The 101,067-nt window shown below is 66.9% G+C and carries 95 protein-coding genes, 1 tRNA gene and 1 riboswitch; of the genes, 54 read left to right on the forward strand and 42 right to left on the reverse strand.

Annotation, left to right across the window (positions count from 1 at the left end; translation table 11 throughout):
- Positions 1-829 (reverse strand): hypothetical protein (locus tag KVS69_RS06845; RefSeq protein WP_217537571.1); only part of this gene is annotated, 829 nt, incomplete at its 3' end.
- A gap of 382 nt (positions 830-1,211) precedes the next feature.
- The gene (locus KVS69_RS06850) at positions 1,212-2,108 is read right to left on the reverse strand and encodes a LysR family transcriptional regulator (protein WP_217537572.1); all 897 of its coding nucleotides are present in this window, start codon (positions 2,106-2,108) and stop codon (positions 1,212-1,214) included.
- A gap of 97 nt (positions 2,109-2,205) precedes the next feature.
- Here KVS69_RS06850 and KVS69_RS06855 point away from each other — a divergent pair, with 97 nt between their 5' ends.
- The 3 genes from KVS69_RS06855 to KVS69_RS06865 all read left to right on the forward strand — a co-directional run bounded on the left by KVS69_RS06855 (position 2,206) and on the right by KVS69_RS06865 (position 4,295).
- Positions 2,206-3,075: an NmrA/HSCARG family protein gene (locus KVS69_RS06855; protein ID WP_217537573.1), complete on the forward strand. Its 870-nt coding sequence runs from the start codon at positions 2,206-2,208 to the stop codon at positions 3,073-3,075.
- Positions 3,076-3,185: 110 nt separating this feature from the next.
- Entirely contained in the window at positions 3,186-3,755 is a 570-nt protein-coding gene (locus KVS69_RS06860) for a TetR family transcriptional regulator (protein WP_217537632.1), read from the forward strand.
- A 63-nt stretch (positions 3,756-3,818) separates the two neighbouring features.
- Complete coding sequence (locus KVS69_RS06865) at positions 3,819-4,295, forward strand: nuclear transport factor 2 family protein (RefSeq protein WP_025875918.1); 477 nt, start codon at positions 3,819-3,821, stop codon at positions 4,293-4,295.
- Positions 4,296-4,390: 95 nt separating this feature from the next.
- On the opposite strand, the gene KVS69_RS06870 is transcribed toward KVS69_RS06865, so the two are convergent.
- Both KVS69_RS06870 and bdcA read right to left on the reverse strand, forming a co-directional pair.
- Positions 4,391-4,669 (reverse strand): hypothetical protein, encoded by a 279-nt coding sequence (locus tag KVS69_RS06870; RefSeq protein ID WP_254622069.1) that lies wholly within the window; start codon positions 4,667-4,669, stop codon positions 4,391-4,393.
- 145 nt (positions 4,670-4,814) lie between these two features.
- On the reverse strand, positions 4,815-5,525 hold the full coding sequence (bdcA, locus tag KVS69_RS06875) for an SDR family oxidoreductase (protein WP_217537633.1): 711 nt from the start codon (positions 5,523-5,525) through the stop codon (positions 4,815-4,817).
- 75 nt (positions 5,526-5,600) lie between these two features.
- Between bdcA and KVS69_RS06880 the strand changes: the two genes are divergently transcribed.
- From KVS69_RS06880 to KVS69_RS06890, 3 genes are all read left to right on the forward strand, one after another.
- Positions 5,601-6,200: a TetR/AcrR family transcriptional regulator gene (locus KVS69_RS06880; protein WP_217537574.1), complete on the forward strand. Its 600-nt coding sequence runs from the start codon at positions 5,601-5,603 to the stop codon at positions 6,198-6,200.
- A gap of 249 nt (positions 6,201-6,449) precedes the next feature.
- On the forward strand, positions 6,450-11,078 hold the full coding sequence (locus KVS69_RS06885; protein ID WP_217537575.1) for an autotransporter-associated beta strand repeat-containing protein: 4,629 nt from the start codon (positions 6,450-6,452) through the stop codon (positions 11,076-11,078).
- 218 nt (positions 11,079-11,296) lie between these two features.
- Positions 11,297-12,193 carry a type II CAAX endopeptidase family protein gene (locus KVS69_RS06890; RefSeq protein WP_217537576.1) on the forward strand — a complete coding sequence of 299 codons (897 nt, stop codon included), beginning with the start codon at positions 11,297-11,299 and terminating at the stop codon, positions 12,191-12,193.
- A gap of 136 nt (positions 12,194-12,329) precedes the next feature.
- Here KVS69_RS06890 and pncA read toward each other — a convergent pair whose 3' ends face one another.
- The 4 genes from pncA to KVS69_RS06910 all read right to left on the reverse strand — a co-directional run bounded on the left by pncA (position 12,330) and on the right by KVS69_RS06910 (position 16,828).
- Positions 12,330-12,956: a bifunctional nicotinamidase/pyrazinamidase gene (gene pncA / locus KVS69_RS06895; RefSeq protein ID WP_217537577.1), complete on the reverse strand. Its 627-nt coding sequence runs from the start codon at positions 12,954-12,956 to the stop codon at positions 12,330-12,332.
- A 52-nt stretch (positions 12,957-13,008) separates the two neighbouring features.
- Positions 13,009-13,680, reverse strand: a complete 672-nt coding sequence (locus KVS69_RS06900; protein WP_217537578.1) for an epoxyqueuosine reductase QueH — start codon at positions 13,678-13,680, stop codon at positions 13,009-13,011.
- Positions 13,681-13,746: 66 nt separating this feature from the next.
- Complete coding sequence (gene metE, locus KVS69_RS06905) at positions 13,747-16,044, reverse strand: 5-methyltetrahydropteroyltriglutamate--homocysteine S-methyltransferase (RefSeq protein WP_217537579.1); 2,298 nt, start codon at positions 16,042-16,044, stop codon at positions 13,747-13,749.
- 213 nt (positions 16,045-16,257) lie between these two features.
- Positions 16,258-16,489: riboswitch (cobalamin riboswitch) on the reverse strand.
- Between the two features lie 42 nt (positions 16,490-16,531).
- Positions 16,532-16,828, reverse strand: coding sequence for a HigA family addiction module antitoxin (locus KVS69_RS06910; RefSeq protein ID WP_217537580.1), 297 nt, complete (start codon positions 16,826-16,828; stop codon positions 16,532-16,534).
- Positions 16,829-16,961: 133 nt separating this feature from the next.
- Here KVS69_RS06910 and KVS69_RS06915 point away from each other — a divergent pair, with 133 nt between their 5' ends.
- From KVS69_RS06915 to KVS69_RS06970, 12 genes are all read left to right on the forward strand, one after another.
- On the forward strand, positions 16,962-17,741 hold the full coding sequence (locus tag KVS69_RS06915; RefSeq protein ID WP_217537581.1) for a hypothetical protein: 780 nt from the start codon (positions 16,962-16,964) through the stop codon (positions 17,739-17,741).
- A gap of 70 nt (positions 17,742-17,811) precedes the next feature.
- Positions 17,812-18,381, forward strand: a complete 570-nt coding sequence (locus KVS69_RS06920; protein WP_068848483.1) for a sigma-70 family RNA polymerase sigma factor — start codon at positions 17,812-17,814, stop codon at positions 18,379-18,381.
- Positions 18,378-19,148 carry an anti-sigma factor gene (locus tag KVS69_RS06925; protein ID WP_217537582.1) on the forward strand — a complete coding sequence of 257 codons (771 nt, stop codon included), beginning with the start codon at positions 18,378-18,380 and terminating at the stop codon, positions 19,146-19,148. The genes KVS69_RS06920 and KVS69_RS06925 overlap by 4 nt, the downstream gene beginning before the upstream one ends.
- A 94-nt stretch (positions 19,149-19,242) precedes the next feature.
- Positions 19,243-20,202, forward strand: a complete 960-nt coding sequence (locus tag KVS69_RS06930) for an acyl-CoA desaturase (RefSeq protein WP_217537583.1) — start codon at positions 19,243-19,245, stop codon at positions 20,200-20,202.
- A gap of 1 nt (position 20,203) precedes the next feature.
- Entirely contained in the window at positions 20,204-21,484 is a 1,281-nt protein-coding gene (locus KVS69_RS06935; protein ID WP_217537584.1) for an FAD-dependent oxidoreductase, read from the forward strand.
- Positions 21,481-22,248, forward strand: a complete 768-nt coding sequence (locus KVS69_RS06940) for a DUF1365 domain-containing protein (RefSeq protein WP_217537585.1) — start codon at positions 21,481-21,483, stop codon at positions 22,246-22,248. Before KVS69_RS06935 ends, KVS69_RS06940 begins: the two co-directional genes overlap by 4 nt.
- Positions 22,245-23,501: a cyclopropane-fatty-acyl-phospholipid synthase family protein gene (locus tag KVS69_RS06945; protein WP_217537586.1), complete on the forward strand. Its 1,257-nt coding sequence runs from the start codon at positions 22,245-22,247 to the stop codon at positions 23,499-23,501. The genes KVS69_RS06940 and KVS69_RS06945 overlap by 4 nt, the downstream gene beginning before the upstream one ends.
- 1 nt (position 23,502) lies before the next feature.
- On the forward strand, positions 23,503-24,057 hold the full coding sequence (locus tag KVS69_RS06950) for a DUF2878 domain-containing protein (RefSeq protein ID WP_217537587.1): 555 nt from the start codon (positions 23,503-23,505) through the stop codon (positions 24,055-24,057).
- The gene (locus KVS69_RS06955) at positions 24,054-24,848 is read left to right on the forward strand and encodes a DUF1295 domain-containing protein (protein WP_217537588.1); all 795 of its coding nucleotides are present in this window, start codon (positions 24,054-24,056) and stop codon (positions 24,846-24,848) included. Before KVS69_RS06950 ends, KVS69_RS06955 begins: the two co-directional genes overlap by 4 nt.
- Positions 24,845-25,918 carry a class I SAM-dependent methyltransferase gene (locus KVS69_RS06960; RefSeq protein WP_068848499.1) on the forward strand — a complete coding sequence of 358 codons (1,074 nt, stop codon included), beginning with the start codon at positions 24,845-24,847 and terminating at the stop codon, positions 25,916-25,918. The genes KVS69_RS06955 and KVS69_RS06960 overlap by 4 nt, the downstream gene beginning before the upstream one ends.
- 20 nt (positions 25,919-25,938) lie before the next feature.
- Positions 25,939-26,487 (forward strand): lipocalin family protein, encoded by a 549-nt coding sequence (locus KVS69_RS06965; RefSeq protein ID WP_217537589.1) that lies wholly within the window; start codon positions 25,939-25,941, stop codon positions 26,485-26,487.
- Between the two features lie 73 nt (positions 26,488-26,560).
- Positions 26,561-28,444: a patatin-like phospholipase family protein gene (locus KVS69_RS06970; protein WP_217537590.1), complete on the forward strand. Its 1,884-nt coding sequence runs from the start codon at positions 26,561-26,563 to the stop codon at positions 28,442-28,444.
- Between the two features lie 101 nt (positions 28,445-28,545).
- On the opposite strand, the gene KVS69_RS06975 is transcribed toward KVS69_RS06970, so the two are convergent.
- Complete coding sequence (locus KVS69_RS06975; protein WP_345776792.1) at positions 28,546-29,916, reverse strand: short-chain fatty acyl-CoA regulator family protein; 1,371 nt, start codon at positions 29,914-29,916, stop codon at positions 28,546-28,548.
- Between the two features lie 113 nt (positions 29,917-30,029).
- Between KVS69_RS06975 and KVS69_RS06980 the strand changes: the two genes are divergently transcribed.
- From KVS69_RS06980 to mmsB, 5 genes are read left to right on the forward strand one after another with little or no spacing between them, the layout of a single operon-like run.
- Positions 30,030-31,535, forward strand: a complete 1,506-nt coding sequence (locus tag KVS69_RS06980; protein ID WP_217537591.1) for a CoA-acylating methylmalonate-semialdehyde dehydrogenase — start codon at positions 30,030-30,032, stop codon at positions 31,533-31,535.
- Between the two features lie 24 nt (positions 31,536-31,559).
- Positions 31,560-32,726 carry an acyl-CoA dehydrogenase family protein gene (locus KVS69_RS06985; protein ID WP_217537592.1) on the forward strand — a complete coding sequence of 389 codons (1,167 nt, stop codon included), beginning with the start codon at positions 31,560-31,562 and terminating at the stop codon, positions 32,724-32,726.
- The gene (locus KVS69_RS06990) at positions 32,723-33,523 is read left to right on the forward strand and encodes an enoyl-CoA hydratase (protein ID WP_217537593.1); all 801 of its coding nucleotides are present in this window, start codon (positions 32,723-32,725) and stop codon (positions 33,521-33,523) included. The genes KVS69_RS06985 and KVS69_RS06990 overlap by 4 nt, the downstream gene beginning before the upstream one ends.
- Positions 33,520-34,695 carry an enoyl-CoA hydratase/isomerase family protein gene (locus KVS69_RS06995; protein WP_217537594.1) on the forward strand — a complete coding sequence of 392 codons (1,176 nt, stop codon included), beginning with the start codon at positions 33,520-33,522 and terminating at the stop codon, positions 34,693-34,695. The genes KVS69_RS06990 and KVS69_RS06995 overlap by 4 nt, the downstream gene beginning before the upstream one ends.
- On the forward strand, positions 34,692-35,582 hold the full coding sequence (gene mmsB / locus KVS69_RS07000) for a 3-hydroxyisobutyrate dehydrogenase (protein WP_217537595.1): 891 nt from the start codon (positions 34,692-34,694) through the stop codon (positions 35,580-35,582). Before KVS69_RS06995 ends, mmsB begins: the two co-directional genes overlap by 4 nt.
- Before the next feature lie 164 nt (positions 35,583-35,746).
- On the opposite strand, the gene KVS69_RS07005 is transcribed toward mmsB, so the two are convergent.
- The gene (locus tag KVS69_RS07005; protein ID WP_184126145.1) at positions 35,747-36,172 is read right to left on the reverse strand and encodes an organic hydroperoxide resistance protein; all 426 of its coding nucleotides are present in this window, start codon (positions 36,170-36,172) and stop codon (positions 35,747-35,749) included.
- A 111-nt stretch (positions 36,173-36,283) separates the two neighbouring features.
- Between KVS69_RS07005 and KVS69_RS07010 the strand changes: the two genes are divergently transcribed.
- Positions 36,284-37,114: an AraC family transcriptional regulator gene (locus KVS69_RS07010; protein ID WP_217537596.1), complete on the forward strand. Its 831-nt coding sequence runs from the start codon at positions 36,284-36,286 to the stop codon at positions 37,112-37,114.
- Here KVS69_RS07010 and KVS69_RS07015 read toward each other — a convergent pair.
- Entirely contained in the window at positions 37,107-37,565 is a 459-nt protein-coding gene (locus KVS69_RS07015) for a hypothetical protein (protein ID WP_217537597.1), read from the reverse strand. The genes KVS69_RS07010 and KVS69_RS07015 overlap by 8 nt on opposite strands.
- Before the next feature lie 186 nt (positions 37,566-37,751).
- Positions 37,752-38,708: a cation transporter gene (locus KVS69_RS07020; protein WP_217537598.1), complete on the reverse strand. Its 957-nt coding sequence runs from the start codon at positions 38,706-38,708 to the stop codon at positions 37,752-37,754.
- A gap of 379 nt (positions 38,709-39,087) precedes the next feature.
- Between KVS69_RS07020 and dusA the strand changes: the two genes are divergently transcribed.
- The 4 genes from dusA to KVS69_RS07040 all read left to right on the forward strand — a co-directional run bounded on the left by dusA (position 39,088) and on the right by KVS69_RS07040 (position 42,887).
- Complete coding sequence (dusA, locus tag KVS69_RS07025; RefSeq protein WP_217537599.1) at positions 39,088-40,101, forward strand: tRNA dihydrouridine(20/20a) synthase DusA; 1,014 nt, start codon at positions 39,088-39,090, stop codon at positions 40,099-40,101.
- Positions 40,102-40,314: 213 nt separating this feature from the next.
- The gene (locus KVS69_RS07030; RefSeq protein WP_083214038.1) at positions 40,315-40,683 is read left to right on the forward strand and encodes a hypothetical protein; all 369 of its coding nucleotides are present in this window, start codon (positions 40,315-40,317) and stop codon (positions 40,681-40,683) included.
- A 72-nt stretch (positions 40,684-40,755) separates the two neighbouring features.
- Positions 40,756-41,439: a response regulator transcription factor gene (locus KVS69_RS07035; protein WP_004136763.1), complete on the forward strand. Its 684-nt coding sequence runs from the start codon at positions 40,756-40,758 to the stop codon at positions 41,437-41,439.
- A gap of 23 nt (positions 41,440-41,462) precedes the next feature.
- A complete protein-coding gene (locus KVS69_RS07040; protein ID WP_068854505.1) occupies positions 41,463-42,887 on the forward strand; it encodes a sensor histidine kinase in 1,425 nt (474 codons plus the stop codon).
- 64 nt (positions 42,888-42,951) lie between these two features.
- Here the strand turns inward: KVS69_RS07040 and KVS69_RS07045 are convergent, their stop codons facing one another.
- The gene (locus KVS69_RS07045) at positions 42,952-43,749 is read right to left on the reverse strand and encodes a M90 family metallopeptidase (protein ID WP_217537600.1); all 798 of its coding nucleotides are present in this window, start codon (positions 43,747-43,749) and stop codon (positions 42,952-42,954) included.
- Positions 43,716-43,988 carry a hypothetical protein gene (locus KVS69_RS07050; protein WP_068848566.1) on the reverse strand — a complete coding sequence of 91 codons (273 nt, stop codon included), beginning with the start codon at positions 43,986-43,988 and terminating at the stop codon, positions 43,716-43,718. Before KVS69_RS07050 ends, KVS69_RS07045 begins: the two co-directional genes overlap by 34 nt.
- Positions 43,989-44,122: 134 nt before the next feature.
- Here KVS69_RS07050 and birA point away from each other — a divergent pair, with 134 nt between their 5' ends.
- The 4 genes from birA to KVS69_RS07070 all read left to right on the forward strand — a co-directional run bounded on the left by birA (position 44,123) and on the right by KVS69_RS07070 (position 46,765).
- Positions 44,123-45,088: a bifunctional biotin--[acetyl-CoA-carboxylase] ligase/biotin operon repressor BirA gene (birA, locus tag KVS69_RS07055; protein WP_217537601.1), complete on the forward strand. Its 966-nt coding sequence runs from the start codon at positions 44,123-44,125 to the stop codon at positions 45,086-45,088.
- Positions 45,085-45,822, forward strand: coding sequence for a type III pantothenate kinase (locus tag KVS69_RS07060; protein WP_217537602.1), 738 nt, complete (start codon positions 45,085-45,087; stop codon positions 45,820-45,822). Before birA ends, KVS69_RS07060 begins: the two co-directional genes overlap by 4 nt.
- Before the next feature lie 9 nt (positions 45,823-45,831).
- The gene (locus KVS69_RS07065) at positions 45,832-46,650 is read left to right on the forward strand and encodes an SPOR domain-containing protein (RefSeq protein ID WP_217537603.1); all 819 of its coding nucleotides are present in this window, start codon (positions 45,832-45,834) and stop codon (positions 46,648-46,650) included.
- 39 nt (positions 46,651-46,689) lie between these two features.
- Positions 46,690-46,765, forward strand: a tRNA-Thr gene (locus KVS69_RS07070).
- Between the two features lie 3 nt (positions 46,766-46,768).
- Here KVS69_RS07070 and KVS69_RS07075 read toward each other — a convergent pair.
- From KVS69_RS07075 to KVS69_RS07090, 4 genes are all read right to left on the reverse strand, one after another.
- Positions 46,769-47,308, reverse strand: coding sequence for an ATP/GTP-binding protein (locus KVS69_RS07075; protein WP_217537604.1), 540 nt, complete (start codon positions 47,306-47,308; stop codon positions 46,769-46,771).
- Positions 47,305-48,255: a hypothetical protein gene (locus KVS69_RS07080; RefSeq protein WP_217537605.1), complete on the reverse strand. Its 951-nt coding sequence runs from the start codon at positions 48,253-48,255 to the stop codon at positions 47,305-47,307. The genes KVS69_RS07075 and KVS69_RS07080 overlap by 4 nt, the downstream gene beginning before the upstream one ends.
- A gap of 76 nt (positions 48,256-48,331) precedes the next feature.
- A complete protein-coding gene (locus KVS69_RS07085; protein WP_068848577.1) occupies positions 48,332-48,691 on the reverse strand; it encodes a hypothetical protein in 360 nt (119 codons plus the stop codon).
- 78 nt (positions 48,692-48,769) lie between these two features.
- Positions 48,770-49,222, reverse strand: a complete 453-nt coding sequence (locus tag KVS69_RS07090) for a hypothetical protein (protein ID WP_068848579.1) — start codon at positions 49,220-49,222, stop codon at positions 48,770-48,772.
- Between the two features lie 310 nt (positions 49,223-49,532).
- Between KVS69_RS07090 and rocF the strand changes: the two genes are divergently transcribed.
- From rocF to KVS69_RS07105, 3 genes are all read left to right on the forward strand, one after another.
- Entirely contained in the window at positions 49,533-50,456 is a 924-nt protein-coding gene (gene rocF, locus KVS69_RS07095; protein ID WP_068848581.1) for an arginase, read from the forward strand.
- A 189-nt stretch (positions 50,457-50,645) separates the two neighbouring features.
- A complete protein-coding gene (locus KVS69_RS07100; RefSeq protein ID WP_068848583.1) occupies positions 50,646-50,783 on the forward strand; it encodes an entericidin A/B family lipoprotein in 138 nt (45 codons plus the stop codon).
- Between the two features lie 208 nt (positions 50,784-50,991).
- Positions 50,992-51,213 carry a CsbD family protein gene (locus tag KVS69_RS07105; RefSeq protein ID WP_019185523.1) on the forward strand — a complete coding sequence of 74 codons (222 nt, stop codon included), beginning with the start codon at positions 50,992-50,994 and terminating at the stop codon, positions 51,211-51,213.
- A gap of 81 nt (positions 51,214-51,294) precedes the next feature.
- On the opposite strand, the gene KVS69_RS07110 is transcribed toward KVS69_RS07105, so the two are convergent.
- Positions 51,295-52,110: a hypothetical protein gene (locus KVS69_RS07110; protein WP_217537606.1), complete on the reverse strand. Its 816-nt coding sequence runs from the start codon at positions 52,108-52,110 to the stop codon at positions 51,295-51,297.
- 108 nt (positions 52,111-52,218) lie between these two features.
- Here KVS69_RS07110 and KVS69_RS07115 point away from each other — a divergent pair, with 108 nt between their 5' ends.
- From KVS69_RS07115 to KVS69_RS07130, 4 genes are all read left to right on the forward strand, one after another.
- Positions 52,219-53,508, forward strand: a complete 1,290-nt coding sequence (locus KVS69_RS07115; RefSeq protein WP_217537607.1) for a tryptophan--tRNA ligase — start codon at positions 52,219-52,221, stop codon at positions 53,506-53,508.
- A 44-nt stretch (positions 53,509-53,552) separates the two neighbouring features.
- Positions 53,553-53,891, forward strand: coding sequence for a hypothetical protein (locus KVS69_RS07120; RefSeq protein WP_217537608.1), 339 nt, complete (start codon positions 53,553-53,555; stop codon positions 53,889-53,891).
- Positions 53,892-53,928: 37 nt separating this feature from the next.
- Positions 53,929-54,861, forward strand: coding sequence for an MBL fold metallo-hydrolase (locus tag KVS69_RS07125; protein WP_210133062.1), 933 nt, complete (start codon positions 53,929-53,931; stop codon positions 54,859-54,861).
- Positions 54,862-54,946: 85 nt separating this feature from the next.
- Positions 54,947-56,599 (forward strand): M28 family metallopeptidase, encoded by a 1,653-nt coding sequence (locus tag KVS69_RS07130; protein WP_217537635.1) that lies wholly within the window; start codon positions 54,947-54,949, stop codon positions 56,597-56,599.
- 159 nt (positions 56,600-56,758) lie between these two features.
- On the opposite strand, the gene KVS69_RS07135 is transcribed toward KVS69_RS07130, so the two are convergent.
- A complete protein-coding gene (locus tag KVS69_RS07135; protein WP_068848597.1) occupies positions 56,759-58,093 on the reverse strand; it encodes an MFS transporter in 1,335 nt (444 codons plus the stop codon).
- A 178-nt stretch (positions 58,094-58,271) separates the two neighbouring features.
- Here KVS69_RS07135 and yedA point away from each other — a divergent pair, with 178 nt between their 5' ends.
- The 3 genes from yedA (at position 58,272) to KVS69_RS07150 (ending at position 60,710) form a co-directional block, all read left to right on the forward strand.
- A complete protein-coding gene (yedA, locus tag KVS69_RS07140) occupies positions 58,272-59,174 on the forward strand; it encodes a drug/metabolite exporter YedA (RefSeq protein ID WP_217537609.1) in 903 nt (300 codons plus the stop codon).
- Positions 59,171-60,085: an EamA family transporter RarD gene (rarD, locus tag KVS69_RS07145; protein ID WP_210133063.1), complete on the forward strand. Its 915-nt coding sequence runs from the start codon at positions 59,171-59,173 to the stop codon at positions 60,083-60,085. Before yedA ends, rarD begins: the two co-directional genes overlap by 4 nt.
- A gap of 187 nt (positions 60,086-60,272) precedes the next feature.
- A complete protein-coding gene (locus tag KVS69_RS07150; RefSeq protein WP_210133064.1) occupies positions 60,273-60,710 on the forward strand; it encodes a hypothetical protein in 438 nt (145 codons plus the stop codon).
- On the opposite strand, the gene KVS69_RS07155 is transcribed toward KVS69_RS07150, so the two are convergent.
- Entirely contained in the window at positions 60,707-62,239 is a 1,533-nt protein-coding gene (locus KVS69_RS07155) for an MASE1 domain-containing protein (protein WP_217537610.1), read from the reverse strand. The two genes, KVS69_RS07150 and KVS69_RS07155, sit on opposite strands and share 4 nt — an antisense overlap.
- 393 nt (positions 62,240-62,632) lie before the next feature.
- Here KVS69_RS07155 and KVS69_RS07160 point away from each other — a divergent pair, with 393 nt between their 5' ends.
- Positions 62,633-63,493 carry a hypothetical protein gene (locus KVS69_RS07160; RefSeq protein ID WP_217537611.1) on the forward strand — a complete coding sequence of 287 codons (861 nt, stop codon included), beginning with the start codon at positions 62,633-62,635 and terminating at the stop codon, positions 63,491-63,493.
- A gap of 43 nt (positions 63,494-63,536) precedes the next feature.
- Here the strand turns inward: KVS69_RS07160 and KVS69_RS07165 are convergent, their stop codons facing one another.
- The 4 genes from KVS69_RS07165 to KVS69_RS07180 form a co-directional block, all read right to left on the reverse strand.
- Entirely contained in the window at positions 63,537-64,847 is a 1,311-nt protein-coding gene (locus KVS69_RS07165) for an ABC transporter permease (protein ID WP_217537612.1), read from the reverse strand.
- 11 nt (positions 64,848-64,858) lie between these two features.
- Positions 64,859-66,016, reverse strand: a complete 1,158-nt coding sequence (locus tag KVS69_RS07170; RefSeq protein WP_068848609.1) for an FtsX-like permease family protein — start codon at positions 66,014-66,016, stop codon at positions 64,859-64,861.
- Positions 66,017-66,030: 14 nt separating this feature from the next.
- Positions 66,031-66,720: an ABC transporter ATP-binding protein gene (locus KVS69_RS07175; RefSeq protein ID WP_217537613.1), complete on the reverse strand. Its 690-nt coding sequence runs from the start codon at positions 66,718-66,720 to the stop codon at positions 66,031-66,033.
- Positions 66,721-66,840: 120 nt separating this feature from the next.
- Positions 66,841-68,085, reverse strand: coding sequence for an efflux RND transporter periplasmic adaptor subunit (locus KVS69_RS07180; RefSeq protein ID WP_210133068.1), 1,245 nt, complete (start codon positions 68,083-68,085; stop codon positions 66,841-66,843).
- Between the two features lie 243 nt (positions 68,086-68,328).
- Here KVS69_RS07180 and KVS69_RS07185 point away from each other — a divergent pair, with 243 nt between their 5' ends.
- Together KVS69_RS07185 and KVS69_RS07190 are read left to right on the forward strand one after the other, a co-directional pair.
- On the forward strand, positions 68,329-69,519 hold the full coding sequence (locus KVS69_RS07185; RefSeq protein ID WP_217537614.1) for a sensor histidine kinase: 1,191 nt from the start codon (positions 68,329-68,331) through the stop codon (positions 69,517-69,519).
- Positions 69,516-70,118, forward strand: coding sequence for a response regulator transcription factor (locus KVS69_RS07190; RefSeq protein ID WP_217537615.1), 603 nt, complete (start codon positions 69,516-69,518; stop codon positions 70,116-70,118). The genes KVS69_RS07185 and KVS69_RS07190 overlap by 4 nt, the downstream gene beginning before the upstream one ends.
- A gap of 57 nt (positions 70,119-70,175) precedes the next feature.
- Here KVS69_RS07190 and KVS69_RS07195 read toward each other — a convergent pair whose 3' ends face one another.
- From KVS69_RS07195 to KVS69_RS07235, 9 genes are all read right to left on the reverse strand, one after another.
- Positions 70,176-70,718 carry a cytochrome b/b6 domain-containing protein gene (locus tag KVS69_RS07195; protein WP_217537616.1) on the reverse strand — a complete coding sequence of 181 codons (543 nt, stop codon included), beginning with the start codon at positions 70,716-70,718 and terminating at the stop codon, positions 70,176-70,178.
- Entirely contained in the window at positions 70,715-71,809 is a 1,095-nt protein-coding gene (locus KVS69_RS07200) for a catalase family peroxidase (RefSeq protein WP_095362590.1), read from the reverse strand. The genes KVS69_RS07195 and KVS69_RS07200 overlap by 4 nt, the downstream gene beginning before the upstream one ends.
- Before the next feature lie 142 nt (positions 71,810-71,951).
- A complete protein-coding gene (locus tag KVS69_RS07205; protein ID WP_217537617.1) occupies positions 71,952-73,319 on the reverse strand; it encodes a leucyl aminopeptidase family protein in 1,368 nt (455 codons plus the stop codon).
- 23 nt (positions 73,320-73,342) lie between these two features.
- Positions 73,343-74,053: an HAD family hydrolase gene (locus KVS69_RS07210; RefSeq protein WP_217537618.1), complete on the reverse strand. Its 711-nt coding sequence runs from the start codon at positions 74,051-74,053 to the stop codon at positions 73,343-73,345.
- 9 nt (positions 74,054-74,062) lie between these two features.
- Complete coding sequence (locus KVS69_RS07215; RefSeq protein ID WP_068848627.1) at positions 74,063-75,163, reverse strand: AI-2E family transporter; 1,101 nt, start codon at positions 75,161-75,163, stop codon at positions 74,063-74,065.
- Positions 75,164-75,258: 95 nt separating this feature from the next.
- Positions 75,259-75,729, reverse strand: a complete 471-nt coding sequence (locus KVS69_RS07220; RefSeq protein ID WP_217537619.1) for a protein sip-5 — start codon at positions 75,727-75,729, stop codon at positions 75,259-75,261.
- Complete coding sequence (locus KVS69_RS07225) at positions 75,726-76,232, reverse strand: hypothetical protein (protein ID WP_068848630.1); 507 nt, start codon at positions 76,230-76,232, stop codon at positions 75,726-75,728. Before KVS69_RS07225 ends, KVS69_RS07220 begins: the two co-directional genes overlap by 4 nt.
- A gap of 6 nt (positions 76,233-76,238) precedes the next feature.
- Positions 76,239-76,601: a hypothetical protein gene (locus tag KVS69_RS07230; RefSeq protein WP_068848632.1), complete on the reverse strand. Its 363-nt coding sequence runs from the start codon at positions 76,599-76,601 to the stop codon at positions 76,239-76,241.
- Between the two features lie 135 nt (positions 76,602-76,736).
- Positions 76,737-78,164, reverse strand: a complete 1,428-nt coding sequence (locus KVS69_RS07235; RefSeq protein WP_217537620.1) for a Do family serine endopeptidase — start codon at positions 78,162-78,164, stop codon at positions 76,737-76,739.
- Between the two features lie 256 nt (positions 78,165-78,420).
- On the opposite strand from KVS69_RS07235, the gene KVS69_RS07240 reads away from it, so the two are divergent.
- The 4 genes from KVS69_RS07240 to KVS69_RS07255 all read left to right on the forward strand — a co-directional run bounded on the left by KVS69_RS07240 (position 78,421) and on the right by KVS69_RS07255 (position 84,273).
- Entirely contained in the window at positions 78,421-81,702 is a 3,282-nt protein-coding gene (locus KVS69_RS07240; RefSeq protein WP_217537621.1) for an LAGLIDADG family homing endonuclease, read from the forward strand.
- A gap of 181 nt (positions 81,703-81,883) precedes the next feature.
- Entirely contained in the window at positions 81,884-82,816 is a 933-nt protein-coding gene (locus KVS69_RS07245; protein ID WP_217537622.1) for a histone, read from the forward strand.
- Between the two features lie 58 nt (positions 82,817-82,874).
- Entirely contained in the window at positions 82,875-83,582 is a 708-nt protein-coding gene (locus tag KVS69_RS07250) for an NrdJb (protein ID WP_184126120.1), read from the forward strand.
- Positions 83,583-83,592: 10 nt separating this feature from the next.
- Positions 83,593-84,273 (forward strand): hypothetical protein, encoded by a 681-nt coding sequence (locus KVS69_RS07255; RefSeq protein WP_217537623.1) that lies wholly within the window; start codon positions 83,593-83,595, stop codon positions 84,271-84,273.
- A 49-nt stretch (positions 84,274-84,322) separates the two neighbouring features.
- On the opposite strand, the gene KVS69_RS07260 is transcribed toward KVS69_RS07255, so the two are convergent.
- Positions 84,323-84,679, reverse strand: a complete 357-nt coding sequence (locus KVS69_RS07260; RefSeq protein ID WP_217537624.1) for a DUF1428 domain-containing protein — start codon at positions 84,677-84,679, stop codon at positions 84,323-84,325.
- A 710-nt stretch (positions 84,680-85,389) separates the two neighbouring features.
- On the opposite strand from KVS69_RS07260, the gene KVS69_RS07265 reads away from it, so the two are divergent.
- Together KVS69_RS07265 and KVS69_RS07270 are read left to right on the forward strand one after the other, a co-directional pair.
- Positions 85,390-85,962: an Ax21 family protein gene (locus KVS69_RS07265; protein WP_068848647.1), complete on the forward strand. Its 573-nt coding sequence runs from the start codon at positions 85,390-85,392 to the stop codon at positions 85,960-85,962.
- A gap of 274 nt (positions 85,963-86,236) precedes the next feature.
- Positions 86,237-86,662, forward strand: a complete 426-nt coding sequence (locus KVS69_RS07270; protein ID WP_217537625.1) for an NUDIX domain-containing protein — start codon at positions 86,237-86,239, stop codon at positions 86,660-86,662.
- An 8-nt stretch (positions 86,663-86,670) separates the two neighbouring features.
- On the opposite strand, the gene KVS69_RS07275 is transcribed toward KVS69_RS07270, so the two are convergent.
- The 6 genes from KVS69_RS07275 to KVS69_RS07300 are packed head-to-tail and all read right to left on the reverse strand — an operon-like array spanning position 86,671 to position 95,481.
- Positions 86,671-87,774 carry a sugar kinase gene (locus tag KVS69_RS07275; protein ID WP_217537626.1) on the reverse strand — a complete coding sequence of 368 codons (1,104 nt, stop codon included), beginning with the start codon at positions 87,772-87,774 and terminating at the stop codon, positions 86,671-86,673.
- A complete protein-coding gene (locus tag KVS69_RS07280; protein ID WP_217537627.1) occupies positions 87,771-88,952 on the reverse strand; it encodes a GDSL-type esterase/lipase family protein in 1,182 nt (393 codons plus the stop codon). The genes KVS69_RS07275 and KVS69_RS07280 overlap by 4 nt, the downstream gene beginning before the upstream one ends.
- A gap of 29 nt (positions 88,953-88,981) precedes the next feature.
- Positions 88,982-89,737 carry a glucose 1-dehydrogenase gene (locus KVS69_RS07285; protein WP_217537628.1) on the reverse strand — a complete coding sequence of 252 codons (756 nt, stop codon included), beginning with the start codon at positions 89,735-89,737 and terminating at the stop codon, positions 88,982-88,984.
- A 37-nt stretch (positions 89,738-89,774) separates the two neighbouring features.
- Positions 89,775-91,064: an MFS transporter gene (locus KVS69_RS07290; protein WP_217537629.1), complete on the reverse strand. Its 1,290-nt coding sequence runs from the start codon at positions 91,062-91,064 to the stop codon at positions 89,775-89,777.
- Positions 91,061-93,298 (reverse strand): oligoalginate lyase, encoded by a 2,238-nt coding sequence (locus KVS69_RS07295; RefSeq protein ID WP_254622071.1) that lies wholly within the window; start codon positions 93,296-93,298, stop codon positions 91,061-91,063. The genes KVS69_RS07290 and KVS69_RS07295 overlap by 4 nt, the downstream gene beginning before the upstream one ends.
- Positions 93,295-95,481 (reverse strand): polysaccharide lyase 6 family protein, encoded by a 2,187-nt coding sequence (locus KVS69_RS07300; RefSeq protein WP_254622072.1) that lies wholly within the window; start codon positions 95,479-95,481, stop codon positions 93,295-93,297. Before KVS69_RS07300 ends, KVS69_RS07295 begins: the two co-directional genes overlap by 4 nt.
- Before the next feature lie 379 nt (positions 95,482-95,860).
- On the opposite strand from KVS69_RS07300, the gene KVS69_RS07305 reads away from it, so the two are divergent.
- Together KVS69_RS07305 and KVS69_RS07310 are read left to right on the forward strand one after the other, a co-directional pair.
- On the forward strand, positions 95,861-98,749 hold the full coding sequence (locus KVS69_RS07305) for a TonB-dependent receptor (RefSeq protein WP_217537631.1): 2,889 nt from the start codon (positions 95,861-95,863) through the stop codon (positions 98,747-98,749).
- Positions 98,750-98,792: 43 nt separating this feature from the next.
- Positions 98,793-99,536 carry a FadR/GntR family transcriptional regulator gene (locus KVS69_RS07310; RefSeq protein WP_184126111.1) on the forward strand — a complete coding sequence of 248 codons (744 nt, stop codon included), beginning with the start codon at positions 98,793-98,795 and terminating at the stop codon, positions 99,534-99,536.
- A 7-nt stretch (positions 99,537-99,543) separates the two neighbouring features.
- Here the strand turns inward: KVS69_RS07310 and KVS69_RS07315 are convergent, their stop codons facing one another.
- On the reverse strand, positions 99,544-99,933 hold the full coding sequence (locus KVS69_RS07315) for a DUF6165 family protein (RefSeq protein WP_093534974.1): 390 nt from the start codon (positions 99,931-99,933) through the stop codon (positions 99,544-99,546).
- 216 nt (positions 99,934-100,149) lie between these two features.
- On the opposite strand from KVS69_RS07315, the gene KVS69_RS07320 reads away from it, so the two are divergent.
- Complete coding sequence (locus tag KVS69_RS07320; RefSeq protein WP_217537637.1) at positions 100,150-100,815, forward strand: TorF family putative porin; 666 nt, start codon at positions 100,150-100,152, stop codon at positions 100,813-100,815.
- The last annotated feature ends 252 nt before the right edge of the window (positions 100,816-101,067 follow it).

The raw sequence follows: 101,067 nt of genomic DNA on the forward strand, positions 1-101,067 counted from the left end.
GCTCGGGACGGCCATGCGCATCGGCCATGTCAGCCATGTCGTACGGATACATATCATCCGACGGCTCAAGATCGAGCACACCAGGATCACTGTAGCTCTCAGCCGTAAGCAGCATTGCGCGCCTATCCCCACCTCGTGCCGCTGCAAGGAGGTGGTACCGATGTTTGGCCACCATCCGAACGAACCTGTCGCTGCCCGCGGCGATCTCCGCGAAGCCTACGGGCTCGGCCGACCACTGACCACGCCGGCGCAGTTCCTGGCCGAAGCGGCGATCGTCCTCGTGTGACAGACCCGCATACGGCTCGACCAGGTAGGCGATCGCAAGGTGCGCAGAGGCTAAGCCCCGCGCTGCAGCCGCCTCCAACCCTTCGAGCAGCAAGGGGAACTCGCCGAGCATTGCATCAAACCCTTGCTGCATACGCCCCACAAGGTCGGTCGACACCCAGTCGGCAGCGACGGCGGGCCCCGGTTCCTCAGCCTCCTCCCAATCGTCTTCATCGCTTGCGAACGCGGCAATCAGCTCCTCCAAGCGCACCGGGGCGTAGCCGGATGCGCCGAGGAAGCTGACCAAGCCTTGGGCTGAGCGCTCAGCCTCATCCGGCGGCATCCCAAAGTGGAGACACCTCTGGATGACCCCGTACTCATCCGGCGTAAGGCCGGTATCGCGCCATGCCACATCGCACCACACGGCTTGATGATGGAACGCGGCATGGGTGGAAAATCCTGCAGCGGCCGCCAGCAATTCATGGATCTGGCTGCGGGTAAGTGACGCGGAGCCCTGCGCACGAAGGTGCGCATGGGCAAGAAACGCATATTGCTTGATGGTCATGACTGATCCTCGATGGCCAAGCCGATCCGGGTCAGGCGCACACGTTTAAGTCCCGGCAGCTGGCCAGAAGAAGAGTCGATCAGGGAGTACGGCCTGTTTTTGCTCGTGTGCAAGCAAGGCGGGCGCCGCGGCTAGTGTATGCCCTCTACTGCTCGGATTCCAAGGCCCCGCTTATCTGAGCTGGAGCCGACCTGCCCATGGTCCGATGCCGCTGGGGAGCCGCTGGAGAGCGATCATTGCAGGCCAAGTTTCGCAGCCTCGAAGTAGCGAGGTCGGCTGACGCGGTGATCTGGTCACGCAGATACGCGAACCGTTAGACCACGGAGCGGCCGGATGCGCGAAGGCGAGCATCCAGGGATTTGTGGATGCCCGCTTCTGGCCGTCAGCGACCCCCGCCCGCGAACGCGGCCAGCTCCTCCGCTTGACCCTCGGGGAAGGATTCCTTGAGCAGGTCGAGCAGCGCCGACACCCTTGAGCTGAGCAGCCGTCGCGACGGGTACAGCGCCCATATCTCGATGGGCGGCGCCTTCGCATCTCCCCACGACACCAATGCGCCCTCCCTGAGATCGTCGGCAACCAGTGAGAAGGGCAGCATCGCCGCGCCGGTGCCTGCACGAACGGCATCGCGCACCATGGTCAGTGCGCCCAAGCGCAGCACCGGATCCACCGCGATACGTATTTCGCCACGCGGCGTCACCAGGTCCCAGCCGGTGGCATCGCTGGAAGGCCGGAACACCGCAGGCGCCGTCTCGCCCATCGCGGGCACGGGCAGGTCCGGGTGCGCTACCGCCACCAGGCGGTCCCGGATCAGCACCCGCCCCACCAGCCGCTCATCCGGATCCGGATTGACCCTTATCACCAGGTCATAGCCTTCTTCCACCATGTCCACGGCGCGGTCTTCGGTGGTGACGTCTAGCCGCACCTGTGGGTAGCGCTTCACGAATTCGGCGGCAATCCTGCCCAGCGCCATCTGCGAAAACAGCATCGGTGCGCTTACGCGCAGCCGCCCACGGGGCGTGTCGCCGCCTGAGGCAATGGACGTGGCCGCTTCGCCCAGTTCGGTAAGCAGCGTCTCGGTGCGCTCGAACAGCGCCCGACCTTCCTCGGTGAGCTTCAACGTGTGCGAGCCACGCTCGAACAGCCGCACCCCCAGGCTGGCCTCCAGCTCACCCACGCGGCGCGAGAGTGTTGCCTTCGGGCGGTCCGCGGCGCGCGCGGCACGGCCAAACCCGCCGTGTCGCGCTACCAGGTTGAAGTCGGCCAAGGCCAGCAGGTCCATGTGTTCCACCAGCGAGACAGGTGGTCCAAGTATATCGGCTATCGGCCCGCACGCGGATCAACAATCATGAGGCCTCACCACCCACCCGGAGTACCCCATGACCATTCTTGTTACCGGCGCCACTGGCACCATCGGCCGTCAGGTCGTTCAGCACCTCATCCAGCGCGGCGCAAACGTTCGCGCACTGGTCCGCACCCCCGCCACCGCCAACCTGCCCGCCACCGTGGAACTGGTGCAGGGCGACATGCTGGACGTGGATGCCCTCCGCCAAGCGCTGAAGGGCGTCTCCACGCTATTCTTGCTCAACGCCGTGGTCGCCGACGAATTCACCCAGGCACTCATCACCCTCAACGTCGCCCGCGAGGCGGGGGTGAAGCGCGTGGTGTACCTGTCGGTGATCCACAGCGACCGCTACGTCAACGTGCCGCACTTCGCCGGCAAGTTGGGCGTGGAGCGCATGATCGAGCAGATGGGCTTCAGCGCCACGATCCTGCGCCCGGCCTATTTCATCGACAATGACCTGACCATCAAGGACGTGGTGCAGGGCTACGGTGTGTACCCCATGCCGATTGGCAGCAAGGGGCTGGCGATGATCGACACCCGCGACATCGCCGAGATTGCCGCCATCGAACTGCTCAGCCGCGAACAGGCGCCGGAAAACAGCGCGCTGACCCGACTCAACCTGGTGGGCCCGGAAGCGCTCACCGGAGAACAGGTGGCCGCCATCTGGAGCGATGTGCTGAACCGCCCGATCGCCTACGGCGGCGATGACACGGCCGCCTTCGAGCAGAACCTGCGCCAGTTCATGCCGGCGTGGATGGCCTACGACATGCGACAGATGGCAGAGCGATTCATAAGCGACGGCATGCTGCCGGGCGCGGGTGACGTGGAGCGGTTGATGCAGTTGCTGGGTCGGCCGCTGCGTACGTACGCAGCGTTTGCGGCGGAGCATGCGTCAGCGGGCTGAGGGCCGAGCCTGGGCAGCGGTTGAACAGCCAGCTCTTGGAGCCCTCGGCGTTCGCCTTCTGGATGCACGCGATGGTTGACAAGGTAGAACGATCGTTCTACCTTGGCGCCATGGATAAGACAACGACCGACACCCGACTGAAGATTCTGGACACAGCGGAGGCGCTGATTTACCAGAACGGAATACATGCCACCGGCATGGATCTGCTGGTGAAGACCTCAGGCGTTGCGCGCAAGAGCATTTACCGACACTTTGAAAACAAGGACCAGGTTGCCGCAGCCGCGTTGAACGCGCGGGACGTGCGCTGGCTCAATTGGTTCAGGCAGGAATGCGACAAGGCCGGCAGCCCGGAAGCGCGCATCCTGGGCATGTTCACGGTGCTCAAAGGCTGGTTCGAGTCCGAGGGCTATCGCGGCTGTGCCTTCATCAACACGGCAGGCGAGGTCGGCGATTCCCACGACCCGATCCGCAGGATCGCCAAGCACCACAAACAGAAGCTGCTCGATTACACGCTGGAGCTCACCGGGCAACTGAACATCGCGCAGCCGGCCGTTCTGGCGCGGCAGTTGCTGGTTCTGATGGAAGGCGCCATCACCGTATCGCGCGTGATGGGTGACTACGACGCCGCAGACACCGCAAGGGATGTTGCGCAGTTGTTGTTAAAGCAAGCCACGCGCTAACGCCGCAGTATCCGAAATCCCGCCGCAGTACCCCGTTCATCCATTTCCATTGGAGGCCCCACCGTGTCCGCAGAAGCACCCCGTCCCCCCCTTCCCCCGTTCACTCTCGAATCGGCGATCCAGAAGGTTCGCTTGGCAGAAGATGGCTGGAATTCCCGCGATGCCGACAAAGTGGCGCTTGCCTATTCGCTCGACACCCAGTGGCGAAACCGCGCCGAGTTCACCAACGGCCGCGAGGAAGCCCGGCAGTTTCTTGCCCGAAAGTGGAAGAAAGAGCTTGAGTACCGGCTGATCAAGGAGTTGTGGGCATTCACCGGCAACCGCATCGCCGTGCGCTACGCCTATGAATGGCGCGACGACTCTGGAAACTGGTTCCGCTCCTATGGAAACGAGAACTGGGAATTCGGCGCGGATGGTCTGATGGAGCGCCGCTTCTCGTGCATCAACGACATGCCCATCAAGGACAGCGAACGCAAGTTCCACTGGCCACTGGGGCGCCGCCCGGATGATCACCCGGGGCTGTCCGACCTGGGTATGTAAGCTGCGGAGCCGACGTGGAGAAGGCCCGCGGGCGTGAATGCGCCTGCGGGCTTTCCATGTCAGCGCCGGGGTGCTCCTTCGCTTCAGGGGTCGGGCTACGACTGCACTTCAGCGCGGAACGCGATCTCGATCAACTGTTCGGGGAAGGCGAGCGCTGAAACCCCGATGAGGTTGCTGGCCACTTGGGGAACAGGCTGGCCATACACGGCGGGCCTGACCTTGCCGCTGGCGGCGAACGCGGCCGGCACATCGATTGCGAAAAGGGCTGGCCCGACACGAAGATCGAATTGTTCACGCGCACGGCCTGCACGTAACCATAAGCCGATTCCCACGGCACGCCGAAGCTGGCCGTGTTGGCGGTTGGAGGTGCTCATTTCGTTTTCTTCCTACACGGGCGGGAGGGGCAAGCGATGTTCGTCGCAGGCCCAAATGCCGCGCCCCGGTACCCAAGCGCTGTCCATCAATGCCGCAGCGTCTGGTCATTTCGACTCAGTGCACATCGCCAACAGCGTGCGCGCATCAAGCCCCAAACGCGCCATCAATCGTATGCATCGCGCCAGTCACGAAGCTTGCCTCCGGCCCGGCCAGCCAGGCCACCATGCCCGCCACTTCCTCCGGGCGACCGTGACGCTTGATCGCCATGAAGCTGTGCATCAGATCCTTCATGGGGCCATCCTCGGGATTGGCATCCGTATCGATGGGCCCGGGCTGAACGATGTTGATCGTGATGCCGCGCGGTCCGAAGTCCCGTGCCAGGCCGCGTGCCAGCCCCTGCAACGCGGACTTGCTAACCGCGTAGGACGCCATGCCCGGCACCGGCATCCTGTCGCCGTTCACCGAGCCGATCACGATGATGCGACCGCCGTCGCCCATCGTGCGCGCCGCCTCGACCGAGGCGTGGTACGGCGCATGCACGTTGATGCGCAGCAGGCGATCCACGGCGTCGGGGTCCTGATCCAACGCATCGCCGAAGATCGCGATGCCCGAGTTCACCACCAGCACGTCCAGCGGACCGGTGTCGCGGACGCGTGCGATCACCGCGTCACGGTCCGCGCTGTCGGTCTTCTCGGCCGTCGCCCCGGTTTCCGCGGCCAGCGCATGCGCCGCATCGGGGGACCCGCTGTAGGTGAAGGTCACTGAAGCTCCGTCCGCCACGAAGCGCCGCACGATCGCCGCGCCGATGCCGCGGCTGCCGCCCAGTACCAGCACCTTCTTGTTCTGAAAAGCCATTGTTGGACACGCCTGAGTGAGTAATGTAGCATCCACTATATAAATGGCATTCGGCACCTGTCAAGGAATTTAATAGTGGTCGATACAAAAACATCCCGACCGCGCGGTCGGCCCCGGGCGTTCGACCCCGACGCTGCCGTGGCCACCGCGCAGCAGCTGTTCCATGCGCGCAGCTATGACGACGTCAGCGTGGCGGACATCACCGGCACCTTGGGGATCAATCCGCCCAGCTTCTACGCCGCCTTTGGCAGCAAGGCGGAGCTGTTTGGCCGGGTACTCGACCGGTATGCATGCGACGGGGCGATCCCGCTGCGGCAACTGCTGGATCCGGCCCGGCCCGTCATCGACTGCCTGGCCGCCGTGCTTGAGGAAGCTGCATGCCGATACGCCGGCAAGTCGGGCGCGTCCGGGTGCATGGTCATTGAAGGGGTGCAGTCCATCGACGAGGACGCCAAGCGGGCGGCCATGGTGTTCCTGGTCGGCGCTGAAGCGGCGATCCGTGACTTCGTCGCGGCGCGCCACCCGGAAGCCGCTGACCGGGTAATGGACTACATGACCACGGTGATGATGGGACTGTCCACGAATGCGCGCCGAGGGCATGACCATGCCCGGCTGCTGGAGTCCGCGCGACTGGCGGTTGGGGGGTTGGAGCGGGCAATGGCCGGCCCCGGGTAGTCGCCGCTGGTACTTGGCCAGGCATGTCATAGGGCCGCTTCGTGCGGCCCTTTTTCATGGGCCGAAATAACCTTCGGGGTCGATGGCGCCACGCCGCGAGGGCCTCCAAACTGCTGTTTTACTTAACGATTCACGGATGGCGCCCAGCCTCTGCAGGAAAAGCTAAAGATTGGTCCCCCTCTGCCGCTTATGTGATGCGCAGCACACTTTCATGTTTTCTAAACAATTGCGTCATCAGGGGACCAGGGAATGAACAAAGTATTCAAGGTGGTATGGAGCAAGGCCGTGGGTCAGTGGGTTGTGACCTCGGAATTCGGGGCGGGCGCAGGTAGCCGCACCCGCCGAAAGGCCAACCGGCTGACCACCGGCCCGCTGGCGGCCCTGAGCCTGATGACATCGCTGGCGCTGTACGGTCCCTCCGCGATGGCGGCGGTGGACATCACCAACATCGGGTTTGAAACCGGCACGCTGAGCGGCTGGACGTATTCCAAGACCGGCACCCAAGGCTCTACCAGCTATGGCAGCACCGGTGTCGGCGCTGCGGTGGTCACCGGCATGACCGATTTCGAGGCCGACAACGGCACCCATAGCTGGACGGTGACGCCCTTCGGCAACAACATGGCCTCATTGCAGGCCGGCGCCGGTTCGGACTCGTTCACTACGGCTGCAACCGCACTTGGGTTGGACGCTGCAAGCCGTGCGCTGGTTGCAAGCACGATGGCCGGCTCGCCCACGAATGCATCGTGGCTGTACCAGGACCTGACTCTCGCTGCAGGCGACTACTTCAGCATGGCGTGGCAGTACGTCTCGACCGACTACGAGCCGTTCAACGATGCCTCGCTGACCTCGCTGATCAACCTCGGCGACGCCTCGGTGTTCGCGACGGTGAACAACCAGAACGCGCAGTATGCGCTGCTGGGTGCCACCAACCTCGGCACGGGCAGCTATTCCACCGGGAGCTATGGTGCAACCGGCTGGCAGGTCGCAACGTACCAGGTCAGCACGGCCGGCACGTACCGCCTGGGGTTCATGTCATTGAATCTGCAGGACACGCAGCTGAGCCCCGTGCTGTTCGTCGACCAGGCGCCCGGCCTGACCTTCGACAAGGGCGTGCCCTTCGGTCCGGTCGCACCCAATCCGGGCAGCGGCGCGCCGACCACACCCACGACCCCGACGACCCCGACCGGCCCAATCATCATCGATGGCCCCAAGGGCACCGATGAGCTGGGCAACGAAGACGAAGCGTCGTTCGAGGGCGGTACGCTGGTGGTCGACAAGGACACCAACGTGGATGTCGACTTCAAGATCGACGACAAGCCCGGCACCATCGATCAGAACGGCCACGAGTCAACGTTCACCGGCAAGATCGACGACGCCACCAATGGCGTCCCTGGCTCGCTGATCGTAAAGAACAGCGGCAACGGCGGTTCGGTCACGCTGACCAACACCAACGGCTACACCGGTACCACCGAGGTCGACGAGAACGCCACGCTGGCATTGTCCGGCAATGGTTCCATCGACAAGTCGAAGAAGCTCGTGATCGACGGCACGCTGGACGTGACCCAGGCCGGTCCGGTCGTGAACATCACCTCGCTGGACGGCAAGGGCGATGTGGCGCTGGGCAACAACACGCTGTCCATCACCGATGCCAACGACGAGTTCGAAGGCACCATCGGCGGGCAGGGCGACGTCGCCATCAAGGGCGGCACGCAGGTGCTCTCTGGCACGAACACCTACGCTGGTGGCACCTCGGTCAGCAACAATGCCGTGCTGCAGGTAAGCAGTGATGAGAACCTGGGCGACGCCGCAGGCGGCCTGGCCTTCAATGGCGGCACGCTGCACACCACCGGCGACGTCAGCAGCGATCGCGATGTAGTCCTTGCGGGTAATGGCACGTTCGATACCGACGCCAACACCACGCTGACCAACAGCGGCGATGTGTCTGGTACCGGCGGCCTGATCAAGAACGGCGAAGGCGCCCTGGACCTGACCGGCACGGTCAGCCACAGCGGCGGCACCACCGTCAACGAAGGCGAGCTGACCCTCTCGGGCCAGAACACCTACACCGGCGGCACCACGCTCAACGGCGGCGTGCTCAACGTGAGCAGCGATGGCAACCTCGGCGATGCCGCAGGCGGCGTGACCTTCAACGGCGGCACGTTGCACACCACGGGTGATGTGCTCAGTGATCGTGACGTCGTCCTTGCGGGTAATGGCACGTTTGATACCGACACCAACACCACGCTGACCAACAGCGGCGATGTGTCCGGTACGGGCGGCCTGATCAAGAACGGCGAAGGCGGCCTGGAGCTGACCGGTACGGTGAGCCACAGCGGTGGCACCACCGTCAACGAAGGCGAGCTGATCCTGTCGGGCCAGAACACCTACACCGGCGGCACCACGCTCAACGGCGGCGTGCTCAACGTCAGCAGCGACGGCAACCTCGGCGATGCAACGGGCGGCCTGACCTTCAATGGCGGCACCCTGCACACCACTGGTGACGTCAACAGTGACCGCGACGTGGTCCTTGCCGGCGACGGCACCTTCACCACCGACGCCAACACCACGCTGACCAACAGCGGCGATGTGTCCGGCAATGGTGGCCTGATCAAGAACGGCGAAGGCGGCCTGGAGCTGATCGGTACGGTGAGCCACAGCGGCGGCACCACCGTCAACGAAGGCGAGTTGACCCTGTCGGGCCAGAACACCTACACCGGCGGCACCACGCTCAACGGCGGCGTGCTCAACATCAGCAGCGATGGCAACCTCGGCGATGCATCGGGTGGCCTGACCTTCAACGGCGGCACGCTGCAGGCATCCTCTTCGATGACCACCAGCCGGTCGATGGTGCTGGACAGCGTGGGCGCGCTGCGCAGCAGTGAAGGCAGCACCCTGACGGTCAACGGCCCGATCAGCGGCGGCGGCACCCTGGTGGCGAACGGCCAGGGCACGCTGGTGCTTGGCGCGGCCAACACCCACGCAGGCGGCACGCTGATCAGTGGCGGCACGGTCGTGCTGGCGCATGCTGGCGGGCTGGGTTCCGGCGCCGTGGCGATCAATGACGCGACCCTGCGCACGACGGTCGACACCCAGGTGACGCAGCCGCTGCTCGTGATGGGCGAGGCTAGCCTGGATGTGGCCTCGGGCACCACGACGCAGCTGACCGGCATGCTGGACGGTTCGCGCAGCACCGGCTGCTTCATCAAGAGTGGTGCGGGTCGCCTCAACATGGCAGGCACCGCGGTCCTGGCCAATGGCACGTGCGTCAACGAAGGCACCCTCAGTGCCAATGGCGTGCTGATGAGCAATGTGCAGGTGGAACGTGAGGGCACGGTGCGTGGCACGGGCACCATCGCCGGCAACATGCGCGTCGATGGCACGCTGGCCCCGGGTAACTCGCCGGGCACGCTGGCAGTGACGGGTACGGTCACGCTGACCGACGACGCCACGCTGCAGATCGATATCGACGGGTACGGCACCGGCGCCGGCGCGGGCAACTACTCGCGCCTGCTGGTGTCCGGCGCGGCCGGTCGCTTCGTCGCCAACGGCACCCTGCAGCCCCTGCTGCGCGGCATCAGTGGCAATGCGGGCAACACCTTCACCCCGAAGGTGGGCGACATGTTCCGCATCGTCAGTGGCGAGGGCGGCGTGACCGGCACCTTCGACCGGATCCTGCAGCCGACCGAGGGCCTGGCCGCCAGCACGCGTTTCCAGGTGTACTACACCACCGGCTTCGACATCGACCTGTACGTGACACCGACGGCCTACAGCGCTGACCTGGTCGGCAAGGTCAACGGCAACGGCCTGGCCACTGCCGCTGCACTGGATGCCTTGGTGGAAGCCAGCGACGCCGGCACCACCACCGCGGAGCAGACCGATCTGCTGCGCGCGGTATGGCAGCAGGATGCGGTGGCACTGCCGGTGCTGGTGACCGCCCTGACCGGTGAGAGCCACGCCAAGCTGGCCGCGCTGGCGCAGTCCAATGCGACCGCACTGGCCGACGACGTGACCCGTCGACTGGGCCAGGGTGTGCTGCTGGATGAATCCAGCACGCGTATCGACCAGCTGCTGTGGGCCAACATCGGCTACGGGGATCTGTCGGTGGACGCGGATGCCAGCGCCGACCGCTTCGATGCCCGCCAGCGTCGTGCCACGGCCGGTATCGACGTGTACCGCTCCTCCAACGTGGCGTGGGGTGCCGGCTTGGGCCGCACGACGTCGGAACTGGAGCGCAGCCCGCTGGACAACACGCTCGACAGCAACGCGTTCTTTGCCTATGGCGCCGCCAGGGCAGGTGCGGTGGTGCTGGACGGCATGCTGTCCTACTCGGCCGATCGCTGGGAAAGCCAGCGTCCGGACGCCCTGGGTACGGGTGGTCCGCTGTCCGGCAAGGCCTCGGGTACTACCCGCATGGCCAGTGCCGGCGTCAGCCTGCCCTTCACGGCGGCAGGCCTGAGCTGGCAGCCCTCACTGCGTGGCAACTGGCAGAAGGTTGAGCGCAATGCCTACCGCGAAGCGGGTGACTCGCTGGCGGCGCTGGACGTCGCACGCCTCCAGGCGGAAGGTAGCCGCGCCACGCTCGGCCTGTCGGTCGGCTCGCTGCTGAACGATCCGCTGGCGGCGCGCGGGACCTGGCAGTTCGGTCTGCAGGCGGGCATCAACCACGGCCAGGCCCGCCAGGCCACGGTGACTACCGCACTGGCCGGCGAGCGCGTGGACCTGTCTGCCGCCGAGGCGGGCAAGGCCTTCGGTCGGGCGCAACTGCAGGGCACCGTGCGCCTGGGAGCGTCGAGCTACCTGTACGGTGGCGTCAGCACCGAGCAGGGGTCGGGCGTGGAGAACAACAGCGTCAACGCGGGTATCCGCATCGCGCTGTGATGCCAGGCAGCGGGAGGGCCCAGCCCTCCCGCTGCGGCATGCAATCGAGGCCGCGCAGCCCATTGGGGTGCGCGGTCTTTTCAGTTGATGGGTGTCCTACTTCAATCGGCGATCCGGGTGATTCATCGGCGGCTTCTGTTGCTTGGTCGCAAACCGGTTGCCACGCCCCCGCGCGGAGGGCAACTTGCGGCGGCGATCACGTCGACCTGGAGCCGCGCATGACCCCCGTTGCCCTGTATTCGCCCGATCCGGCCCGCGGCTGGCTGCCTTGGGCCTGGTTGACGCCGATCCTGATGATCCTGTTCAACGCGGTGCCGGTGATCGCGCTGGACGGGTGGATGCAGTCGCAGCATTGGTCGACGCCGAGCGGCGATCCGATCGGCCTCGCTGGCTTGCATGCGCTGCTGTGGATCGGCTTCGCCCCGACGCTGGCGGCCGTGCTCGCCTGGGTACGCTTCGTCGAAGGGCGCTCGCTGGCGAGTATCGGGCTGACCGGTCCGTCGCCACTGAAAACCTTCCTGCACGGGCTAGCCGTTGGATTCGGCACGATCGCGCTGGTCGCAGTCGCGATCTGGATCGCTGGCGGCATGCAGGCCGCGGATTTGGGGCCGGCCTGGCGGTCGCCCGTCAGTCTGCTGCACATCGCTCTGCTGCTATTGGGATTCATGTTCCAGGCGAGCGTGGAGGAAGTCATCTTTCGCGGCTGGATGCTGTCGGTGGTGGCGCGCAAGACCAATGTCACGGTGGCAGTGCTGCTGGTATCGCTCGTTTTCTGCTTCCTGCATTTCAGTCCGCACCAGCCGCCCCGGGTCATGCTCGGCACGTTCCTGTTCTCGCTGTTCGCCTGCGCCTGGGCGCTGCGGACCGGCAATATCTGGGGCGTGATGGGCTGGCACGCGGGGTGGAACTGGTTGCTCGCGACCGGCTTCGAACTGCCCGTCACCGGCATGGACTCGCACTTGCCGGCCCTGCTGGTGGCGCTGCGCCCGTATGGTCCCGACGCTCTGACCGGTGGCGCGGAAGGACCAGAAGGCAGCTACCTGTGCAGCGTCTTCCTCGTCGCCGCGATCGCGTGGATCCAGTGGCGAAAGACGCGCGGAGCTCAGACCTTCTAGCCGCCCAGCAGGTAACGCCACTGCCCGGGGCACCGCCCCGCCCGGGCCCTTGATGGTCCGTCACGACCAACGGTCGTGACCTACCGGATGCGGGGTCAGCGGCTACGTCCATTCGGTGGCGTGCCAGTCCCGCGCGCTAGATCACTGCGATCTTGGCCTTGGCCAGCGCCTCGCGCACCATCCCGTCGTTGGCTTCCGTCACGGGCCGGGTCAGCTCCCAGTGGAACTTCACCCGGAACCCTGCCTTCACCGCGTCCTGCGCACTCCACAGCACGCAGTAATCGCGCGCCAACCCGCACACATGCACCTCGCGGATGCCACGCTCGTGCAGCCAGCCGGCAAGGCCGGTGGCCGGGCGGGTGCCGTCAGGCCCATGGTTCTCCCGGAATGCACTATAGGAGTCCACCTCACGGCGGGTGCCCTTGCGCAGGATCAGGTCGGCCACGGTCCAGTCCACGCCCGGGTGCAGCACGGCGCCCTCGCTGCCCTGCACACAGTGGTTCGGCCACAAGGTCTGCGGCTGCGCATGCAGCAGGATGGTCTCGAACGGGAGCTTGCCCGGATGCTGGCTGGCGAACGACGCGTGGTCGGCCGGGTGCCAGTCCTGGGTTGCCACCACCGTGCGGTAGCGGCGTTCTGCCAGAAGGTCGGCAATCGTCGCTACCAGCGCATCCCCTTCCTCGCAGGCCAGCGCGCCACCGGGCATGAAGTCCGGCTGCAGGTCGATTACCAGCAGGGCGACATCGGCGGGCAGGGCGGTCATGGAAGCTCCAGCGCAACGGGGGCAACCAGCGTGGCGGCCCCCCGCGCGTACGTCAATCGCCCTTGGGCGCGTCGTTGTCCTGGCCGTAATACAACAGCCCGATCTTGATCCGCTCACGGTTGTTCTCGCGCCGGTGGCGGTTGGCATCCCGCAGCGAGTACACGCAGCCGCAGTACTCCTGCTGGTAGAACTGCTCCCGCTTGCTGATCTCCACCATGCGCGCGGCGCCACCGCCCTTGCGCCAGTTGTAGTCCCAGTACTGGATACCGGGGTAATGGGCCGCCGCACGGTGGCCGCAGTCGTTGATCTGGTTCATGTCCTTCCAGCGCGAGATGCCCAGCGAGCTGCTGATCACCGGAAAGCCATGCTCATGCGCGTACAGCGCGGTGCGCACGAAGCGCATGTCGAAGCACATCGTGCAGCGGATGCCGCGTTCGGGTTCGTTCTCCATGCCACGGGCGCGGGCGAACCAGTTGTCGGTGTCGTAGTCGGCGTCGATGAAGGGCACGCCATGCTGTTCGGCGAAGCGGATGTTCTCCTGCTTGCGCAGCTCGTACTCGCGTGCCGGGTGGATGTTGGGGTTGTAGAAGAAGATTGTGTAGTCGATCCCGGAAGCGGTGATGGCCTCCATGACCTCGCCGGAGCAGGGCGCGCAACACGAATGCAGCAGCAGCTTGTCGTGGCCGCCGGGCAGAGTGAGGGTGGGGCGGATGAAATCGGTCATGCGGAAATCCATTGACCCCGCCGCCGGCAACGGCGGCAGCGGGGTCCTTGTGCAACGGTGGAAAGGTCAGGCGGCGTTGGCGTCGGCGGTTTCGGCGCGCAGCTGGTGGGCCGCCGCTACCAGCGCTTCCAGCGCAGCCCGCGTCTCCGGCCAGCCGCGGGTCTTGAGGCCGCAGTCCGGGTTCACCCAGATCTGCTCGGGGCGAAGCACCTCGGCGGCCTTGCGCAGCAGGGAGAGCATTTCCTCCTTGTCCGGCACGCGCGGGGAGTGGATGTCGTACACGCCCGGCCCGATTTCGTTGGGGTACTGGAAGCGCACGAAGGCATCCAGCAGTTCCATGCGCGAACGCGAGGTCTCGATGGAGATCACGTCGGCGTCCATTGCCGCCACCGAGTGGATGATGTCGTTGAACTCGGAGTAGCACATGTGGGTGTGGATCTGGGTGGCATCGCGCACGCCGCTGGCGCTGATCCGGAACGCTTCCACGGCCCAGTCCAGATACTCGCGCCACTGTGCCCGGCGCAGCGGCAGGCCTTCGCGGATGGCCGGCTCGTCGATCTGGATCACGCCGATGCCGGCCGCCTCCAGGTCCAGCACCTCATCGCGCAGCGCCAGCGCGATCTGCCGGCAGGTATCGGCGCGGGCCTGGTCATCGCGCACGAACGACCACTGCAGCACCGTCACCGGGCCGGTCAGCATGCCCTTCATCGGGCGGTCGGTGAGCGATTGCGCGTACTGCGACCAGCGCACGGTCATCGGCTGTGGGCGGGTCACGTCGCCGTAGATCACCGGCGGCTTCACGCAGCGCGAGCCGTAGCTCTGCACCCAGCCGTTCTTGGTGAAGGCAAAGCCCTCCAGCTGCTCGCCGAAGTACTCCACCATGTCGTTGCGCTCGAACTCCCCGTGCACCAGCACGTCCAGCCCGATCTGCTCCTGGATGCGCACGCAGTGCTCGGTCTGGCTGGCCAGGAACGCATCGTAGTCGGCGTCGGCCAGGGTGCCGGACTTGTTGCGGGCGCGGGCCTCACGCACTTCCAGCGTCTGCGGGAAGGAACCAATGGTGGTGGTGGGGAAGCGCGGCAGCTTCAGTGCGGCGGCCTGGGCCAGGTGGCGCTGTGGGTAGCGGCTGTGGCGCTGTGCATCGGCCGGGGTCAGTGCGGCCAGGCGCGCGGCCACGGCGGGGTTGTGCACCCGCGGCGAGCGCTTGCGGGAGGCGATGCGCTCGCGCGAGAGCTCAAGCGCGGCTTCGGCGCGGGCCGGCGCGTCGATCGCATCGGCCAGCACGCGCAGCTCTTCCAGCTTCTGCTTCGAGAACGCCAGCCAGCCACGCAGTTCATCGTCCAGCTTCTTCTCATGCGCCAGGTCCACCGGGCTGTGCAGCAGCGAACACGACGGTGACAGCCACAGGGAATCGCTGCCCAGCTGGCCGTGGGCATAGCGGGCCAGCACCAGCGCGTTGTCCAGGTGGGTACGCCAGATGTTGCGGCCGTTGACCAGGCCGGCCGAGAGCACGCGGCCGGCGGGCAGGGCCTTGATCACCGCATCCAGCTGTTCCGGTGCGCGCACCAGGTCCACGTGCAGGCCATCCACCGGCAGCGAGGCCGCCAGTTCCAGGTTGTCGTCCAATGCGCCGAAGTAGGTGGCCACCAGCACCTTGGGGCGGGCGGCGGTGGCCAGCACCGCATAGGCGTGTTCAAAGGCAGCGCGCGCCTCCGGGCTGAGGTCCTGCACCAGCGCCGGCTCATCCAGCTGCACCCACTGCGCGCCCGCGGCCTGCAGCTGGCCCAGCAGCTGCACGTACACCGGCAGCAGGGCGTTCAGCAGGTCCAGCGCCGGGCTGCCGTCGGTGGTCTTGGACAGCAGCAGGAAGGTCACCGGGCCGATCAGCACCGGGCGGGTTTCGATACCCAGTGCCTTGGCCTGGCGGTACTCGGCCAGCGGCTTGTCGCCGCGCAGCGCGAAGCCCTGGCCGGCCTGCAGTTCGGGCACCAGGTAGTGGTAGTTGGTGTCGAACCATTTGGTCATTTCCAGCGCGTGCAGGTCGAAGCCATCGCGCTGCAGTCCGCGTGCCATCGCGAAATAGCCGGCCAGCGGATCGGCATCGGCCAGCGCGCGGTAGCGGGCGGGAATGGCATCGAACAGGAAGGCGGCATCCAGCACCTGGTCGTACAGGCTGAAGTCGTTGCTGGGCGGCACATCCACCCCGGCATCGCGCTGCAGCTGCCAATGCGTGGTGCGCAGGGCGGTGGCGGTGTCCTGCAGCGCTTCGGCGCTGCTCTGGCCGGACCAGTACGCTTCCAGCGCGCGCTTGAGCTCGCGTTTGGCGCCGATGCGGGGGAAACCCAGGTTGGTAACAGTGGTCATGGAACGTGTCCTCATTGCAGTAGCGGCATTGAGGAACGAAGGAACTGCGCGGCACCCACGCCATTGCTGCCGTGTCCGCCCCGCCAGCGACCTTCGCCCCCGCGGGCGAACCGGATGCCGTGAAGCGGACGCACGGGGGCAGCGCCACGCAGAACGCATGGCGGCAGGCCCCGGCAACCTCCCCGCGGACGTTCCAGGTCGAAACAGAGGACGGTCGTGTCCTCCGGCCGGGGCCGGTATTCGGGCTGATGGACACGGGCACGGGGCCCACCTACTTCCTGCCGCTTCCCAGGCGCCAGGCCCAGTGCTGTTGGCAGGTTTCGTTTCCACTCACCGCTGCGGGGCAGCTCCGGAATGGGTGCGCAAGGCACCGTCACCGGATTCCCGTTTAAACCCATCCCTTCATCTGCATGAAGAGATGGATACCTTCGGCGAGCACAAGGTAGGCCGAGTTGCGGCGGCGGTCAAGGGGAGGGAGAGCTTCGCCTTACGTGGCGGGTTTGAACGGCTCGATACGGGCCAGCACGTCGGCCAATTCATCGCGCGCCTTTGCGGTGTCGTACGCCATCTGGAGATTCATCCACAGACCTTCGCTGGTGCCGAAGAAGCGCGCCAGCCGCAACGCGGTATCGGCGGTGATGCTGCGGCGCCCAGCGAGGATCTCGCTGATCCGCGTCTGATTGACCTCGATCGATTTGGCCAGCCGGTACTGGGTCAATCCGAACGGCGTGAGGAATTCTTCCTGCAGGATCTCGCCGGGATGCGGGTAAGGGATGGAGCGCATTAGGAGCGGTCCCAAAGATCGTTGAACAAAATACTACCGTCTGGCGGTAGTACGTCAAATCGAAAGAACCTATCGGTGCATCCGTCGAGGCACTTGCCGCGTATCTCTCCAGCAACCTCCCATGGAAACCGGCATGCGCCGCCTCTCTCTCAGCTCGGCTGGACTGCTTCTGCTGCTGTTCCCGTTGCTGGCATCTGCCCAGGCCGTGCAGCGGCAGGAAGGGCGCGCCTTCGCTGCGGATGGTGGGGCGTTGCTCTATCGCGAGACGCATTGGCTGCAGGGGCCACCCGAGGCGTTGTCGCGGCTGGTGCTGTACCGCTGCGCGGACGGCCGCCCCTTCGCGCGCAAGTGGATGACGCCGCAGGGCAGCCCGCAGACGCCGGATTTCGCGCTGGAGGACGGCCGCGACGGCTACCAGGAAGGCGTGCGCGGCAATGGCGCGGCTCGCACGGTCTATGTGCGGGCCACTTCGGATGCCACCCCGGTCAGCCGCGCGTTGGAGGTGCCCTCGGGCGCGGTGGTCGATGCCGGTTTCGACGCGGCCGTGCGCCGACATTGGGCAGACCTGCTCGAAGGGCAACCGGTGGCATTCCAGTTCCTGCTGCCCAGCCGCCAGCGGCTGGTGCCGTTGAAGCTGCAACGCACCGCAGCGCTCACCTGGAAAGGGCAGCCGGCGCAGCAGCTGCAGATGAAGCTCGATGCCTGGTTCGGCTTCGCGGTGCCGGCGGTAACCCTCATCTATGCCAGCGCCGACCAGCGCCTGCTGCAGTTCACCGGCACCGGCAACGTACGCGACCACAAGGGGCGCTACCCGCAGGTGCGCGTGGAGTTCCCCTCGCCGCCCGTAGCCGCCAGCGCGGCCGAGCTTGCCACGGCGCGGGGGCAAGCGTTGGTGAAGACATGCGACTCATGAATACCCTCTTGCAGCCGACCTCAGGAGCAACGACCATGCAGGCTTGCTACCTGCCGACACCGAGCCTGCGATGCCTGAGCTGGATGCTTCCGATACCGCCGCATCAACACGCCTGGACCGGCTTCTGGTCCAGGTGGCCGAGGGCGACCGCCAGGCATTCGAGTCCGTATACCAGCTGGCCTCGGGCCGGCTGTTCGCGATCTGCCTGCACACCCTGCGCGACCGCCGCGATGCGGAAGAGGTCCTGCAGGATGTCTTCACCACGGTCTGGCGCAAGGCCACGCAGTTCGATGCCACGCGGGCCTCGGCCATGACCTGGCTCTCGATGATGGCGCGCAACCGCGCGATCGACCGCCTGCGCTCGGCACCGCCGCGCCCGCTGGATGACCTGTCGGTGGCCGAAGAGATTCCCGATTTCGCGCCGCAGCCGGCGCAGGCGGCCGAGCATGCCTCCGACCGCGAGCGCCTGGATGATTGCCTGGATACCCTGGAACCGCGCCGCCGCTCGCTGATCCGCAGTGCGTTCCTGCACGGTGCCAGCTATGAAGAGCTGGCCCGCCGCATCGGTTCGCCGCTGGGTTCGGTGAAGAGCTGGATCCGGCGCGGGCTGGGCCAACTGCGGGTGTGCCTCGAACGATGAACATCCGCGACCTTCACGATATCCAGGACGACGGCCAGCCGCCGAGCGCCGACATCCTGGCCGGCGAATACGTGCTGGGCGTGCACGACGCCGCCGAGCGTCTCAAGATCGAACACCGCATCGCCACCGACCCGGGCTTTGCCCGGCTGGTCGAGCAGTGGCAGGTGCGGCTGGCCCCGCTGCTGGAAGAGCTCGGCAGCGAGGCGGTGCCGGCGCACCTGTGGCCGCGCATCCGCAGCGAGCTGGGCTGGCCGGCGGTGACCGCCGCGCCCAGGCTCTGGCAGCGCACCGGCTTCTGGCAGGGCATGACTGCCCTGGCGGCGGCACTGGCACTGGTGGCGGTGTTCAACCGCCAGCCGCTGCCCACCGCCCCGTCCACCCCGGTGGCCGTCGCGCCGGCGCCGACCCCGGCCGAACCGGAGCAGGCGACCAAGCCGGTCACCCCGCTGCTGCACGACGATGGCACGCCCGGCTGGCTGGCCTCGGTCGACAAGGCACAGGGCAAGGTGTTGATGGTGCCCGTCCCCGCACCGGCCGATTCGGCCGGCCGCGCACCGGAGCTGTGGCTGATTCCGGCCGGCGGTGCGCCGCGTTCTCTGGGCCTGGTGTCGATCAACCGCGCCCATACCGTGGCCGTGCCGGATGCATTGCGTGATGTCCTTGTGAACGGGTCGGTGCTGGCGATCACGCTGGAACCGTCGAGCGGCGCGCCGCAGGGCATTCCGACCGGTCCGGTCATCGCCAAGGGCGACATCGCCAACCTGTAACGGCCACCCCTTCCGGAATTATTTTTCGGAAGGGGTGCATCCAAACGCCGCCGGCCTGCGTATCTCCTGATGAACCGCTCAGGAGACGCGCGACATGCTGTCCCGTTCCACCCCCGACCAACCCGCCCGCGCCCCGCGCGGCCGCTGGGCCACCGTGCTGCGCTGGTTCGACACCGGCGCCGCCGCGCCGGCCGGCGGTGGGAGCGGCAACCGCGTGGACTGGCTGCGGGCGATTCCCTTCGTGGGCATGCACCTGGCCTGCCTGGCGGTGATCTGGGTGGGGGTGTCGTGGGTGGCGGTAGGCGTGGCGCTGGCGCTGTACGCGGTGCGCATGTTCGCCATCACCGCCTTCTACCACCGCTACTTCGCGCACCGCACCTTCCGCACCTCGCGCGTGGTGCAGTTCGTGTTCGCGCTGATCGGCGCGGCCAGCGTGCAGCGCGGCCCGCTGTGGTGGGCCGCGCACCACCGCAACCACCACCGCCACACCGAAACCGCTGCGGACCCGCATTCGCCCACCGTGCACGGTTTCTGGTGGAGCCACATGGGCTGGTTCCTCACCACCGAAGGCTTCCGCACCGACTGGGCGCGCATTCCGGACCTGGCGAAGTATCCGGAGCTGCGCTGGCTGGACCGTTTCGACACCCTGGTGCCGGTGGCACTGGCCGTTGCGCTGTACGGGCTTGGTGCATTGCTGGAACACGTCGCGCCGGGCCTGGGCACCAGCGGCGGGCAGATGCTGGTGTGGGGCTTCTTCATTTCCACGGTGGTGCTGTTCCACGCCACGGTGACGATCAATTCGCTGGCGCACCGCTTTGGCCGCCGCCGCTTCAACACCGGCGATGACAGCCGCAACAACCTGTGGCTGGCCCTGCTCACCTTCGGCGAGGGCTGGCACAACAACCACCATTTCTTCCCGGGCACGGTGCGCCAGGGCTTCTATTGGTGGGAAGTGGACATCACCTGGTACGGCCTGCGCGCGATGGCCGCGCTGGGCCTGGTGCGTGACCTCAAACCGGTGCCGGCCTGGGTGCTGGCCAAGGCGGAGCACTGACATGCGCATTGCCGTGATCGGATCGGGCATCGCGGGACTGGCCAGCGCCTGGTGGCTGAGCCAGCGCCATGAAGTGACGCTGTTCGAGGCCAACGACTACCTCGGCGGCCACACCCACACTCACAACGTGATGGTGGATGGCCGCGCGCAGGCGGTGGACACCGGCTTCATCGTGTTCAACCCGCAGCACTACCCGCTGCTGACCGCGCTGTTCGATGAGCTGCACGTGGCGTCGCAGCCCACCACCATGAGTTTTTCGGTGCACAGCGAACGCACTGGCCTGGAGTACAACGCCACCACGCTGGATACCCTGTTCTGCCAGCGCCGCAACCTGCTCTCGCCGCGCTTCTGGGGCATGCTGCGCGACCTGCGCCGCTTCTATCGCCAGGCGCCGGCGCTGCTGCACAGCGGGGAAGAGGGACCCTCACTGGGCGACTACCTGAAGCAGGGCCGCTACGGCGAGGCCTTCATCCAGGAGCACCTGCTGCCGATGGCCTCTGCGCTGTGGTCATCGCCGGTCCAGGCCTTGGCCGACTTCCCGGCGCGCTACCTGGTGCAGTTCATGGCCAACCACCAGATGCTGCAGATGACCGGCCGCCCGGCGTGGCGGGTGGTGCAGGGCGGTTCGGCGCGTTATGTGGACGCGATGCGGCGGCGCTGGCGGGTACGCGAGCGGCTGGAATGCCGGGTGCTGGGCGTGGAGCGGCAGGAGCACGGGGTGCGCGTGCTCACCGCCGATGGGCTGGAGGGCTTCGACCAGATGGTGCTGGCCTGCCACAGCGACCAGGCGCTGGCACTGTTGTCCGATGCCGATGCCACCGAACGCAGCGTGCTCGGCGCGATCCGCTACCAGCCCAACGAGGTGGTGCTGCATACCGATGCCAACCTGCTGCCACGCAACCGCAAGGCCTGGGCGGCATGGAACGCACACGTGCCGCGCGACCCGTTGGCGCCGTGCACGGTCAGCTACTGCATGAACCTGCTGCAGGGGATCGATACGCCTACGCCGCTGGTGGTGACGCTCAACCGTACCGACGCGATTGCGCCGGAGAAGATCCTGCGCCGGATGCAGTACGCCCACCCCGTGTACGACCACGCGATGGTGCGTGCACAAGGGCGCTGGGCCGAAGTGCAGGGGCGGCGCCGCACCTGGTTTGCCGGCGCTTACTGGGGCTGGGGCTTCCATGAAGATGGCATCCGCAGTGCGCGCCGGGTGGTGGAGGCGCTGCAATCGCTGGATGCCGAGGCGTACTGGCCGCTGTCGCAGGGCGTGCCGGCATGAGCGCGAGCGCGATCTACCGCGGCAGGATGCAGCACCGCCGGCATGCGCCGCAGCCGCACGCGTTCGACTACCCCATCGCGCAGCTGCTGATCGACCTGGACGAGCTGGACCACCTGTTCGATGGCCGCTGGTTCTGGTCGGTGAACCGCCGCAACCTGGCGGAGTTCCGCCGCAGCGATTACCTGGGCGACCCGGACCAGCCGCTGGCCGATGCCGTGCGCGGACGCATCACCCAGGCGCTGGGCCATGCACCGCCGGGTCCCGTGCGCATGCTCGCCCACCTGCGCCATGCCGGGCACATCTTCAACCCGGTCAGTTTCTACTACTGCTATGCCGCCGATGGCACCACGCTGGACTGCATCGTAGCCGAGATCACCAATACGCCCTGGCAGGAACGCCACGCCTACGTGCTGCCCGTGGCGCAGGCCGACGCGCACGGCCGCGCGCTGGCCTGGAACTTCGAGAAGCAGTTCCACGTCTCTCCGTTCCTGCCGATGGACTGCGAGTATCGCTGGCGCTTCACCGCGCCGGGCGATGACCTGCACGTGCACATGCAGGTGTGGCGCAACGGCGAGCGCCAGTTCGACGCCGACCTCGCCCTGCAGCGCCATCCCCTCACCGGCCCCGGCCTGGCCCGCGTGCTGCTGCGCCACCCGCTGATGACGGTGCAGGTGGTGGCGGCCATCCACTGGCAGGCGCTGCGGCTGTGGCTGAAACGCACGCCCGTCCACGACCACCCTTCCATTGCTGGAAAGCACCCATGAACGACATGACCCGACCGCTTGCCCTGCCTGAGCCCAGCACGCTGGAAGCGTTCCTGCGCCGCCGCCTGCTGGCCCAGCTGGCCCCGCTGCAGGGTGGCCGGCTGCAGCTGCGCGATGCACTGGGCGATGTCTCCATCGGTGACGCCGCTGCACCGCTGCAGGTGACAGTGTGGGTGGACAACCCGGCCTTCTACCGTGCGGTCGGCGCGCAGGGCAGCGTGGGTGCCGGTGAGGCCTACATCCGCGGCGAGTGGCGCTGCGACAACCTCGTTGGGCTGGTGCAGCTGCTGGTGCGCAACCGCGCGCTGCTCGATGGCATGGAGCGCGGCCCGGCGCGGGTGGGCGGCTGGCTGCTGCAGGGCTGGAACTGGCTGCGCCGCAACACCCGCGAAGGCAGCCGCCGCAACATCGCCGCGCACTACGACCTGGGCAATGCGTTCTTCTCGCTGTTCCTGTCCCGCGACCTGATGTACTCCTCGGCGCTGTATGCCGAGCCCGGTGACACGCTGGAAGTGGCCTCGCAGCGCAAGCTGGCGCGGATCTGCGAACAGCTTCAGCTCAAGCCGGGCGACCGCGTGGTCGAGATTGGCACCGGCTGGGGTGGTTTCGCGGTGTATGCCGCGCTTCACCATGGCTGCCACGTCACCACCACCACCATCTCCAGGGAGCAGTACGCGCTGGCCACCGAGCGGGTGGCCAGCGCGGGGCTGCAGGACAAGGTGACGGTGCTGCTGGAGGACTACCGCGACCTGGAGGGCCAGTACGACAAGCTGGTCTCCATCGAGATGATCGAGGCCATCGGCGCGCAGTACCTCGAGACCTACTTCGCCACGCTCACCCGGCTGCTCAAGCCGGAAGGCCTGGCGCTGCTGCAGGCCATCACCATCGAAGACGAACGCTACGAGCAGGCGCGGCGCAGCGTGGATTACATCAAGCGCTTCGTGTTTCCCGGCAGCTTCATTCCTTCGCTGCACGCGATCATGGCGGCCAAAACCTGCAGCAGCGACCTGCAGCTGATCGGCCAGCATGATTTCGGCCAGTCCTACGCGCTCACCCTGCGTGCCTGGCGCCTTCGCTTCCTGTCGCAGCTGCCGGCGGTGCGCGCGCAGGGCTTCGATGAGCGCTTCATCCGCCTGTGGGAGTTCTACCTGGCCTACTGCGAAGGCGGCTTCCTGGAACGCTCCATCGGCGTGTCGCAGCTGCTGCTGGCGCGCCCCGGGTACCGGCCGGCACCGCTCGAGGGTACCCACTGAGATGCGCCACTTCTGGGCCAACGTCATCGGCAACCAGCTGGTCTGGCTGTGCGCGGTGGTCGGCGCCGGGCAGGGGCTGCGCTGGCCGGCGCTGCTGGCCGCGGCTGTCTATGTGGCCAGCCAGCTCGCCATGTCCGCGCAGCCCAGCGTCGATGTCAGGCTGCTTGGGGTGGCCGTGTTGTGCGGGCTGGTCGTGGATGGTCTCGCGGGTGCAAGCGGGCAGGTGGTGTACGCCGCTGCCTGGCCCAATGCGTGGCTGGCGCCGGTGTGGATCCTCGCCCTGTGGGCCGCATTCGCGATGACCCTTACGGTTTCCCTGAAGGTGCTGCAGCGGAGGCTCTGGCTGGCCGCGCTGCTCGGCGTGATCGCGCCGCTGGCGTATCTCTCCGCCGCGCGCGGCTGGTCGGCGGTGGCGTTCCCGTCGCCGTCCTGGCAGGGCGTGGCCGTTCTTGCCCTGGGCTGGGCCATCGCACTGCCGCTGCTGGCCCTCTGCGCGCGCCACTGGCAGCGCGGGGCGGCGCCAGTGGCTACGAACACCAATGGAGCGCATGCATGATGAATCTTGGATGGGTCTGGCTGTATGCCGCACTGATCATGTGCTGGGGCTGGTGGTGGCAGCGCCGCCACCAGAATATCGGCGTGGTCGATGTGCTGTGGGCCAAGGGCGTGGGCGCCTCGGCACTGTTGCTGGCGTGGCTGGGCGATGGCGCAACCGCGCCGCGCATCGCGCTGGCGGTGCTGGGCGGGCTGTGGGGATCGCGGCTGGCCCTGCACCTGTGGAAGCGCGTGCGCAGCGAAGACGAGGATGGCCGGTACCAGCACCTGCGCCGGCACTGGAACGGCCACCAGGGCAAGATCTTCGGCTTCTTCCAGTTCCAGGCGTTGCTGATCGTGCTGTTCGCATTGCCATTCGTGGCGGTGTCTCAGAGCGCCGCGCTGTCGATGGGCTGGATCATTGCCGCCATCGCGATGTGGCTGCTCAGCGTGGGCGGCGAATCGCTGGCCGATCGCCAGCTGGCACGCTTCCGCGCCGACCCGGCCAACAAGGGTAAGACCTGCCGCAGCGGCCTGTGGCGCTACTCGCGCCACCCCAACTATTTCTTCGAATGGCTGCACTGGTTTACCTACGTGCTGCTGGCCGTGCACTCGCCGCTGTGGTGGTTGGCCTGGTCCGGACCCGTGGTGATGTACGTGTTCCTGCGCTGGGTGAGCGGCATTCCCTTCACCGAGGCGCAGGCGCTGCGCACCCGGGGTGAGGACTACCGCGACTACCAGCGCAGCACGCCTATGCTGTTTCCGTGGTTCCCCTCCCGCACTGCTTCGCCCCGCAAGGAGTCTTCACCGTGAATGTCGCCCGAGAATCGCTGCCGCTGCCCGACTACGCGCCCGGCCTGACCGGCCTGGCCGAACGCGGCCTGCTGCCCGATGCGCTGCTGCGGCTGGGCATCCGCCGCCAGTGCGAGGCGCGCCTGCGCGAGGAAAGCGCAGGTACCGTGGAAGAGCAGGCGCAGCGCTTCTCCGCGCGCATCGTGTCGCTGTCGCGCAGCCCACTGGCGCTGCACGTGGATGCGGCCAACCGCCAGCACTACGAGGTGCCCGCCGCGTTCTTCCAGGATTGCCTGGGTGCACGGCTCAAGTACAGCAGCTGCTACTACCCCACCGGCACGGAAACGCTCGATCAGGCCGAAGAGGCGATGCTGGCCCTATACGGCGAGCGCGCCGAGCTGGCCGACGGCCAGGACATCCTGGAGCTGGGCTGCGGCTGGGGCTCGCTGACGTTGTGGATGGCCGAGCGCTATCCCGCCTCGCGCATCACTGCCGTATCCAATTCCAACAGCCAGCGCGAGTACATCCTGGGCCAGTGCCGCATTCGTGGTCTCACCAACGTGACGGTGCTGACCCGCGATGTGAACGAGCTGATCCTGGAACCGGGCAGCTTCGACCGCTGCGTGTCGGTGGAGATGTTCGAACACGTGCGCAACTACGCCCGGTTGCTGCAGCGCATCCACCAGTGGCTGCGCCCGAACGGCAAGCTGTTCGTGCACATCTTCGTGCACCGCACGCTGATGTACCCGTTCGAGACCGAAGGCGATGACAACTGGATGGGGCGGCACTTCTTCACCGGCGGGCTGATGCCGGCCGCCGACACCCTGCTGCACTTCCCCCAGTACATGCAGCTGCAGCAGCGCTGGCTGCTGGATGGCACCCACTACGAACGCACCGCCAACCATTGGCTGGAGCGCCAGGACCAGAACCGCGACGCCGTGATGGCGGTGCTGCGCCAGGGCTACGGCGAGGCCGCCGCCGCACTGTGGTTCCAGCGCTGGCGCATGTTCTGGATGGCCTGCGCCGAGCTGTTCGGCTACCAGAAGGGCCAGCAGTGGATGGTGGCCCACTACCTGTTCGACCGCGCCTGACCCCTCATGAGGAAAACGCCATGAAGCTACGCCCACTGCTTCCCCTCCTCGCCGCCGGCATGTTGCTGGGCGGCTGCGGTGGCAATACCCGTCCCATTCCGCCGGTGGCCCACGTGGACGTGCCGCGCTTCATGGGCGACTGGTATGTGATTGCCCACATTCCCAGCCGGCCCGAGCGCGAAGCGTTCGACGCGGTGGAGTCCTACGCGCTTCGCCCGGACGGCCGCATCCAGACCACCTTCACCTACCGCAAGGGCAGCTTCGATGCGCCGGTGAAGACCATGCATCCGATCGGCACGGTCAAGGAAGGCACCAACGGTGCCGAGTGGGGCATGCAGTTCGTGTGGCCGATCAAGGCCGAGTACGTGATCGTGTACCTTGACGATGACTACCAGCAGACCATCGTCGGCCGCAGCAAGCGCGACTACATGTGGCTGATGGCGCGCACCCCGCAGATCTCCGAGCAGGACTACCAGGCGGCAATGACCCGGATTGCCGCGCTAGGCTATGACCTGTCGCAGGTGCGCCGGGTACCCCAGTCAGCCGCGACCAACCGCCCGAAGCCATAAGTGGGGCGCGGTTCTCAGGCCCTGAGAAGGCCTTGGGTGATACTGGAACCCAAGGCGGACAGAGGGCGGCGACATGGCGGACAAGTACTGCGATCTGGTCATGAAGGGCGGCATCACCAGTGGCATCGTGTACCCCAATGCGGTGCTGTCGCTGGCCCGCGAATACCGCTTCAAGAACATCGGCGGCACCTCGGCCGGGGCGATCGCCGCCGCCGTGGCTGCTGCCGCGGCGCTGGGCGACCGGCGCTGCCGGGCCGGTGAGCCGATGGGCCCGCAGGCCGGCTTTGCCGGGCTGGCCGATGTGTCCACCCAGTTGTCGCGGCGCGGCTTCATCTACAGCCTGTTCCAGCCGGCCTACGGCGCGCGTACCGCCTACCGGCTGCTGGTGATGCTCACCGGCAAGGCGAGCCTGCCGCGCAAGATCCTGTGCCTGCTGGCGGCGGTGTTCGCCATCGCGCCGCTGGAACTGCTGGCCGCGCTGGTGGCGCTGCTGGGCATCGGCTGGCTGGCCGCAGGGGTGGAGGGCATGTGGGCCACGCTGCTGCCGTCGCTGCTGTGCGCGTATGGGGCGGGGGTACTGGCGTCCGCGCTGCGGGTGGCGCGGGTGGCGCGGCGCAACCTGCTGGGGCTGTGTTCGGGCGCCACCCAGAGCGGTGCCGACAAACCTGCGCTGACCGACTGGCTGCACACTCAGCTGCAGGCCTTGGCCGGCAAGCCGCTGGACCAGCCGCTGACCTTCGCCGACCTGCATGACGCCCCGCGTTACAGCGGCGAGCCGGAGGGCGCGCACGCGGTCAGCCTGCAGATGATCACCACCTGTGTATCGCACACCGAGCCGCGCACGCTGCCGTTCAGCGCCTCGCAGTTCTGGTTCCGGCGCGACCAGTTCGAACAGCTGTTCCCGGCCAGCGTGGTGACGTGGCTGCTCGCCCGCGCGGGCGCGCCGCATCACGTGGACGGTGTGGACTACTACCGCCTGCCCGAAGGCGAGCAGCTGCCGGTACTGGTGGCCACGCGCATGAGCCTGAGCTTCCCGCTGCTGATCAGCGCGGTGCCGCTGCACGAACCGGCGCGGCGGGAGCGGCGCTGCGAACCGATGGCCGATGTCGCCCCCACGCACGGCGATCGCAACGTGGCCGACAGCACCGAAGGCTTGACCAGTGGCGGCCACGGCAGCGGCCCGGCGATCACCGCGTTCCGGGTGTGCTGGTTCTCCGATGGAGGCATCAGCAGCAACTTCCCCATCCACCTTTTCGACGCCGCGCTGCCGCGCTGGCCCACCTTCGGCATCAACCTGGTGTACCCGCACACCGCCGAACCGCTGCGCGCCGCGCCAGACTCGCCCGACGCGATCAACGCCGCCGTGTTCCTGCCCACCGAAAACCGGCATGGCTGGCAACGCAGCTACCAGTCCATCGCGCGGCCGCTGGCGGCGGCGGAGATGTCCGGCTTCCTGTTCTCCATCGTTTCCACCATGCAGAACTGGCGTGACGTGCTGCAGGCACGCGCGCCGGGCTACCGCGACCGCATCGTGCACGTCACCCTGCAGGGCGACGAAGGCGGCATGAACCTGGACATGCCGCAGGCCGTGCTCAGCCGCATTGCCGCCAAGGGCAGTGTGGCGGGCGAGCGCTTCTGTGATTTCTCGTTCGCCAATCATTATTGGATCCGCTGGCGGAACCTGGCGTCGGCGTATCAGCGCTACACGGTGGAGGTGGCGCGTACCGATGACCCCGCGCAGCGCGTGAGCGCCTGGCAGGACGCCTACGAATCGGTGGCGCAGGGGGCGCCACCGCCGCCCTCCTACCGGTTCAGTTCGGAAGAGAAACGCCGCGAATCGCAGCTGCTGTGGCGCTTGATGGTCGAACAGGGCCAGACCTGGGAAGACCTCGGCCCCGACCTCACCGACGGCGCCCCGCGCCCGTTGCCACAGATGAAGGTGACGCCCAGCTATTGACCGCAATGCGGTCAATAGCGGTAGCGCCGGCCGTTGGCCGGCCCTCATGAACGTTGCGGCATCCCGAGGGCCGGCCAACGGCCGGCGCTACCGGGACCCGGTCACGCGCGCCCCGGCAGCTGCGCGAACGCGCGCTGCATGCAGTCCTCGCGCGGGCACACCCGGCAACCCGGGCCGATGGATACCGAATTGCCCGGGCTCTGGATATCCAGCCCGCGCGAGTAGATCAGCCGCTCGGCGTGCTGCAGGTCGCACCCCAGCGCGACCGCGAACGTCTTGCGCGGCCGGCCATGACCAATCGGGCCACTGCTGACCTGCCGCGCCAGCCAGAAGTGGCGGCGCCCGTCGGGCATGCGCGCGGTCTGGGTCAGCACCCGCCCGGGCTGGTTGAAGGCCTCGTACACGATCCACAGCGGGCATGAGCCGCCCACCTGCGAGAAGTGGAAATCGGTGGCTGAGTGCCGCTTGGACACGTTGCCGGCGCGGTCCACCCGGATGAAGAAGAACGGCAGCCCGGGCGCACTGCGCCGGGCCAGCGTGCTCAACCGGTGGCACACCGCTTCAAATCCCACCCCGAAGCGATGCGCCAGCGCATCGATGTCGTAGGCGCTGTGCTCGGCCGCACGCAGGAACTGCGCATACGGCATCACCAGCGCGCCGGCGAAGTAGTTGGACATGCCGATCCGCGCCTGCGCGATCTGTTCCGGTTCGCGGAAGCCCGCGCGCGCGATCACCGCATCGATCTGCGCCGCATAGCCAAGCAACGCCAGCTCCGCGGCCATCTGGAACGCCTGCTGGCCCGGTTCCAGGTAATCGGGCAGCCACAGCGTGCGGCTGCCGCCGTCGTACACGCGCTTCTCGCGCCCGGCCTGCAGCGGCCCCACTTCCACCAGCACGCCGTGGCGGTCGGCCAGCAGCTGGCGCAGGCGCGGCGCCACGTGCCCGGCCACCAGCCCCCATTCGCCGAACAGCTGCTCGGCCAGGTCGTCCAGTTCGGGAATGTGGTTGTGCATGCGGTTGAAGAAGTCCCGCACCTGGTCGCCGGCCGGCAGCGAATGCCCGGCCTGCGGGTCGCCCAGCTGGAACTCCAGCGCGGCGGCGTGTTCGCGCAGCAGCAGGTGGCGGCGGTGCAGGTCGAGCAGGGCCCGGCTGATCTGCGGCAGGTTGCCGGCCATGGCGCGCAGCTCGGTGCCGCTGACCTCATCCAGGCCCAGGTCGCGCAGCGTCTCGCCCAACGCTTCCTGCAGCGCGCCGGGTTCATCCACGTCGAACAGGTCGGTAACGTCGCCCAACACCTCGCGCAGCTTGCCCTGCACGGCCGGGGTCAGCGGGCGCTTGTTGCGCTCGATCTGGTTCAGGTAGCTGGCCGACAGCCCCAGCGCCCGTGCGAGGTCGGCCTGGCTGTAGCCGCGCTGCTCGCGCAGCTTGAGCAGGCGCAGGCCGATCTGGCGATGAGGGAGCTGGCTATTCACAGAATTAACAGAAATCGTAGCGGGCGTTGGCCAGATTAAGCGCAGACAGCCCGGAAATCGATAGGTCGCCTGTGAATAATGCCAATCACCTTTCGCACCCCGCCGGTATTGCCATGACTGTTGCAGCGCCCCGTATCCGCATGTTGATCGATGGCCAGTTCGTCGAATCGGCCAGCTCGCACTGGCAGAACGTGGTCAACCCGGCCACCCAGGACGTCCTGGCCCAGGTGCCGTTCGCCACCGTGGGCGAAGTGGACGCCGCCGTGGCCTCGGCCAAGGAAGCCTTCAAGACCTGGCGCAAGACCCCCATCGGCACCCGCGCGCGCATCTTCCTGAAGTACCAGCAGCTGATCCGCGAGCACATGAGCGAACTGGCCCACATCCTCAGCGCCGAGCAGGGCAAGACCGTACCGGACGCCGAAGGCGATGTGTTCCGCGGCCTGGAAGTGGTCGAGCACGCTGCCGCCATCGGCAACCTGCAGCTGGGCGAGCTGGCCAACAACGTGGCCAATGGCGTGGACACCTACACCCTGCTGCAGCCGCTTGGCGTGTGCGCCGGCATCACCCCGTTCAACTTCCCGGCGATGATCCCGCTGTGGATGTTCCCGATGGCCATTGCCACCGGCAACACCTTCATCCTCAAGCCGTCCGAACAGGACCCGATGGTGACCATGCGCCTGGTCGAACTGGCGCTGGAAGCGGGCATCCCCAAGGGCGTGCTCAACGTCGTGCACGGCGGCGAAGAAGTGGTCAACGCGATCTGCGACCACCCGGACATCAAGGCCGTGTCCTTCGTGGGCTCCACCCGCGTCGGCACCCACGTGTACAACCGCGCCTCGCTGGCCGGCAAGCGCGTGCAGTGCATGATGGGCGCCAAGAACCACGCCGTGGTGCTGCCGGACGCCAACAAGGAACAGAGCCTCAACGCCATGGTCGGTGCCGCCTTCGGCGCGGCCGGGCAGCGCTGCATGGCCGCCTCCACCCTGGTGCTGGTCGGTGAAGCGCGCGAGTGGGTGCCGGACCTGGTGGCCAAGGCCAAGACCCTCAAGGTCAGCGCCGGCAGCGTGGCCGGTACGGATGTGGGCCCGGTGATTTCCTGCGCCGCCCGCGAGCGCGTCGAAGCGCTGATCGCCTCGGGCGTGGAGCAGGGCGCCAAGCTGGTGCTCGACGGCCGCAACCCACAGGTGGACGGTTTTGAGAAGGGCAACTTCGTGGGCCCGACCATCTTCGACGGCGTCAAGCCGGGCATGCGCGTGTACGACGAAGAAATCTTCGGGCCGGTGCTGGTCATCCTCGAAGCGGAAACGCTGGATGACGCCATCGAGCTGATCAACAGCAACCCCAACGGCAACGGCACCGCGCTGTTCACCCAGTCCGGCGCGGCGGCCCGTCGCTTCCAGGAAGAAATCGACGTCGGCCAGGTGGGCATCAACGTGCCGATCCCGGTGCCGGTGCCGCTGTTCTCGTTCACCGGTTCGCGTGCCTCCAAGCTCGGCGACCTGGGCCCGTATGGCAAGCAGGTGGTGATGTTCTACACCCAGACCAAGACCATCACCGCGCGCTGGTTCGACGACGAGACCCTGGGTCACGGCGTCAACACCACCATCAGCCTGAAGTAAGCGCCTGCAAGGCACGGAGTGTTCATGAGCAACTCGATGACGACGGAACTCGAAGAAGCGCAGCAGGCCTATAGAGAAGCCGCGCGTGATTTCGCCCAGGCCGAACTGGCGCCGCACGCCGCGCGATGGGATGCGGAGGGCATCTTTCCGCGCGAGGCGATCGCCAAGGCAGGGGAACTCGGGTTCTGTGGCTTGTACATGGATCCTGAAGTCGGTGGAAGCGGCCTGAGCCGTCTGGACGCCGCCGTCGTCATCGAGGAGCTCGCCAATGTGGATCCGTCCACGGCGGCCTATATCAGCATCCACAACATGGCCTCCTGGATGGTCAGCAGCTGGGGCCAGGAAGCACTGCGCGCCGAGTGGGGCCAGGCGCTGTCTTCGGGCAGCAAGCTGGCCTCGTACTGCCTGACCGAACCGGGTGCAGGGTCGGACGCGGCCTCGCTGAAGACCAGTGCCGTGCGTGATGGCGACCATTACGTGCTCAATGGCGCCAAGGCCTTCATCTCCGGCGCTGGTGCCACCGAGCTGCTGGTGGTGATGGCGCGTACCGGCGGTCCCGGTGCCAGTGGTATCAGCGCGCTGGCCGTGCCGGCCGACCTGCCCGGCATCAGCTACGGCCGCAAGGAAGAGAAGATGGGCTGGAACAGCCAGCCCACCCGTGGCATCACGTTCGAAAACGTGCGCGTGCCGGTGGGCAACCTGCTGGGTGAAGAGGGCAGTGGCTTCAAGCTGGCCATGAAGGGCCTGGACGGCGGCCGCATCAACATCGCCGCCTGCTCGCTGGGCGCCGCGCAGGGCGCACTGGACGCCGCGCGCCGCTACATGGGCGAGCGCCGCCAGTTCGGCAAGCCGCTGGCCGATTTCCAGGCGCTGCAGTTCAAGCTGGCCGACATGGTCACCCAGCTGGTGGCCGCGCGGCAGATGGTGCACACCGCCGCGCGCAAGCTCGACGCCGGTGCCAGCGATGCCAACGTGTGGTGCGCGATGGCCAAGCGCTTCGCCACCGACGCCGGTTTCCAGGTCTGCAATGACGCGCTGCAGATCCACGGTGGCTACGGCTATATTCGTGAATACCCGATCGAACGCCTGCTGCGCGACAGCCGCGTTCATCAGATCCTGGAGGGCACCAACGAGATCATGCGTGTGATCGTGGCCCGCCACTTGCTCAACACCGATGAGGAACTGCGATGATGGATTGGCGCAAGCAGGAACACGTGGGCCTGAAGGTCGAGGCCGACGGCCACACCGCCGTGGTGACCCTGGACAACCCTCCGGCGCATACGTGGACCGTGCACAGCCTGTCGGCGCTGCGCGATCTGATCGGTGCGCTCAACGCTGACACCAGCATCTACGCGCTGGTGATCACCGGTGGCGGCGAGAAGTTCTTCTCCGCCGGCGCCGATCTCAAGCAGTTCGCCTCCGGCGACAAGGCGCTGGCCCGTGAGGCTGCGCGTCGCTTCGGCGAAGCCTTTGAAGCACTGTCCGGTTTCCGTGGCGTTTCGATTGCCGCCATCAACGGCTACGCCATGGGCGGCGGGCTGGAATGCGCGCTTGCCTGCGACCTGCGCGTCATCGAAGAATACGCCCAGGTTGCGCTGCCGGAGGCCACTGTCGGCCTGCTGCCGTGCGCCGGCGGCACCCAGAACCTGCCCCGCCTGGTCGGCGAGGGCTGGGCCAAGCGGATGATCCTGCTGGGCGAGCGCATCGACGCCGATACCGCCGTGCGGATTGGCCTGGCCGAAGAAAAAGTTGGCAAGGGCGAAGCCAAGGCGCTTGCCATCGAGTGGGCGAACAAGGCCGGCAAGCAGAGCCCGTCCAGCGTGGCGGCCTGCAAGACGCTGGTCCAGGCCACCCGCAGTGGCATCAGCCACGCTTCGGCCCTGGTCGCCGAGCGCGAGGCCTTCGTCGACCTGTTCGACCGCGCCGACCAGGGCGAGGGCGTCAACGCCTTCCTGGAAAAGCGCGCACCGCAGTGGAAGAACGCATGACCACGCCCGAGGCCAGCGTGGAGGCGCCGGTGCTGTTCGAGGAGCGCACCGCCGCCAACGGCACCCGCATCGGCATTGCCACGCTCAACGCCCCGCGCACCCTCAATGGCTTCTCGCTGCCAATGGCGCACCTGCTGCACGAGCGCCTTGGCGCCTGGGCCGCCGATGACGGCATCGCGCTGGTGGTGCTGCAGGGCGCGGGCGAGAAGGCGTTCTGCGCCGGGGGCGACCTGCACAGCCTGTACCAGAGCATGCGCGCCTACCGCGATGCCGGCGCGGACGATGTGCGCGACAACCACTACGCCTCCGAGTTCTTCGACGTGGAGTACCGCGTCGACTACGCCATCCATACCTACGTCAAGCCGATCCTGTGCTGGGGCCACGGCATCGTCATGGGCGGCGGTATCGGGCTGATGTCCGGTGCCAGCCACCGCGTGGTGAGCGAGCGCTCCAAGCTGGCGTTCCCGGAAATCACCGTGGGCCTGTTCCCGGACGTGGGTGGCAGCTGGCTGCTGCCGCGCGTACCGGGCAAGGCCGGCCTGTTCCTGGCCCTGACCGGCGCGCCGCTCAATGCCGGCGACGCCATCTATGCCGGCATGGCCGATATCCATATCGCCGAGGCCCAGCGCGCCGATGTATTCAACGCGCTGGCCGACGTGCACTGGAATGCGGACGCCAAGCGCAACCACGAACAGCTCAGCACCCTGTTGCAGCAGCACGCCAGCGATGCCGCGACCGGTCCGCTGCTGCGCAACGCCGCGTTGATCGACACGCTGTGCGAGGGTAGCGATGTGCCTGCGGTGGTGAACGCCATTGCCGCGTTGCAGACCGACGACCCGTGGCTGCAGACCGCGCAGGCCACGCTCGCCGCCGGTGCCCCCGGTTCGGCACGCCTGGCCTGGGAACTGCAGAAGCGCACCGCCGGTGCGTCGCTGGCCGACGTCTATCGCCTGGAGTACATAGCCGCGCTGCACTGCGCCGCCCACGGCGATTTCGCCGAAGGCATCCGCGCGCTGCTGATCGACAAGGACCGCACCCCGCACTGGCAGCCGCAGACGCTGGCTGAGGCCACGGTGGGCTGGGCCGACACCTTCTTTGCTTCGCCGTGGGACGCCGCCACGCATCCGCTGGCCGACCTCGGCGCCACTGTTCCTGAAAGGAGCCACGCATGAGCCGTATTGCATTCATCGGGTTGGGCAACATGGGCGGCCCGATGGCCGCCAACCTGGCCAAGGCCGGCCACGCCGTGCGCGTGTTCGATCTGGTGCCGGCCGCCGTGCAGGCCGCCGTCGACGCCGGTGCCACCGCCGCCAGCTCCGCCCTGGACACGCTGACCGACGCCGAAGTCGTCATCTCGATGCTGCCGGCCAGCCGCCACGTCGAAGGCGTGTACCTGGGCGACGATGGCCTGCTGGCCGACATCCCCGGCGGCGCGCTGGTGATCGACTGCAGCACGATCGCGCCCGCCACCGCGCGCAAGGTGTCCGAAGCGGCGGCCGCACGCGGCCTGCAGATGCTCGATGCCCCGGTCTCCGGCGGCACCGCCGGTGCCCAGGCCGGCACCCTCACCTTCATCGTCGGCGGCGAAAGCGATGCGCTCGAACGCGCGCGCCCGCTGCTGCAGGCCATGGGCAAGAACATCTTCCACGTGGGTGCCAGCGGTGCCGGCCAGGTGGCCAAGCTGTGCAACAACATGGCGCTGGGCGTGATCATGGCCGTGACCGGCGAATCGATCGCCCTGGGCGTAGCCCATGGCCTGGACCCGAAAGTGTTGTCGCAGATGATGGCGGTCAGCACCGGCCGCAGCTGGGCCACCGAAGTCTGCAACCCGTGGCCGGGCGTGCTGGAAAATGCGCCGGCGTCGCGCGGCTACAGCGGCGGCTTCGGCAGCGATTTGATGCTCAAGGACATGGGCCTGGCCGTGGAAGCGGCGATGAGCGTGGGCGCCTCGATCCCGCTGGGCGAACTGGCCCGCAACCTGTACTCGATGAACCATCAGGCAGGCCGAGGCAAGCTGGATTTCTCCAGCGTCGTACAGCTGGTAACCCCGGAAAAATAACGGGAACAACGAATGCATCCCGGAAACGGGATCCACCGCGGTGGGATGGGCGGATGCACGGTCAACGCGACCGGCATCCGCCCATTTTTTTCGTCACGACCAACGGCCATGACCCACCGACGTGTTGACCAAGGTAGGTGCCGACCGTTGGTCGGCACGCTTCCTCAGACCACCGTCAGCGTCACATCGATGTTGCCGCGGGTGGCATTCGAATACGGGCACACGATGTGCGCCTTCTGCACCAGCTCTTCCACCTGCTCACGCGGCAGGCCCGGCACGCTGATCTGCAGTTCCACTTCGATACCGAAGCCGGTAGGAATCTGGCCGATGCCAACGTTGCCGGTGATGCTGGTCTCGGCGGGCAGCGCGACCTTGGCCTGCCCAGCCACGTACTTCAGCGCGCCCAGGAAGCAGGCCGAATAGCCGGCAGCAAACAGCTGCTCCGGGTTGGTGCCCGGGCCGCCGGCGCCGCCCAGCTCGCGCGGGGTGGACAGCTGCACGTCCAGCACGTTGTCCGACGAGGTGGCGTGGCCTTCGCGGCCGCCGGTGGCGGTGGCGTGTGCGGTGTAGAGAACCTTTTCAATCGACATGGGAATGCTCCTGGCTGTGAATGGGGTGGACCGGTTGGTGAGGTGTACTGTGCGCCTCCAGGGCGGACGTGTGGCAACATAAGGTCCAGAAAACTTGATCTGGAGTCCGAGATGGTCGACCGACTGCAATCCCTGCTCGGCCGCTTTGCGGTCAATGCCGAAGTCTTCCATGCCGGCGCGTTGTGCGGCATCAACGACCTGGCCGCCGACGGCGAGCGCGGCCAGCTGCACCTGATCCGCGACGGCCAGGTGCGCGTCGAGCATGCCGACGGCAGCGTCATCGAGATCGCCGAGCCCAGCGTGCTGGTATATCCACGCCCGCTCGCGCACCGCTTTGTCACCGACCCGGATACCGGCGCCGACTTCGCCTGCGCCCACCTGCAGTTCGAGGGTGGCGGCAACAACCCGGTGTCCGCCGCACTGCCGCCGGTGATCTGTCTGCCGCTCGCCGAACTGTATGGTGGTCAGCCGATCCTCTCGGTGCTGTTTGAAGAAGCCTTCGCCCAGCGCTGCGGCCGCCAGGCCCTGCTCGACCGGCTGTTCGAAGTGGTGATGATCCAGATCCTGCGCGCGCTGATGGAAAGCGGCCAGCTGCGCGTCGGCCTGCTCGCCGGCATGGCACACCCGCGCCTGCGCCACGCGCTGGTGGCCATGCACGAAGAACCCGCGCAGGAATGGACCCTCGAATCGCTCGCCCAGCGTGCCGGCATGTCGCGCAGCGCGTTTGCCGACAGCTTCCGCGACACCATCGGCAGCACCCCCGGCCACTACCTGCAGGGCTGGCGCACGCGCCTGGTGCAACAGGCGCTGCGCAAGGGCCAACCGCTCAAACGCATCGCGGTGGATGTCGGCTACGGCAGTGAAGCGGCGCTGTCGCGCGCGTTCAAGTCGCAGACCGGGCAATCGCCGCGGCAGTGGAAGCAGGGCGTGCACACTACCTGACGTTGAGGGGATCATCGCCCTTGCGGTAGGAGTAGCCAACCATTTCCCAACGTCCGCCGTGGCCCGTCGATGGTTCAGTCCAGCGATAACTCCACGTCTGCGTGGTTCCGTCTGGAAGGGTGTTTTCCACGTTGTACTCTTCGCCCTGTGAACCCTTCTCCGGCAAGCCGCCGGGAGGCGCGGAGGTTTCCGAGCTCGACCGACGTGTACGAGTAAACTTCTTGACCTGCTCAACAGTTACCCGTCCGTTGCGTCCGATTGGGCTTCGGTCGGGAGAATGCGCGGCAACCCAGTCAAGCACCCTGAGGCCTTCCGCTTCATGTGCTTCCCACGACTGGTTGACGACAACAATGGTCGGCGACCGGGTGTCCGCATGCGCTGAAGAGGCAGGCGTGCCGGCGATGAAAACCGCCAGGGCCGCCGCAGCAAGGGTTGGAATTCCATTCTTCATTGATCAAGGTCCTTTCGTCTACGCGCAACGGAACACCCGCTGCGCGCGCCGCCGTCAGGCGGGCTGCGAGAACCGTAATTCACTGCGTCTTTCAAGCCCAATGCAACGTTTAGATCGGCAGTGCGCTTTGATTCAATGAAACCTATCGTGATGAATGTTCCGTTACACGCGTCACAAGCAGACTCATCAGATCGTCCATTCGCGATCAGTAGTAAACATGATCGTCAGCCATCGGTCGGTCGATTCCTCGCCCAACGCTTCACCAATCTCGTCGCGCAGCTGGTCCCATTCGACCAGTGGGCGCGGCGGGTCGTTCGCCGGCACCACGAAGAACAGTTCGATCTGATCGCCACGCCCCACCTTGGCCACGTAGCTGCGGTGTTCAATGAACCCGTGCTTGGCGACGATGCCGCGTGCAACCTCGTCAACATGCGCCTGCAGGTCCAGCGGGGTGATCAGCAGGATGTCCGACAGCGCCTGCCGCACGGTGCCAAGTGGCGCGACCACGACGAACAGGCACACCACCAGCAGGATGGCCGGATCAATGTAGGGCACCAGCCACGCCCACTCCGTGCCGCGCAGCAGCCAGCCGCCGACGAAGGCGACCAGGTAGGCGGCCGACATGCTCGCGGCCACGACCCAGTTCTTCGCGTCGAGCGCAATGAACTCCGAGCCGATCGAGCGGTTGGCGCGGCGCACGAACAGCGCCAGGCCGCTTTCGATGATGATGGAAATCACCGCGAACACGATTGCAGGCCCCAGCGCGATCTCGCGCCCACCGGACATCAATGCGTCCACCGCATTGACCGCTGCATACAAGGCCGCGCCAATCATCAGCGTGCCGCTGACACCGAGCACGATGGGTTCCAGGTGCCAGAACCCCATGGTGAAGCGCTGGTTCAAGCGGGACTGCAACGCATCCACGTTGGTGGACATGCTGATCAACCGCACCACCAACAGCGACAGCCAGGTCATCACCACATCGATCAGGCCATAGATGCCGTCAAAGATGATCAACGACGAATTGGCATAAAGCCCGGAGGCAACGGCAATGGCCGCTACACCGAAAGAGGCGGCGATCGACAGGCGCAGCACCCCCTGTTCGGTGGTGCTGTCGAAGGTGGAAGGGTGCAGGAAACGCATAGGTGTGATTTTGGCAACGAATACCAGTCCGTCGAGGGTACCGTGCGTGGGTGACGCTGACGAAGGCAGTGGCACGACGCCGGTAGGGTTGGTCGCCAGACAACTGCCGATACGAATGATCGGCGCGGTGACGCATGACCTTCAACGAAGCAAGCGCGCCCTTGCCAGAAAGGTCATGCGCTAAAGGGCAGATCACCGTTATCGGCGGTTGTCTGACGACCAACCCTACCAAGGCCTCCTCCCGTGGGGGGCAATCCTCTGGGCTGGGGGCATCCACACCTTCGACACTCGTTCCGGCCCCACGGGCAGCATTCATCCCGCACAGGTAAACTATTGATCGCGCTGGCAAAGCCAGCGATCTCCGCCTGCCCAGATTCCCATGACCCAGCCTGCCACCCCTGCAGACCGCTACGCCGCTTCCCTGCGCCTGTCCGTCGCCCCCATGATGGATTGGACGGACCGTCATTGCCGCGTGTTCCACCGGCTGCTGGCCCCGGGTGCGCGGCTGTACACGGAAATGGTGCACGCCAACGCCGTGATCCACGGCGACCGCGAGCGCCTGCTGGGCTTCGATGGCAGCGAACAGCCGCTGGCCCTGCAGCTGGGCGGCAGCGATCCAGCCCTGCTCGCGCAGGCCGCGCAGATCGCCCAGGACTGGGGCTACGACGAGGTCAACCTCAACTGCGGCTGCCCCTCCGACCGGGTCCAGGCCGGCCGCTTCGGCGCCTGCCTGATGCGCGAGCCCACCTTGGTGGCCGAGTGCGTGGCGGCCATGGCCGGCGCGGTGAACATCCCGGTCACGGTGAAGTGCCGGTTGGGCGTGGATGACGACAACGACTACGAAAGCTTCCTGAACTTCGTCGATCAATCCGCCAACGCCGGCAGTGCGATGTTCATCGTGCACGCCCGCAACGCTTGGCTGAAGGGTCTGTCGCCGAAGGAAAACCGCGAAGTGCCACCGCTACGCTATGACTGGGCGCACCGGCTCAAGGCCGACCGCCCGCAGCTGCAGATCGTGCTCAACGGCGGCCTGGCCACGGTGGAGGCTGCCCAGGCCCAGCTGCCCGCGCTGGACGGGGTGATGCTGGGCCGCGCGGCCTACCACGACCCCTACGTGCTGCATCAGCTGGAGGCTGCGCAGACCGGTGCTGCACTGCAGCCGCGCGAGGCGCTGCTGCGCGCCATGCGCCCCTATATCGAGGCCCAGCTGGCCGGTGGGCTGGCGCTGAAGCACATCACCCGCCACCTGCTGGGCCTGTTCCACGGGCAGCCAGGGGGCCGCGCCTTCCGCCAGGTGTTGAGCGAGGGCGCGCACCGCCCCGGTGCCGATTGGAGCCTGATCGAGCAGGCCCTGACCATCACCCGCGACCAGGCAGAACGCGTCGCAGCGTGAACCGCGTCTCAGACCGCGCTTGACATCGGGCGACAAGTAGCCGTCAATGTTCACCTAGATGAACAAAGCGATGCGGCGGTCAGAAAAGTTCAGACCGGATTCACTGCGTAAAACCAAGAATTTGCAAAAGATTCGTAAAGTGCCGGCCCAGGCTGGCGGCTGCCGATTCACAACTTTTGAACGTTTTGACGCGCTCCGCTAGGATCAGACCTGATGTCATCCGTAACCCGCCACCGCCGTCTTGCCGTTGCCGCCCTGCTGGCGAGCGGTGCCGTTGCTGCCATTGGCAGTGCCGGCGCCCAGGCGCCCCAGCCGGATCCGGCCCGGGCCGAGATGGTGCGGGCCTCGCGTGGTGCCCCGCCGGAACGCTCCCTGTCCGACGCCGTGCGCCGGGTCCAGCGGACCACCGGTGGACACATCCTCGGCGCCGAACGGGTGCCCTTCGATGGCCGGGACATCAACCGGGTGAAATACATGGATGACAGGGGGCGCGTCCGCTACATGGACGATCCGGCCCAGCCGCGTTCACAGCCCCGCACGCCGCGTTCGGATATGTCATCACTACGCGGCGATAACCCCTGAACGGGGATAGTTGTCCGCAGTCATCTGTTAGCCACTGGCCCCAGGCCACACCCAGGACACTAGGGAGAGTTCATGCGTATCCTTCTGGTCGAAGACGAAGCCCCGCTGCGGGAAACCCTTGCAGCCCGGCTCAAGCGCGAAGGCTTTGCCGTCGATGCCGCACAGGACGGTGAGGAAGGTCTGTACATGGGCCGCGAAGTGCCGTTCGACGTCGGCATCATCGATCTGGGTCTGCCCAAGATGTCGGGCATGGAACTGATCAAGGCGCTGCGCGACGAGGGCAAGAAGTTCCCCGTGCTGATCCTTACCGCCCGCTCGAGCTGGCAGGACAAGGTCGAAGGGCTCAAGCAGGGCGCCGACGATTACCTCGTCAAGCCGTTCCACGTCGAAGAGCTGCTGGCACGCGTCAACGCGCTGCTGCGCCGCGCGGCGGGCTGGAGCAAGCCGACGCTCGAATGCGGTCCGGTTGCGCTGGATCTTGCCGCGCAGACCGTCAGCGTTGCCGGCAGCAACGTGGACCTCACCAGCTACGAGTACAAGGTGCTGGAATACCTGATGATGCATGCCGGTGAACTGGTCTCCAAGGCCGACCTCACCGAACACATCTATCAGCAGGATTTCGACCGCGACTCGAACGTGCTGGAAGTGTTCATCGGCCGCCTGCGCAAGAAGCTGGATCCGGACGGCGAACTCAAGCCGATCGAAACCGTGCGTGGCCGCGGCTACCGCTTCGCGATTCCGCGCAACGAGGGCTGAGCCGTTAGTCCGGCGATGGGATGATGTCAGGCCGTCTGTGGTTCTTTAAACGCTGGCGGCCGCGCTCCCTGCAGGCACGGCAGCTGCTGGCCGCCAGTGTGAGCCTGCTCGCCTTCCTGGCGATTGCAGGCTACGCACTGGATGCCGCGTTCGCCGATACGGCGCGCGCCAACCTGCGCGAGCGCCTGAAAAACTATGCCACCGCCTACGCGGCCGGCATCGACTTCACCCGCGACCGCTCGCTGTACATCCGCGAGCAACCGCCGGATCCGCGTTTCGACGTGCCTGGTAGCGGCCTGTACCTGCAGGTCGTCATGCCCGACGGCAAGGGCAACTCCATGTCCGCCGAAGGCCCGATGCTGCCCACCGTGGGCGGCAAGCTGCTGGCCCCGCGCCAGGAAGTCTTCGAAGGCCCGCTGCCGATGATCCAGATCGACGGCAGCCAGGGCTCGGTGTACCGCTATGGCCTGGGCCTGGTGTGGGATGCCGATGCCGACCCTGCCACCGAATTTCCGTACACCATCTACGTGATGGAAGACTCGCGTGCGCTCGGTGCGCAGCTGCGCGTGTTCCGCGGCCGGGTGTGGTTCTGGATGGGCGGCGCGGGGCTGATCCTGCTGCTGTTGCAGACCGTCATCCTGCAATGGAGCCTGCGCCCGATGCGGCGGGTGATCACCGAGCTGACCAAGGTGCAGCGCGGCGAAACCGAGCGCATGAGCGAACGCCACCCGCGTGAGCTGGAACCGCTCACCGACAGCATCAACGCCTTCATCGAAAGCGAGCGCGAGAACCTCGAGCGCCAGCGCAACACCCTGGCCGACCTGGCGCACAGCCTGAAAACGCCGTTGGCGGTGCTGCGCACGCAGCTCGACAGTGGTGCGGCGGACCAGGACCTGCGCCAGGAATTCGATGTGCAGCTGCGCCGCATGAACAACCTGGTGTCCTACCAGCTGGCGCGCGCGGCATCGTCGGGCCACAAGCTGTTCTCGGCGCCGCTGCCGATCGAGTCCAACGCCGAGGAAATCGTGCGCGGGCTGGAGAAGGTGTACGCCTCCAAGGGCGTGCTGTGCGAATTCGACATCGACGACGGTGCGCGCTTCCATGGCGAGCCGGGCGACCTGCAGGAGCTGCTGGGCAACCTGCTGGAGAACGCCTTCAAGTGGGCCAACCGCCGCGTGCTGCTCACCGCCAAGCCGTTCAGCGCGCCGGGCATGCGTCGCGCCGGCCTGGTGCTGTCGGTTGACGATGATGGCCCGGGCATCGCCCCGGACGACATCGCCAAGGTGCTGCAGCGTGGCGTGCGCGGCGACGAGCGCGTGCAGGGCCACGGTATCGGCCTGTCGATCGTTCAGGACCTGATCAAGGATTATCGCGGCGAACTGCAGGTCAAGCGTTCGCCGGAACTGGGTGGCGCGCGGTTTGAAGTGAAGTTGCCGCCCGGGCCGTAAGTCCAGAGCGTACCGACCAACGGTCGGTACCTACCGCTGCGCTGTTTCCGGTAGGTACCGACTGTTAGTCGGTACGGAGCCCAACCGCAGGCGGCGCCCCATAAAACCGCCGCAAATGCCCGGCCACAACCGGCATCTCCGCTTCCAGCACATCCGGCGCCGAGAAGTAATACTCGGTCGCCACCGCAAAGAACTCATCCGGCGCTTCGGCCGCATACGGATCAATCACCGTCTCCACGCCGGCATCCACCTGCGCGCACAGCGCATCGAATGCCTGCTGGAAATCGGCGGCCCACTGCTGCTGCCACGCACGCGGCAGTGGCGGGGTGCCATCAAGCACGCCATCGAGCACATCGATGCGGTGCGCCATCTCATGCACCACCACGCACGCCCCTTCGTGTGGATGCTCCAGTTCGGCCTGCACGTCATGCCAGGACAGCAGCAGCGGCCCGTTGTGCGACACCTGGCCGATCGCTTCCTCTTCCCATTCGTGCAGCACCCCGTCTTCGTCCATCTCGCTCTGCGGCACGATGAAGCCCTCGGGGTACACCAGCACCTGCGACCAGCCGCGCAATCCCACCTCGCCCAGTTCCAGCAGCGGCAGGCAGCACAGCGCGGCAATCAGCACCGCGTCATCGTCACCCAGCTGCAGCCCGCCAATGGGGGTAATGGTCTTGTCGTGCAGGAATGCGGCGGACAGTACACGCAGGCGCTGCACACGTTCGGGCGGCAGGCCGCGCAGCCACGCGGTGCGCTGGCAGATGCGTTGCCAGGCGGAATCAGGAATCGGGCGCGGTGACGAGCGCAGCCAGCGCAACAACGACTGGATCAGCGGAACATGCCCGGCAGGAAGCTGTGCCATTTCGGCGCACGCAGGCGCGGCAACACATCGTCGTCGCCGCCACCGCCGGTGCTGCCTGGTGCGGTTGCGCTCGGCTTGACCGTGGTGGGCGCGGTGCTGGTCGGCGTGGTCGCCGGGGCCGCGCGCTCTTCAGCTGCCGAATATACGCAGCCACCCCGGCCCGAGCTGGTCAGCGCATCGGAAGCGTGCGCGGCCATCGGGGCCAACAGCAGGAGCAGGCAATGGGCGAACGGGCGCATCGTCAACATCCGGAAGGGCGAAGGGGGTCAATCTTCGATTCTAGCCCGATTCACTGTCTCAATTGGAAGCCCCCGGGCGGGCGCTGTCCGGCGCTTTCCCGCATACTTTTGCCGATCAACCGATGGAAGCTGCCGTGGACGACCGCCAACTGCTGGCCAAACTGGGCGCCGGGCGACTGTCCGGCGACGCGCTGGCCCGCGAGCTGGGCCAGACCCGTGCCGCAATTTGGAAGCGAATTCAAGGGCTTAGAGCGGCAGGCATCGAAATCGATGGCCGCGCCGGCGATGGCTACCAGCTGCAGCAGCACCTGGATCTGCTTGAAGCCGAGGCCATTACGACCCAGCTCCCCCCTGCGCTGAAGCCGCTGCTGGACACCCTCGAGGTGGCCTGGACCGTCGGTTCCACGAATACAGAATTGTTGCGGTGCAGCGCGCCGGAGCGCGGGGCCCGGGTGCTGCTGGCCGAACGCCAGACCGGCGGCCGTGGCCGTCGCGGCCGGGCCTGGGCCTCGCCGCTGGCCGCGCACGTGTACCTGTCGGTACTGCGCGGCTTCGCGGGCGGGCTGTCGCGGCTGGGCGGGCTGAGCCTGGTTGCGGGCGTTGCGGTGGCCGAGGCGCTGCGCGCGCATGGCGTCGCCAACGTGGGCCTGAAGTGGCCCAACGACATCGTGGTGGACGGGCAGAAGCTCGGCGGCCTGCTGGTCGAAGGCGGCGGCGAGTTCGCCGGCCCGGCGCGCGCGGTGATCGGGCTGGGCATCAATGTGCGCATGCCGGCCGCGTTCGCCACCGGAATCACCCAGCCGTGGACCGATCTGGCCGCGCTGCTGGGCAACGACATCGAACGCAACGCAGTGGTGGCCTGGCTGCTGGCGGCCCTGCTGCCGGCCCTGGAAGCGTTCGAGCGCGACGGCCTGGCCCCGTTCCTGCCGCGCTATGCCGCGCTGGACAGCCTGGCCGGACGCACGGTGCGGGTGGACGATGGTGGCGTGATGCATGAAGGGCAGGCGCTGGGGCTGGCCGACGATGGCGCGCTGCGGGTGCGTATCGACGGCAGCGAACGGGTGTTCCATGCCGGGGAAGTCAGCGTGAGGGCGCAATGAGCGATTGGTTGTTCGACCTGGGGAATTCGCGGTTCAAGTTCGCACCGCTGCAGGGCATCCGCGCGGGCGATGTGCAGGCCTGGCCGCATGGCGCCGAAGCGATGCCGGCCGATGCGCTGGCGCAGCTGCCCAGCGGTGACACCGCCTACGTGGCCAGCGTGGCCGCCGCGGCGCTCACCACCAGCATGCTCGAGGTGCTGCGCGCTCGTTTTACCCACGTTCGCGTGGCAACCACCGAAGCCAGCTGCGCCGGCGTGCGCATCGCCTATGCCGATCCGTCGAAGTTCGGGGTGGACCGTTATCTGGCGCTGATCGCCGCCGCCGAACGACACGAAGCCGTGGTCGTGGCCGGTGTCGGCACCGCGCTCACCATCGACCTGCTTGATGCCGATGGCCAGCATCACGGCGGCCGCATCGCTGCCTCGCCGACCACCATGCGCGAAGCCTTGCATGCACGCGCGGTGCAGCTGCCCGCACAGGGGGGCGACTACAGCGAGTTCGCCAACGACACCGCCGACGCCCTCGCGTCGGGGTGCGACGGCGCAGCCGTCGCGTTGATCGAACGCAGCGGCGTGCAGGCTGCCGCCGTGTTGGGCAGGGTGCCCGCGTTGCTGGTGCATGGCGGTGGGGCACCGGCGCTGATGCCGTTGCTGGGCGATGCACAGTTCCAACCGGCGCTGGTGCTCGATGGTCTCGCGCGCTGGGCGGTGCACCAGCCACCGGCGTCGCGGTAGGATCGGCGCATGCTTACCCGTGCCCTGATCGTCGTACTGGCAATCCTCAACGTAGGCGTTGCGCTGTGGTGGATGCTGCGCGGGGAACCCGTGCCGACGCCGCCCGCCACGCCCACCGGCGTAGCCCAGCTACAACTGCTTGACAGCCCCAGCGCACCCGCAGCCGCCGCACCTGCACCGGCCGCCGCAAGCGCGCAGCCCGCTGCCACCACCACGGCACTGACAGACACCACCCCGGCACCGCCCAAGCCCACCGCACCAGCCACGCCGGATCCGGCCGCACCCAACCCCGCGCCGACGGCTTCGGTAGCGCCGGCCGTTGGCCGGCCCACGGAAACCCCGCCGGCCCCCACACCCCGCGCCCCCCTCCAATGCATCAGCCTCGGCCCCTTCGCCGATCGCGACACCGCCATGGCCGCCCAGGGCAAGGCCGGCGAACTCGTTCAGCGTTCGCGCCTGCGTGAAGTCCCCAAATCGGGCGCCAGCAGCACCTACCGGGTGATGATGCCGGCCGCGGCCAGCCGCGAAGAGGCCCAGGCCACGGTCAAACGCATTGCCGCAGCGGGCATCAGCGATTACTACATCATGGCCCAGGGCGAAGACGCCAACGCCATCGCCCTGGGGCAGTACCGCAACCGCGAAGGCGCCGAGCGCCGCCTGGCCGCCCTGAGCGCGGCCGGCTTCAGCGCCCGCCTGGTCGGCGGCAGTGAAGGCAGCGCGCAGTGGTGGGTGGATGCGGCCCTGGCCGACAAGGCCAGCCCCGGCGCAGCCCGCCAGCGCAGTGGCGCGGCCCAGCAACGCTCGCTGGAATGCGCGGGCTTGCGCTAGAATCGCCCTCCGCGCCGGCAATGCCGTCGCCGTGCCTTTGCCGGCATAGCTCAGTTGGTAGAGCAACCGCCTTGTAAGCGGTAGGTCCCCAGTTCGAATCCGGGTGTCGGCACCATCTTCAGTTCGTCTCGGCGTACCGATACGACAGCAGCGATTTGACCAGGAACGTCACCTGCGTGGCCGAACGCGCGTCCACGCGCATCACCGGCAGGCGGTGGCCTGCGTCGAACAGCGCATTGCGGAATTCCGGAATCAACAGCGCCGGGTACTCATCGGTACGCGTCACGCCTACCGCCAGGCTCGCTTCCGGCGCGATGCGCGAGAACTCCTGCAGCAGCTCCACCGTGGAAGCAACCGGCTCCGGATGCCCGGCGCTCACCAGCACGATCACGCCCAGTGCGCCTTCGCACACCATCGGCCACATGAAGTCCAGGTAGCGCTGGCCCGGTACCCCGTACACGTGCAGCAGTTCGCCGTCGTCCAGTTCAATGGAGCTGTAATCGAGTGCGACGGTGGTTTCCACCTTGTCGCCCATCGCGTCTTCGCTCATCGGCATTTCGGTGATCACCGGCTCCACGTCGGAGATCGCACGCACCGCCGTGGTCTTGCCGGCGCCCATGCTGCCCACGAACACCAGCTTGTTGGCGGGCAGGCTCATGACGGGCTCCCCTGGAACAGGTTCAGGCCGAAGCGGCGCGCCACCCAGGAAAAGAAGCGCGAATCACCGGGCTGACGGCGGCGGGAAGTTGGGGGCACGGCAGGCTCCTGGGTCAGGGCGAGGCCACTGGCTACAGCAGCACAGAAGAGGGATTGCACCGTGTTGCGCGGCATCTGGCAAGCCGCCGCCAATGCAGTGGGCTGCCACGGGCGGGCATGCAGGCAGGCAATGGCCAGCAGCCAGGTGCTGGGCACATCATCCGGGTTGAGATCCGGCCAATGGCGCAGCTTCATCGGTGCATGCTCGGCAGGTGCCGGCAGCAGCAGGGGGCGATGGCGGGCGATGCAGAAATACAGCGCCTCGAACGAGTAGCGATTCGGCAACCGGTACGCGTACTGGTGCTGGAACGTCGGCGCATCGATCACACTGCCCGACCAGGCCACGTCATCCAGTTGTGCCACCAGCTCCGACAGCGTCGTGGTGGGCGGCAGCGCGATGCTGCGCGTGGCGGTATCCACCAGCACGGTGATCGCACCCCGCTGCAGCAGGTGCAGGTCCGAACCGGTGGACGAAGCCAACTGCAGCAGCAGTGGCACACCGTCGCCGGGACGGTCCACGCTGGGCGCGGCCTGCAGCAGGCTGGACAGCTGTTCGTTGATGTCGCGCACGGTGGCGCCATGTGGCAGCCGCCCCGGGGCGGGATCGGCATAACGGCGCGCGATCGACAGCGTGGGTACGTTGGCCGCATGCGCCTCACTGAGCGCGCGCGCGGCATCGGCGTGATCCAGGCCGATGACCAGCAGGTCGCAGGCATCACCGGACCACGGCTGCAGCACCACCTCCATGCGCTCGGCGAGCAGCATCGAACTGGCCAGTTTCAGGCGTGTGTGATGCAGCACGTCCAGCCCGATGGCGGCAATGCGGAAAGAACGGGTGGGGGTATTCATGGGGGTGTACCGCGCAACCGAAGCGACCACCGCGACGCGCCCGGTCAGGGGCACGGCGCGGCGGCAGTGCCTGCGATCAGCTGAAGTCCAGGGTCTTCTCGAAGGCCTTCAGTTCATGGCGCGACATGGCCAGGTTGGCCTTGCTGCGGTCCATCACCACGTACAGGAACAGCAGCGGGTTGCTTTCCAGCGGGCGGATCAGGTGGTACTGCGTGGTCAGCGTGATCAGCAGGTCTTCCAGGGTGTCCGACAGGCCCAGCTGCTCGGCCACGCGGCGCTTGGCACGCACCACTTCGGTGTTGCCCGCAGCCGCAAGTTCCAGGTTGATGTTGCCGCCGCCGACCATGGCCAGGGCCATGCCGCTGTCACCGTCGACCAGCGCGGCGCCGACGAAACCGGCGAGCGAATTGAGCTTTTCCAGATTGAGATTGGGCACGTAAATCCTTTTTACTTCAGGCAGTGGGAGAGGCAGGCGAATGCCTGCCGGAAGGGCACAACAAAACCGAAGGGGTGCTCAGGCCGCGCGCGGGCGCAGCACGGAATCGAGGCGGGAGGCGCATTCGCGCGCGTGGAACAGCAGCACGGCCATGTTGACCTCGTGGCCGGCCACGGCGGTGAGGGTCAGCGGCTTGTCGGCCTGGATGCGGATCAGCACCACGTTGCCGAGCTTGGTGCAGATGGTGGCGTAATCCGCTTCGCTCAGCGCCAGCTCGCGCGAGACGGTCTCGCCAAGGGTCAGGAACGAATTGGCCATGGCGGCCAGGCGGCGGCCATCCACGCCCAGAGTGGAATCTTCGGCCACGGCGCGGCCGTCGGCGGTGGACAGCATCAGCAGGCTCAGCCCGCGCTCACGTTCGCGCGCATGCTGGAAGGCCTGTTCAATGGCGGCGGTGTCATACAACTGCCGGGCCGGCTGGCTCTCGCCACTGGCATTGCGGACGATCTGGTGGATGCTGCTGCGCTGCACGTACTGCCCCCTGAAACACGACAAAACACGGACCAATCCTGCGCGGATTAGTCAATCAGTACTGCGAAGAAGTGTGAAATGTAGCACGTAATTTTTGCCTTCACGGCCAACGTAAGATGAACCGCAGTGTTCCTTTCGTGTGTGTCAAAGCATTGACACATAAGGCTTTCGCGCTGGGTCCGGATGCGACGTGGCGGGTCAGTCCGCGCCGCCCGCGGTCAGCGCTTCGGCGCCTGCTGCTGCGACGCCGCGAGTGGTTTGGCGGCCGGATCACTAGACTGGTCGGATTTTCCGTGTGTGTGGAGTCAGCATGAGTAATCGTCAACCTGCGGTGTCCCTGATCGGCGTACCCACGGATATCGGGGCCGGTGCCCGGGGTGCCGGACTGGGGCCGGAGGCGCTGCGCATCGCCGGTCTGGCCGAGGCCTTGGCCGCGCGTGGCGTGGATGTGCGCGACTGCGGCAACCTGGATGGCCCGCGCAACCCGTGGACGCCGCCGGAGCAGGGCTACCGCCACCTGGATGAAGTGGTGGAATGGAACCGCGTGCTGATGGACGCCACCTATGCCGAACTGCAGGACGGCCGCCTGCCGATCATGCTGGGCGGCGACCACTGCCTGGGCATCGGCTCGATCACCGCCGTGGCGCGCTGGTGCCGCGAACAGGGCCGTGACCTGCGCGTGCTGTGGCTGGATGCGCATTCGGACTTCAACACCAGCGAGGTCACCCCGTCGGGCAACGTGCACGGCATGCCGGTGGCCTGCCTGTGCGGGCTGGGCCCGGACGCGCTGACCAGGCTGGGCGGTGATTCCCCGGCGATCTGCCCGCAGCAGGTGCGCCAGATCGGCATCCGTTCGGTGGACCAGGAAGAGAAGCGCCTGATCAAGCAGCACAAGGTCGATGTATACGACATGCGCTACATCGACGAGGCCGGCATGAAGCGTGCGGTGGAAGCGGCGCTGGAAGGCATCGACGGCAACACCCATCTGCACGTGAGCTTTGACGTGGATTTCCTGGATCCCAGCATTGCCCCGGGCGTGGGCACCACCGTGCCGGGCGGGGTGAACTACCGCGAAGCCCAGCTGGTGATGGAAATGATCGCCGACACCGGGCGCATGGGCTCGCTGGACATCGTCGAACTCAACCCGTTGCTGGACAACCGCAACGCCACCGCAGTGCTGGCCGTGGACCTGGTGGAGAGCCTGTTCGGCAAGTCCACGCTGATGCGCGACTGAGCGGTAGCGGGGTTTCCCGGCGCGTGGCTGAACGGCCACGCGCCGCGTTCACATCGATTGCACGCGCTAGACCCCAGATTGCATCTCACGCGGGGGAAGTGCCGGGAACGGCGCCGACACCTCCGCGATCTGCAATAGGCAGGTGGGGCCGTATTTCGGTAGTGACGTTGAATTAATCAGGAGAACCCTATGAAGCGTGTAATTGCACTGATGCTGTTGTCGATGGTCTCGCTGGCCATGCTCTCCGGCTGCAACACCGTTGCCGGTGCCGGCAAGGATGTGCAGAAGGCAGGCCAGTCGGTGGAAGACGCCGCCAAGGGCAACTGATCCAACGTTGCGGGCCGGCGAACGCCGGCCCGCATTGGATGAAGAAACGCCGGGAGTCTCCCGGCGTTTTTTTATGCGCGCGATTGCTGCCTGCCCGCCATTCAATGAAGTGAGCATGCACTTCATCCACGCTTGACCGTCGGCGAACACGCGTTATTGCAAGCTGTTTCCACGGCGATGTTGCCGTTGAAGACGAGGACGCGAACCCATGAACAAAGACATCATTTCCGGCAAGTGGACGCAGCTCAAGGGCAAGGCGCAGGCAAAGTGGGGCGACCTGACCGATGACGACTTCAAGGTGGCCGAAGGCAATGCCGAATACCTGGCAGGCCGGCTGCAGGAACGCTATGGCTGGGCGCGCGACCGCGCTGAAACCGAGGTCAGGGACTTCGAAGCCGCCATGCGCAAGGATTATCCGGACTATCACTGACACCCGGGCGGTGGCAGGGCGGCCATAGGGTCGCAACGAGGGTATGAAACCGGAACGGGCCGCACTGCGGCCCGTTTTTTCTTACCTGGGCGGGTCAGGCACGAAGCCCGCCGGGAACGCCTGCGGTGCGCGCTCGCCGCGCGGGTAACGCGCCGGAAGGATGCCGCGCGCCACCAGATTGCGCTCGCTGTCGTAACGCAGGTCCAGGCGCTGGGCCGGCCACCGGCTGGCGCGCTCGAAGGTGGTGCTGCCCGAGTACGACGCTTCGCGCTCGCCATGGCCGGTGCCCAGCGCGGGTGCCGGGGAGGGCGCACGGATCCGCGAACCGGTGGTCTCCACCGATGACAGCGCGCGGTCGGCCGCTTCGGCTGCTGCCTGCGGCTGTGCCTTGTTCTGCGCGCGCGCCACCGGGGGTGCGCGCGGGGGCAGCGGCACGTAACGCGGCGCTTCGTTGAACACCGCAATGCCGATCACCCCGATGTTGTCCGGCCGCCCGGTACGGTCGGCATAGCTGTTGCCCGGGTCGGTGAACACGAACTGCGCCACTTCCCGGCGCGATTTGCGCCAGCCGGTAATGTCCGCGCTCTGCCACGGATCCAGCACGTAGCCGGTCTGGTCCGGGGCGGCCACCTCTCCGGTTATCACGTTGAGGCCATCCACCGACAGCACCACCAGCACCCGCTCGGGGCTGTTGTTGCGCAGGCGCACCGCGTAGGGCTGGCCTTGGCGGCCGGCCACCCAATACTGGCCCCGGTGCAGGTAGGCGGGCAGTTCCAGGCGCTGGTCGCGCTCGACCAGGCTCAGCGTGACCGGGCCGGTATCGGCACGGGGCGGGACCGCCGGCTTGAACCCACACAGGGCCAGCACGGCAAGCAGGGGCAGGGTCAGGCGTTTCATGGCGGGGCCTTCGCGGTTGGGTAATCCGTTGAACGCGCCAGGCCGGGCAACGGGGTTGCGCGCGGGCAGGTAAACTGGGGGCGTTCAACTGTCCGTAATGATTCCCACATGACCACCCGCGTTCTTACCGGCATCACCCCCTCCGGCACGCCCCACCTGGGCAACTATGTCGGCGCCATCCGCCCGGCCATCACGGCCAGCGCAGCGCCCGGCATCGAGAGCTTCTTCTTCCTGGCCGACCTGCACAGCCTGATCAAGGCGCAGGAACCGGAGAGGACCCAGCGCTCGACCCTGGAGATCGCCGCCAGCTGGCTGGCCTGCGGGTTGGACCCGGACAAGGTCTGGTTCTACCGGCAGAGCGACATTCCCGAAACCACCGAACTGATGTGGTTCCTGACCGTCATCGCCAGCAAGGGCATCCTCAACCGCGCCCATGCCTACAAGGCGGCGGTGGACAAGAACCGCGAAGAACAGCTGGATGAGGACGCCGGCATCAGCGCCGGGTTGTTCATGTACCCGGTGCTGATGGCTGCCGACATCCTGATCTTCAAGGCCAACCGCGTGCCGGTGGGCCGCGACCAGATCCAGCACATCGAAATGGCGCGCGATTTCGCCCAGCGCTTCAACCACGTGTACGGCAAGGAGTACTTCCCGTTGCCCGACGTGGTGATCGACGAGCAGGTGGCCACCCTGGCCGGCCTGGACGGCCGCAAGATGAGCAAGAGCTACCACAACACCATTCCGCTGTTCGCCCCGCGCGCGGAGCTGAAGAAGCTGGTGTTTTCCATCCTTACCGATTCGCGTGCGCCGGGCGAGCCCAAGAGCACCGAAGGTTCGGCGCTGTTCCAGATGTACCAGGCCTTCGCCAGCCCGGAACAGACCGCCGCGTTCGCGCAGGCGTTTGCCGACGGCATCAGCTGGGGCGATGCCAAGCAGCAGCTGTTCGAGCGCATCGATGCCGAACTGACCCCGCTGCGCGAGCGCTATGACGCGCTGATGGCCGAGCCGGAGAAGATCGAAGCGCTGCTGCGCCGTCGCGGCCAGCAGCTGCGCGAGCAGTACGCCATTCCGCTGCTGAAGGAGCTGCGCCACGCGGTGGGCCTGCGCGACCTGTCCACGGCCGGCGACATCGCGGCGGAAGACGGTGGCGTGGCGCGCGCTGCGCCGCCGCTGTTCAAGCAGTACCGCGAAAAGGACGGCCGTTTCTACTTCAAGCTGCAGGCCGGCGACGGCACGCTGCTGATCCAGAGCGAAGGCTTCGATTCGCCGCGCGATGCCGGCCAGCTGATCGGCGTGCTCAAGCAGACCGAGCACGGCGATGGCCTGCAGAGCGAATTGTTCAAGCTGGAAGCGGAAGTGGACACGGTGTTGGCGGCATTGCAGGAGCTGCGCGGGTAGCCACCGACCGTTGGTCGGTGGACACGTAGACAAAGGAAACCACGATGGCCTGGTTGTCGTTGTTGTTGTTCCTGCCCTGGTTCGTGCTGCTGGGCACCCTGTACTGGCTGTTCCCCCGCCACCCCCGCCACACCGCGCGGCGCCTGTTCGACGGCGTCGCGCTGCTGCTCGCCTTCGTCCTGAGCATCCTGGCCATGCTGTGGGGCCACCACATCGGCGTGGTGCAGAGCGATGCCGGCCCAATCTGGCGACAGGTCCTGGCGGTGCTGTATGCCTACGGCGCGTTCCTGGCGGTGATGGTGGCCGCGGTACTGCTGCGCGGGGGCTGGCTGGCCGCGCGTGCGACCAAAGCCGCATCGAAGTCGGCCGGCGACACCGCCTAGAATCAGGCGTACACCGCCTGTTGCCAGGGATGAGCAGATGTCCTCCGACCCCAGCATTTTCACCATCGATACCGCGTTCCAGCGCAGTGACTTCGACGCCGCCTACCTGATCGTTGAAAACGGACGCGCCGCCTTCATCGATTGCGGCACCGGCCTGGCCGTGCCGGCGATGCTGGCCGCGCTCACGCGTGCCGGCTGCACGCCGGAGCAGGTGGACTGGCTGGTGCTCACCCACGTGCATCTGGACCACGCCGGCGGGGCCGGCCTGCTGATGCAGCAGCTGCCCAACGCCACGCTGGTGGTGCACCCGCGCGGCGCGCCGCACATGATCGACCCCGCCCGGCTCATTGCCGGTGCGACCGAAGTCTATGGCGCGGCCGAAATCGCGCGCAGCTACGGCCCCGTCCTGCCGGTGCCGGCCGCGCGCGTAGTCATCGCCGAAGACGGTCACCGCGTGGACCTGGCCGGGCGCAGCCTGCTGTGCCTGGACACGCCCGGGCACGCGCGCCACCACCTGTGCGTGTGGGACGAGCGCAGCCGCAGCGTGTTCACCGGCGATACCTTTGGCCTGTCCTACCGTGAGCTGGACAGTGCACGCGGCGCCTTCATCATTCCCACCTCCTCACCGGTGCAGTTCGACCCGGAACCGCTCAAGCACTCCATCGCGCGGCTGGTCGCGCTGCAGCCGCAGGCGGTATACCTGACCCATTACGGGCGGGTGGAGAACATTCCCGCATTGGCCGCCGACCTGGTCGAGCAGATCGATGCAATGGTGGACATCGGCCGCCAGTGCGACGGACGCCCCGACCGCCATCGCTGCCTGGTGGCGGCGTTGACCGTGCTGTACCAGGAACGGGCGCAGGCGCATGGCTGCCCACTCGACGATGCGGCGGTGGCGCAGGTGTTGGCGATGGATATCGAGCTCAACGCGCAGGGCCTGGCCTGCTGGCTGGACCGCGACCGCCGCTGAGCGCGCACGCGGGGCCTGCCCGGTAACCGGAGTGTCACGTTACACTCTGGCATTCCGTTTTTTTCTGGTACCTGCCGTGAATCCGATGCGCATGCTGCTGTTGTCGTCCTGTCTGTTCGTGGGCGGCCTGGCCCACGCGGCCAATGACCTGCCCGGCGGTGGCATCGACCCCGAAGCGCTGTCGCGGCATGTGCGCATCCTGGCCTCGGACGAGTTCGAAGGCCGCGCGCCGGCATCGCCCGGTGAAGAGCGCACTGTGCAGTACCTGATCGAAGAATTCCGCAGATCCGGGCTGCAGCCCGGTGGCGTGGATGGCAGCTGGGTGCAGCCGGTGCCGATGGTGCGTGCGCAGGTCGATGGCCCGGTGACCGCGAAGCTGCGCCAGGGCGGCAAGGCGCGCACGCTGGTCAACGGCGAGGACGTGACCCTGCAGAGCCTGCGCCCGCAGGCGGCGGTGGACATCAAGGACGCGCCGCTGGTGTTCATCGGCTATGGCATCGACGCGCCCGAGCGCCAGTGGAACGACTACAAGGACGTGGACCTGCACGGCAAGATCGCCGTGGTGCTGATCAATGACGCCGACTTCGAAGCGGACCGTGCCGGGGCCTTCGACGGCAAGGCCGTCACCTATTACGGCCGCTGGACCTACAAATTCGAGGAAGCCGCGCGGCGCGGCGCCCAGGGCGTGCTGATCGTGCATGAAACCGCGCCGGCCGCCTATGGCTGGGCCACGGTGAAGAGCTCGGGCACCTCGCCGCTGTTCGATATCGAGCGCCCGCAGGACCAGGCCCTGGCCCAGCACGTGCCGGTGCGCGGCTGGATGCAGCGCGCGCTGGCCGAGCAGCTGTTCCGCGATGCCGGCCTGGATTTCGAGGCCGAAAAGCGCAAGGCGATGACCCCGGGCTTCCAGCCGGTGGCGCTGGGGGACGCCACGCTGTCGGCGCAGTTCAAGCTCAAGCGCGAACAGGTGGTCACCCGCAACGTGGTGGCCAAGCTGCCCGGCGGCGCGCACGCCGATGAGGCGGTGATCTTCTCCGCGCACTGGGATGCCTTCGGTATCGGCCAGCCCGACGCGAAGGGCGACCGCATCCGCCGTGGCGCGATCGACAATGCCACCGGCGTGGCCACCGTGCTGGAGCTGGGCCGCGTGTTCGCCGCAGGCCCGCAGCCGCAGCGCACCCTGTACTTCGTGGCGCTCACCGCCGAAGAGAAGGGCCTGCTGGGTGCCAGCTACTACGCCGCGCACCCGTTGGCGCCGCTGGACAAGACTGCCGCGGTGATCAACATCGAGATGTTCAGCCCGGATGGCGCCACCCGCGACATCGCCTCGTGGGGCAAGGGCCGGGTCTCGCTGGAAGGCGACCTGGAGCGCGTGGCCAAGGCGCGTGGGCGCAGCTACAGCCCGGACCCGAACCTGGAAGCGGGCTTCTTCTACCGCGCCGACCACTTCGCCTTCGCCCGCCTGGGCGTGCCGGCCATCACCATCGGCCCGGGGCTGGACAAGCTGGAAGGCGGCGTTGCCGCCGGCAAGGCGCTGCGCGACAAGTACTTCGCCGACTGCTACCACCAGGCCTGCGATGCCTGGACCCCCACCTGGGACCCGGCCGGCCACGCCGCCGACACCCTGCTCGTGTACGACCTCGGCGCCGAGCTGGCCAACAGCCGCCGCTGGCCGCATTGGGAAGAGGGCTCGGAATTCCGCAAGACCCGCGAACAAAGCGAAGCGGCTCGCCGCTGATTGCCGTGCGGGTCACGACCAACAGTCGTGACCTACCAAGGCATCTGGCGGAAGGTAGATCACGACCGTTGGTCGTGATCCCCGCGAACCCAAACGAAAAACGCCGGGCAATGCCCGGCGTTTTCTTTTCCCGTGCTGCGGCTGTTCGCCGCTGCCCGGTTATTTCCGCGTGCCATCCAGGTAGTTCGGGCCATGGTTCTTCAGGAAGAACATGTACACCACCAGGGATACCGCGATGATCGCGGTGACATAGATGGCGAAATCGCCCACCCGGTCGGTCTTCAGCGCGCCCTGGTACAGCAGCGGAGCGGTACCACCGAACAGCGAGTTGGCCAGCGCGTAACCAAAGCCCACGCCCAGTGCACGCACGTGGGTGGGGAACAGCTCGGCCTTCACCACCGCGTTGATCGAGGTGTAGCCGGTGAGGATCACAAAGCCCAGGGCCAGGGTCAGGAACGCGATCAGCGGGTCGTGCTGGTTCGGCAGTTCGGTGATCAGGTACCAGCTGTACAGCACGCCGCCCACGCCGAAGAACACCAGCAGGCTCTTGCGGCCCACGATGTCCGACAGCCAGCCGCCAATCGGCTGCAGCACCATCAGGAAGGTCAGCACGCCCAGGTTGATCAGCGTACCGGTCATCACGTCGGTGCCGGCGAACGCGCTCTGGATCATCTTCGGCCCGTTCACCGAGTAGGTGTAGAAGGCCACGGTGCCACCGGCGGTGATCAGGAAGCACAGCAGCAGCGGGCGCCACTGGTTCACGAACAGCTCGTACATCGAGCCGGACGCCTTGGCGCGGCCTTCGCGCGCGGCTTCGATGGAGTCTTCGCCCAGCGATTCATCCATCGAGCGACGCAGCCAGAACACCACGATCGCAGCCAGGCCGCCGATGCCAAACGCGATGCGCCAGCCCCAGGCCGAAATTTCCGGCTTGTCCCAGAACAACAGCATGGTGAACAGGGTCAGCTGCGCCAGCACATGGCCACCCACCAGGGTGACGTAGTGGAACGAGGACAGGAAGCCACGACGGCCCGGGATGGCCGCTTCGGACATGTACGTGGCACTGGTGCCGTACTCGCCACCGGTGGCGAAGCCCTGCAGCAGGCGTGCGAACAGCAGGATCAGCGCGGCCCAGCCACCGATGGTGTTGGCCGTGGGGGTCAGCGCGATCAGGAACGAACAGGCTGCCATCATCGACACCGACACGGTCAGCGCCAGGCGACGGCCGTAACGGTCGGCGAAGCGGCCGAAGTACCAGGCGCCGATCGGGCGCATCAGGAAGGTGGCGGCGAAGATCGCCCACACGTAGATGGTGGAGTTCTTGTCGGCGGCCGAGAAGAACTGCGATTCGAAGTAGACCGCGAATACCGAGTAGACGTAGACGTCGTACCACTCGACAAGATTGCCCGCCGAACCCTTGAGGGTATTGGAGATCGAGCGTTTCAGCGCGGCCTTGTCATTGGCGGGCGCGGCCAGGGTGGGGGAAGTGCTCATGTTGGAAAACGGTCCTCACGGTGGAGCAATGGCAATACTGGTTTTTACCTTACCCCACGTGATGATCGGTGGGCATTGCACCATGTAACTAGGTCCAGCACGACAGCGTGCCACCAGAGGGCATGCCGGGCCGCCGGCAAAGGCCTAGAATCGCCTCTCCCCCGACCGCTGGTCCCGTATGGCCGCCACCCCCGCAACTCCGCAGGTCGCTCCCCGCAGCGGCCTGGTCGTCCTGGCCCTGCTGCTGGTGTACGTGGTGTGGGGGTCTACCTACCTGGGCATCCGTTTTGCCCTGGAAGGCGGGGCGCTGCCGCTGACCACCGTCTCCGGCGCCCGGTTCATCGTCGCCGGCAGCCTGATGTACGCGGTGCTGCGCTGGCGCGGCATGCCCGCGCCCACCGGCCGGCAGTGGCGCAACCTGGTGATCATGGGCCTGACCATGCTGGTGCTGGGCAACGGCATGGTGGTGCTGGCCGAGCGCACGGTGTCCTCCGGGCTGGCCGCCACGGCGGTGGCATCGGTGCCGCTGTGGATGGCCCTGTTCGGCGCCATGCGCGGTCAGCACGCCACCCGCGGCGAATGGCTGGGCATCGCCATCGGCTTCCTCGGCGTGGTCTGGCTCAACGCCGGCAGCAGCCTCACCGCCTCGCCGCAGGGCCTGGTGCTGCTGCTGATCGCCCCGATCGGCTGGGCCTTCGGCTCCGTCTGGGCGCGCAGCCTGGACCTGCCCAGCCCGTTCATGACCGCCGCCGGGCAGATGCTGTGCGGCGGGGTGATGCTGGTCGCGCTGGGCCTGGCCACCGGCGAACGCCCGACCACCTGGCCCAGCATGAATGGGCTGCTGGCGGTGGCCTACCTGTGCATGTTCGGCTCCATCGTGGCCTTCACCGCCTATGTGTGGCTGCTGCAGAACGTGCGCCCGGCGCTGGCGGCCAGCTACGCCTACGTCAACCCGGTGATCGCCGTACTGCTGGGCGCGCTGATCGGCCACGAGCATTTCGGCCCGCATGACCTGCTGGCCATGGGCGTCATCCTGGGCGGCGTGCTGGTGCTGACCCTGGCACGGACCCGCCGCAAATGAGCGCTGTGGAACGGACGCCCCTGCAGGAACAGCGCCGTGGCCTGGCCATCACCGCCTTCACCTTCACCCTGTGGGGGCTGGTACCGGTGTACTGGCACCTGCTCAAGGCGGTGCCCTCGCAGCAGATCATCGCCCACCGCATCATCTGGAGCACCGTGCTGGTGGTGGCCTGGCTGCTGCTGAGCAACGGCACCGGCTGGTGGAAGCAGATTGCCGCCCAGCCACGCGCGCTGCCCACCCTGGCCCTGAGCAGCATGGCCATCGCCTTCAACTGGGGGCTGTACATCTGGGCGATCAACGCCGGGCACGTGATCGAAACCAGCCTGGGCTACTTCATCAACCCGCTGGTGAGCGTGGTGCTGGGCGTGGTGGTGCTCAAGGAGCGCCTGCGCGGCCTGCAGTGGTTGGCGGTGGGGTGCGCCGCACTCGGCGTGGCGTGGCTGACCCTCGACGCCGGCACCCCGCCGTGGATCGCGCTGGGGCTGGCCTGTTCGTTCGGGCTGTACGGCCTGCTGCGCAAGATGATCTCGGTGGACCCGGTAGCCGGGCTGGGCATCGAAAGCCTGTATCTCTTCCTGCCGGCCATCGGCTTCGCGCTGTGGAGCGAAAACGGCCACGGTGGCGCGTTCTTCAGCGGCTGGGGCTGGCGCAACGACCTGCTGCTGATCCTGGGCGGCGCGGTGACGGCATTGCCGTTGATCGGCTTTGCCTATGGCGTGAAGCGCATTCCGCTCTCGCTGGTAGGCATCCTGCAGTACATCGCCCCCAGCCTGGGCCTGCTGCTGGGCGTGTTCTTCTTCCGCGAACCGTTCGACACCGCCAAGGCGATCGGCTTTGCCGCGATCTGGACCGGGCTGCTGTTGTTCATCGGCGACAGCCTGTGGCGCTCGCGGGCACCTGCGCGGGCCTGACATCCGGCGGCCACGCAGGGCGTGGCTCTACGCAGCCTGTGAACGACCTGCATTGGCGCCGCGCTCCGGACGTGGAGCCATTCCCTACGTGGCTGCGCGACCACGTTTCCGACATTCTTCATGGTGTGGGCCTTTGGGCGCAAATAGCATCGCGCGCATCCACTGATGAAGCCTCTGGAGGTCCACTGTGTTGAAGTTGACTACGCGTTACGTGTGCCCGCTCATCCTGATGATGGCTTCACCGCTCAACGCCTGGGCACTCTGCTGCCCAAGTGTTGGGCAGAAGCCAGCGCGTAGCGGAATGGGCGAGATCCAACCCTCATCAGCCAATCTGAGTCTGGATCGACGTTGGAGCGTACATGCCTTCGAGCGCGACGCCGTCAACTACTTCCAAGTCAGTGACAGTGCCGGATCCATCGAGTTCATCCTGGCAAAGTCAGGCGACACCTTCTGGGTGCTTCCATCTGGCCCAGTCGACACGCAGATATCGCTCCCTTCGGAGGATCGCTACCCACACGTGGCGGATGTTGTGGAGGCTTACCGTGACCATGAGTTTAAACTGCTCGTCAGCGGTCACGGGCCGTCAACCGTGTGGTCGGTTGAGCGTGTATCCGATATTCCCTAGCAGGTGGACGAGTCGGCGAGGAACATCCGGATCCGATCTCGGCGGCACTGAATGGTGCCGCCGTAGGCTTGGGCGCGACCGCTGAGTCGCCCGATCGCCATGGTCATAGTGCTTCGCGAAATGTGGTGTCGTGAATCCAGGACGCCGACAGTGATCACGATGCCCCTGGTAGCGCCGAACTGGCCACAGCGCGCCCGGATCCTCAGTGGGCCGCGCTCGTGCTCCAGAAAGAGGGACACGGCCTCCGTCAATGCACGGTAGGCAGTCAGTTGCAGATCAAGGCTGAGGCTGCATGGGTCGCCGGTGAGGCTTGATCTGGCAAGGCGACCTGTCTGGTCCCAAGCTTCGCCTATGCCGCCAACCTGGATGGCGAGATACAACCCTACGTGTTCCATCGTGGTGGGATAAACCATGCTGGTCTGTTCCCGGAACGTCCGCGAGTGGACAGTCGACACATGGAGCAGATTGGACGCGACATCGTGGTGGCCGTTGCTCCTGAGCCAATCGATGGTGTCGCTCAACGACGCATCCAGGCGCTCGCCGATGCGTCGGAGGCTGTCGACGCGATTGCGCAACTCCTGTTCACCGGCGATGTGGGAGGCGCGCGCGTTGGAGATTGCCTGACGACCCGCCTTCGCATGCAGCAGATACTGATGATAGTAGTCGGTGATCCTCGAGCCCAACGCGAGCAGCGCCGTCCCGGAGAGCGCGGTAACCAACTGCACCTTGAAGGAGTCAAGGTCGAACGATCCGGGAAGCCCGGTCACTGGCGTGCTGATGCGTACGAAGACGTACATCATCGGCATTCCGATGGCCGCCCCCCACCATCCCTGGATACAGGTAAGGGCGATGATGGGAGCAACCATGAGTAGCAATATCGCGGCCTTGTGGGCGTACGCATCCTCCGGGATGAGGATGGATGCCACGCCAAGTGCAAGCAGGGAGGCGGCCGCGCTTGTACTGGGGGGCTCTCGCCACGTTGGCCAATCGACCTCCTTGCGTCGACTCCACAGCACCGCCATGGGGGCAATGGTGAGAATGGCGACGTAGTGTCCAAGCATGAACCTGCTGGCAATGACAAAAACATCGCCCGCCGGTGGTGACTCCCAATATGCATGCATCAGCACGAGATTCCCAACGCCGACAGCGAGCGCCGCCGTGGCCGCGATGGTGAGCATCCAAGCTTGGCTCTTGCCCGAAACTGCACGCCGGTGCAGGTAGACGATCAGTGCGACGAGTGGAAACTGATAGGCCGAGGACACCAATACCCATTCAAGCCCGTACGTGCCTACCAGAGGAAGGCGCATTTCGGCGAAGTAGGCGTACTCCCCCAGCAGGAGGTAGGGCCACATGCGAACTGGCGTGATCAGTAATGCGGCCACGCGTATACCGGACGGCAGAAAGAACTGGTCCAGTGAGATCTGTCGCGTTGACCAGCAGGCGATGGCGTAGAGAGTGGCTGCAAGGAGTCCAGCGGGGAGGGTCAGAATCCCCGACTGAATCTTCGTGATCAGTCCGTCGCGCGACATCCATACCCTCCTGTGGTTTCCCGCTGTCGCATTCAGTCTGCGGCGCGTGTTTCTTTCGAGGGCGCGAAAATAGCGGCCGGAGATGGAGGGCGCAACGGGATTGCAGAATTTTCGGACAAGAACGAGGCCGCTTCACTGATTCCGTTGAGCCTCGTCACAGCGTTGGTTTGATCGGCGTCTCAGATGGGCATCGCTGGCGATACAGCTGGGCTGACGCAATGTGCCGTTTGAACGAGCATGAACGACACGCGGTCGTGGTCCAGGGCGCGCCGACCGCATCATTTCAGATGGCGCACACCTGGCGGCGCAATTCGATCCATTCCGATATCCCTGGACACTCCCACGATGCTGCACTCACACCACCCGCGTGTGCGGGCTATCAGGGAGTGGGTAATGAAGAATCTGGGGTGGTTGCTGTTGGCGGCATTGCCATTGCAGGGCATGGCGCAGGAAAAAATTGAAGATCCCGTCGCACAGCCGTGCTACATGTGTACCGATGCTGAGATGTACGCGAAGGCGCGCTCGCTGGGCGTCGGCTCGCACTACGTCTACCAGGCCGCAAGCCAGACCAACATTCAGGGGTTCCACGTCACCAACGAGAACGGGCAGCTGGTAGCCACGCATTTCGTGCCAGCACCGTGGATACGCACGCAGTACAACGCGCTGATGAAGCTCTACAATGAGGTCCGGGGCGCTTTCGTTGACCAGTGGGGAACGGTGTCGCTGCAGCCACCGGGATCACCGCACGTGATGATGGAACAACCGCAGAGCGACACCCTGCTGTGGGGGCATCACGTCTCCGACCTCAATCCCAGGCGTGAGGAAGCGCGTGAAACGGTACGGCGCATGCTCACCCGCTCAAGCCGCTACGCCTTCTTGAACGCAGATGCCGAGCACGGCCGCATCCTGCGGTTCGAATCGCAGTCTTATGGCGCGTCGCCGTTGATCGCGCAGCTGAAGATCCTGACGTCCTCGCTCGGCTACGTCGAGTTCTACTTCGATTACGAGACACGCCAGTGGGAGTATCTGAACTCGCGGGACTGGAACTGGGTGATCCAGGAAAAAGCGGACGACTTCCTGTATCCGGACGGCACCGCGCGCAGGCTGCCTTACGAGCGGGCGCTCGCGCCCTACTTCGTGCAGCGGGCCGGCTGGGCGGGCGTAAAAGTCACGGGGACGCCTGCGTTCGGCACCTCCACCGTTGCATACCTCTGTGCCCGGATTGCTGGAAAGATTGAGTGCCGGGCGGAATGATCCATCCACCGTGCCCCTCCCGGGGGCACGGTGGTTCCATGCATCAGGTTTCGCGCAACGCCGTGGTTATAGGCAGCCGCGCCGCACGCAGCGCGGGGAACAGCCCGCCCACCAGGCCGATGCCCAGCGCCCACTTCAGCCCGCTCCACAACAGCTCGGGCGAGACCTTGAACTGGAACACCACCTGGCTGAAGTTGCTGCCGATGGTGGACACGCTATAGCCGTTGAAGATGGCCCACGCCACGAGCCCGCCCAGCAACCCGCCGATCAGTGCCAGCAACATGGTTTCAAGCATGATCGCGGTGACCACCGGCAACCCACGGAAGCCAATCGCACGCATCGTGGCGATCTCACGCGCGCGGGTGGCCACCGCCGCATACATGGTGTTGAGCGCGCCAAACACCGCACCCACCGCCATGATCGCGCCGATCACCGTGCCCAGCACCTTGATCAGGGTGTTCAGGCCACCGCCCTGCTTGGCGTAGTACGCCCGCGTGGTCTCCACATCCAGTTTCAGACGCGGGTCGGCAGCGACGCCGGCCTTGAACTGATCGAACCCGGCCTTGCCAGCGGTGCGCACGCTGATCGATTGCCACGCGCTGCGCTGGTAGGTGTTGGCCAGCGTCTCAGCGTCGGTCCACAGTTCCGAATCATGGGCATCGCCGGAGTTGAACACACCCACCACGGTCCACTGCTGGTTGCCCAGCGTGAGCGACTTACCCACCTCAAGCCCGCGGAACTGGCCCTGCGCGCCCTTGCCGACCACGATCTCGCGCAGGCCGGGTTTGAACTGGCGGCCCTCGGTGACCTTGACCTTGTCGTGCACCGCCCAGGCCATTTCGCCCACGCCACGGAACTGCGCATTGACGTCGGTGCCGTCGCCCTTGGAGACCAGGTTGACCACCTGCGACAGCTCCGGGGAAATCATTGGCCGGCCCTGCGCATCCTTGGCCACGCCGGGCAGGGTGGACAGCAGCGGCACCTGGTCGCGGGTGATCACCGAATTGGTTTCGGCCTGCGAACCGCCGCGCAGCACGATGGCCGTGGTGTCATCGCCGGTGCTGTTGAGCGTGGCCTGGAAGCCCTGGCCCATCGCCAGCATTGCCACCAGCACGCCGACCACGCCGGCAATGCCCACCACCACCACCGAGGATGCTCCCCACCGCTGCGGCAGGCTGGCCACGCCAATGCGCGTGGCGGCCAGCGCCAGCCGACCGCTGCGGGTGAGCAGCAGCCACAACACCACGGCTACGGCCACGGCCAGCACCCCCGGCCAGGGCAGCATGATCCACACCGCCAGCATCACCGCCAGCAGCAGCACCGACAACAGATTGCTCAACCATTGCTTCTTCATGTCGGTTCTCCTCAGCGGCCCGCCAGGGCATCGACGATCTTCAGCCGCTTGGCGCGCAGCGCCGGCAGCAGGCCCACTACCACCCCGATCAGCAGGATCAGGCCAATGCCCATCAACCAGGTCTGGGTGGGTACGTGCGGTGGCAACAGACCCTGTGTCTTCGGCGCCAACAGCGGCAGGATGGTCGCGGCCAGGCCCATGCCGATGGCGCCGCCCAGCCCGATCAGCAGCACCGATTCGATCATCACCAGCGTCAGCACCGTGCTGTCCTTGAAGCCCAGCGTTTTCAGCGTGGCCAGTTCGGGCACGCGCTCGCGCACGGCCTGGGCCATGGTGTTGCCGGTGAGCAGCAGCAGGGTGAAGAACACCGCGCCCATGATCGAGGTGACGATCAGGCCGATGTCGGCGAACTGCTTGACGAAGGCCTGCTGGAACGCCGATTCGGTCTGGGTCTTGGTTTCATGGTCCGAATTGGCCGAGATCGCATCGATGGCCTGGGCCACGCGCGAGGAGTGGTCCGGGTTGTCCAGGGTGACCGTGAACCAGCTGACCTGGTTCTTGATGTAGTCGTTGCTCTCGTCGAAGTACTTCCAGTTCATCATCAGCTGGCGCTCTTCATTTGCTGCCAGGGTGCGGTCCTTTGACCGGAAGATGCCCACCAGCTGCAGCGGCCAGTCGTTGCTGCCGCCACGCGGGAAGATGGTGGCCTGCAGCGGAATGGTGTCGCCGATCTTCCAGCCGAACTCCTTGGCCAGCGTTTCGCCCACCACCGCACCGGTCTGGGTGTCCTGGAAGGCCTTGAGCTGTTCGGGTGGCAGCTGGAGTTCGCGGTACACGTCGAAGTAGTTGGGCGCCACCGAGAAGTTGGCGAAGAAGTTCTTCGGGTCCTGGTAGATGCCACCGAACCACATGCCATAGGTGACGTCCTTCACCCCGGGTACCTGCCGCACCTGCGGCTCCAGCCGGGTCGGCAGCGATTGGGTGATGGACAGGCGCGAGGCCACGATCAGCCGGTTGGCCCCTTCCACGCTGCCGCCCGAACTGAAGGCCACGCGCACCGAATCGAGCATGCCAAACAGCAGGAACGCGGCCACCACCGAAAGCAGGGTCAGCAGGGTCCGCGTTTTGCTGCGGAACAGCTGTGCCCATATGAGCGAGAAATATTTCATCGCAGTGACCTCCGTCAGTGGGCCGCAGGTGCCTGTGCAAGCTCACCCTTGTCCAGGTGCACCGTATGGGTGGCGTACTCGGCGGCCTTGGGGTCGTGGGTGACCATGATGATGGTCTTGCCGTGCTCGCGGTTGAGCTGCTGCAGCAGCAACAGGATCTCCTCGGCGGAGGCGCGGTCCAGGTCGCCGGTGGGCTCATCGCAGATCAGGAACGTGGGGTCGGACACGATCGCCCGGGCAATCGCCACGCGCTGCTGCTGGCCGCCGGACAGCTCATTGGGGCGGTGGCTGCGGCGGTCGGCCAGGCCGACCAGGGTGAGCGCGATTTCGGCATTGCGCTTGCGCTGCGCCGCACCCAGGTGGGTGAGCAGCAGTGGCAGTTCCACGTTCTTCTGCGCCGTAAGCATCGGCATCAGGTTGTAGAACTGGAACACGAAGCCGACATGGTGGCTGCGCCAGGTGGAGAGCTGGCCGCCGGACATGCGGTCGATGCGCTCGCCTTCGATCTCGATCTCGCCGCCGCTGGGCGTATCCAGCCCGCCGATGAGGTTGAGCAGGGTGGTCTTGCCCGAGCCGGACGGCCCCATCAGGGCGACGAAGTCGCCGCGCTGGATGTTCAGGTCGATGCCGTGCAGCACCTGCACCTTTTCGGGGCCGCGCTGGTAGGTCTTGGTGATGTTGCGGAGCGAAACCAGGGTGGACATGGGTGGTTCTCCGTGATGCGGTGGAAGAAGAAGCCCTGCAGGCAGCCGCGCGCATGCGCGCCGGGCCGGCACGGGAATCGCACATCGTCGGCTCGCGACCCGGTCGCGGCGCCGCCTTGCTTATTGCGCCTGCTTTTCCACGACCGCGCTGCCATCGCGCAGTTCCGGCGGCGGGTTGCTGACCACCTGCTGGCCGGCGCTGAGGCCGGCAGTGACCTGGCGGTCGTTGTTGAGTGCCACGCCCACGGTGACCGGGACCTGCTGCACGCGCCTGTCATCGCCCACCACGAACGCCACCGTCTTCTGGTCGCGCTCGACCAGCGCCGCCGCCGGCACGCGCACGCCCTTGGGCGCTGCGGCCTGGGCCGGTGCGGCCGCTTCCAGGAAGCTCACCCGCACGCCCATCTCCGGCACGATGCGCGGGTCTTTGCTCTTCAGCGCCACGCGCACCTTGACCGTGGCCTTGCCGCGGTCGGCGGTGGGGATGATGGCGATGACTTCGGCCGGAATCTTCCATTCCGGGTAGGCGTTGAGCGTGGCTTCCACCGGCATCTTCGGCTGCACGCGGCCGATGAAGGCCTCGCCCACGTCCACTTCGATCTCCAGCGAATCCATGTCCACGATGGTGCCGATACCGGTGCGGGTGAACCCGCCGCCGGCCGACAGCGGCGACACGATCTCACCCGGCTGTGCCGCCTTGGCGGTGACCACGCCGGAGAACGGCGCGCGCACGATGTTGTTGTCCACGCCCAGGTCCGCAATGGCCAGCGCGTCCCCGGCCACCTTGGTGTTGCGCTGCGCGGTGCGCAGCTGCGCGCGCAGGCTGTCGCGCTGGGCCATGGCCAGGTCGAACTGCGAGCGCGAAACCAGCTGCTGCCCCACCAGTTTCTGCAGGCGCCCGGCTTCGGCATCGGCCTGGGCCACCTGCGCCTGCAGGCCGGCCAGCTGGCTGCGGGCCGCTTCCAGCTGCGAGGACGACAGGCTGCGCTGGGCGTTGGCATCGATCGGGTCCAAGGTGGCCATGACCTGGCCTTCTTCGACCCGCATGCCTTCCTCGATCATCACCTCGCGAACCTTGCCGGTGATCTTGGCCGACACCGTGGCCATGCGCCGGGCCACCACGTAGCCGCTGGCATCGAGCACCGAGCTGCTGGCGGTACCCTGCTGGATGGCCACCACCGGCGCGGTGGTCACCTCGATCGGGCGTTCGCGGCCGAACACCACCCAGGCGATACCGCCCAGGATCAGCAGGGCGACAATGGCGAGCACGATCCACAGGCCACGGCGTGGCGACGAAGGCGGCGGGGCGGCGGCCTTCTTGCGGTCGATGCGGAGTTCCTTGAGCAGTTCAGCGGATGCGTTCATCGTGAGTCTGGACGTGGAATCGGGCCGAGTGTGACCGCAACGGGAGTCACGGGCAAACCGGAAGGGGCCGGCTGGGGCACAGGATGCCCGGCCGGCGCGGTTCCGTGCAGTGACAGCTGTCACCTGCCTGGGGTGATGGGGCGTACTGGAAATGCCATCGCCGACCCGGGATCGTATGGGTATGCCGCACCCCACCGGGAAACTGCCATGATCGCGCCTCGCCCCCACGACCGGGAACCCACCATGCCGCCCCGCTGGCTCTCCTCCCTTCTGCGACCTGCCGCGGATTCGGCCGTTGCCGACAACCTGCGCGCCGGCAAGCCGGCCTGGTCCGACGCGGTGCACCTGTTGTGGACCGGCTGGGTGTTCCTCACCCCGATGTTCGGCGGCGGCTACACCCTGACGTGGCTGTGGCTGACCCTGCTGACCTACCCGGTGTTCCTGGCGCTGTACGCCCGCCAGCTGCTGTCGCCGCGTCGGCACGCGCCGCGTTACGCGCTGGCCATGGTGGCCATGGGCCTGGCGCTGCTGCCGTGGTATCCGTCAGGCATCAGCTACTTCATCTTCGGCTGCGTCACCCTGCGGGTGTGCCGCACCGGCAGCGCGTGGCGCTACCTCGGCCAGCTGGTGGTGCTCAACGCCGCCTTCGTGGCGATCGCGCTGTGGGTGGGCTACCACTGGCAGCTGGTGGTGTGGATTCCGTCGATGGCGTTCATCATTGGCGTCATCATCAACGTGGAAAGCACCAACAAGGATCGCGATGCAGCCCTGCAGCTCTCCCAGGACGAAGTGCGACGGCTGGCCGCCACCGCCGAGCGCGAGCGCATCGGCCGCGACCTGCACGACCTGCTCGGTCACACGTTGTCGCTGATCACCCTGAAGCTGGAGCTGTCGCGCAAGCTGTTCGACCGCAATCCCGAACGCGCGCGGCTGGAGGTGACCGAAGCCGAAGCCATCGCGCGGCAGGCATTGTCTGAAGTGCGCAGCGCCGTGACCGGCATCCGTGCCAGCGATCTCGCTGCGGAACTGGCGGCCGCGCGGCTGCTGCTGGAATGCCAGCACGTGCACCTGCACTACAGCCCGCCGCCGCCGATGCCGGCGGAGATCGAACGCGGCCTGGCGCTGGTGCTGCGCGAAGCGGCCACCAACATCGTGCGGCATGCCGACGCGCACCAGGCCTGGGTTGAGTTCAGCCAGGACGGGCGCACCCTGGGCCTGCAGATCCGCGATGACGGCCGCGGCGATGTGCAGGCCGATGGCAACGGGCTCACCGGCATGCGCGAACGCGTGGCTGCGTTGCGTGGCACGCTGCAGGTGCACTCCCCGCGCGGGCAGGGCACCACGGTGGTGGTGCAGGTGCCGCTACCGGCCAGGACCGCCGCGGTCGCCACGGCGACAAGCGCGACCCCGCTGACCAGTGAGGCACTGCCATGATCCGCATCCTATTGGCCGAAGACCAGGCGATGGTGCGCGGCGCGCTGTCGGCGCTGCTCGGGCTGGAGCCCGATATCGACGTGCTGGGTGCCGCCGCTGACGGTGAGGCGGCCTGGCGGATGCTGCAGCAGCTGCAGCCGGACATCCTGGTCACCGATATCGAAATGCCGGGGCTGTCCGGGCTGGAGCTCGCGCAGCGCATCGCCCGACATGCGCTGCCGATCAAGGTGGTGATCGTGACCACCTTCGCGCGTTCCGGATTCCTGCGCCGCGCACTGGATGCCGGCGTGTGCGGTTACCTGCTCAAGGATGCACCGGCGGAGAAGCTGGCCGATGCACTGCGCCAGGTACAGCACGGTGGCCGTGCCATTGACCCGCAGCTCGCACTCGATGCGTGGTCGCAGGCCGACCCGCTCAACGACCGCGAACGCCAGGTGCTGCGCCTGTCCGGCGACGGCCGCTCGGCCAGCGAGATCGCCACCCAGCTGGGGCTGTCGCATGGCACGGTGCGCAACTACCTGTCCGAATGCATCGGCAAGCTGGGCGTGGCAAACCGCATCGAGGCCTATCGCCTGGCCCGGCAGAAAGGATGGTTGTAACCACCCACCGTGGCTACAACCAGCCGGTAGCACACGACCGTTGGTCGTGTGACCTCCTCAACGGTCTCCCGGGCCCTTCGCCATCGCCTGGAACACCCCGTCGCGCCGCACCCACAGGTGGAACAGCGCTGCACTCAAATGCAGCACCACCGTGGCGAACAACACATAGGCCAGCAGGCTGTGCGCGCTGCGCAGCGCGGCGTACAGCGCCACGTCGTGCGGCAGGATCGGCGGCAGCAGCACGCCCTTCCACATCTGGATGGGGTAGCCACCGGCCGACAGCATCGCCCAGCCCACCAGCGGCATGGCCAGCATCAACCCGTACAGAACCCAATGCGAGGCATGTGCGGCGGCCGCCTGCCACGCGGGCAGATCCGCCGGCAGCGGCGGTGGTCGATGGCGCAACCGGTTGACCAGCCGCACCAGCGCCAGCAGCAGGATCGCGATGCCCAGCGGCCGGTGCAGGTCCACCAGCATCGGTCGCCAGTGCAGCGAGGCCACCATGGTCACGCCGACGAACAGCATGGTCAGGATCAGCACCGCCATCAGCCAGTGCAGCACGCGCGCGGTGAGGTTGAAATGCCCGGCATCACGGCTCATTGCGCCTTCTCCTTGCCACTGGCCAGTTCGCGTTCGCGGCGGTTGAACGATTCGGAATACACCGCCGAACGCGCCGCCAGGATCGGGTCATCGCTGCCGGCAATGCCGCTGGGCAGGATCAGGGGATCGAAGTTGAGGTTGTTGCAGGCGCCGCCGGCCTGCGGCTGCAGCGCGGTCAGGGTCAGCGTGCCCAGCTTCACCTGGCGGCGGTCTTCAGGCCACGGAATGGAGGGGTCGTTCACCGCATCGCCGGCTGCGGCAATGGTCGCCCACATCTCCCACTGCACCGGGCCATTGGCCAGGCGCTGCTGGAACTCATCGCTGAGGTAGTCCAGGCTGGCCTGTTTGCGCTGCTCGGCATCCATGGCTTCGAACGGTGCCAGCGGGCGCATGCTCCAGCGCACCACTTCGGTGTGGCCGTCGGCGTTGGTGAAGCGGAAGCTGTTCACCCCGTTGTAGGTGGTGTTGGCCCAGCTGGTGGACCACGGCGCGGTCTTGGCCCATTCGCCGAACGCCTTCGCCGATGGGTACTTGGCTGCGATGGCTGCCATCTTCGCCGGGTCCGGCTTGCCGGTGGCCGGGTCGGGAATGCCGGCGCGGGTCTGTTCCAGGAACGCCTCGGTGGTGGGCACCGCGAAGAACGGGAAGCTGTTCATCGCCGTGCGCCATTCCTGGCCGTCATCGCTGACCAGCTGCAGCGCCATGCTGCGCACGCGCGCATTGGCGTCTGCACCGTGCGGATCGCCGCCGCCGATCGACAGGCGGCCAAGCACCGGTACCTGCTGCTGGCGGAACACCCGTGCCGCGCTGAGTGCGGCCCCTTGCGGGGTGCCCTGGAAGCTGCCGCTTACGCACGCGCCCTTGCTGTGCGCGCGGCGGAAACCGGGGTGGTTGGCGCCGGTGGCTTCGATGGTGTCGGTGAAGGTCTGCACGGTGGCGCGGTCGCGGCCCAGCCAGCCGGCCAGCCAGGCGAAAGCCAGCACCAGCACGCCGGCAATCAACGCGATCAGCGCGATCCACAGCAGCGGGGAATGCGGGGGGCGCGGGGCATCCGGCTCACGGCCGGCGCGGGTATAGCGGAAGAGCGACATGGGCCGTTACCTGTCTTCTCGAACGTGAGGGGGTGGGTGCGGCCATGGTGTCAGAACCCCGGTCGCCCGGATATTCACATTTTCGACAAGATTCAACGAACGATCCCCGCCGGGGCGGGGATCGGTTCGGTTCGGTTCGGCGTTACGCGTATCGCGTTTTCAACATCGACCACGCCGAGCGCAGCGCCAGGGCCTCGCCACCGGCCGGGCGGCCCGGGCGTTCGCCATCATTCCAGGCATACACATCCAGGTGCGCCCAGGCCTGGCCTTCGGCGATGAACCGCTCCAGGTACAGCGCCGCGGTCACCGAGCCGGCCATGCGCGAACCGGCGTTGGCCAGGTCGGCAATGCCGCTGTGCAGGTAACGCAGGTACGGGCGCCACAGCGGCATGCGCCAGACCGGGTCGCGCGTGGTTTCGCCGGCCTGCAGCCACTGCTGGGCCAGGCTGTCGCTGTTGCTGAACAGCGCCGGCAGGTCCGGGCCGAGCGCTATGCGCGCCGCGCCGGTGAGCGTGGCGAAATCCAGCACGATCTCCGGCTGTTGTTCGCTGGCGTAGGTCAGCGCATCGCAGAGCACCAGCCGGCCTTCGGCATCGGTGTTGTCGATTTCGATGCTCAGGCCCTTGCGGGTGGCGATCACTTCGCCCGGGCGGAACGCATCCGGGCCGATCGCGTTTTCCACCGCAGCGATCAGCAGGGTGAGCTGCACCGGCAGCTCCTGGGCCATGATCAGCCCGGCCAGCGCCAGCGCGTGCGCGGCGCCGCCCATGTCCTTCTTCATGTTGCGCATGCCGTCGGCCGGCTTGATGTCCAGCCCGCCGGTATCGAAGCACACGCCCTTGCCCACCAGCGCCACGTGCGGGCGGCCGGCCTGGCCCCAGCGCAGCGCGATCAGGCGCGGCGCGCGGTGCGAGGCGCGACCCACCGCGTGGATGGCCGGGAAATTCTGCTCCAGCAGCGCGTCACCGGTGATCACTTCGCACTGGCCACCATGGGCGGCGGCCAGTTCACGCGCGGCGTCTTCCAGCTGCTGCGGGCCCATGTCTTCGGTAGGGGTGTTCACCCAGTCGCGCACGCGCAGGCTGGCGGTGATCACATCGCGCACTTCGGCGGCCGGGCTGGCCACCAGCTGCGCCGGGGCGCGATTGGGCTTGCGATAGCGCGCGAAGCGGTAGCTGCCCAGGCCCCAGCCCAGGTGCAGCAGGGTTTCGATGTTGGCCGGCAGCGCATTGGCCAGCTTCCACACGCTGCCTTCGGGCAGGGCGAACGGGGCGTGTGCATACGCATAGGCATCGCCCGGGTCGCCCACGCCGACGATGGCGCCGGCCAGGCCGTGCTCGCCCGGCAGCAGCACCACGCTGCCACCGCTGCCGTTGAAGTGCTGCGCATCCAGCCAGGCAACCAGGGCCGGGCTCTGCTGCGCGCGCCACGCCGCGAACTGTTCGCGCTCCATGACATGCAGCGGCAGGGCGTTGGCCGAATCGGTGGTGAAGCCGGTGATCTGGGTCATGCGGGGTCGTGCTCCGTTCGTGGTCAGGCGGTCTGTGCCGATGCGTTCGCATCGAGCCAGTCGGCCAGCCCGGTCAGGGTGTCGAACTGCAGGTCAGGCTGCAGCGAAGGATGGTGCCAGGTGTGTTCGATGCGGTTGATCCAGCAGCCGCGCAGGCCGGCCTGCATCGCGCCCACCACGTCCATTTCGATGTGGTCGCCCACGTGCAGCACCTGCGCCGGGGCCACGCCCAGGCGCTCGCAGGCAGCGTGGAAGATGCTCGCGGCCGGCTTGGCCGCGCCGTGTTCGCGCGAACCCAGCTGGAAGGCGAAGTGGTGGTCCAGCCCGATCCGGGCCAGGTCGGCGTTGCCATTGCTGAGCGCGGCCACCGGCACCCGGGCGGCGATGCGGGCCAGTGCGTCCACCGCATCGGGGTAGAACTCCACCTGGTTGCGCGCGGCGTAGAACGCTTCGTAGGCCGGTTCCAGCAGGGCCAGGTCTGCCCCGCTGTTTTCCAGCGCCTCGCGCAGGGTGAGCCGGCGCAGGGCGCTCAGGTCGTAGTGCAGGTGCGGGTTATCGCGGAAGGAGCGCTCACGCAGTTCGCGCATCGCCGCCACCGGGTACATCGCGGCGGTGGCGGGGCTGTGCTGGAGCATCCACTCGTACAACACCTGGTCGATGCGGGCGCCGATGGGGGCGAACGGCCACAGGGTGTCGTCGAGGTCGAGAGTGATGGCTAGGACGGGAAAATTCACCCGCCCATTCTACTCCAACAGTTTCGCCCACCCCTGGGTGCCGTCCAGGCGCGCCAGCACCAGCTTGATGCAGACCAGCAGGGGGACCGACAGCAGCAGGCCCACCATGCCCCACAGCCAGCCGAACACCATCAGCGCCAGGATCAGGATCAGCGGCGAAATCGCCATCTGCCGGCCCAGCACGATCGGGGTCACCACCTGGCCTTCAATGGTGTGCAGGGCCAGGTAACACGCCGCCGGCAGCAAGGCATGGAAGGGGTCGCTGAACTCCACGAAGCCCATCAGCAGCATCAGCGTCACCCCGATCAGCGGGCCCACGTAGGGTGCGAAATTCAGCAGCGCCGCTACCGTGCCCCACAGCAGCGCCTCCTGCAGGCTGATGCCCAGCAGCAACAGCACCCCGGAGAAGATCAGCCCCACCAGTGTGTTGATCACGGTGATGGTCAATACATAGCGCGAGACCTCACGTTCGATCGAACGCAGGATGTCGGTGGTGAACCGCTGCTGCTGCCGGCTGGGGAACAGCGCGATGGCATGCTTCTGCAGGTTCTGCCCATAGATCATGAAGAACAGCGTCAGCAGCACCACCGCCAGCACGGACGCGGCCAGGCGCGGCGCCCGGGTCAGCACCTTGTACGGGTCATCCAGCTGGGTGCGCACTACCTGCACCCGGCGGCTGCCTTCGCCACCCGCCACGCGCGCGAAATTCTCCGCCGCCTGGTTGGCTTGCTGCACCGGCTTGGTCAGGTTCTGCACCTGCCGGGCCACCTTGCGCAGCTGCTGCGGCGCTTCCTGCGCCCATTCCATCGCCGGGCCCACCAGCTGCACGCCCAGCGCGGCCGTGCCGCTCAACCCCACCCCGATCACCAGCACCGCCGCCAGGAAGCGCGGAACCCACAGCCGGCCCAGCAGGCGCAGGATCGGGTTGCCGACCAGCGCGAAGAACATGGCAAGCAGGATCGGCAGAATGATTTCCTGCGCGGCCCACAGAGTGAACGCCACCGCCAGCATGGCCAGCACCACCAGCGACATCGGCGCGCGCGGGCGCGGCGGGGGCGGTACCGGTACCGGCAGGGGAGCGTCGGCAGGGGAGGGCGCAGGAACGCTCATGCAGGTCGCACGCTGGAGAGGAGACGCATTATTGGGCAACCCGGGTGCGTGCGGCGTGTGGAATGGGAGGGCCGGCAAACGGCCGGCGCTACCGGTTAACGTTCGGAAACGTCGGTGGCCGCTTCCGCTGGCAGTGGCTGCGGCTGCGCCGCCTCCTGCGTAGCGGTCACCCGGGCCCGTGGCGCAGGGGCAGGGGCGGCGGCCCGAGCCGGTGCTGCAGGTGGCGTCGGGTCGACCGCTTCATCCACCTTGTCCGCGGCCTGTTCGGCGGTTTCGGCCGCCTCATTGGCCTGCATCGAGGCGAACGCCGCCTGTGCGCTGGCCATCAGGTTGGACACCGAACCAATCATCTGCAGCCAGCGGGCCCCGTGGAAACGGGTGCTGCCGGGCTCCAGCTTGCCGGCCAGGAAACCACCGGCAAGGCCCACGCTGATGATGCGCAGTGGGGTCCAGCCTTCGCGCCAGGCCTGGCTGAGGGTGAACCAGCTGCACTGGGTCTGGTCGACCCGGATCGAGACCACCTGTTCAGCCCGCTTGACGCGGTGGCGAAGGGCTTCGAACTTCATGGCGTACGCTCCGCTGCCCGCACATCCGCATCGGGATCGTCTTCGGTGGGCTCATCGAACAGGCCCAGCCGCGACAACTGGCGGCGGGTGGCATGCATGCCGGTGTGGCGGAAGAAGAACGACACCCGCCAGATGGCGTAGCCGGTCATCGCCAGGCTCACCAGCGAGGTGATCAACAGCGAATGGAACCAGGACAGGCCCCAGCGCTGCATCAGCGCAATCAGCGTGCCGGCCAGCAGCAGCCAGGCTGAGGCGCCGAACACGATCGCCACCCCGCTCCACGCCAATGCCCGACCGAACGCACTGCGTGCCAATGCAAATTCAAAAGAGGCCAGACGACGCAGCGAACGCAGCGTGTGCTTGGCCGAATCCACGGTTGCGCGGCCGGCCTGGCCGACCTCGCGGATGCTTTCATCCAGGCGCGGCGCGCGCTGCCCGGCATCGCCCTCGGGTGGAGGCGTTGCCGCCCCACCGTCAGGCGTCGACTGTGCTTGATCGCTCACGCCGACTTACTTGTCGCCGCTGCGGGCAAGCTTGGCGATGATCCAGCCGGCGGCAAACGCCACGCCGAACGAGGCCAGCGGGCGCTCGCGGATCAGCTCAGCGGCGCTGTCGACCAGGTCCTTGCCCTTGTCCATCAGCGCATCGACCTGTTCCTTGGCAGCAGCACCGCCGAATTCAGCAGCAGCCAGCCCGGACAGTGCGGTGTCGGAGAGTTCGGCCTTGACGTTGGCCTTGCCGATACGCAGTTCGTCGGTCGCCGCGCCGGTGGCGCCCTTGATCGCGCCGCCGGCAGCGGTGGCAGCCGACTTCAGGTGCGAACCGGCTTCACCCAGGTGTTCCTTCAGGTTTTCGGTATTGGTGGGGCTCATCGTGTATCTCCGTAGTAAGCGATGGGGAAGGTGACCGCAGGCCATGCCGGTCGAAGCGAACTGAAGGTAATAGCACTGGCAGGGTGTAGAGGGCGTCAGCTGGTGTGATCCGCGCGCGAAGGTTGCCTGACCGGTTCAGCGCATCTCCAGTTCGCCGCGCGCATTGCCGCGCACCACGCGCAGCACCAGCTGCTGCGGGCGCTGCTGGAAATTGGCGCGCCAGCTGGCCAGGTCGGCGAATTCACCCACGCTGGCCTGGATGATCAGATCGCCGGCGACCAGGCCCGAATTCGCCGCGCGGCTGCCGCGCTTGACCTCGCTGACCATGACCCCGCTGCTGCCGGCCTGGCGCAATGTCTCGGGCAGGTCGACGAAGGTGGCGCCGCTCAACCGCGGGTCCAGCGATTCACCGGCAACCGCGCGGGGCTGTTCCTTCAGCGTGGCCTTGAACGTCAGCGGCTTGCCATCACGGCGCACCTCCAGTGTCAGCGCGCTGCCCACCGGCTGCAGGCCCTCCACGTTGTGCAGCGCCACCGCGCCATCCACCCGCTGGCCATTGGCCGACACCACCACATCGCCCGGCTTCAGCCCCGCCGCAGCGGCGCCCGAACCGGCCAGCACGCGGGTGACAAGCGCGCCACGCGCTTCGCTCAGGCCCAGGTTCTGCGCCAGCGCCTGGGTGAGGTTCTGTGCTTCGATGCCCAACGTGCCGCGCACCACCACGCCATGCTTGATGAGCTGGTCCACCACATCGCGCGCCAGGTTGGTCGGAATGGCCAGGCCCAACCCGATGTTGCCGGCCATGCTGCCCTGCGGGTTGAAGCTGGCGGTATTGATGCCCACCAGCTGGCCCTGCAGGTTGACCAGCGCGCCGCCGGAGTTGCCCGGGTTGATCGAAGCGTCGGTCTGGATGAAGTTCTGGTAGCCCAGCCCGCGGATGCCGGTGCGGCCCACCGCCGAGACGATGCCCGACGTAACCGTCTGGCTGAAGCCGAACGGGTTGCCGATGGCCACCACGAAATCGCCCACGCGCAGCTGCGTGCTGTCGCCCAGCGGCAGCGCGGTGAGCTTGTCGGCCGGAATGCGGATCAGCGCAATGTCGGTATCGCGGTCCGAACCGAGGAACTCGGCCTTGACCGTGCGCCCGTCCGACAGCGTTACCTGCACGTCGTCGGCGTTCTCGATCACGTGGTGGTTGGTCAGCACCAGGCCTTCGGCCGCATCGATGATGACGCCCGAACCAAGCGATTCATTGATGCGCTCCTGCGGCACTTCGGGGAACAGGCGGCGGAAGAACGGGTCGTTGAAGTACGGGTTGCGCACCCGCACCACCTGCTTGGTATTGACGCTCACCACCGCCGGCATCACCCGCTCCAGCATCGGCGCCAGCGACGGCACCGGCTGCCCGGCCACCGACGCAGGCAGCGCAGCGGTCGCCGGAATGGCCAGCATGGCCGGCGCCGCTTCAGCGCGGTTGTCCAGATGGGCGTTGATGGCGGAAGCGACAAAGCCTCCGAAGGCGGCGGCAAGCGCGAGCGTGAGCAGGGTCGGGAGCGGTCGCATGGGAGTCCGGTGGGCGGAAAACACGTATACGGTAAATCAAGCTGAATGAGTCTGTGCGCTGTCGGCTAAACCAGCGATGAAATCGACCGCGGCCACTGCGGCCCCTGCGACCTTCCGTGCCGTTGACACGCCCCCGTGCCGGCGTAAGCTGGATCCAGGCCGGCCACTAGATGTTGCGTTGCCGACCCAGAGTGCCCCAAGGCGTTGGGTCCGCCAGCGGGCACACCCGGTGACCACGCGATGGAGCCTGCCTCGAATGCGTACGGTGCAAACGGACGTGATTCCCCCGGAGCTGTCCACCGGCGACGTGCCGCTGCAGCCGGCATCGCTGGATATCTGGGACAAGAAGTACCGGCTCAAGACCAAGCAGGGCCAGGCGCTGGATGCGGATATCGACGCCACTTACCTGCGCGTGGCGCACGCCCTGGCCGATGCCGAACTCACCGAGGACAAGCGCCGGCACTGGCGCGAGCGCTTCACCTGGGCGCTGCGCCGTGGCGCCATTCCCGCCGGCCGCATCATCTCCAATGCCGGCGCGCAGGCGCACAAGCCGGCCACCAGCACCATCAACTGCACCGTCTCGGGCACGCTCGAAGATTCGATGGACGGCATCCTGCGCAAGGTCCACGAAGCCGGGCTTACCCTCAAGGCCGGCTGCGGCATCGGCTATGAGTTCAGCACGCTGCGCCCGCGCGGCGCGTTCGTGGCAGGGGCTGGTGCACACACCTCCGGCCCGATGTCCTTCATGGATATCTTCGACAAGATGTGTTTCACCATCTCCTCGGCCGGCGGCCGCCGTGGTGCGCAGATGGGCACCTTCGACGTCTCGCACCCGGATGTGCGCGATTTCATCCGGGCCAAGCGCGAAGATGGCCGGCTGCGCCAGTTCAACCTGTCGCTGCTGATCACCGATGGCTTCATGCAGGCCGTGGACAACGACGCCGACTGGCCGCTGGTATTCCCGCTGAGCCGGCACGAGGCCGGCGAGTTCGACCTGGCCGATCCGGCCGCCGTGCAGTGGCGCGAATGGCCCACCCACCGCGACTACGTGGTCCGCGAGGACGGCCTGGTCGCCTGCCGGGTCTACGGCCAGATCCGCGCCCGGCACCTGTGGGACATGATCATGGTGTCCACCTATGACTACGCCGAACCGGGTTTCATCCTGATCGACCGGGTCAATGAAATGAACAACAACTGGTGGTGCGAGGACATCCGCGCCACCAATCCCTGCGTCACCGGCGATACCTGGGTGCACACCGCCGCCGGGCCGCGCCAGGTGGCCGAGCTGATCGGGCAGGGGTTCCACGTGCGCGTGGAGGGGCAGGACCATGCCACTACCGATGCCGGGTTCTTCCGCACGGCGCGCAAGCCGGTGCTCGCCCTGCAGACCCGCGAAGGCCATCGGCTGCGGCTGACTGCCGACCATCGGGTTCGCCGGGTCACCCACCGCACCCGCTGGGAGGTGCAGAGCGAGTGGTGCGAGGCGGGCCAGTTGCAGGCGGGGGATGAGGTGCTGCTGCAGGACCATCGCGCCGCGCCGCACTGGCCGGGTGCGCTGGCGCATGAGCAGGGTTACCTGCTGGGGCTTCTGGTTGGCGACGGGACTCTCAAACAGCATGGGGCTGTCCTATCGGTGTGGTGTCAGGCGGCGGTCGCCAATGGCGACCCGGGAGTGCCTACCGCGGGGACCCGCGCGCTGATGGATGAAGTAATCCGCTGCACGCGAACCTTATCGCACCGCTCCGACGTTGCTGGCTGGTCGGAAGTGAAGGGGCGAAACGAGTGGCGCCTGACGTCAGCCGCGCTGCGCGATCTTGCCCAGCAGCTGGGCATGTCCCCGGGCCACAAACCGATTACCCCGGCGCTGGAAAAACTTTCCAGCGATGCCTGCCGTGGCTTCCTGCGCGGCCTCTTCGACGCCGACGGCAGCGTGCAGGGCAACCAAGGCAAGGGCGTATCCGTGCGGTTGGCGCAGTCTGATCGCCCGCGCCTGGAGGCGGTGCAGCGCATGCTGCTGCGGCTGGGTATTCCCGCCACCCTCTACGCCCGCCGCGAGGCCGGACACGCCGTGCTGCCGGATGGCCGTGGTGGCCAGCGTGCTTACCCCACCCTGGCCCAGTTCGAACTCGTGGTCAGCGGCGAAGGCGTAGCCCGCTACGACGCGCTGATCGGGTTCGCCGACACCGACAAGGCCGCGCGCCTTACCCGGACGCTGGCCGCCTACCGCCGCACGCTCAACCGCAGCCGCTTCTTCGCCACCGTTGAAAGCGTGGACCCGGACGGGGTGGAAGACGTCTACGACGTCCAGGTACCTGGCATCCACTGCTTCGACGGCAACGGCCTGCATGCCCATAACTGCGGCGAACAGCCCTTGCCCCCGTATGGCGCGTGCCTGCTCGGCTCGGTCAACCTCACCCGCTTCGTGCGCGACCCATTCACCGCCCAGGCCCGGTTCGACTGGGACGAATACAAAGAAGTGGTGCGGGTGTTCACCCGCATGCTCGACAATGTGGTGGAGGTCAATGGCCTGCCGCTGGAACAGCAGCGCCAGGAGATCCTGCGCAAGCGCCGGCACGGCATGGGCTTCCTGGGCCTGGGCTCCACCCTGGCCATGCTGCGCATGACCTATGGCGCGCCCGACGCCTGCGACTTCACCGAGGCCATCGCCCGCGAGATGGCCGTGGCGGGGTGGGAAACCGGGCTCAGCCTGGCCCGCGAGAAAGGGCCGGCGCCGATCATGCAGGAGACCTTCGAGGTCACCGCCGCCATGCTGCGCCAGCGCCCGGAAATGGCCGTCGATGGCTGGCGCGCCGGCCAGCAGATCGAGGGCAAGGTGCTGCATGCCCGCTACAGCCGCTACATGCAGCGCATCGCCAGCGTGGCCCCGGAGCTGGTGGAGGAGCTGGCCGAGATCGGCGCCCGCTTCACCCACCACAGTTCCATCGCCCCCACCGGCACCATCAGCCTGTCGCTGGCCAACAACGCCTCCAACGGCATCGAGCCCTCGTTCGCCCATCACTACAGCCGCAACGTGATCCGCGAGGGGCGCAAGAGCAAGGAGAAGGTGGACGTGTTCTCCTACGAACTGCTGGCCTACCGGCACCTGGTCAACCCGCAGGCCATGCCGTTCGCCGACGAGGATGGAGAACGCCTGCCCGACTACTTCATTGCCGCCGACGACATCTCGCCCAAGGCGCACGTGGATGTCCAGGCCGCCGCGCAGAAGTGGGTGGACAGCTCCATTTCCAAGACCGCCAACGTCCCCACCGACTACCCCTACGAGCAGTTCAAGGACATTTACCGCTACGCCCACGCGCAGGGATTGAAGGGCTGCACCACCTTCCGTTTCAACCCCGCCGCGTTCCAGGGCGTGCTGGTCAAGGAGGCCGATCTGGAGAACACCACCTACCGTTTCGAACTCCAGGACGGCGCAGTTGTGGAGGTAAAGGGCAACGAACAGATCGAGTATGACGGCGAATTGCACACCGCCGCGAACCTGTTCGACGCGCTCAAGGAGGGCTATTACGGCAAGTTCTGATTGTGCAGCCGAAGCTGTTTTCAAGTGGTTTCATGCGTGATTCCCGTCCGCGCCGGATTCATGGCGCCGGCCGGGCAAGCACAAAGGCGGCTCACGGGCTGCGACAAGACCGTTCCACGATCGTCCGCGCCGGTATAGCATCGCCAGCGAAATCACTGACTGGCCCCTCAGGAGGCAAAACATGAGCAACGGAAATGGCGTCACCGCGACCCTGTCGCAGGGTGTGGAAACTGTGAAAGAAACCGCCGGTAACGTTGGCGAGACCATCGCCCACACCGCTGAAGAAGTGGTCGCTTCGGTGAAGAAGACCGCCAAGCGCGCGCGCAAGGCTGCCACCACCCAGGTTGCCAAGGTCAAGAAGGCTGTCAAGAAGGCCGAGAAGACCGTCGCCAAGAAGGCTGACAAGGCCGCCAAGTCGGTCGGCAAGAGCCTGGCCACCGCCAAGAAGAAGCTGGAAACCGCCAAGAGCAACGCCAAGGCCGAGGCCGCCGCGCTGACCAAGAAGGTTGCCAAGAAGAAGGCCGCTGCTGAAAAGGCCGTGACCAAGACCACCAAGGCCGCCAAGAAGGTTGCCGGCAAGAAGGTCGCCACCGCCAAGAAGGCCGTGACCAAGAAGACCACCGCCGCCAAGAAGGTCGTGGGCAAGAAGGCTGCCACCGCCAAGAAGGCTGTCGCCAGGAAGTCGGTTGCTGCCAAGAAGGCCGTGACCAAGAAGACCGCCACCGCCAAGAAGGTTGTTGGCAAGAAGGTCGCTACCGCCAAGAAGGCTGTGGCCAAGAAGTCGGCGGCCACCAAGAAGGCCGTGGGCAAAAAGACCGCCACTGCCCGCAAGACCGTTGGCAAGAAGGTCGCTGTCGCCAAGAAGACGGTCGCCCGCAAGTCCGCTGCCACCAAGAAGGCCGTCACCAGGAAGTCCGCCACCGCCCGCAAGACGGTCGGCAAGAAGGTTGCTGTCGCCAAGAAGACCGTGGCCCGCAAGTCGGCCGCCACCAAGAAGGCTGTCGCCAAGAAGACCGCTGTTGCCCGCAAGTCGGTTGCCCGCAAGGCTGCACCGGCCAAGCGCGCCGCCAAGACCGTGGCCCGCAAGGCCCCGGCCAAGCGCGCCCGCAAGTAAGCAGGTAATGCACGGCGCCCGCCCCGCGCGGGCGCCGTGAACACCGAGGAAACGCACCATGGCTGTCAGGATCGATCAGAAGATCACCGGGTATGCCGTCGTCACCCCCGAGGAGACGCGCCAGGCAGCGCCTACCGCCGCCCCGCTCCCGGACGCCGCCAACGACATCGTGCAGATGCACGAGCGCATCGAGCGCCCCGACGTCTTGGTCGGCAACACCTACAAGATCAAATCGCCGATGGTGGAGCACGCCTTCTACGTGACCATCAACGACATCGTGCTCAACCCGGGCACCGAACACGAGCTGCGCCGGCCCTTCGAGGTGTTCATCAACTCCAAGTCGATGGAGCACTTCCAGTGGATCGTGGCGCTTACCCGGATCATGTCTGCCGTGTTCCGCAAGGGCGGGGACGTGACCTTCCTGGTCGAGGAAATGAAGGCCGTGTTCGACCCGCGCGGCGGCTACTACAAGATCGGCGGCGCCTACATGCCCTCGCTGGTGGCCGAACTGGGCAGCATCGTCGAACACCACCTCAAGTCGATCGGGCTGCTGCACGACCCGGAGATGAGCGCCGCGCAACGCGCGCTGATCGCTGAAAAGCGCCGCGAGTACGAAGCGCGGGAGAGCGAAGAGCTGGCCATCACCGGCGACGGCGCCAGCTTTCCGCCCAGCGCCAGCATGTGCGAGAAGTGCTTCACCAAGGCGCAGGTGTTCATGGACGGCTGCGCCACCTGCCTGAATTGTGGGTACTCCAAGTGCGGGTGAGCTGACGCCGATGCGCAACCTGGACTTCAGCTCCTGGCAGGCCATGCTCTCCACCCTGGTCGGGCTGGCGGTCATCACCCTGATCGGCGTGGGCATCCGCCTGGTGTTCATGCAGACCCTGCAGCAGCGCCGCGAGCGCGAGAACCGCCAGATCAACGAGCGGCTACGCACCCTGATTGCCGCCTACAAGACGCTCGGCGGGTCGTTCACCGGCGCGTTGCATGTCGATCCGCGCCACCTGCGTGACCTGCGCCAGGCGTCTGGCGAAGGCGATGAGACGTTGAACCTGCCACTGAGCACCGGCAGCGACCGCGCACGCCGGATCCGCGATGCGGTGGAAGCGGCGCTCTCGGACATCGTGCTGCTGGGCACCGACGACCAGGTGCGGCTGGCCGCACATGCGGCCAACGAACTGGCCGCAGGCCGTGCGGTGCCGACCGCCGAGCTGGTGGTATCGCTGCGCGATTTCATCCGCGAGGCGCTGGACCTGGCGCCCATTCCCGCCAGCGTGGCGATTCCGCGCCAAGGCCCGGCGCGGCCTGCGGCCGGTGGTGCGCGGGGCAAGGCAGAGGCCGGCGACCGCGCCGGGGGCAAGGGCGGCGGCGGTGGTGGCATGGGCGGCATGGGCGGTGGCGGCGCCGGGGTGGGCATGGGCCACGGCCAGGACGACGACAGCAGCCACGCGCGCTGAGCGGGGCGGGTGGCTGCCTGGGCCGTCGATTCGCCCGCTAAAGCGCCTGCTACTTCCTGAGTTCCACGATCGGTACGAAGCCGCCATAGATCATCCGCTTGCCGTCGAACGGCATGGGATTGTTGGCCGGATCCATGCGCGGGTCCTTCATCATTTTCTCCATCCCCGCATCACGGGTGGCCTTGTCCGGCCATTCGATCCAGGAGAACACCGTCTCATCGTCCTTGGCTTCTACGGAGCGGAAGAAGTCGGTCTGCTTGCCGTGGGTGACGTCATCACCCCAGCACTCCACCACGCGCAGCGCGCCGAATTCCATGAACACCGAATCGCCTTCGTTGGCGTGTTTGATGAATTTGTCTTTGTTGGCGGTGGGTACGGCCAATACGAAACCGTCGATATAGGACATCTGCAGCCTCCGGTAACCGGTGCACCACGGCGGGCACCTTCAAGGAATACGACGCGTGGGGGCGCGGGAAATCGACAGTGCCTCCAGGGCAGGCTGGAGGCGGTGATGATTTCGTTAATCCGGCATATGCGGCCGGAAAATCAACGGGTTAAGTCACTGGCGCGCTGCATTGCAGCGAAGCAAGGGTAAGAAAACCCTTAACGACGGTGAGGAACATCCTGATATTCGCGCGCCGCTATCGGCCTCACTATGCAAGCGCCGGGCAGGCCACCCCAAGGGCCCTGCGGTTTGATGCCAGAGCTGCGTCAGCCGGTGCAACACGGAAGATGGACGCGTTAGCCGACTACTCCCCAAGAGCGGCTCCCCAGCGCGTGACGCCCTGCAAGGGTATCGTCGTGACCGGATTCCCTTCGCCCTGCCGAATCATTCCGGCATGAGTCCAGCGGCGACCTGTCGATCACTTCCATTCCCCTTGACTCCCCGCGTTGTAAACGCGAGGTTCATCGCGTGCCGCGAACACACACAGCACACCTGAAAAATGCAGCGCGCGCGTATATGACACGACGCGTCTGAATGGTTGCCAAAAATTCGCGTAGCCGAAACCGGCTCACTTCAGGGCGCGTTGTGTCGAATAACGGAGAATTTACATTCCCGATGCAGAAGCCGCTTGTGCCACTGCACGAATGAAACAACAGAAAAGGTGTACCCCCATGAAGACCTCCTTGATTGCCCTGGCGCTCGCCGCCGCTCTGCCGTTCGGCGCTTCGGCCGCTGAAGGCCTGTCCTACAATTACGCCGAAGGCGATTACGTCAAGACCGATGCCGATGGTGGCAAGGCCGACGGTTGGGGTGTGAAGGGTTCGTACGGTTTCCTGCCGAACTTCCATGCGTTTGGTGAATACAACCAGCAGAAGACCGACATCGGCAACTTCAAGGTTGACCAGTGGCGCGTCGGCGTGGGTTACAACCACGAAATCGCCACCAGCACCGACTTCGTGGGCCGCGTTGCCTACAACAAGTTCGACCCGAAGGAAGGCCTGGACTTCAACGGCTACAGCGCTGAAGCCGGTATCCGCACCGCGTTCGGCCAGCACGCCGAAGTCTACGCAATGGCCGGTTACGAGGATTACAGCAAGAAGCACGGCATCAATCCGGATGGCCAGTTCTACGGCCGCCTGGGTGGCCAGGTGAAGTTGAACCAGAACTGGGGCATCAACGGCGATATCAAGATGGATCGCCACGGTGACAAGGAATGGTCGGTCGGCCCGCGCTTCAGCTGGTAAGCGGCGTCTGATCGCTCCGTTGCGTGCCTGACTGGCGCAGCGACTAGGGCCCGGCACATGCCGGGCCTTTTTTGTGGGCGCGAAAAGCGTACCGACCAACGGTCGGTACCTACCGCCGCATCCATCGGTTGGCGGCCACCACGGATGGTCGCGGGTCCGAAGCAACGGTTGGCGGCCACCACGGATGGCCCCGGGTGCACAGCAGACGGTAGGCGGCCACCGTTGGTGGTCGCGGGCCCGCAGGCGATAATGGCTCGGCCTCCCGGAGAACCCCATGTCCCAGCCGACCCCACTGCAACACCCCCGCGTCGGCTGTGGTGCCGTCATCCAGCGTGCCGATGGGGCCGTCCTGCTGGTCAAGCGCGGGCGTCCGCCCGAGCAGGGCCACTGGGGCCTGCCCGGCGGCAAGGTCGATTGGATGGAGAAGGTGGAAGATACGGTGGTGCGCGAAGTGCTGGAAGAGACCGGACTTCGCATCGCGTTGGAGCGGCTGCTCTGCGTGGTGGACCACTTCGAGCCGGCGCTGGGCCAGCACTGGGTGGCACCGGTCTACCTGGCGCGCACGCTGGACGACACGCCGGCCGCGTCGCTCGAACCCGAAGCAATCCTTGCCGTGGACTGGTTTGCGGCCGACGCGTTGCCCGCCCCCTTGACCCGCTCCGCCACCGAAGGCCTGGCGCGGCTCGCCGAGCCGCGCTGAACCGCGCGCTATCGCCGCGCGGCGGCGCCGTCACCGCGCGCCACCGCTTCCACCTCCTCGCGGCTGGTACACGCGGCATCGCCCGGCGTGGTCATCGCCAAAGCGCCGTGTGCCGCGCCGAGCTCCACCGCCGCCTGTTCGCCCAGGCCTTCCAGCAGGGCATGCACCACGCCGGCCACGAACGCATCGCCGCCGCCCACGCGGTCCAGCAGGTCGACTTCGCGCGCGGCGGAGACGAACAGCGCCTCGCGGTTGCGCAGCGCGCCGGCCCAACCGTTGCGGGCCGCGTTGGTCGCATCGCGCAGGGTGAACGCCACCGCCTGCAGGTTGGGGAACCGTTCCATTGCGCGGAGCGCGGCCGCATCGGCCGGTCCCACATCCATCGGTGTCTCGCGACGGCCCAGGTCGGCCAGGTCCATGCCGAGGCAGGCGGCAAAGGAATACTCATCGCCAATGAGCAGGTCGCACTCGGCGGCGATGGCGCAGTTGGCGTGCCGTGCCGCGTCCGGATCCGGGTGGCTGTTCCACAGGCTGGCGCGGTAGTTGAGGTCGTAGGACACCGCCACGCCATGCCGGCGCGCCGCGCGCACGGCAGCGATGGCCGTCTGCGCGCTGTGCTCGGACAACGCCGCGAAGATGCCGCCGGTGTGCAGCCAGCGCACCCCGTGCACGCCGAACAGCGTGTCCCAGTCGATCTCGTCAGGCTGAAGTTGCGAGGCGGCCGAGTACGCCCGGTCGGACACCCCCAGCGGCGCGCGCACGCCGAAGCCGCGCTCGGTGAAGTTCAGCCCCATCCGCGTGTTGCGGCCAATGCCGTCGTACTCGCGCCAGAGGATCTGGCTGCTGTCCACGTCGCCGGCCTGGATCAGCTGCTGGGCCAGCAGGCCCAGCTCGTTGCGAGGCAGTGCGGTCAGCACCGCCGTGGCATGGCCGAAGGTACTGCTCAACCCGCGTGCCACGTTGTACTCGCCGCCGCCTTCCCATACCTGGAACTGGCGGGCGTTGCGCACGCGGCCTTCGCCCGGGTCGAACCGCAACATCACTTCACCCAGCGCCATCGCAGCCCAGCGCGGGCTAGGGTGGGGCGCCAGCTGGAACCGTTGCGCGCTCATCGTGCGGTGCACCCGAGCAGGGCCAGGTCCACGCCTTCCGCCATGCGCCGGTAGCCTTCGTCGTTCGGGTGCAGGAAATCGCGGGTGATGGCTTCCGGCAGGAATTCCGGCTTGGCCGGATCGCGCAGGATCTGGTCGAAGTCGATCAGCGCATCGAAGCCACTGCGCCCACCGCGCATCCAGGTGTTGAGCGTGGTGCGGGTGCCGGCCGATACGGGTTCGTAGCGGTCCGATCCGCCGAACGGCGTCATCGTTGCGGCAATGGCGCGGATGCCGTTGCTGTGCAGGCGCTCGGCCACCTGCCGGTAGCCCAGCACCATGTCATCGGCGTTGCGGCCGGCCACCGGCGGGGTGCCGCCGTCATGGCGGATATCGTTGATGCCTTCGAACAGGATCACCCGGTCCACGTGCGGCAGCGCGATCACATCGCGGTCCAGCCGGGCCAACGCACTGTGGCTGCGGCCATGGTCCATCACCTTGTTGCCGCTGATGCCGGCGTTGACCAGCACCACCTGGTCCGGGCAGGCCTGCTGCAGGCGGGTGGCCAGCAGCGAAGGCCAATCACCGTTGCTGCCGCGCGTGGCGGTGGCACCTTCGGTGATCGAATCGCCCAGTGCGACCACCACGATCGGCGTGGTGCTGCGCTCGGCCAGCACCGCCGACACCACGTTCTGCCGGTAGGCCAGCTTCACCTTGTCGGCAACCTCGGCCTGGCGGCCGTCGGCAATGCGCAGCGCGGTGCGGCGCACCGCCGGCTGGGTGGGTTCGGGGAAATACACGGTGAGTGAGACATCAGCTAGCGCCGGCACCGCCATCGGCACCGGGTCGCTGAGCAGCACCGCGCCCACCGGCACGGTGACCTCGCTGCGCCCGTTGAAGGTCACCAGCTTGGCCGGCGTGGCCGTGCCGGTGCGCTGTGCGGTGGCGCCGCCGATATGCAGCGGCGCCACGCCCAGCTCGTTGGTGATGCGGAAGCGCAGCGCGGTGGCCGAGCTGGCCAGGCGCATGTCCTGGCGCACGGTCTGGTTGGCGAACTGCACCGGTGCTTCCGGCGTGCCGTCCTGGCGGTCGGGCGCCGGCGAGGCGGTCCAGGCCGGTACCCAGACCTGGGCCTGGGTGGGCAGCGCCGCGGCGCTGGTGGCAAGTGCAAATGAAAGTGCAGTGATCCAGCGCAGCATGGCGGCCCTCCCAGGCGGTCAGCGGTCTATCAGGAGAAGTAGGTGCCGCCGTTGACGTCGACGTTGGCACCGGTGATGAAGCCGGCCGCGTCCGAGGCCAGGTACACGGCGGTGTCGGCCGCTTCCTGCGGGCGGCCCTGGCGGCGCAGCGGGGTGTTGCCGGCCACGGCGGTACGCACTTCCGGCTTGGTGAACTCATCGTGGAAGCGGGTGGCAATCATGCCGCAGCACAGCGCGTTGACGCGGATACCGCGCGGGCCCAGTTCCTTGGCCATGGCGCGGGTGAAGGTCATCACGGCGGCCTTGGCGGTGGCGTAGATCGACGCGCCCGGTCCACCGCCATCGCGGCCGGCCTGCGAGGCGAAGTTCACGATCGCGCCGCCTTCGGGCATGTGCGGCACCACCGCATGGGTGGTCAGGTAGACCGAGCTCATGTTGAGGTCCATCACCTTGTGGAAGAACGCCGGGTCGATCTCGGCCAGCGGGCGGCGCTGCACCATGCCACCGGCCACGTTCACCAGCACGTCGATCCGTGGCCCGAACGCAGCCTGCGTGGCGGCAACCAGGCTGGCCACGGCCTGCGGGTCGGTCACGTCGGCGCGGTGCACGATGGCGGTGCCGCCGGCGGCCTGCACCTGCTGCAGGGTTTCCTGCGCGCTGGCTTCGTCGTTGGCGTAGTTGATGCACACCTTGGCGCCGGCCGCGGCCAGCTTCAGCGAAATCTCACGGCCGATATCGCGGCCGCCACCGGTGACGATCGCCACCTTGTCCTTGAACTGATTCATTTGGTACTCCAGTGATGCGAGGGGGAAAAGGAAAACCTCAGCGGGAAGGCGGCGCGTCGAGCTTCTCGACGCGTCCGGTCACCAGCCACAGGGCAAGCAGGGAAGCGGGCACCAGCGCCGCCACCAGGATGAAAATGGGTGCATAGGAGTCGCGGGTCATCACCGGCACCAGCCAGGTGATGATCAGCGTGCCGGCCACGGCGGCCATGCCGCCCAGCCCGGCCAGCGAGCCGACCGATCTGCCATTGAAGATGTCGCCGGGCAGGGTCTGGATGTTGCCGATGGCGATCTGGAAACCGAACAACACGAAGGCAATGGTCACCACCGCCCACACCGGGTCGGTGGCCAGCACCGCGCCCAGCAGCGCCGGGGCCATGATCGCCCCGCCCAGGGTGATGACCCATTTGCGTGCGCGGTCCACGCTCCAGCCGGCCCCGATCAGCCGCCCGGACAACCAGCCGCCGCCGAGGCTGCCGATCATCGCGCCCACGTACGGCACCCAGGCAAAGATGCCGATCTGCTTGATGTCGAAACCGAAGGTATCGGCCAGGTAGATCGGCAGCCACGACACGAACAGCCACCAGATCGGGTCGATGAAGAAGCGCGTGGTGAGGATGCCCCAGGTCTGCCGGTGGCCCAGGAGTTGGCGCACGTTCGGCACGTATTCGACCTTGGGCACGGCCGGCTGTTCGGCCGGCGCATCCAGGATCAACGCGCGTTCGGCCGCGCTCACCCACGGGTGCTTGTCCGGCCCGGCGCGGTAGATGATCAGCCACGGCAGCAGCCAGACGAACCCGATGGCGCCGATGAGGATGAAGGTGCCGCGCCAGCCCAGCCACAGGAACAGCACCGCGATGAGGGGGGCGGAAATGATGGCGCCGATCGACGCGCCGGCGTTGAACACGCCTTGCGCCAGGGCCCGCTCGCGTGCCGGGAACCATTCGGCGTTGGCCTTGACCGCGCCGGGCCACGCGCCTGCTTCACTGATGCCGAGCATGGCGCGCACGATGCTGAAAGACAGGATCGAGTGGGTCACCGAATGCAGCGCGATCGAGATCGACCACACCGCAATCGACAGCGCGAAACCCATGCGGGTGCCGATGATGTCGAACAGGCGGCCGAACACGAACTGGCCGGCGGCGTAGAACAGCATGAACACCGTGACCAGCAGCGCGTAGTCTTCCTTGGTGGCGCCCACGTCCTTGGAAATCTGTGGCCACATCACCGCCAGGGCGTTGCGGTCGATGTAGTTGATCACCGTGGCCACCGCGATCAGCGCCACGATCAGCCAGCGCACGTAGGAACGGGTTCGGGTGCTCACGTTCATTTGCCGCCCTTGCCGGTGGCCGTATCAAAGCGCTTCCAGCCACCGTTCCAGCTCCAGCGCTGGCCGTCGCCGCTCACCTCATGGCTGCCGCCCTTGGACGGGTCATCGGCAATGCCCAGCGCCAGCCGCTGGCCACCGGCCAGGTCCAGTACCAGCACGCTGGCGTCCCTTCCGCGGTAGTGCACCAGCCGGTCGATGCGGCTGTTGGCGCCGCGCACGGTTTCGGCGGTGCCGTCGTACTGGCCATGCGGCTCCAGCACCCCGTAGAAGGTCGTGGACGCCTGGCCATCCACGCGCTGCAGCAGCAGCGGTTCGCGGCGCAGGTTGAAGGAAGGATCGTTCGCACCGCTTTCGCCGATCAACGCCCGTGCCGGCGCGGTGCTGGCGAAGCGGTAAGTGTAGAAGCGCCCGTCCAGCAGCCAGGTCAGGCTGCGCGCCTCGGGGCCCGGTTCGCTGGAGGCATCCACCCACACGTGCTGGTAGCCGTTGGCCTTGCCCAGCACCGGGCGCGTGGTCACCGCCGACTGCGCCTTGAAGCCCACGTCCATGATGTGGCCGTTGAAGTGCAGCGGCAGGTCGTAGCGGGCCGGCGTGCTGCCGTCCACGCGCAGCAGGTCCAGCACCACCGGCTGGCCCAGCGACGGGTGCGCGAGCAGCGCCTGGGTGCGGGTGAAGCTCACCCCGTCATACGCACCCTCCATGCGTGCCGACACGATCTGGGTGTCGTCGGTCACCGCGAACAGCAGCGGGGCCGGGGCCAGCGGCTGGCCCTTCTTCCAGTCGCCGCCGAAGTGGCTCTGCTCGTTCACCACCAGGGTGTTGTGCGCCAGCGTCTGCCGCGCCCAGCTGGTGTTCTCTGGCAGGTAGATGCCGCCGGACTTGGCTTCGATGTTGAGGAAGCGGGCGGCGCCGTAGTCGGTGACCACACGCTGGCCGTTGTCGTAGAACAGCCAGTTGAGCTTGTCGAAGTGGCCGTGGCCCATGCCCTGCTTGGTGTTCTTCATCACCAGTGCCTGGCCGTCTTCGCCGCCCATGCGCAGGATGGCCAGCGCGCCTTCGGTGCCGTCCGGGCCATCGCGCAGCAGGGTGGGGACGAAGGCGTAGGGCTTTGCCTTGTCTTCAGCCAGCGCCTTGGCCACCTGCAGCCCTTCGGGCGAGAGCAGCACGCGCTTCTGGCCCTTGGCGACCGACAGCAACCGTGCATCGCCGGTGTTGGCGTACGCGATGTCGATGCCGGCAACCAGCTCTTCGGTGTCCAGGCCCTTGTCCAGGATCGCGTCGTTGATCGGGATGAAGTAGCCGCCGTAGCTGCTCTGTACCAGCGCATCCACCGCCTTGAGCAGCACCCCGTCGCGGCGCTTGAAGATGCCGCGTTCGGGTTCGTTGCGCTGTATCGCGTTGGCGAACAGGATGAAGGGCGCCAGCGCATAGCGCTGGTAGTAAGGGCCCTCTTCGTAATAGCCATCCGGCGAGAACAGCTGGTCCACCTGCTTGAGGAAGCCGGCGTTGCCATCGCGCTTGCTGCCCTTCAGCGCCTGGTCCACCAGCACCGGGTCGCGCAGCACGTACCCGGTCATGCCGGTGGCGGCCACCGCCCAGGTGGCGTGGTTGTGGATCTTGTCGAAGTTCTCCGGGTTGCCGCTCAGGAACTGCGCCATCGGCCGGAACACGTTGTCGTCGATGGTGCGGCGCTCATCGGCGCTGAGGCTGTCGCGGATCGCGTCGTAACCCTGCACCGCGTTGACCAGCCACACCGAATCATTGAGGGTCTGCCAGAACAGACGCCCGGGAATCTGCCCGCGTCCTTCCGGATGCGCGCCCAGGCCGGGGTACAGCGTGGCGTAGCCGAGCAGTACATCGCGCGCGAAGTTTGCATACGCCTTGTCGCCGGTGAGCCGGTACAGCGCGCCTGCGGCCTGGATGGCCTGGTAATTGCGCTTGTGCTGTTCGTGGGTGTAGCCGCCGCCCTTGTCCTTGGGCACCGGCACATCGATGCCGGCTTTCATCATCGCGCGCACCAGCTTCTCGGCACGCGCCTGTTCCCTGGCGAACATCGGGTAGCCGGCGCCATCGCGGCGCATCTGCTCCCACTGGGCGGCGGTGACCAGCACCGGTGCGCTGCCGGCTTCGGCACCGCGCGTGGCGGCGTTGGGCGCCTGGGCGTGCGCGGCGGGCAGCGCGGCGGCGCTGAAGGTGGCCGCCAGCAGCAGCATCAGGGGCGTGGAACGCGTCATGGCAAAGTCTCGGCTGGGGTATCGGACTGCAGCGCCGCCGTAGCGGTGAACGTGGTGTTGCGCAGGCGCAGGTGCGGCTCGCCTGTCTGATGGGTGAAGCGCACCCGGCCGCTGCGCAGCCACGTGGTGTCGCTCAGGTGGGCCTGCTGCACGCCGTGCAGGCGCAGGCTGGTGTCGCCCGCGTTGCCCACCTGTTCCAGGCGGCTGCCGCGCAGCGCGAACGCCGGCCCGAAGGTGCTTTCATCGGTGCCGCCGCGGTAGAGGTTCACCAGCGGGCCACCGATGCGCTGGAACACCGAATCGACGATCTCCACCGTTTCGGCGTTGTAGGTGCCCAGGTCATCAGTCTCGGCAGCGGCGGCGATCACGCTGCCGCTGATGTCGTTCACCGTCACGCCGTGCAGCCGGATCAACGCGGCGAACGTGCCCTTGCCGGTGTTGATCACATCAAAGGCCTTGTTGCTGCTCAGGTCGTGGATGCGGCTGTCTTCGATGGCCAGGGTGTAATCGAAGGCCTGGCTGCCCGGCGGTACCCGGATCACCGCATTGCCGGCCGCATCCGGCGCCAAGCTGCCGTCGATCTCCAGCCCGGCCAGGCGCAGCGAGCCGCCGGGCCGGATCTCGAACAGCGACGGTCGTGAGAAACGCAGCGTGGCCTTGCCCTTGGCCGGGCCGATCACGCTCAGCGGGTGGTTTACCGCCAGCACCTGGCTGACGCGGTAGTCACCGGGTTGCAGCTGCAGGCGGTCGCCTGCGGCGCTGGCCGCCATGGCGGTCACCAGGGTGTCTTCGCCCGGCGCGACGCGATGCGCGCGGCCGCTGTCCAACGCGGCCTGGGTGACCTGTTTGGGATACCACGCCACGCCGACCTGTTCGCGCGGCACCGGCGCCAGGTCGCGCGGTGCGCCCACCTCAATGCCGGCCGGCGGATACAGCAGGCCGTTGGCCGCGCGCTGCAGGGTGAGGCTGCGGCCCTGCACGCCGTTGGGGAAACCGGGCGACGCCGCCGGGCTCTGCACGTTGCCGCTGAAGGCAATGCCGGCAAGGTCGCCCTGCGTGCGCAGCAGCTCGCCGCTGCCATCGCCGACGAACAGGTTGTCGGCGATCTTGCTGCGCACGGGCATCGCGTTGCGCTCCTCGTCCAGCCCGGCGCCGAGGAACAGGTAGCGCGCCTGCACGAAGCTGTTGTGGCTGATCAGCGCGTTGTCCACCTGCTCATAGCGGTTGAGTGGCGCATCGCGGGTGCCGGCCATCACCGCCAGGGCCGAGGCAAAGCCATCGCCGGCCACGCCTTCGAAATAGTTGTCGCGCACGATCTGGTCGCGGTTGATCACCCGCACGCCACCGGTATGCGGCTTGCCGTTGCCCAGGAAGATGTTGCGCTCCACCACGTTGCCGTGGCCGTGGCGCAGCACCATCGAGCCGCGTGATTCCTTGAACACGTTGCCGCGGTAGAGGTTGCCGCCGGACTTGTTGGAGACGATCTCCACCTCGCCATCGCAGTGCTCGAACCAGTTGTTCTCGACCACCGTGTTGGAAGCCGACTGCGAATCATGGCTGGTGCCCACCCGGATGGTCTCGCCGCCGTTGCTGCCCAGGTTGGGGCGCGGCCCGAACCAGTTGTGGTCGATGCGGTGGCGGTTGTCCAACCCGCTGGTGGCATTGCGCACCACCACCAGGGTGGTGCCGGCGTTGGTCTTGCCCACCAGCTGGTTGTGGTCGAAGCGGTTGAATTTGCCGTACATCGCCACCCAGTTATCGGACTGGGCGCGGTCGGGCTTGTTGTAGCCATCAATCACGATGCCGGTGACCCGGCTGTGCTCGGCCCAGGCCTTGGAGGAGCTGCGGAAGCTCACCACCTCACCACCCGGCGCCCAGCCATCGCGGAAAATCAGGTTGGACACTTCCAGATAGGCCCCGGCCAGCCGCAGCTGCGATTGCCCGCTCAGGATCACCTTCCCGGGCGTCTGCGCGGTCAGACGAATTGGTTGACCAATTGCGCCGGTCCCCGTCAGCAGCAGATCGACATCCCGCCACACGCCATCCGCCAGAATTAGGGTATCGCCAGGTTTCAGGCCCTTGGCGGCAACAGCGTACCCAGCAGCGTCATGCACCAGATACTCAGCCGCCCAGGCAAACCCGGGACAGAGGAGCAGTACCAGAATGGTAGGGGCGGTTCCCAAACGCCCGCCCGTACGGCCCATCGGCGCTTTAACGCACGGGCCCCACCAACACCAACGCTTTACCGCCTTACCCGGACCCACATCTTGTTGCTGTGCCACAGGTTAACCCTCCCAGATCACCATGGACGCCAACGCGAGTCCGGATGGTAACAGCCTCGACCGCAACGACGTCAACCACAATCGCATACCACTTTAGGCATATGTGGTTGGCCATTTGCGCAAATATCTGCTGCATCCGCACATAAAATTGGTTGTAACTGGCCTAGGTGCATCACCGGGGTAGACTTTAGTACCAATTCATTGACATTGGTCCTCCAACCGTGAATCTTCCGGATCGAATCCGTGTAATCGGACGATCCATCCTGGGAGGGAGATCACGATGTTGCATGACCGCCGTACGGCCTCGCCACGAGGCTTCCGCCACACCGCGCTGCACAGCGCGCTGTTCTATGCCCTGTGTGCCACCGCGGCCTTGCCGCTGGCCCACGCACAGGACGCCGCCCCGGCCGCCGCGCCGGCGCAGGCCACCACCCTGGACCAGGTCCAGGTGACCGGTACCCGCGGCACCATCCAGACCTCGATCGACAAGAAACGCGACGAGACCGTGGTGTCCGACGTGCTCTCGGCCGAAGACATCGGCGACCTGCCGGCGCTGTCCATCGGCGAAGCCATCGAAACCATCACTGGCGCCTCCACCCACCGCGAGAAGGGCGGCGCCTCGGAAATCTCGATCCGCGGGCTGGGCCCGTTCCTGGGCTCGTCCACCTTCAACGGCCGCGAGGCCACCAACGGCAGCGGCGACCGCTCGGTGAACTTCAACCAGTTCCCCTCGGAGCTGATCAACACCGTGGCCATCTACAAGACCCAGCGCGCCGACTTCGTCGAAGGCGGCACCGCCGGCACCGTCAACATGGAAACCGTCAAGCCGCTCGAGTACGGCAAGCGCACCCTCCAGTTGGACGGGCGCGGCACCTGGCAGGAATACGACGACCGGCTCAAGGATGGCGACGGCGTGGGCTGGCGCGGTACCGCCAGCTACATCGACCAGTTTGATTTCAGCGGCGGCGGCAAGCTTGGCGTTTCGCTCGGCCTGCAGGCGCTGGAAGGCAGCAACCCCGAAGAAATGTTCTCCAGCAGCACCACCTGGGCCGCCTGCGATGGCCGCGAAGTGGTCGGCGCCACCCGCAACTGCACCCAGGTCAACGGCAACGACGTGGCCAACGGCGTGCCGTATTACCTGGTGCCCGGCAGCCGCCTGTATCGCCAGTTCATCGAACACGACAAGCGCGATTCGCAGTTCGGCGCGCTGCAGTGGCGGCCCAACGACGCGGTGGAAGTGAACCTGGATTACCAGCACTCCAAGCGCGACTACACCGAAGACCGTTCGGACCTCACGCTGTCGTCGATGATGCGCAACCTCAACAACCGCGTGGTCAGCGATGACGGTGCGCTGCTCAGCCACACCGGTAGCACCACCATCGATTCCACCGGCAATTTCCTGGAACGCAACGAGGAATACACCGGCGGCGGGTTCAACGTGATCGTGCGGCCCAGCGCGGCGTGGATGTTCTCCACGGATCTGTCCTACTCCAACACCCAGCGTTCGCAGATCGAGCGCTCCACCCGCCTGCGCGCCGGTCGTACCGACGTCAACGGCAGGCCGGTGGCCGGCATCAAGAACACCCGCTATGTCGACTACACCTACGACTACAGCGGCGATGTGCCCAGCATCTACCTCGATCCGGCGTTCGATGTGAACAACCCGGACAACTTCACCGATTCAGCCCTGATCCGCCGCCGCCAGCAGGACCGCGAACACACCATCCGCGCCGGCCGCTTCGATGCGGCATTCACCCCGGAAAGCGGCTTCTTCACCGCGCTCAAGGGTGGCCTGCGCCGTTCCGAAGCGACCTACACCGACTTCACCGACACCGTGGATGTCACCACCACCAATGTCGCCGCGATCCGCGCCGCCAACCAGGCCTGCCGCCAGGCCTTCCCGCAGGATGATTTCCTGGCCAACGCCAGCGGCAACACCATCGACCAGTGGGCCACCTTCGACAGCCGCTGCCTGTTCAAGGCCTTCACCGGCGTGGATGACACCGGCCTCAGCGCGGACCTGCGCGACCCGGCCAACAACGATGTGACCGAGAAAACCAGCGCCATCTACCTGATGGGCGACTACAGCAGCGAGTGGTTCGGCGTGCCGGTCACCGGCAACATCGGCGTGCGCTGGGTGCACACCGACGTGCGTTCGATGGGCCTGCGCAGCGGGCTGGACGTGGTCAACAATCCCGACGGCACCGTGACCCTGCGGCCCACCGGCGATTTCACCCGGCAGGTGCTCAAGGCCAGCAACAACGAATGGCTGCCCAGCTTCAACGCCGCCTTCGAACTGCGCCCGGACCTGCTGCTGCGCGTGGGTGCCTACCGCGCGATGTCGCGCCCGGACCTCGCCGCGCTCGGCTACGGCCGCAGCTTCAACCTGGATGAAGTGGATACCGAGTTCGGCAGCGTGGCTGATGCACTGGGCAACATCACCGCCACCGGCAACCCGCGCGCCACCCCGCTGATGTCGTGGAATGCCGATGTCTCGCTGGAGTGGTACGCCAACGCCGATTCCATGCTGTCCACCGCCGTGTACTACAAGCAGTTCAACGGTGGCTCGGTGCCGGTGGTGGTGGGCGAGAACTTCGACATCGACGGGGTGAGCGTCACCGTGCCGGTGGAGCAGTTGGCCACCAGCGACCAGAAGAGCGACCTGATCGGCTTCGAGCTCACCGGCTCGCACAGCTTCTCCTACCTGCCGGGCATCTTCGCCGGGCTGGGCGTGAAGGCCAGCTACAACTACGCCCATTCCAACTTCAAGACCGAAGACCTGCGGCTGGGCGAGTCCACCGACCCGGGTACCGGCATCGTCACCCCGGGCATCGTGGAGCCGGCCAACATCTTCGGCCTGTCCAAGCACGTGGCCTCTGCGCAGGTGTACTGGGGCCTGGGCAAGCTGGACCTGCAGGCCATCTACAAGTACCGCTCCGATTACTACCAGCAGTTCGTGGGCGACCCGGCGCAGAACCGCTACGTGCGCGACAATGGCTCGCTGGACTTCCGCGCCACCTACAAGGTGAACAAGCACCTGTCGGTATCGCTGTCGGCCAGCAACCTCACGGACGAGCCGCGGGTGTCGGATATGCCCATCCTGGGCAGCTTCCGCGAGTACACCACCTACGGCCGGCGGTATTATCTGGGGGTACGCTACCGTTTCTAAGCGCAACTCCGGTTCCCAGCCACCGTACAGCCAGGCCTTGAAGATGTCCGAACCCCGCCTTTACCAGTCCATTGCCGCTGAAATCGTCGCGCTGATCGAGAAGGGCGAATTCCCGCCCGGCTCGCGCCTGCCCGGCGAACGCGACCTGGCCGAACGGCTGGGGGTGAGCCGGGTCACGGTGCGCGAAGCGGAAATCGCCCTGGAGGCGCAGGGCCTGATCACCATCAAGACCGGCTCGGGCGTGTACGTGAAGGCACGTCCGGCGGCCGCCCCTGGCGCGCTGCCGGATGTATCGGCGTTCGACCTCACCGCCGCCCGTGCGGTGATCGAAGCCGAGGCGGCGGCCATGGCCGCCAGCCGCATCACCGATGCGGAAGTGGAAATGCTGGAAGGGCTGATTGCGGCAATGACCGACCCGACCTCGAGCGAGGCGGCGGCCAGCGAGGCCGACCGCCAGTTCCACCTGGCCATTGCGCGCATTGCCGGCAACCCGGTGGTGGAGCACTGCGTGCAGCTGATCTGGCGCATGCGCAACGAGTTGCCGCGGGTGCGTCAGGTGTATGCCAACGTGTGCCACAACGACGGCGACACCCGCAACGACGAACACACCGCCATCCTCGATGGCCTGCGCCTGCGCGACCCCGGCGCGGCGCGCACGGCAATGCGCAATCACTTCCAGCGGCTGTTCGAATCCATGCTGGAAGCTACGGAAAATGAAGCGCTGGCGGAAATCCGCCGGCGCACCCAGCAGGACCGCGAACGCTTCCTGGCCGCCACCGCGCGATAAGGGGGGGTTATTCCCCCTGGTACTGCTTTTCTTCCACCAGCTGTGAGCCGGCAATCCGGTTGATCTCGTTCTTTACCTTCACCCGCTCGCCGTTGGTGCCATAAACACCGCGCGCCAGCTGGATGAACTGATCATCGAACACCTGCGCCGCTTCCTTGTCGCGCAGCTGGTCCTGGATATCCCACATCCGCACATTGATGGCCTTGAGCTGGGTCTTCAGCGCCTCCAGCCCCGGCTGGGCGGCCAGCTGTTCCTGCCACAGCGGCAGCAGCCCATCCAGTTCCGTGCGCACGTTGGCCACCTTGCCGGCATCGGTGATGCGTTCGGCCTTGATTTCCAGGATGGTGATCTTGTCGATCAGCTCGCCAATCGATACCGGGGTCAGGATCGCGTCCACGCCATTCTCGCTGCAGGTCAGTCAGGGCCGCCATGATAACGCGGGCCGCCTGAAGGCCTGGTGGGCAGCTTTTACGCCGAATTTGCGCGCCCCGCCGCTGCGGCGCATGGCGCCTTTACGGCCACGCTCACCACACTGTGCGCTTCAACGGCGCGGCCGTTTTCAGGAGTGGTGGACGTGGTGGCAAAGCAGGAAACAGGGCGCGCACTGCGCCGGATGAGCGGCGTGGCACTTGGCCTTGCACTCAGTGGCTCGGCGCTGGCGGGCGTGGACGGTAGCGCCACGCTGACCTCCGATTACGTCTGGCGCGGCAGCTCGCAGACGATGGAAGATCCCACCGTGCAGGCCGGGGTCAAGCTCAGCAGCGAATCGGGCTGGTATGCCTCGGTCTGGGGCTCGGGTGTGTCGTTCGAGCCCGATGCCGGTGCACGCAGCGAATTCGACATCGTCGCCGGCTGGAGCGGTGCGCTGGCGCCGGATTGGGCGCTGGACGTCAACCTCACCCGTTACCTGTACCCGTCCACCGACGTGGACCTGGACTGGACCGAGCTCAACAGCACGCTGACCTGGAAGGAGCGCTACTGGGTGAGCGCCGGCGTTTCCGACGACGCCCTGGCCAGCGGCCGCACCGGCACCTACGCCCAGCTGGGCGCACGGCTGCCGCTGGGCGAGCAGTGGCGCATCGAAGGCACGGTGGGCCAATACTGGCTCGACAGCGCGTACGCCGACGACTACCTGCACGGCCAGCTCAGCGCCATCTGGAAAGTGCATGGCCCGTGGGAGCTGCGCCTGACCGCACACGACACCGACCGCGCCGCCAAGCGCCTGTTCGGCAGCAACGCCGGCTCCCGCGTGGAATTCGCGATCCAGACAACGTTCTGAGGTGCGGGCGGTGATTGAAACCGCACCGTCTTGCCAGCGGTCATGCCTTACCGGGGTACCCACCCGCGCGTGCGGTCGATAGGGATGCGACCCTACCGGCGTCGCCCATGCCGCATCGCCAATGCGCACCGACCAGGGCCGGTGCGCAAAAACCTGACCGTCGGCGCGCCGGGAGGGTAATTGGATGGACTCGCCCCTCGCCGAGGCGTCTGGGCGCCATGGTGGCAACCTATAGCCACCAACAGCGAGGGA

This window comes from Stenotrophomonas sp. GbtcB23 (assembly GCF_019091045.1).
GTDB classification, from domain to species: Bacteria; Pseudomonadota; Gammaproteobacteria; order Xanthomonadales; family Xanthomonadaceae; genus Stenotrophomonas; species Stenotrophomonas rhizophila_A.

Bases quoted from the DNA above. Each gene is read 5' to 3' on its own strand.
- KVS69_RS07010 (WP_217537596.1), top strand. From the start codon at position 36,284: ATGGTCGACCGACTGCAATCCCTGCTCGGCCGCTTTGCGGTCAATGCC.
- KVS69_RS07240 (WP_217537621.1), top strand. From the start codon at position 78,421: ATGCGTACGGTGCAAACGGACGTGATTCCCCCGGAGCTGTCCACCGGC.
- KVS69_RS07190 (WP_217537615.1), top strand. From the start codon at position 69,516: ATGATCCGCATCCTATTGGCCGAAGACCAGGCGATGGTGCGCGGCGCG.
- KVS69_RS07125 (WP_210133062.1), top strand. From the start codon at position 53,929: ATGTCCTCCGACCCCAGCATTTTCACCATCGATACCGCGTTCCAGCGC.
- KVS69_RS07110 (WP_217537606.1), bottom strand. From the start codon at position 52,110: ATGAAACGCCTGACCCTGCCCCTGCTTGCCGTGCTGGCCCTGTGTGGG.
- rocF (WP_068848581.1), top strand. From the start codon at position 49,533: ATGAGTAATCGTCAACCTGCGGTGTCCCTGATCGGCGTACCCACGGAT.
- KVS69_RS06970 (WP_217537590.1), top strand. From the start codon at position 26,561: ATGGCGGACAAGTACTGCGATCTGGTCATGAAGGGCGGCATCACCAGT.
- KVS69_RS07075 (WP_217537604.1), bottom strand. From the start codon at position 47,308: ATGAGCCTGCCCGCCAACAAGCTGGTGTTCGTGGGCAGCATGGGCGCC.
- KVS69_RS07295 (WP_254622071.1), bottom strand. From the start codon at position 93,298: ATGACGCGTTCCACGCCCCTGATGCTGCTGCTGGCGGCCACCTTCAGC.
- KVS69_RS07045 (WP_217537600.1), bottom strand. From the start codon at position 43,749: ATGGCACAGCTTCCTGCCGGGCATGTTCCGCTGATCCAGTCGTTGTTG.
- KVS69_RS07080 (WP_217537605.1), bottom strand. From the start codon at position 48,255: ATGAATACCCCCACCCGTTCTTTCCGCATTGCCGCCATCGGGCTGGAC.
- KVS69_RS07165 (WP_217537612.1), bottom strand. From the start codon at position 64,847: ATGAAGAAGCAATGGTTGAGCAATCTGTTGTCGGTGCTGCTGCTGGCG.
- metE (WP_217537579.1), bottom strand. From the start codon at position 16,044: ATGACCACTGTTACCAACCTGGGTTTCCCCCGCATCGGCGCCAAACGC.
- KVS69_RS07310 (WP_184126111.1), top strand. From the start codon at position 98,793: ATGTCCGAACCCCGCCTTTACCAGTCCATTGCCGCTGAAATCGTCGCG.
- KVS69_RS06980 (WP_217537591.1), top strand. From the start codon at position 30,030: ATGACTGTTGCAGCGCCCCGTATCCGCATGTTGATCGATGGCCAGTTC.
- KVS69_RS07265 (WP_068848647.1), top strand. From the start codon at position 85,390: ATGAAGACCTCCTTGATTGCCCTGGCGCTCGCCGCCGCTCTGCCGTTC.
- KVS69_RS07235 (WP_217537620.1), bottom strand. From the start codon at position 78,164: ATGCGACCGCTCCCGACCCTGCTCACGCTCGCGCTTGCCGCCGCCTTC.
- KVS69_RS07180 (WP_210133068.1), bottom strand. From the start codon at position 68,085: ATGAACGCATCCGCTGAACTGCTCAAGGAACTCCGCATCGACCGCAAG.
- KVS69_RS07005 (WP_184126145.1), bottom strand. From the start codon at position 36,172: ATGTCGATTGAAAAGGTTCTCTACACCGCACACGCCACCGCCACCGGC.
- KVS69_RS07030 (WP_083214038.1), top strand. From the start codon at position 40,315: ATGTCATCCGTAACCCGCCACCGCCGTCTTGCCGTTGCCGCCCTGCTG.
- KVS69_RS07115 (WP_217537607.1), top strand. From the start codon at position 52,219: ATGACCACCCGCGTTCTTACCGGCATCACCCCCTCCGGCACGCCCCAC.
- KVS69_RS07285 (WP_217537628.1), bottom strand. From the start codon at position 89,737: ATGAATCAGTTCAAGGACAAGGTGGCGATCGTCACCGGTGGCGGCCGC.
- KVS69_RS07245 (WP_217537622.1), top strand. From the start codon at position 81,884: ATGAGCAACGGAAATGGCGTCACCGCGACCCTGTCGCAGGGTGTGGAA.
- bdcA (WP_217537633.1), bottom strand. From the start codon at position 5,525: ATGGCTTTTCAGAACAAGAAGGTGCTGGTACTGGGCGGCAGCCGCGGC.
- KVS69_RS07185 (WP_217537614.1), top strand. From the start codon at position 68,329: ATGCCGCCCCGCTGGCTCTCCTCCCTTCTGCGACCTGCCGCGGATTCG.
- KVS69_RS07205 (WP_217537617.1), bottom strand. From the start codon at position 73,319: ATGACCCAGATCACCGGCTTCACCACCGATTCGGCCAACGCCCTGCCG.
- KVS69_RS07135 (WP_068848597.1), bottom strand. From the start codon at position 58,093: ATGAGCACTTCCCCCACCCTGGCCGCGCCCGCCAATGACAAGGCCGCG.
- KVS69_RS07230 (WP_068848632.1), bottom strand. From the start codon at position 76,601: ATGAGCCCCACCAATACCGAAAACCTGAAGGAACACCTGGGTGAAGCC.
- KVS69_RS06870 (WP_254622069.1), bottom strand. From the start codon at position 4,669: ATGAGCACCTCCAACCGCCAACACGGCCAGCTTCGGCGTGCCGTGGGA.
- KVS69_RS07215 (WP_068848627.1), bottom strand. From the start codon at position 75,163: ATGAGCGTTCCTGCGCCCTCCCCTGCCGACGCTCCCCTGCCGGTACCG.
- KVS69_RS06990 (WP_217537593.1), top strand. From the start codon at position 32,723: ATGATGGATTGGCGCAAGCAGGAACACGTGGGCCTGAAGGTCGAGGCC.
- KVS69_RS07200 (WP_095362590.1), bottom strand. From the start codon at position 71,809: ATGTCGCTCTTCCGCTATACCCGCGCCGGCCGTGAGCCGGATGCCCCG.
- KVS69_RS06965 (WP_217537589.1), top strand. From the start codon at position 25,939: ATGAAGCTACGCCCACTGCTTCCCCTCCTCGCCGCCGGCATGTTGCTG.
- KVS69_RS07320 (WP_217537637.1), top strand. From the start codon at position 100,150: ATGAGCGGCGTGGCACTTGGCCTTGCACTCAGTGGCTCGGCGCTGGCG.
- KVS69_RS07270 (WP_217537625.1), top strand. From the start codon at position 86,237: ATGTCCCAGCCGACCCCACTGCAACACCCCCGCGTCGGCTGTGGTGCC.
- KVS69_RS07100 (WP_068848583.1), top strand. From the start codon at position 50,646: ATGAAGCGTGTAATTGCACTGATGCTGTTGTCGATGGTCTCGCTGGCC.
- KVS69_RS07255 (WP_217537623.1), top strand. From the start codon at position 83,593: ATGCGCAACCTGGACTTCAGCTCCTGGCAGGCCATGCTCTCCACCCTG.
- KVS69_RS07015 (WP_217537597.1), bottom strand. From the start codon at position 37,565: ATGAAGAATGGAATTCCAACCCTTGCTGCGGCGGCCCTGGCGGTTTTC.
- KVS69_RS07290 (WP_217537629.1), bottom strand. From the start codon at position 91,064: ATGAACGTGAGCACCCGAACCCGTTCCTACGTGCGCTGGCTGATCGTG.
- KVS69_RS07275 (WP_217537626.1), bottom strand. From the start codon at position 87,774: ATGAGCGCGCAACGGTTCCAGCTGGCGCCCCACCCTAGCCCGCGCTGG.
- KVS69_RS06860 (WP_217537632.1), top strand. From the start codon at position 3,186: ATGGATAAGACAACGACCGACACCCGACTGAAGATTCTGGACACAGCG.
- KVS69_RS06955 (WP_217537588.1), top strand. From the start codon at position 24,054: ATGATGAATCTTGGATGGGTCTGGCTGTATGCCGCACTGATCATGTGC.
- KVS69_RS06925 (WP_217537582.1), top strand. From the start codon at position 18,378: ATGAACATCCGCGACCTTCACGATATCCAGGACGACGGCCAGCCGCCG.
- KVS69_RS07035 (WP_004136763.1), top strand. From the start codon at position 40,756: ATGCGTATCCTTCTGGTCGAAGACGAAGCCCCGCTGCGGGAAACCCTT.
- KVS69_RS06900 (WP_217537578.1), bottom strand. From the start codon at position 13,680: ATGACCGATTTCATCCGCCCCACCCTCACTCTGCCCGGCGGCCACGAC.
- KVS69_RS07065 (WP_217537603.1), top strand. From the start codon at position 45,832: ATGCTTACCCGTGCCCTGATCGTCGTACTGGCAATCCTCAACGTAGGC.
- KVS69_RS06855 (WP_217537573.1), top strand. From the start codon at position 2,206: ATGACCATTCTTGTTACCGGCGCCACTGGCACCATCGGCCGTCAGGTC.
- KVS69_RS07050 (WP_068848566.1), bottom strand. From the start codon at position 43,988: ATGCGCCCGTTCGCCCATTGCCTGCTCCTGCTGTTGGCCCCGATGGCC.
- pncA (WP_217537577.1), bottom strand. From the start codon at position 12,956: ATGACCGCCCTGCCCGCCGATGTCGCCCTGCTGGTAATCGACCTGCAG.
- KVS69_RS07250 (WP_184126120.1), top strand. From the start codon at position 82,875: ATGGCTGTCAGGATCGATCAGAAGATCACCGGGTATGCCGTCGTCACC.
- KVS69_RS07305 (WP_217537631.1), top strand. From the start codon at position 95,861: ATGTTGCATGACCGCCGTACGGCCTCGCCACGAGGCTTCCGCCACACC.
- KVS69_RS07220 (WP_217537619.1), bottom strand. From the start codon at position 75,729: ATGAAGTTCGAAGCCCTTCGCCACCGCGTCAAGCGGGCTGAACAGGTG.
- KVS69_RS06985 (WP_217537592.1), top strand. From the start codon at position 31,560: ATGAGCAACTCGATGACGACGGAACTCGAAGAAGCGCAGCAGGCCTAT.
- KVS69_RS07160 (WP_217537611.1), top strand. From the start codon at position 62,633: ATGAAGAATCTGGGGTGGTTGCTGTTGGCGGCATTGCCATTGCAGGGC.
- KVS69_RS07175 (WP_217537613.1), bottom strand. From the start codon at position 66,720: ATGTCCACCCTGGTTTCGCTCCGCAACATCACCAAGACCTACCAGCGC.
- KVS69_RS06920 (WP_068848483.1), top strand. From the start codon at position 17,812: ATGCCTGAGCTGGATGCTTCCGATACCGCCGCATCAACACGCCTGGAC.
- KVS69_RS07280 (WP_217537627.1), bottom strand. From the start codon at position 88,952: ATGCTGCGCTGGATCACTGCACTTTCATTTGCACTTGCCACCAGCGCC.
- dusA (WP_217537599.1), top strand. From the start codon at position 39,088: ATGACCCAGCCTGCCACCCCTGCAGACCGCTACGCCGCTTCCCTGCGC.
- yedA (WP_217537609.1), top strand. From the start codon at position 58,272: ATGGCCGCCACCCCCGCAACTCCGCAGGTCGCTCCCCGCAGCGGCCTG.
- KVS69_RS06885 (WP_217537575.1), top strand. From the start codon at position 6,450: ATGAACAAAGTATTCAAGGTGGTATGGAGCAAGGCCGTGGGTCAGTGG.
- KVS69_RS06995 (WP_217537594.1), top strand. From the start codon at position 33,520: ATGACCACGCCCGAGGCCAGCGTGGAGGCGCCGGTGCTGTTCGAGGAG.
- rarD (WP_210133063.1), top strand. From the start codon at position 59,171: ATGAGCGCTGTGGAACGGACGCCCCTGCAGGAACAGCGCCGTGGCCTG.
- KVS69_RS06910 (WP_217537580.1), bottom strand. From the start codon at position 16,828: ATGCGCTCCATCCCTTACCCGCATCCCGGCGAGATCCTGCAGGAAGAA.
- KVS69_RS07260 (WP_217537624.1), bottom strand. From the start codon at position 84,679: ATGTCCTATATCGACGGTTTCGTATTGGCCGTACCCACCGCCAACAAA.
- KVS69_RS06890 (WP_217537576.1), top strand. From the start codon at position 11,297: ATGACCCCCGTTGCCCTGTATTCGCCCGATCCGGCCCGCGGCTGGCTG.
- KVS69_RS07020 (WP_217537598.1), bottom strand. From the start codon at position 38,708: ATGCGTTTCCTGCACCCTTCCACCTTCGACAGCACCACCGAACAGGGG.
- KVS69_RS06945 (WP_217537586.1), top strand. From the start codon at position 22,245: ATGAACGACATGACCCGACCGCTTGCCCTGCCTGAGCCCAGCACGCTG.
- mmsB (WP_217537595.1), top strand. From the start codon at position 34,692: ATGAGCCGTATTGCATTCATCGGGTTGGGCAACATGGGCGGCCCGATG.
- KVS69_RS06850 (WP_217537572.1), bottom strand. From the start codon at position 2,108: ATGGACCTGCTGGCCTTGGCCGACTTCAACCTGGTAGCGCGACACGGC.
- KVS69_RS06950 (WP_217537587.1), top strand. From the start codon at position 23,503: ATGCGCCACTTCTGGGCCAACGTCATCGGCAACCAGCTGGTCTGGCTG.
- KVS69_RS07155 (WP_217537610.1), bottom strand. From the start codon at position 62,239: ATGTCGCGCGACGGACTGATCACGAAGATTCAGTCGGGGATTCTGACC.
- KVS69_RS06930 (WP_217537583.1), top strand. From the start codon at position 19,243: ATGCTGTCCCGTTCCACCCCCGACCAACCCGCCCGCGCCCCGCGCGGC.
- KVS69_RS07170 (WP_068848609.1), bottom strand. From the start codon at position 66,016: ATGAAATATTTCTCGCTCATATGGGCACAGCTGTTCCGCAGCAAAACG.
- KVS69_RS06915 (WP_217537581.1), top strand. From the start codon at position 16,962: ATGCGCCGCCTCTCTCTCAGCTCGGCTGGACTGCTTCTGCTGCTGTTC.
- KVS69_RS07060 (WP_217537602.1), top strand. From the start codon at position 45,085: ATGAGCGATTGGTTGTTCGACCTGGGGAATTCGCGGTTCAAGTTCGCA.
- KVS69_RS06940 (WP_217537585.1), top strand. From the start codon at position 21,481: ATGAGCGCGAGCGCGATCTACCGCGGCAGGATGCAGCACCGCCGGCAT.
- KVS69_RS07120 (WP_217537608.1), top strand. From the start codon at position 53,553: ATGGCCTGGTTGTCGTTGTTGTTGTTCCTGCCCTGGTTCGTGCTGCTG.
- KVS69_RS07105 (WP_019185523.1), top strand. From the start codon at position 50,992: ATGAACAAAGACATCATTTCCGGCAAGTGGACGCAGCTCAAGGGCAAG.
- KVS69_RS07195 (WP_217537616.1), bottom strand. From the start codon at position 70,718: ATGAGCCGTGATGCCGGGCATTTCAACCTCACCGCGCGCGTGCTGCAC.
- KVS69_RS07130 (WP_217537635.1), top strand. From the start codon at position 54,947: ATGCGCATGCTGCTGTTGTCGTCCTGTCTGTTCGTGGGCGGCCTGGCC.
- KVS69_RS06935 (WP_217537584.1), top strand. From the start codon at position 20,204: ATGCGCATTGCCGTGATCGGATCGGGCATCGCGGGACTGGCCAGCGCC.
- KVS69_RS07040 (WP_068854505.1), top strand. From the start codon at position 41,463: ATGTCAGGCCGTCTGTGGTTCTTTAAACGCTGGCGGCCGCGCTCCCTG.